This is a genomic window from Enterococcus sp. LJL120, from assembly GCF_054871765.1.
The window spans coordinates 56,427-171,769 of sequence record NZ_JBTXLV010000004.1; the positions used below are offsets into that span (position 1 = coordinate 56,427).

The 115,343-nt window shown below is 40.6% G+C and carries 110 protein-coding genes and 1 other RNA gene (2 of these 111 cut by a window edge); 16 read left to right on the forward strand and 95 right to left on the reverse strand.

Annotation, left to right across the window (positions count from 1 at the left end; translation table 11 throughout):
• The 13 genes from pheA to trpX form a co-directional block, all read right to left on the reverse strand.
• Positions 1–688 carry the 5' portion of a prephenate dehydratase gene (gene pheA / locus ACYSNU_RS07745; RefSeq protein ID WP_461736609.1) on the reverse strand. The gene continues 164 nt to the left of window position 1, outside the view, so the window shows 688 of its 852 coding nt (coding positions 1–688); it begins with the start codon at positions 686–688; the stop codon falls past the left edge of the window.
• The gene (locus ACYSNU_RS07750) at positions 689–1,207 is read right to left on the reverse strand and encodes a shikimate kinase (RefSeq protein WP_461736610.1); all 519 of its coding nucleotides are present in this window, start codon (positions 1,205–1,207) and stop codon (positions 689–691) included. It abuts the gene before it with no gap.
• Position 1,208: 1 nt separating this feature from the next.
• Positions 1,209–2,495, reverse strand: coding sequence for a 3-phosphoshikimate 1-carboxyvinyltransferase (gene aroA, locus ACYSNU_RS07755; protein ID WP_461736611.1), 1,287 nt, complete (start codon positions 2,493–2,495; stop codon positions 1,209–1,211).
• A gap of 28 nt (positions 2,496–2,523) precedes the next feature.
• A complete protein-coding gene (locus ACYSNU_RS07760; protein WP_461736612.1) occupies positions 2,524–3,624 on the reverse strand; it encodes a prephenate dehydrogenase in 1,101 nt (366 codons plus the stop codon).
• A gap of 74 nt (positions 3,625–3,698) precedes the next feature.
• The gene (gene aroC / locus ACYSNU_RS07765; RefSeq protein WP_461736613.1) at positions 3,699–4,865 is read right to left on the reverse strand and encodes a chorismate synthase; all 1,167 of its coding nucleotides are present in this window, start codon (positions 4,863–4,865) and stop codon (positions 3,699–3,701) included.
• Positions 4,866–4,868: 3 nt separating this feature from the next.
• Positions 4,869–5,939, reverse strand: a complete 1,071-nt coding sequence (gene aroB / locus ACYSNU_RS07770; RefSeq protein ID WP_461736614.1) for a 3-dehydroquinate synthase — start codon at positions 5,937–5,939, stop codon at positions 4,869–4,871.
• On the reverse strand, positions 5,939–6,979 hold the full coding sequence (aroF, locus tag ACYSNU_RS07775; RefSeq protein WP_461736615.1) for a 3-deoxy-7-phosphoheptulonate synthase: 1,041 nt from the start codon (positions 6,977–6,979) through the stop codon (positions 5,939–5,941). The genes aroB and aroF overlap by 1 nt, the downstream gene beginning before the upstream one ends.
• A 58-nt stretch (positions 6,980–7,037) precedes the next feature.
• A complete protein-coding gene (gene aroE / locus ACYSNU_RS07780) occupies positions 7,038–7,907 on the reverse strand; it encodes a shikimate dehydrogenase (RefSeq protein ID WP_461736616.1) in 870 nt (289 codons plus the stop codon).
• 374 nt (positions 7,908–8,281) lie between these two features.
• Positions 8,282–9,538, reverse strand: coding sequence for an MFS transporter (locus ACYSNU_RS07785; RefSeq protein ID WP_461736617.1), 1,257 nt, complete (start codon positions 9,536–9,538; stop codon positions 8,282–8,284).
• On the reverse strand, positions 9,522–10,832 hold the full coding sequence (locus ACYSNU_RS07790) for an alkaline phosphatase family protein (protein ID WP_461736916.1): 1,311 nt from the start codon (positions 10,830–10,832) through the stop codon (positions 9,522–9,524). The genes ACYSNU_RS07785 and ACYSNU_RS07790 overlap by 17 nt, the downstream gene beginning before the upstream one ends.
• 262 nt (positions 10,833–11,094) lie before the next feature.
• A complete protein-coding gene (locus ACYSNU_RS07795) occupies positions 11,095–11,877 on the reverse strand; it encodes an ABC transporter ATP-binding protein (protein ID WP_461736618.1) in 783 nt (260 codons plus the stop codon).
• Entirely contained in the window at positions 11,877–12,761 is an 885-nt protein-coding gene (locus ACYSNU_RS07800) for an ABC transporter permease (protein WP_461736619.1), read from the reverse strand. Before ACYSNU_RS07800 ends, ACYSNU_RS07795 begins: the two co-directional genes overlap by 1 nt.
• Entirely contained in the window at positions 12,761–13,795 is a 1,035-nt protein-coding gene (gene trpX / locus ACYSNU_RS07805; protein WP_461736620.1) for a tryptophan ABC transporter substrate-binding protein, read from the reverse strand. Before trpX ends, ACYSNU_RS07800 begins: the two co-directional genes overlap by 1 nt.
• 662 nt (positions 13,796–14,457) lie before the next feature.
• Between trpX and ACYSNU_RS07810 the strand changes: the two genes are divergently transcribed.
• The 4 genes from ACYSNU_RS07810 to ACYSNU_RS07825 all read left to right on the forward strand — a co-directional run bounded on the left by ACYSNU_RS07810 (position 14,458) and on the right by ACYSNU_RS07825 (position 18,949).
• The gene (locus ACYSNU_RS07810; protein WP_461736621.1) at positions 14,458–14,826 is read left to right on the forward strand and encodes a DUF1622 domain-containing protein; all 369 of its coding nucleotides are present in this window, start codon (positions 14,458–14,460) and stop codon (positions 14,824–14,826) included.
• Positions 14,827–14,891: 65 nt separating this feature from the next.
• Positions 14,892–16,553 carry a phosphoenolpyruvate carboxykinase (ATP) gene (locus ACYSNU_RS07815; RefSeq protein ID WP_461736622.1) on the forward strand — a complete coding sequence of 554 codons (1,662 nt, stop codon included), beginning with the start codon at positions 14,892–14,894 and terminating at the stop codon, positions 16,551–16,553.
• 125 nt (positions 16,554–16,678) lie between these two features.
• Positions 16,679–18,370: a fibronectin-binding protein EfbA gene (efbA, locus tag ACYSNU_RS07820; RefSeq protein ID WP_461736623.1), complete on the forward strand. Its 1,692-nt coding sequence runs from the start codon at positions 16,679–16,681 to the stop codon at positions 18,368–18,370.
• Positions 18,371–18,472: 102 nt separating this feature from the next.
• Positions 18,473–18,949, forward strand: coding sequence for an NUDIX hydrolase (locus ACYSNU_RS07825; protein WP_461736624.1), 477 nt, complete (start codon positions 18,473–18,475; stop codon positions 18,947–18,949).
• Positions 18,950–19,030: 81 nt separating this feature from the next.
• On the opposite strand, the gene ACYSNU_RS07830 is transcribed toward ACYSNU_RS07825, so the two are convergent.
• Entirely contained in the window at positions 19,031–19,489 is a 459-nt protein-coding gene (locus ACYSNU_RS07830) for an NUDIX hydrolase (protein WP_461736625.1), read from the reverse strand.
• A gap of 168 nt (positions 19,490–19,657) precedes the next feature.
• Between ACYSNU_RS07830 and ACYSNU_RS07835 the strand changes: the two genes are divergently transcribed.
• Positions 19,658–20,101, forward strand: a complete 444-nt coding sequence (locus ACYSNU_RS07835; RefSeq protein WP_461736626.1) for a GNAT family N-acetyltransferase — start codon at positions 19,658–19,660, stop codon at positions 20,099–20,101.
• Positions 20,102–20,123: 22 nt separating this feature from the next.
• On the opposite strand, the gene ACYSNU_RS07840 is transcribed toward ACYSNU_RS07835, so the two are convergent.
• The 17 genes from ACYSNU_RS07840 to ACYSNU_RS07920 all read right to left on the reverse strand — a co-directional run bounded on the left by ACYSNU_RS07840 (position 20,124) and on the right by ACYSNU_RS07920 (position 38,606).
• The gene (locus ACYSNU_RS07840) at positions 20,124–21,017 is read right to left on the reverse strand and encodes a LysR family transcriptional regulator (protein ID WP_461736627.1); all 894 of its coding nucleotides are present in this window, start codon (positions 21,015–21,017) and stop codon (positions 20,124–20,126) included.
• Between the two features lie 2 nt (positions 21,018–21,019).
• The gene (locus ACYSNU_RS07845) at positions 21,020–21,709 is read right to left on the reverse strand and encodes a carbonic anhydrase family protein (RefSeq protein WP_461736917.1); all 690 of its coding nucleotides are present in this window, start codon (positions 21,707–21,709) and stop codon (positions 21,020–21,022) included.
• Positions 21,710–22,082: 373 nt separating this feature from the next.
• Positions 22,083–22,712, reverse strand: a complete 630-nt coding sequence (pyrE, locus tag ACYSNU_RS07850) for an orotate phosphoribosyltransferase (RefSeq protein WP_461736628.1) — start codon at positions 22,710–22,712, stop codon at positions 22,083–22,085.
• Positions 22,713–23,426: an orotidine-5'-phosphate decarboxylase gene (gene pyrF, locus ACYSNU_RS07855; protein WP_461736918.1), complete on the reverse strand. Its 714-nt coding sequence runs from the start codon at positions 23,424–23,426 to the stop codon at positions 22,713–22,715.
• 31 nt (positions 23,427–23,457) lie between these two features.
• Positions 23,458–24,396 (reverse strand): dihydroorotate dehydrogenase, encoded by a 939-nt coding sequence (locus ACYSNU_RS07860; protein ID WP_461736629.1) that lies wholly within the window; start codon positions 24,394–24,396, stop codon positions 23,458–23,460.
• Positions 24,397–25,179, reverse strand: coding sequence for a dihydroorotate dehydrogenase electron transfer subunit (locus tag ACYSNU_RS07865; protein ID WP_461736630.1), 783 nt, complete (start codon positions 25,177–25,179; stop codon positions 24,397–24,399).
• Positions 25,180–25,335: 156 nt separating this feature from the next.
• Positions 25,336–28,518, reverse strand: coding sequence for a carbamoyl-phosphate synthase large subunit (gene carB / locus ACYSNU_RS07870; RefSeq protein WP_461736631.1), 3,183 nt, complete (start codon positions 28,516–28,518; stop codon positions 25,336–25,338).
• Between the two features lies 1 nt (position 28,519).
• On the reverse strand, positions 28,520–29,599 hold the full coding sequence (locus ACYSNU_RS07875; RefSeq protein ID WP_461736632.1) for a carbamoyl phosphate synthase small subunit: 1,080 nt from the start codon (positions 29,597–29,599) through the stop codon (positions 28,520–28,522).
• Between the two features lie 2 nt (positions 29,600–29,601).
• The gene (locus tag ACYSNU_RS07880; RefSeq protein WP_461736633.1) at positions 29,602–30,885 is read right to left on the reverse strand and encodes a dihydroorotase; all 1,284 of its coding nucleotides are present in this window, start codon (positions 30,883–30,885) and stop codon (positions 29,602–29,604) included.
• A gap of 33 nt (positions 30,886–30,918) precedes the next feature.
• Positions 30,919–31,845, reverse strand: a complete 927-nt coding sequence (locus tag ACYSNU_RS07885; RefSeq protein ID WP_461736634.1) for an aspartate carbamoyltransferase catalytic subunit — start codon at positions 31,843–31,845, stop codon at positions 30,919–30,921.
• Positions 31,846–32,226: 381 nt separating this feature from the next.
• A complete protein-coding gene (locus ACYSNU_RS07890; protein ID WP_461736635.1) occupies positions 32,227–33,510 on the reverse strand; it encodes a solute carrier family 23 protein in 1,284 nt (427 codons plus the stop codon).
• Positions 33,511–33,517: 7 nt separating this feature from the next.
• The gene (gene pyrR / locus ACYSNU_RS07895) at positions 33,518–34,054 is read right to left on the reverse strand and encodes a bifunctional pyr operon transcriptional regulator/uracil phosphoribosyltransferase PyrR (RefSeq protein ID WP_265457574.1); all 537 of its coding nucleotides are present in this window, start codon (positions 34,052–34,054) and stop codon (positions 33,518–33,520) included.
• A gap of 223 nt (positions 34,055–34,277) precedes the next feature.
• Positions 34,278–35,183, reverse strand: coding sequence for an RluA family pseudouridine synthase (locus tag ACYSNU_RS07900; RefSeq protein ID WP_461736636.1), 906 nt, complete (start codon positions 35,181–35,183; stop codon positions 34,278–34,280).
• Positions 35,170–35,640 (reverse strand): signal peptidase II, encoded by a 471-nt coding sequence (gene lspA / locus ACYSNU_RS07905; RefSeq protein ID WP_461736637.1) that lies wholly within the window; start codon positions 35,638–35,640, stop codon positions 35,170–35,172. The genes ACYSNU_RS07900 and lspA overlap by 14 nt, the downstream gene beginning before the upstream one ends.
• Before the next feature lie 31 nt (positions 35,641–35,671).
• The gene (locus ACYSNU_RS07910) at positions 35,672–36,364 is read right to left on the reverse strand and encodes a CBS domain-containing protein (RefSeq protein ID WP_461736638.1); all 693 of its coding nucleotides are present in this window, start codon (positions 36,362–36,364) and stop codon (positions 35,672–35,674) included.
• Positions 36,365–36,381: 17 nt separating this feature from the next.
• Positions 36,382–36,774 (reverse strand): hypothetical protein, encoded by a 393-nt coding sequence (locus ACYSNU_RS07915; protein WP_461736639.1) that lies wholly within the window; start codon positions 36,772–36,774, stop codon positions 36,382–36,384.
• Between the two features lie 161 nt (positions 36,775–36,935).
• Entirely contained in the window at positions 36,936–38,606 is a 1,671-nt protein-coding gene (locus ACYSNU_RS07920) for a formate--tetrahydrofolate ligase (protein WP_461736640.1), read from the reverse strand.
• A 180-nt stretch (positions 38,607–38,786) separates the two neighbouring features.
• Between ACYSNU_RS07920 and ACYSNU_RS07925 the strand changes: the two genes are divergently transcribed.
• Positions 38,787–38,993 (forward strand): cold-shock protein, encoded by a 207-nt coding sequence (locus ACYSNU_RS07925; protein WP_265457583.1) that lies wholly within the window; start codon positions 38,787–38,789, stop codon positions 38,991–38,993.
• Positions 38,994–39,038: 45 nt separating this feature from the next.
• Here the strand turns inward: ACYSNU_RS07925 and ACYSNU_RS07930 are convergent, their stop codons facing one another.
• Positions 39,039–39,452: an EbsA family protein gene (locus ACYSNU_RS07930; protein ID WP_461736641.1), complete on the reverse strand. Its 414-nt coding sequence runs from the start codon at positions 39,450–39,452 to the stop codon at positions 39,039–39,041.
• Between the two features lie 64 nt (positions 39,453–39,516).
• Here ACYSNU_RS07930 and ACYSNU_RS07935 point away from each other — a divergent pair, with 64 nt between their 5' ends.
• Complete coding sequence (locus ACYSNU_RS07935; protein ID WP_461736642.1) at positions 39,517–39,927, forward strand: ribonuclease HI family protein; 411 nt, start codon at positions 39,517–39,519, stop codon at positions 39,925–39,927.
• A 58-nt stretch (positions 39,928–39,985) separates the two neighbouring features.
• Here the strand turns inward: ACYSNU_RS07935 and ACYSNU_RS07940 are convergent, their stop codons facing one another.
• The 9 genes from ACYSNU_RS07940 to ACYSNU_RS07980 all read right to left on the reverse strand — a co-directional run bounded on the left by ACYSNU_RS07940 (position 39,986) and on the right by ACYSNU_RS07980 (position 51,120).
• Complete coding sequence (locus ACYSNU_RS07940) at positions 39,986–40,981, reverse strand: sugar kinase (RefSeq protein WP_461736643.1); 996 nt, start codon at positions 40,979–40,981, stop codon at positions 39,986–39,988.
• 45 nt (positions 40,982–41,026) lie between these two features.
• The gene (locus ACYSNU_RS07945; protein ID WP_461736644.1) at positions 41,027–42,112 is read right to left on the reverse strand and encodes a DUF871 domain-containing protein; all 1,086 of its coding nucleotides are present in this window, start codon (positions 42,110–42,112) and stop codon (positions 41,027–41,029) included.
• A gap of 12 nt (positions 42,113–42,124) precedes the next feature.
• On the reverse strand, positions 42,125–42,436 hold the full coding sequence (locus ACYSNU_RS07950) for a hypothetical protein (RefSeq protein WP_461736645.1): 312 nt from the start codon (positions 42,434–42,436) through the stop codon (positions 42,125–42,127).
• Between the two features lie 13 nt (positions 42,437–42,449).
• The gene (locus tag ACYSNU_RS07955; RefSeq protein WP_461736646.1) at positions 42,450–43,796 is read right to left on the reverse strand and encodes a PTS sugar transporter subunit IIC; all 1,347 of its coding nucleotides are present in this window, start codon (positions 43,794–43,796) and stop codon (positions 42,450–42,452) included.
• A gap of 160 nt (positions 43,797–43,956) precedes the next feature.
• Positions 43,957–45,126, reverse strand: a complete 1,170-nt coding sequence (locus tag ACYSNU_RS07960; RefSeq protein WP_461736647.1) for a cation diffusion facilitator family transporter — start codon at positions 45,124–45,126, stop codon at positions 43,957–43,959.
• Positions 45,127–45,191: 65 nt separating this feature from the next.
• Entirely contained in the window at positions 45,192–45,806 is a 615-nt protein-coding gene (locus tag ACYSNU_RS07965) for an ECF transporter S component (protein WP_461736648.1), read from the reverse strand.
• 118 nt (positions 45,807–45,924) lie between these two features.
• Positions 45,925–48,570, reverse strand: a complete 2,646-nt coding sequence (alaS, locus tag ACYSNU_RS07970) for an alanine--tRNA ligase (protein ID WP_461736649.1) — start codon at positions 48,568–48,570, stop codon at positions 45,925–45,927.
• Between the two features lie 321 nt (positions 48,571–48,891).
• The gene (locus tag ACYSNU_RS07975) at positions 48,892–49,986 is read right to left on the reverse strand and encodes a DUF4352 domain-containing protein (RefSeq protein WP_461736650.1); all 1,095 of its coding nucleotides are present in this window, start codon (positions 49,984–49,986) and stop codon (positions 48,892–48,894) included.
• An 81-nt stretch (positions 49,987–50,067) separates the two neighbouring features.
• Positions 50,068–51,120, reverse strand: coding sequence for a DUF7278 family profilin-like fold-containing protein (locus ACYSNU_RS07980; RefSeq protein WP_461736651.1), 1,053 nt, complete (start codon positions 51,118–51,120; stop codon positions 50,068–50,070).
• Between the two features lie 67 nt (positions 51,121–51,187).
• Here ACYSNU_RS07980 and ACYSNU_RS07985 point away from each other — a divergent pair, with 67 nt between their 5' ends.
• Positions 51,188–51,631, forward strand: a complete 444-nt coding sequence (locus ACYSNU_RS07985; RefSeq protein ID WP_461736652.1) for a GNAT family N-acetyltransferase — start codon at positions 51,188–51,190, stop codon at positions 51,629–51,631.
• 109 nt (positions 51,632–51,740) lie between these two features.
• On the opposite strand, the gene ACYSNU_RS07990 is transcribed toward ACYSNU_RS07985, so the two are convergent.
• The 11 genes from ACYSNU_RS07990 to ACYSNU_RS08040 form a co-directional block, all read right to left on the reverse strand.
• On the reverse strand, positions 51,741–53,090 hold the full coding sequence (locus ACYSNU_RS07990; protein ID WP_461736653.1) for a DEAD/DEAH box helicase: 1,350 nt from the start codon (positions 53,088–53,090) through the stop codon (positions 51,741–51,743).
• Positions 53,091–53,157: 67 nt separating this feature from the next.
• Positions 53,158–54,339, reverse strand: coding sequence for a VanZ family protein (locus ACYSNU_RS07995; RefSeq protein ID WP_461736654.1), 1,182 nt, complete (start codon positions 54,337–54,339; stop codon positions 53,158–53,160).
• A 55-nt stretch (positions 54,340–54,394) separates the two neighbouring features.
• A complete protein-coding gene (locus ACYSNU_RS08000) occupies positions 54,395–54,829 on the reverse strand; it encodes a GNAT family N-acetyltransferase (protein ID WP_461736655.1) in 435 nt (144 codons plus the stop codon).
• Positions 54,830–54,992: 163 nt separating this feature from the next.
• Positions 54,993–55,349 (reverse strand): hypothetical protein, encoded by a 357-nt coding sequence (locus ACYSNU_RS08005; RefSeq protein ID WP_461736656.1) that lies wholly within the window; start codon positions 55,347–55,349, stop codon positions 54,993–54,995.
• A gap of 39 nt (positions 55,350–55,388) precedes the next feature.
• Positions 55,389–55,931, reverse strand: coding sequence for a DUF924 family protein (locus tag ACYSNU_RS08010; protein ID WP_461736657.1), 543 nt, complete (start codon positions 55,929–55,931; stop codon positions 55,389–55,391).
• Positions 55,932–56,124: 193 nt separating this feature from the next.
• Positions 56,125–56,772, reverse strand: a complete 648-nt coding sequence (locus tag ACYSNU_RS08015; protein WP_461736658.1) for an HD domain-containing protein — start codon at positions 56,770–56,772, stop codon at positions 56,125–56,127.
• 91 nt (positions 56,773–56,863) lie between these two features.
• A complete protein-coding gene (locus ACYSNU_RS08020; RefSeq protein WP_461736659.1) occupies positions 56,864–58,360 on the reverse strand; it encodes a carboxypeptidase M32 in 1,497 nt (498 codons plus the stop codon).
• Positions 58,361–58,372: 12 nt separating this feature from the next.
• Positions 58,373–59,530 carry a THUMP domain-containing class I SAM-dependent RNA methyltransferase gene (locus ACYSNU_RS08025; RefSeq protein ID WP_461736660.1) on the reverse strand — a complete coding sequence of 386 codons (1,158 nt, stop codon included), beginning with the start codon at positions 59,528–59,530 and terminating at the stop codon, positions 58,373–58,375.
• Positions 59,531–59,733: 203 nt separating this feature from the next.
• Positions 59,734–60,098, reverse strand: an RNA gene (gene rnpB / locus ACYSNU_RS08030) — RNase P RNA component class B.
• A gap of 11 nt (positions 60,099–60,109) precedes the next feature.
• A complete protein-coding gene (gene gpsB / locus ACYSNU_RS08035; protein ID WP_461736661.1) occupies positions 60,110–60,535 on the reverse strand; it encodes a cell division regulator GpsB in 426 nt (141 codons plus the stop codon).
• An 85-nt stretch (positions 60,536–60,620) separates the two neighbouring features.
• Complete coding sequence (locus tag ACYSNU_RS08040; protein ID WP_461736662.1) at positions 60,621–61,172, reverse strand: SLOG family protein; 552 nt, start codon at positions 61,170–61,172, stop codon at positions 60,621–60,623.
• A 62-nt stretch (positions 61,173–61,234) separates the two neighbouring features.
• Between ACYSNU_RS08040 and recU the strand changes: the two genes are divergently transcribed.
• Positions 61,235–61,843, forward strand: a complete 609-nt coding sequence (gene recU, locus ACYSNU_RS08045; protein WP_461736663.1) for a Holliday junction resolvase RecU — start codon at positions 61,235–61,237, stop codon at positions 61,841–61,843.
• Positions 61,844–61,846: 3 nt separating this feature from the next.
• A complete protein-coding gene (locus ACYSNU_RS08050; protein ID WP_461736664.1) occupies positions 61,847–64,090 on the forward strand; it encodes a PBP1A family penicillin-binding protein in 2,244 nt (747 codons plus the stop codon).
• A 55-nt stretch (positions 64,091–64,145) separates the two neighbouring features.
• On the opposite strand, the gene nth is transcribed toward ACYSNU_RS08050, so the two are convergent.
• From nth to ACYSNU_RS08125, 15 genes are all read right to left on the reverse strand, one after another.
• The gene (gene nth / locus ACYSNU_RS08055) at positions 64,146–64,790 is read right to left on the reverse strand and encodes an endonuclease III (RefSeq protein ID WP_461736665.1); all 645 of its coding nucleotides are present in this window, start codon (positions 64,788–64,790) and stop codon (positions 64,146–64,148) included.
• Positions 64,783–65,493 (reverse strand): DnaD domain-containing protein, encoded by a 711-nt coding sequence (locus ACYSNU_RS08060; RefSeq protein ID WP_461736666.1) that lies wholly within the window; start codon positions 65,491–65,493, stop codon positions 64,783–64,785. The genes nth and ACYSNU_RS08060 overlap by 8 nt, the downstream gene beginning before the upstream one ends.
• A gap of 206 nt (positions 65,494–65,699) precedes the next feature.
• On the reverse strand, positions 65,700–67,070 hold the full coding sequence (locus tag ACYSNU_RS08065; RefSeq protein WP_461736667.1) for an FAD-dependent oxidoreductase: 1,371 nt from the start codon (positions 67,068–67,070) through the stop codon (positions 65,700–65,702).
• Between the two features lie 313 nt (positions 67,071–67,383).
• Positions 67,384–67,761, reverse strand: a complete 378-nt coding sequence (locus ACYSNU_RS08070; RefSeq protein WP_461736668.1) for a RidA family protein — start codon at positions 67,759–67,761, stop codon at positions 67,384–67,386.
• Positions 67,762–67,778: 17 nt separating this feature from the next.
• Positions 67,779–68,210 carry a peroxide-responsive transcriptional repressor PerR gene (perR, locus tag ACYSNU_RS08075; RefSeq protein ID WP_265457634.1) on the reverse strand — a complete coding sequence of 144 codons (432 nt, stop codon included), beginning with the start codon at positions 68,208–68,210 and terminating at the stop codon, positions 67,779–67,781.
• Between the two features lie 151 nt (positions 68,211–68,361).
• A complete protein-coding gene (locus ACYSNU_RS08080) occupies positions 68,362–69,981 on the reverse strand; it encodes a PASTA domain-containing protein (RefSeq protein WP_461736669.1) in 1,620 nt (539 codons plus the stop codon).
• A complete protein-coding gene (locus ACYSNU_RS08085; protein WP_265457638.1) occupies positions 69,974–70,648 on the reverse strand; it encodes an ABC transporter ATP-binding protein in 675 nt (224 codons plus the stop codon). Before ACYSNU_RS08085 ends, ACYSNU_RS08080 begins: the two co-directional genes overlap by 8 nt.
• A 41-nt stretch (positions 70,649–70,689) precedes the next feature.
• A complete protein-coding gene (locus ACYSNU_RS08090; RefSeq protein ID WP_461736670.1) occupies positions 70,690–72,177 on the reverse strand; it encodes an FtsX-like permease family protein in 1,488 nt (495 codons plus the stop codon).
• A 15-nt stretch (positions 72,178–72,192) separates the two neighbouring features.
• Complete coding sequence (locus ACYSNU_RS08095; RefSeq protein WP_461736671.1) at positions 72,193–72,873, reverse strand: ATP-binding cassette domain-containing protein; 681 nt, start codon at positions 72,871–72,873, stop codon at positions 72,193–72,195.
• Complete coding sequence (locus tag ACYSNU_RS08100; RefSeq protein ID WP_461736672.1) at positions 72,870–74,144, reverse strand: ABC transporter permease; 1,275 nt, start codon at positions 74,142–74,144, stop codon at positions 72,870–72,872. Before ACYSNU_RS08100 ends, ACYSNU_RS08095 begins: the two co-directional genes overlap by 4 nt.
• Before the next feature lie 226 nt (positions 74,145–74,370).
• Positions 74,371–75,474: a sensor histidine kinase gene (locus tag ACYSNU_RS08105; RefSeq protein WP_461736673.1), complete on the reverse strand. Its 1,104-nt coding sequence runs from the start codon at positions 75,472–75,474 to the stop codon at positions 74,371–74,373.
• Positions 75,465–76,133, reverse strand: coding sequence for a response regulator transcription factor (locus ACYSNU_RS08110; RefSeq protein ID WP_461736674.1), 669 nt, complete (start codon positions 76,131–76,133; stop codon positions 75,465–75,467). The genes ACYSNU_RS08105 and ACYSNU_RS08110 overlap by 10 nt, the downstream gene beginning before the upstream one ends.
• 118 nt (positions 76,134–76,251) lie before the next feature.
• Positions 76,252–77,181, reverse strand: coding sequence for a cysteine synthase A (gene cysK / locus ACYSNU_RS08115; protein ID WP_461736675.1), 930 nt, complete (start codon positions 77,179–77,181; stop codon positions 76,252–76,254).
• A gap of 123 nt (positions 77,182–77,304) precedes the next feature.
• The gene (gene tkt / locus ACYSNU_RS08120) at positions 77,305–79,290 is read right to left on the reverse strand and encodes a transketolase (protein ID WP_461736676.1); all 1,986 of its coding nucleotides are present in this window, start codon (positions 79,288–79,290) and stop codon (positions 77,305–77,307) included.
• A gap of 111 nt (positions 79,291–79,401) precedes the next feature.
• Positions 79,402–79,641, reverse strand: coding sequence for a DUF896 family protein (locus ACYSNU_RS08125; protein WP_461736677.1), 240 nt, complete (start codon positions 79,639–79,641; stop codon positions 79,402–79,404).
• 158 nt (positions 79,642–79,799) lie between these two features.
• Between ACYSNU_RS08125 and lexA the strand changes: the two genes are divergently transcribed.
• The 3 genes from lexA to ACYSNU_RS08140 all read left to right on the forward strand — a co-directional run bounded on the left by lexA (position 79,800) and on the right by ACYSNU_RS08140 (position 82,177).
• Positions 79,800–80,423 (forward strand): transcriptional repressor LexA, encoded by a 624-nt coding sequence (gene lexA, locus ACYSNU_RS08130; RefSeq protein WP_461736678.1) that lies wholly within the window; start codon positions 79,800–79,802, stop codon positions 80,421–80,423.
• Positions 80,424–80,538: 115 nt separating this feature from the next.
• Positions 80,539–80,742 (forward strand): hypothetical protein, encoded by a 204-nt coding sequence (locus ACYSNU_RS08135; protein WP_461736679.1) that lies wholly within the window; start codon positions 80,539–80,541, stop codon positions 80,740–80,742.
• Between the two features lie 241 nt (positions 80,743–80,983).
• Positions 80,984–82,177 (forward strand): peptidoglycan-binding protein, encoded by a 1,194-nt coding sequence (locus ACYSNU_RS08140; protein ID WP_461736680.1) that lies wholly within the window; start codon positions 80,984–80,986, stop codon positions 82,175–82,177.
• A gap of 142 nt (positions 82,178–82,319) precedes the next feature.
• Here ACYSNU_RS08140 and ACYSNU_RS08145 read toward each other — a convergent pair whose 3' ends face one another.
• From ACYSNU_RS08145 to recJ, 3 genes are all read right to left on the reverse strand, one after another.
• On the reverse strand, positions 82,320–84,458 hold the full coding sequence (locus ACYSNU_RS08145) for an LTA synthase family protein (protein WP_461736681.1): 2,139 nt from the start codon (positions 84,456–84,458) through the stop codon (positions 82,320–82,322).
• 302 nt (positions 84,459–84,760) lie between these two features.
• A complete protein-coding gene (locus ACYSNU_RS08150) occupies positions 84,761–85,273 on the reverse strand; it encodes an adenine phosphoribosyltransferase (RefSeq protein WP_461736682.1) in 513 nt (170 codons plus the stop codon).
• 89 nt (positions 85,274–85,362) lie between these two features.
• On the reverse strand, positions 85,363–87,657 hold the full coding sequence (gene recJ / locus ACYSNU_RS08155; RefSeq protein ID WP_461736683.1) for a single-stranded-DNA-specific exonuclease RecJ: 2,295 nt from the start codon (positions 87,655–87,657) through the stop codon (positions 85,363–85,365).
• A 149-nt stretch (positions 87,658–87,806) separates the two neighbouring features.
• On the opposite strand from recJ, the gene ACYSNU_RS08160 reads away from it, so the two are divergent.
• Together ACYSNU_RS08160 and ACYSNU_RS08165 are read left to right on the forward strand one after the other, a co-directional pair.
• The gene (locus tag ACYSNU_RS08160) at positions 87,807–88,478 is read left to right on the forward strand and encodes a hypothetical protein (RefSeq protein WP_461736684.1); all 672 of its coding nucleotides are present in this window, start codon (positions 87,807–87,809) and stop codon (positions 88,476–88,478) included.
• Entirely contained in the window at positions 88,478–89,338 is an 861-nt protein-coding gene (locus ACYSNU_RS08165) for a sce7725 family protein (protein WP_461736685.1), read from the forward strand. Before ACYSNU_RS08160 ends, ACYSNU_RS08165 begins: the two co-directional genes overlap by 1 nt.
• Positions 89,339–89,398: 60 nt before the next feature.
• On the opposite strand, the gene ACYSNU_RS08170 is transcribed toward ACYSNU_RS08165, so the two are convergent.
• The 17 genes from ACYSNU_RS08170 to obgE form a co-directional block, all read right to left on the reverse strand.
• Positions 89,399–89,848: a hypothetical protein gene (locus tag ACYSNU_RS08170; RefSeq protein ID WP_461736686.1), complete on the reverse strand. Its 450-nt coding sequence runs from the start codon at positions 89,846–89,848 to the stop codon at positions 89,399–89,401.
• Positions 89,849–89,864: 16 nt separating this feature from the next.
• Positions 89,865–91,010, reverse strand: a complete 1,146-nt coding sequence (gene dgoD, locus ACYSNU_RS08175) for a galactonate dehydratase (RefSeq protein ID WP_265457668.1) — start codon at positions 91,008–91,010, stop codon at positions 89,865–89,867.
• Between the two features lies 1 nt (position 91,011).
• Positions 91,012–92,385, reverse strand: coding sequence for a PTS galactitol transporter subunit IIC (locus tag ACYSNU_RS08180; RefSeq protein WP_461736687.1), 1,374 nt, complete (start codon positions 92,383–92,385; stop codon positions 91,012–91,014).
• Positions 92,386–92,405: 20 nt separating this feature from the next.
• On the reverse strand, positions 92,406–92,687 hold the full coding sequence (locus tag ACYSNU_RS08185; protein ID WP_461736688.1) for a PTS sugar transporter subunit IIB: 282 nt from the start codon (positions 92,685–92,687) through the stop codon (positions 92,406–92,408).
• 21 nt (positions 92,688–92,708) lie between these two features.
• A complete protein-coding gene (locus ACYSNU_RS08190) occupies positions 92,709–93,167 on the reverse strand; it encodes a PTS sugar transporter subunit IIA (RefSeq protein WP_461736689.1) in 459 nt (152 codons plus the stop codon).
• Positions 93,168–93,185: 18 nt separating this feature from the next.
• A complete protein-coding gene (locus tag ACYSNU_RS08195) occupies positions 93,186–93,806 on the reverse strand; it encodes a bifunctional 4-hydroxy-2-oxoglutarate aldolase/2-dehydro-3-deoxy-phosphogluconate aldolase (protein ID WP_461736690.1) in 621 nt (206 codons plus the stop codon).
• A gap of 11 nt (positions 93,807–93,817) precedes the next feature.
• Positions 93,818–95,854, reverse strand: a complete 2,037-nt coding sequence (locus ACYSNU_RS08200; RefSeq protein WP_461736691.1) for a BglG family transcription antiterminator — start codon at positions 95,852–95,854, stop codon at positions 93,818–93,820.
• 307 nt (positions 95,855–96,161) lie between these two features.
• Positions 96,162–96,608 (reverse strand): LapA family protein, encoded by a 447-nt coding sequence (locus ACYSNU_RS08205; protein WP_461736692.1) that lies wholly within the window; start codon positions 96,606–96,608, stop codon positions 96,162–96,164.
• Between the two features lie 14 nt (positions 96,609–96,622).
• A complete protein-coding gene (locus ACYSNU_RS08210) occupies positions 96,623–97,411 on the reverse strand; it encodes an SDR family NAD(P)-dependent oxidoreductase (protein ID WP_461736693.1) in 789 nt (262 codons plus the stop codon).
• Between the two features lie 12 nt (positions 97,412–97,423).
• Complete coding sequence (gene rnz, locus ACYSNU_RS08215; RefSeq protein WP_461736694.1) at positions 97,424–98,347, reverse strand: ribonuclease Z; 924 nt, start codon at positions 98,345–98,347, stop codon at positions 97,424–97,426.
• A gap of 68 nt (positions 98,348–98,415) precedes the next feature.
• A complete protein-coding gene (locus ACYSNU_RS08220; protein ID WP_461736695.1) occupies positions 98,416–99,804 on the reverse strand; it encodes a sensor histidine kinase in 1,389 nt (462 codons plus the stop codon).
• An 8-nt stretch (positions 99,805–99,812) separates the two neighbouring features.
• Positions 99,813–100,496 (reverse strand): response regulator transcription factor, encoded by a 684-nt coding sequence (locus ACYSNU_RS08225; protein ID WP_265457684.1) that lies wholly within the window; start codon positions 100,494–100,496, stop codon positions 99,813–99,815.
• A gap of 67 nt (positions 100,497–100,563) precedes the next feature.
• Entirely contained in the window at positions 100,564–101,142 is a 579-nt protein-coding gene (locus ACYSNU_RS08230; RefSeq protein ID WP_461736696.1) for a DUF1269 domain-containing protein, read from the reverse strand.
• A gap of 82 nt (positions 101,143–101,224) precedes the next feature.
• Complete coding sequence (locus ACYSNU_RS08235) at positions 101,225–103,021, reverse strand: carbohydrate-binding domain-containing protein (RefSeq protein WP_461736697.1); 1,797 nt, start codon at positions 103,019–103,021, stop codon at positions 101,225–101,227.
• Positions 103,022–103,044: 23 nt separating this feature from the next.
• Positions 103,045–103,731 (reverse strand): DUF4956 domain-containing protein, encoded by a 687-nt coding sequence (locus tag ACYSNU_RS08240; protein WP_461736698.1) that lies wholly within the window; start codon positions 103,729–103,731, stop codon positions 103,045–103,047.
• Positions 103,721–104,452, reverse strand: coding sequence for a VTC domain-containing protein (locus ACYSNU_RS08245; RefSeq protein ID WP_461736699.1), 732 nt, complete (start codon positions 104,450–104,452; stop codon positions 103,721–103,723). Before ACYSNU_RS08245 ends, ACYSNU_RS08240 begins: the two co-directional genes overlap by 11 nt.
• A gap of 152 nt (positions 104,453–104,604) precedes the next feature.
• Entirely contained in the window at positions 104,605–105,918 is a 1,314-nt protein-coding gene (gene obgE / locus ACYSNU_RS08250) for a GTPase ObgE (RefSeq protein ID WP_461736700.1), read from the reverse strand.
• Positions 105,919–106,202: 284 nt separating this feature from the next.
• Here obgE and gap point away from each other — a divergent pair, with 284 nt between their 5' ends.
• Positions 106,203–107,213, forward strand: coding sequence for a type I glyceraldehyde-3-phosphate dehydrogenase (gene gap, locus ACYSNU_RS08255; protein ID WP_461736701.1), 1,011 nt, complete (start codon positions 106,203–106,205; stop codon positions 107,211–107,213).
• Between the two features lie 60 nt (positions 107,214–107,273).
• Here the strand turns inward: gap and ACYSNU_RS08260 are convergent, their stop codons facing one another.
• The 8 genes from ACYSNU_RS08260 to ACYSNU_RS08295 form a co-directional block, all read right to left on the reverse strand.
• Positions 107,274–108,233: an alpha/beta hydrolase gene (locus tag ACYSNU_RS08260; RefSeq protein WP_461736702.1), complete on the reverse strand. Its 960-nt coding sequence runs from the start codon at positions 108,231–108,233 to the stop codon at positions 107,274–107,276.
• Positions 108,230–108,832 carry an NUDIX hydrolase gene (locus tag ACYSNU_RS08265; protein ID WP_461736703.1) on the reverse strand — a complete coding sequence of 201 codons (603 nt, stop codon included), beginning with the start codon at positions 108,830–108,832 and terminating at the stop codon, positions 108,230–108,232. The genes ACYSNU_RS08260 and ACYSNU_RS08265 overlap by 4 nt, the downstream gene beginning before the upstream one ends.
• Positions 108,833–108,986: 154 nt before the next feature.
• Positions 108,987–109,676 (reverse strand): Bax inhibitor-1/YccA family protein, encoded by a 690-nt coding sequence (locus tag ACYSNU_RS08270; protein ID WP_461736919.1) that lies wholly within the window; start codon positions 109,674–109,676, stop codon positions 108,987–108,989.
• Between the two features lie 91 nt (positions 109,677–109,767).
• The gene (locus ACYSNU_RS08275) at positions 109,768–110,256 is read right to left on the reverse strand and encodes a MaoC/PaaZ C-terminal domain-containing protein (protein WP_461736704.1); all 489 of its coding nucleotides are present in this window, start codon (positions 110,254–110,256) and stop codon (positions 109,768–109,770) included.
• Positions 110,257–110,482: 226 nt separating this feature from the next.
• Positions 110,483–111,817, reverse strand: a complete 1,335-nt coding sequence (gene murC / locus ACYSNU_RS08280) for a UDP-N-acetylmuramate--L-alanine ligase (protein ID WP_461736705.1) — start codon at positions 111,815–111,817, stop codon at positions 110,483–110,485.
• 364 nt (positions 111,818–112,181) lie between these two features.
• Positions 112,182–112,949 (reverse strand): YdcF family protein, encoded by a 768-nt coding sequence (locus ACYSNU_RS08285; RefSeq protein WP_461736706.1) that lies wholly within the window; start codon positions 112,947–112,949, stop codon positions 112,182–112,184.
• Positions 112,921–113,397, reverse strand: a complete 477-nt coding sequence (locus tag ACYSNU_RS08290) for a SprT family protein (protein ID WP_461736707.1) — start codon at positions 113,395–113,397, stop codon at positions 112,921–112,923. Before ACYSNU_RS08290 ends, ACYSNU_RS08285 begins: the two co-directional genes overlap by 29 nt.
• Positions 113,398–113,417: 20 nt before the next feature.
• Positions 113,418–115,343, reverse strand: partial view of a Tex family protein gene (locus tag ACYSNU_RS08295; protein ID WP_461736708.1) — the 3' portion only. It continues 252 nt past the right edge of the window; the window shows 1,926 of its 2,178 coding nt (coding positions 253–2,178); the start codon falls outside the window, past its right edge; the stop codon is at positions 113,418–113,420.

Sequence of the window (115,343 nt, forward strand, 5' to 3'; positions counted from 1 at the left end):
GAGACTCAATTTTACTCAAATCGATTTCCCGCCAGCCGAATGCTGACAGCGCCTTATGTAAGGAGCCGGGCATGTTGTTGGGCATGGTGAAGGCCAAACTCATTTTTTCTTTGCTTTTAGTCAGCTCAACGGCTACATCTGCTTGACCAATCACCCAAAAGCGAGTGCGGTTGACTTCAATGTCTTGAATATTTTCAGCGACAATCGTCAAGCCGAATTTTTCTGCGGCTTCCTTTGGTGCAATTGCGGCGATGAAATCCTCCGGGTGATTTTTAACATAATTGGCCCCATAAGTTGTTGAAGGGGTTGCCTCAGTTATAACTTCATCTAAATTTTGCTGAATAAAATTTTGACATTGGGCCAAAGCCTGCGGATGAGAATATATTTTGGTAATTTCCCGCCATTGTTTTGCATGGGCGGAGGTCACCATTAAATGCTGATGAATCGGCAAAACAATTTCTGCCCCCACTGGCAACTGAGCCTGATGAAATAAATAATCCAATGTCATGTTGACGGAGCCTTCTAAGGTATTTTCAATCGGCACCACGCTTAAGTCGACCTCTTGATATTCAACAGCCTTAATACAAGCGGGAATTGACGGATAAGCAACTAATTCTTCACTTGGAAAAGCTTTGAAGGCTGCCGTCGAAGTGAAGGAGCCTTCAGGACCTAGATACGCAATCTTCATTTAAGCACCTGCCTGCTTGACATCTGCGGCTAAAATTTCAGCGACGATTTCCGCGGGGGATTTACCAGTGGTTTCCACAATCAGGCTGGCACTTTCTTCATAGAAAGGAATCCGTGGCAGGTATACTTCTTTAATTTCTTCGGGACTTTTTGATACGACTAGTGGGCGGATGCTTGTGTGGTCTGCCTTCAAGCGCTTCACCAACTCGTCAGCATCAGTTTTCAAGTAAACAACGGTCGGCATTTGTTTTAATAATTTGCGATTCTCTTCTTTTAAAACAATTCCGCCACCGGTTGAAATGACATGCTGGGGATCTAAGTAGCGGCTTAAAATTTCCGTTTCCCGTTTGCGGAAAGCCTCCTCGCCAAATTGATCAAAATATTCTTGAATAGTCATGCCGATTTCCTCGATAATAACATCGTCAAAATCAAGATGTCCCACATTGATTTCTTCTGACAGCATTCTGCCAATTGTAGTTTTGCCGGCTCCCATAAAACCGATTAAAACGATTCCCTTCATATTAAAGTCCTCCATTCAAACTGGTTACATCTTCAAAAAATTGCGGATAAGAAACGGCAACCGCCTCCGCTTGTTCTAATTCAACAGTTCCATCCTTTACTAAAAGGGCCGCAATTTGCAGCATCATGCCAATCCGATGATCGCCATAGCTGGTGACAGCAGCTCCATGAAGCGGTGTCGGTCCGTTGATAATCAAACCATCTGCTGTTGCGGTGATATCAGCGCCCATTTTTTTCAATTCGGTAGCGACAGCATCAATCCGATTGGTTTCTTTAACTTTTAATTCCTCAGCATCTTTAATGACGGTTTGCCCGGTGGCTTGTGTCGCTAATAAAGCGATGATCGGCAGCTCATCAATCAAACGGGGAATAATAGCACCGCCGATTTCAGTTGCCTTTAGTGAGCTAGTTTTAACGGTTAACGTAGCGCTTTGATTTTTTTCATCGACGGTACTTTCTGTTAAGCTGCCCCCCATAGCTTGAATCACTTCTAAAATACCAGTGCGGGTTGGATTAATCCCAACATTTGTCAGCGTTACCTCGCTATTAGGTACAATTAAGCCGGCAGCCAAGAAGAAGGCCGCTGAAGAAATATCTCCTGGAACAATCACCGACTGAGCAGTAAATGTTTGCGGGCCGGTAATCTTTATTTCTCGACCCGTCACCTCAATTGTGCCGCCAAATTGGCGAATCATTTCCTCGGTGTGATTGCGGGAAGCCACTTTTTCAATTATGGTGCTGGTGCCTTGGGCTTGTAGCGCTGCAAAAATAATTGCAGATTTAACCTGCGCACTGGCTACTGGCATCTGATAGTCAATTGGCTTTAACTTTTTTTGGCCGACAATCGTAATTGGCGGCAGTTCACCACCGGCTGCGCCAATTAAATCCGCGCCCATTTGGTTTAAAGGATTCATGACACGGGCCATCGGTCGTTTGTTTAATGAAGCATCTCCTGATAACACACTAGTAAAATCTGTGCCGGCTAAAATCCCCATGATTAAACGGGTGGTCGTGCCGGAGTTGCCCATTTCTAAAACGTCTGCCGGTTTTTTTAAGCCAGCAAAACCAACGCCATCAACGGTAATCGTTTCACCGTCGTCTTGAATGTTGACGCCTAAATCTTGAAAGGCTTTGAGGGTCGTCAGGCAATCCTCCCCCCGCAGAAAATTTTTGATTGTCGTCTGCCCCTTGGCTAAAGCGCCAAACATAATACTGCGATGGGAAATAGATTTATCCGCAGGCACTTCAATTTCGCCGACTAAACCATCGACATTTGTCAATAACTTCATAACGAACTCCTTTTTTCAACTAGAAACTTTATTTAATCCGACAATGGTAATTGGTTTTGGCTTCTATATAAGCCTTGCCAGCTTCTAAATCTTTTTTTGTTTTAAAAGAGACCTGTAAGACTCCAATAATATCTTCACGGGTTTCTAAAATTTTCAAATTAATAATCGAGATGCCCGCCTCACCTAACAAACCGGTAACCTCAGCAATCACCCCCGGCACATCTGGTACATCAATAAATAAATCATTAAAAGCGGGAATCGCACCATTTTCATGAACAGGTAGTTTGTCTCGGGTATCTTTGGCGGAATCAAAAAAATGATAAATCGCCGATTCGTCTTCAATCGCTAACCAATGGGTAATATGGGTCATCAGCCGTTGCCACTCGCTAATTTCCTCCAATAAAGTTTCCCGGTTGCTGATTAAAATATCTGTCCACATCTGTGGATCTGACGAAGCGATGCGGGTAATGTCACGAAAGCCCCCAGCCGCTAGCTGTCTAGCTCTGGGATAGGTTTGACTAAAGACATCACTTTGATTGACCAACCCCGCCGCAATAATATGCGGCAAGTGACTGAGCATCCCGGTGATTTGATCGTGTTCATGGGCCTCCAAGTGCACAAATTTCGCCCGAGTCTGACTTAACATGGCTTCCAATTTTTTAACAGCGGCTGGATTTTCTTCAGCGTTAGTGAAAATGTAATAGGCATTTTCAAATAAATCTGGATTGACGGCTTGAATTCCCGATTTATGGGAACCGGCCATTGGATGCCCACCGACAAAGGTAAAGGGCAACTCTTTGGCAAACTTCACGACCTCTTCTTTGGTACTGCTGGCATCGGTGACAATCACACTGCTTTTTAATGGCAGCTGCGCTAAAAGCTGCAGTTTCTCAAGACAGGATTTGACAGGAATCGCCAATAAAATAATATCCATCTCTGCGGCTACGGCTTCAATGCTGGGCGCAATCTGGTCAATAACTTTTTTTGCTAAAGCGATTTTTTCTGATTCTTTATTTTTATCCCAGCCGAAAATTTCAACGGCTGGATTTTGCTGTTTGAGATTCAACGCGAGGGACCCGCCGATTAATCCTAAACCAATCACTAAAATTTTTTCATTTTGTTGGGGCATTTTCTAAGCTCCTTTGCGTAAATTATCTATCGGCTACAAATGATTTTTTATTTTTTGCAGCCTGAGTTTGAAAATTAATAATTTTTCAGATACTCACGATAATCCGCTACGGCCGCTTGCAATTCTTCAAAGGAATCGCTGGAGAATTTTTCCAACACTTCGGCGGCTAAGACCGTTGCTACAACATTTTCACAGACAATCGAAGCCGCTGGTACCGCCGTGCTGTCAGAACGTTCAACACTGGCTTTATAAGGTTCTTTTGAATCAATATCGACACTCATCAATGGCTTGTATAAAGTCGGAATCGGCTTCATGACACCTCGAACGACAATCGCTTCGCCGTTGGTCATCCCGCCTTCAAAGCCACCTAAATTATTACTTTTACGGGTGTAGCCATTGCTTTCATCCCAGATAATTTCATCCATCACCTGTGAGCCGGGACGATTGGCCATTTCAAAACCAAGGCCAAAGGAAACACCTTTAAAGGCATTGATACTGGTAACAGCTTGGGCAATTTTAGCATCCAGTTTTTTATCCCATTGAACGTAACTACCTAAGCCGGCTGGCACACCGCCGATAACCACCTCAACGACGCCGCCAATCGTGTCGCCATTTTTTTTCGTTTGGTCAATCAGCGTTTTCATTTCTTCTTCCACGCTAGCATCTAAAACTCTAACCGGAGAAGCTTCTGAAATTGTCTGAATTTCTGTGACAGTTAAATTTTCGGGAACCGTCGCTTCGATACCGCCTAAAATAACCACATGACCGGCAACTTCAATGTCTAATTCTTTTAGTAATTTTTTGGCAATGGCGCCAATTGCCACCCGCATGGTTGTCTCTCTAGCCGAAGAACGCTCTAAAACATTTCTCAAGTCTGCATGATGGTATTTTTGTCCGCCAACCAAGTCGGCATGACCGGGTCGGGGCTTACTTAGACGCCGCAACTTGCGATCTTTTTCCGGCACTTCTTCAATTGCCATCACCTTAGTCCAATTCTTCCAGTCTTTATTTTCAACCACCATGGTCACCGGTGAGCCCAAAGTTTTTCCGTGCCGCACTCCAGAGGTAAAGCGAACCTGATCTTTTTCAATCAGCATCCGGCCGCCGCGACCATAGCCGCCTTGTCTTCTGGCTAATTCAATATTAATATCTTCTGCTAAAAGGGGCATCCCTGCCGGCAAGCCTTCGATAATCGCGGTTAATTCCGGACCGTGGGATTCTCCTGCTGTAATGTAGCGCATGTGTTAATTCCTCTTTTCTAAATAATTCTTCATCGTTTCAATCGGAATCGTGACAATTTTTGCTTTGCCAATCTTTTCCAGTAAAATAATTTTAATTGCGCCGCCCCGTGTTTTTTTGTCGTGGGTCAAGGCTTCATACAAAGCTTGTGGATGCCAAGGCTCCTGCTTAATTGGCAAATTAAATTTTTGAATCAGCTGAATCAGTTGCTCAGTGATTCCTGCTGGCATTTCCCCTTTAGCTTCAGCAACCTCAGAAATTTTGACCATGCCGATTGCCACACCTTCTCCGTGGGTAACAACACCATAACCGCTAGTATTTTCAACCGCGTGGCCGATTGTATGGCCAAAGTTTAAAATCAGGCGTTGACCATTGTCAAACTCATCTTCCTCCACCACGGCTTTTTTAATTCTCAGACAAGCTAAGATAACTTCTGTTGCATTTTGTAACAAATCTGCTTCGCCGCTGAAACTAGACAGTAATTGCCAGAGTTCTTCATCGGCGATAGCAGCATACTTAATAATTTCAGCAATGCCTTCTCTGACTCGTCTTGTTTCAAGAGTCAGTAAAGTAGCAATATCAATCAAGACGCCATCTGGCTGCCAAAAGGCTCCCACCAGATTTTTGGCACGACTTGTATTGACTCCTGTTTTGCCACCAATACTTGAATCTACTTGAGCCAAAAGAGTTGTCGGCACTTGCAGAAAATGAATGCCCCGCATATACGTCGCTGCCACAAAGCCAGCTAAATCCCCAATGACACCGCCGCCTAAAGCTAAAATGCCATCACTTCTCGTCATTTGATTATCGGCTAAAAAGTCATAGCAGGCGGCGGCTTGGCTTAAAGATTTAGATTGTTCGCCTACTGGAACAACTAATTTACAAACAGCAAAGCCCGCTGCTTTCAGGGACTCTTCAACCGTCGTCCCATAAAAGCTGTCCACTGTTTGATCAGTGATGATTGCAATTTTTTGTGCTTGCCAAATTGTTTTGGCCCAGTTGCCGACTTGTTTTAAGCCTTGATTTTCAATTACAATTTGATACTGGTGTTGCGGCAAATTAATTTGTAAATCCATCAGACATTTACCGGATTTTCTAAAGCGGCAATTTCCTTCATGGCTTTTTCCATAATTTGAACTTCCTTCATCATTTGCAGGTAAGTTTTTTCATTTAACGATTGCGGGCCATCTGACCAAGCATTGGCTGGATCTGGGTGAATCTCAACAATCATACCATCAGCACCGGCAGCAACTCCCGCCCGAGCCATTGGTGTTACTAAATCCCAAATGCCGGTACCGTGACTTGGATCGACAATAATCGGAAAGTGACTTAATTTTTTAATCAATGGTACAGCACTTAAGTCAAACGTATTTCTGGTAGCTGGCTCGTAAGTCCGAATACCCCGTTCAATAAAAATCACGTTATTATTATTTTGCACGGCAATGTATTCTGCGGCATTTAACCACTCATCAATCGTACCGGAGATGCCTCGTTTTAAACCGATTGGCTTGCCGGTTTTGCCGACCTTCGACAAGAGTTTGAAATTTTGCATGTTGCGGGCACCGATTTGTAAAATATCACTGTAGGCAGCGACCATGTCGATGTGTTCTTCGTCCATCACTTCAGTAATGACTTGCATATCGTATTTATCAGCAGCGGCCCGAATGTATTTCAAGCCTTCTTCTTCTAAGCCTTGGAAAGCGTAAGGTGAAGTTCTTGGTTTAAAAGCGCCACCCCGTAAAACTTGCGCTCCGCCAGCTTTGGCCATGCGGGCTGTTTCCATAATTTGTTCTAAGCCTTCAATTGAACAAGGGCCTGCCATTGTGACAAAGTTTTCATTGCCACCAATTTTCACACCATTAACATCAACAATCGTGTCTTGCGGATGAAATTCCCGTGAAGTTAATTTGTAAGTATTGGAAATTCTGACTGTGTTTTCAACACCTTCGTAACTGTTGAAAGCCACGTCTTGCATATTGTGGGTGTCACCGATTAAACCGATGACGACTTGTTCTTTCCCTTGATTGACTTGAACTTCCAAGCCTTCTTCTTGAATTCTTTTTAACACTCGTTCTAATTGCTCTTTAGTAGCTCCTGGTTTCATAATTACGATCATTTTTAGTTCCTCCATTAATTTCGCTTTTTTTTTAATTCGTTTTATAAATTAGCGTGTATCAGTTATTTTCAATAATTGGTTTGACCACATCAATCGGCATTGCTTGACCAGTCCATAATTCAAAGGCAGCTGCTCCTTGATATAACAGCATACCCAAGCCATTAGAAGTTTTGGCGCCACGGGCTTTGGCTTCTTTTAGTAATTTTGTTTCCCGTGGAGTATAGATGATATCCACGACGGCTAAATCTTTTGTGATAATATCAAAGTTTTTGATTGTCGAAGCCTCCGTGTTGGGTTTCATACCGACGCCGGTTGCATTTGTCAAAAGAACACTTTCAGCAACATCTTTTGCTAGAGCCGCTTCATCTGCTAGATCATTTAAAACTATTTTACAGCCGGTACTTTCTGCGATGGTTTGCAGAGTTGCTTGAATTCTTTCGAAAAATTCATCCTTGATGTTATAAACGGCGATTTCTTTCACGCCGTCAAGGGCTGCTTGGACAATAATCGCAGTGGCTGCTCCACCGGCTCCGGTAATCGTCATTTTTTTGCCGATAATGTCAACGTCGATATCTTTTAAGCTGCGCATAAAACCGATGCCGTCTGTGATATGGCCGGTTAGTTTGCCATCTTGATTGACGATGGTATTAATGGCCCCGACTAATTTAGCAGCATCACTTAATTCATCCATCAATGGAACCGCCGCAATTTTGTTTGGCATGGAAAGATTAGCACCTAACATTTCTAAATTACGGATGGAATCGATGGCCCGTTCGATGCGATCTGTTCCGAGGTCAAAAGCCAGATAGACTGCATCAATCCCTAAGGCTTGAAAGCCTGCATTTTGAATCATGGGAGAAACGCTGTGGCGAATCGGTGTCGCAAATAAACCAACTAATCTTGTGTGTCCTGTAATTTCCTTTGTCATATAAAAATCCCTCCAAGTGTCTTTCCTAAAAATAAAAAGCGAGGTGCCCATTGTAAATTTTTTGAAAATCTACAGTGGGTCCCCCGCAAAAAAGGATAATAGAAAAGCCACAATAGATTAATCATCTACGTGGCTGAAAGTCGTTACAAATTTCTCTAGCCATCATAGATACAAACGGTTGTCTGCACCCATGACGTTCATGAATACAAACTCATCTAAAATAGCTAAAGTAGTAATTATTCAGTTTTTGGGAATTTGTGATTTGCATCATCATCGCTCCAAACTGTTTTTTAGGTTGAACTCAGTATATTTCTTTTAAAATCAGAAGTCAACAATTTTTTCATCATTTTTTAATTTTTCTTTTTGAAAACGATTTAAGCCTGCGCATTTTCTTTATGAGTAAAAGCGAAAAGGAAGCCGCCAATAATGAACAAGACGATTAAACTAGCGATTCCGTACTGGGAGTTGCCTGTTAAATTAGTCATCAAACCAAATAGCAACGGTCCTAAAATTGCCGAAAACTTGCCGAAAATATTATAAAATCCAAAGAATTCATTGGAATGTTCTTTCGGAATCATCTGGGCAAAGTAAGACCGGCTCAAGGCTTGAATCCCTCCTTGAGAAGTTCCCACCAGAATACCCAAAATCCAAAAATCTAAAACTGTATCCATAAAGAGTGCATAAATACAGATAAAGGTGTAGACCCCGATTGCGACTAAAATCAACGGCTTGTTACCAAAACGCTTGGCCATCTTGCCGTATAAAATCGTAAAAGGAAATGCGATGAAATTAATCGCTAATAAAATAATAATCAACATATTAGAATCGACACCCATGTCAATCCCAAAGGAAGTCGCCATTGTGAAAATAGTATCCACGCCATCAATGTAAAAGAAATAGGCAATCAAAAAATAAACAATTTGTTTGTACTTGCCGATTTCCCGAATCGTCTGACCCAAGCGCTGCAGGCTGACCCTGACCGGATTTTTAATATTGGGAATTGAAAATTTTTGATGAACATTTTTTAGAAATGGCCAAGAAAACAGTAGCCACCAAATACCGGTTAGTACAAAACAAACTTTAGTAGTCAAAACCGTACCAAGCAAACCAAAACCGTCTGTCACTTGCAAAATCATCACAAAGACAAAGAGCAACGCACTGCCGACATAGCCCATGCCGTAGCCCATAGATGAGACATCATCCATTCGCTCGTCTTCAGTGACATCCACCAAAAAACTGTCATAAAAAATATTGGCCCCTTGATAGCCCATATGAGAAATAACATAGACCACCAGCATCGCCATCCAGCTTTTATCCGGCACTAAGGCTAAGGCAAAGGTCATGATAATGCCTGAGAATGCAAACAAGTTAAATAATTTCTTTTTCTTGCCTTTGTAATCGCCTAAAGTTCCTAAGATAGGTGCGGATAAACTGATGAGTAATGTAGCAAAGGAGCTGGCATATCCCCAGTAAGCCGTCGAAGTCGCATTGGAAATGCCGGCTTCTCCAGCGACAAATTTAAAATAAATCGGTAATATTGCGGTGACAATCACCAACGAATAAGCGGAATTCGCCCAGTCATATAAAATCCAACCCTTTTCTTCTTTGGTATAACTATTCCAAAACTTCATTTGGTACCTCCTCGTTATTTTCAAAAATTTCTAGCAAGGTGCGCCCCGCAACAATTTGCGGAAAATTCAAATCTAAAATTTTGGCAAAAGTTGGTGCTTCATCAATTAAATCTGCATTTTCAATCACTTTTCCTTTGGCAATCCCCCCTCCATTAATCATCAAAGTTGTCGCGTAATTTTGTTTATCTGGCGAAAAACCATGAACCGCCCGATAACGTTCCGGTTGGCCAATCGTCGTTGGATTAACTTCCTCCAAGACTTCTCCAACAGCTTCATCAATAAAATAATAACCCCGTTTGGCTTCTAGCATAAACGTTACGTTTGGCGCAGCGCCTTTTTGACCAGCCTGCTCTGTCGTATAAATGTGGGAGATGCCGGGAATTGTTTTCAGAAGTTCACGGATTTCCCGAGGCTCTACAAGACTTTTGCGGTCCACATAGATATAGCAGGAACCGTCACAGCTTTTAGCATACACCTGCCAGCCCTTGGCAACTGTGCCATCTTTTTTTGCTTTTTGCCAGCCTTGAGCAGCAAACAAACTATTTAGGCGAATCATCTGACTGACATCAATTTGATAATGATCTCCTAAAATGACAAAGGTGGTGTCGGCAAAAGTTCCAGCAGTTTTTGTCGCATCAATAATTTGCTGAACCCGCAAATCTTGCCGCCGCAAAGCTGCCTGGGACTCTGTTGAAAGGACACCATAACGATGACGCATACTATCTAAATCCACCAGATGGATCATCGTCAAATCCGGCTGCTTAGTTAACAGCGTATCGACAGCGCAGGCGGCAATAAAATCGTCTAAGTTGGGCTGTTGAATACCATTGCGGAGATGACCAAATTTTTGATTCATTTCCAAAAGAAATTTCGGCGAGCTGGCGCTCAGGGAACGAATCACTTGATTGGTCCAAATGCGATTCGGAAAAATTTCGGCGATATTGTAATCAATTGTTTTACTCTTGGCTGTCACCGGCCAAAGAAAAGCCGCCGTGGTCATGCCAGCTTGTTTAGCTAAATCATACAAGGTGGGCACTTGGACATCCTTTTGATACCAATACCAATCGGGAGATTTGCGGCCCGGCTGAATTTTTGTATTGTTAATCACACCATGGGTTTTCGGATATTCTCCTGTCACAATTGTGGTGTGGGAAGGATAAGTGAGGGTTGGATAAATGCCCCGAATATTTTTTACATGGGTCGCTTGATTGCGAAAAGCTTTTATGTTGGGCAGATGCTCCAAGTCCCCGCTTAAATCGCTGGCTCCCATGGCATCGATGGAAATAATCACCATTTTTTTCACGTTTTTTAACCGCCCTTTCTCTTTCCTTTAATTATAACAGAGGGCAAAAGGGGTAGAAAAGGAAAAGTGTTATTTCTTTAAATAAAAAAATTTGCGGTCTGCTTTCTAACGGTTTATTTTTTTTTAATCAGAGTTACTTAATTTTTTTTGCTTTAAAAAAAATCTGGCCATCTCCTGCAAAATAAAAAGTTCCTTCCAAAATAATCTGGAAAGAACTTCTCATTAAATTTTTTTCTTTGTACATACCTGACGTTTACATAACTTCCGGTAGCTCTTCCATCTCTTCAAAGAATAATAAGAGGTCACTTAAGGTTAATTGTTGTTTTTCAGCAGCATCTAAATCCTGAACAATGCGGCCATTTTTCAAAACCAATAGCCGATTACCGTAATTTAAGGCATCCTCCATACGATGTGTAATCATCAGACAGCTTAAGGCTTCCTCTTGGATTTTTTGATCCGTCAGAGCCATCAACTGACGAGAGGTTTTCGGATCGAGGGCGGCAGTATGTTCATCTAATAACAGTAAGTCCGGTTTTTGAATCGTTGCCATCAATAAACTGAGGGCCTGCCTTTGCCCGCCAGAAAGCAAACCAGTTGGAGTATCTAAATGATTTTCTAAGCCGTTGCCGATTTCCGCGCACAATTGAATAAATAATTCCCGCTGATTTTGCAAATTGCGGGTAACTAATTTACGGGACTGACCACGCTTTTGAGCCAGTAATAAATTTTCAGCGACGGTCATTCTTGGGGCCGTTCCCATTTTTGGGTCTTGGAAGACTCGTGATAAATAAGCGGCCCGCTTTTCTTCGCTTTCTTTGGTAATTTTTTTATCTTGAATAAAGACATCGCCGCTAGTTAAACTCAAGCTGCCGCTAATCGCATTAAACAACGTCGATTTTCCGGCACCGTTGCCGCCTAATACTGTCACAAATTGGCCGGCTTCAATTTTCAAATCTACGTGATCTAAAATTGTTAAATGCTCATTGGGGCCATTATGAATCACTTTGGTGGCTTGCTGTAATTCTAAAATTGCCATTATTTTGCCCCCTTTTCAAAGCCGGTCACCAAATTCAAACTTTTCTTTAACTGTGGAATCATCAAGCAGACAGCAAGAACGGCTGCTGAGAAGATTTTTAGATAAGTGGTATCAAAGCCAGCGCGAATCACTAATAAAATCAGCAATTGATAAATAATGCTGCCGACAATAATTGCAATTAAGCGTTCCGTAAAAGTCAGCTCGCCATATAAAACTTCCCCGATGATAATTGAGGCTAAGCCAATTACAATCACACCAACGCCACGGCTGACATCGGCATAGCCGTCATTTTGTGTAACGAGGGCGCCCGATAGAGCGATAACACCATTCGATAAGGTTAAGCCGAGAATTTTCATGAAATCCGTCTTAATACCAAAGGAGCGGGCCATCGATTCATTATCCCCGGTTGCGATATAAGCTTGGCCTAAATCGGTGTTGAAGAAAAATAATAGCAAACCAATCAGCAAACCAACCGCAATCAGTCCTACAAAAATCATGTCATAATAAGGCGGCAAATTTAAATTGGTAAAAAAATCTTGAATCCGCGGTTGATTCCGCAAAGAAAGGTTTGGCGTCTGCATAACAAAGAGCATTACAGAATTTAATGCAGACATTACTAGAATCCCTGCCAAAATAACGGGAATTTTTCCTTTCGTATATAACATACCTGTCACAAAGCCAGCGGCCATGCCGGCTAAAACTCCTAAGAGGGTCGCCAGCACAGGATGAATTCCCTGGACAATTGCCGTCGCACAAACGGCACCACCGAGACCGAAAGTTCCTTCAGTAGTCATATCAGGAAAATTTAAAATCCGATAGGTCATAAAAATTCCCAAACCTAAAATGCCCCATAATAAACCTTGTCCGATTGATGAAACGAGCATTACTCTTCTCCTCCTAAGTCAGTGGCGTCACTTACAATATCAGCTGGAATGGTGATGCCCAATTTTGCTGCCTGTTGTGAATTGATAATGGTTTCGCCTTCTGTAAATAAATAAACCGGTGTTGCTGCCGGGTCAGCGCCATCTAAAATTTGCGCTGCCATCTTACCCGTTTCCACTCCAATTTGGAATTGATTTAACCCAATCGTCGCAATGCCGCCTTGTTCCACCATCGTATCAACGGAGGGAAATATTGGTGTGTTGGCAGCGTCCGCTTCTTGAACAACGGTTTCCATCGCATTGGCAATCGTATTATCCAAAGGAATAAAAATATAATCGACTTGGGCGGCCATCACCTGAACGGTTTGGGCAATTTCATTGCTGGAATTGACAGCAAACAATTTCGTCTCCACACCTAGATCGGCAGCCGCTGCTTGCGCTTGGGCAACCTGCGCTTGTGAATTATCCTCAGCAGAAGAATACAAAATACCAACCGTTGCAGCCTCCGGTAAAATTTCTTGAGCCAATTGTAAAACAGCGGCAACTGGTGTTTGATCGGAAACGCCGGTGATATTGCCCCCCGGCTCATCTAAATCAGCAACTAAACCGGCTCCAACTGGATCAGTGACTGCTCCAAGGACAATTGGAATTTCTGTCGTGGCATTGGCCAAAGCTTGCGCCGCTGGTGTGGCAATCCCTACTAAGACATCTGACCCTTCAGAAATTAATTGCTGGCTCATCGTGTTTAAGCGGCTTTGATCCGCTTGACCGTTTTGAAATTCAATGGTTAAATTTTCTCCTTCAACGTAGCCGCTCTCTGCTAAGCCTTCAATAATCCCTTGATGAATTTGATCCAAAGCATTGTGACTGACATATTGTAAAATTCCGACGGTTTTCATTTCAACAGCGCTGCTTTCAGTTGTTGAATCAGCTGTTGAATCGGCTGAATTACTCTGTTGCCCTAATTGATAGGCAAAAAAGCCCACTAAAATGACTGCGATAACAGCGACACTTGCGATTAATCCTTTGTTTTTCATTTAAACTTCCTCCAATAATTTCCCGTTTTAGTTGTTGCTTTTACAGCTAACTACATTGACCTTTTTAAAGTTTTCTCCCATTTTACAAGCCATTGAAGTCAAAAAAAGACCCCATAGATGTTAGTCTATGCGGTCGAAGGTTTCGTCTGAAATACTCTTGGCATAGATACGGTTTTAGAAAACTCTAAAAAGTCGTATCTATCGAGCCTCGACAAATACAACTTATCTGCGCCAATTTTGCCATGAAAATTTTGATAAATGCATTTGACTTGCCCCTTCCAAAAAGATTTTTGATTTGCAATTAGTCTACCGAATCTTCTGACAAATTGCAATAAGAAAATGAAAAAAATATGAGGTTTTTTTAATCAAAGTCTGTCAGAGGTAATTTTCTGCTTAGTACACAGCGAACACATCTAGTTTCTAGATGAATTTCAAAGATGCGTTCAATTTGATAGTCTAAAGAAATTTTCTTTCTGTGTAAGATTCTTCTGTACAAAGAAGCTCAATTTTAGTTTTATTAACTCAATTCCCTGATTCGTCAAATAAGCTATCTGAACCCCAGTCCAACTTTCTTTCCCTCGATCTGTATTTAATAATTGTCTAAATACTGCAAAAACTAGTACAATAGAATTACTGAAAGAAATTTACGAGTAGGCATTTCTATGCATCTCAACGATCAACTGATGGATTATGTCAGACCTTTTTTTGACGTCTTTGTCTTTATTTTAAGCAGTGCTTCCATTTTGATTTTGATTATCGGTGTTGTTCATGCGCTGATTCAATTTGGTCGCAGCCAGCTTTCCAAAAAGACCTGGGGCAATCCTAACTATGATAATACCATCATAAAAAATAAATTAGGCAGTTATATTTTGCTCAGCTTGGAAGTGTTGATTGCCGCTGATATTATCGAATCGGTCATTAATCCAACTTTAGCAGATATTTTTAAATTAGCTGCTCTTGTCGTTATCAGAACGGTCATTTCCTACTTTTTAGCCAAGGAAATAAAAGATTTTGAGATTATTCAAAAATAATAAGCGTTTTCTTATTCTTGTGGTACAATTAATTTATAAAAAAATTAACACAAGGGGGAAACCAAATGAGTACCATTCAAGGAACACCAATTGACAAAATCACCAAAGAAAATCCGTTATTTTCAAATTTTCGGGCTACAATTGAAACTGCCTTCTATGGCAATCACGTGACTAAGATTAAAACGATTGCTGAAGCTTATGAGCTGGCAAAAAAAGCGCCTGGTACAATTGTCACTGATTTGCCAGTTTATGAACCAAAACGTCAAGGCATTCCCCATGACGCAAAAATTTTAGTCAATAATGATGGGAAAATTTTTGGTCGGACGGCTGCTGCCAGACGTATTATCGGCCAACCTGGTGTCAAAAGCGCAGAGCTTGCCGGTATCTTAAGGGAGGCTGTTTACCACAGTACCTTCAAGGAATATTATCACGGTGAAGTCGTTGTCGGCTTAGACGCTGACTTTATGGTGCGCTCGCATATTATGCTGCCAAAGGGCTTTGAAGCTGATTTTTATTCTTATCTATTAAACTTCCAAATTATGAATGACGAATACAAAAAAATGTACAAGGATTCTAAAGAATATACAGAGGGCGATATTTATATTTACGGCGATCCGACTTGGAGCCATCCGGATTATCCCCTTGGCTTAGCTTTGTTTGATCCCGTTCATAATACCGCTGCTATTTTAGGACTACGCTATTTTGGTGAATTCAAAAAAGCGACCTTGACTTTAGCTTGGGGCTTGGCTCACCGCAATGGCTTTGTTTCTTGTCACGGTGGGATGAAACAATATCAACTACCAGATCGCAAATATACGATGGCGGCCTTTGGTCTTTCCGGCTCCGGAAAATCAACCATTACTTTAGCCAAACATGGCGACAAGTATGATGTCAAAGTTTTACACGACGATGCCTTCGTTATTTCTAAAAAAGACGGCACAACCACCGCTTTAGAGCCTGCTTACTTTGATAAGACGCAGGATTACCCGATGGCGGATGAAACGGTGAAATATTTCTTAACCTGTCAAAATATCGGCGTGACCTTGGATGAAAAAGGTCAAAAAGTTTTAGTCACCGAAGATATTCGTAACGGTAACGGCCGGACCGTAAAATCGCGTTTTGTAACACCGAATCGGGTTGACCATTTAGATGAAAAAATTGATGCGATTTATTGGATTATGAAGGACGATTCACTGCCACCGATTGTGCGGATTGATGATCCGGTATTGGCAGCTGTTTTCGGAGTAACCTTGGCAACAAAACGTTCGACTGCCGAAAATGTCGTGCCTGGAACCGACTTAGACGATTTAGTAATTGAACCTTTTGCTAATCCATTCCGCAGCTATCCTTTAGGAGAAGATTACAAAGATTTCCGTGATTTATTCTCCATGCAGGACACTGCCTGCTATATTTTAAATACTGGTTTCTTCAACGGCAACAAAGTGACACCAAAAGATACTTTAGGTAGTATCGAATCCGTTGTAGAAGACAAGGCGAAATTTGTCGACTTTGGCCCGATGACCGCGATGAGCTATTTACCGGTTGAAGGACACGAGCCTGATTTCACTGACAAAGAATATGTCACTCGCCTAAGAAAACGGATGGAAAATCGGTTGAACTTTATTTTAGAAATGAAGGAATCAAACGACGGCTATAATGCCCTACCGGAGGAAACCTCCCTATTGATTCAACACTTAATTTTAGAATTGGAAAGTTTCCAAGGCTAAATAAACAGCAACGCCTGCAATCTTTAAAGATTGCAGGTTTTTTTGCGGAATTGGTATTCATTGGTATCTCTAGCGTTTTCCGTTATAATGAAACAAGCAGTTTGAAATAGAAATGAGGAATAGTTATGTCATTTGATGGCGTTTTTACCCATGGGATGGTCAAAGAACTCAGCGCTTTATTAATCGGCGGCCGAGTTTCAAAAATCCATCAGCCCTACCCTAACGAAGTTGTTTTTGTGATTCGCTCGCAAGGAAAAAATCACAAATTATTATTAAGTGCCCATCCAAGTTATGCTCGAGTGCAAATCACGACAATTGCATACGGCAATCCTGATACTCCGCCGAATTTTGTGATGATGCTCCGTAAGCACTTAGATGGAGCCATTTTAGAAAGTATTCAGCAGCAGGATAATGATCGCGTGATGCTGTTTCATTTTAATAAACGGGATGAATTAGGCGATTTGCAAAATATTCAGCTGATTGTTGAATTGATGGGCCGCCACAGTACCATCGTCTTGGTGAATCAAGCCAGCGGCAAAATTCTCGATGCCATTAAGCATATCGGCTCGTCGCAAAATACCTATCGCTCCCTCTTACCCGGAGTAGACTATATTGAACCGCCAAAACAGGAACAAAAAAATCCTTTTACAGTTGAAAAAGAAACCGTCTTTGATATTCTTTCAAGAGCGCCTGAATTAACGGGCAAATATTTACAGGCGAACTTTCAAGGTCTTGGCTGGGACACCGCCAATGAGCTGGCCTTTTTATTGACGGAACACCCGCAGGAAAAAATGCGGGTCTGGGATAATTTTTGGCAAAAAGCGCAAACACAAATAGAGCCCAGCTATAGTCAAAAGGACACAAAAGATTATTTCACCCTCTTCCCCTTTGAAACTTTGGGAACTCCGGTGGCAACCTTTGCCAGTCTCAGCTTATTGCTAGATGATTATTATGGAGACCGGGCAGAAAAAGATCGCGTCAAGCAACAGGGAAATGAATTGCTAAAACGGGTTGAAAACGAATTGAAACGCAATCAAACAAAATTAGCCAAACGCCAGCAGACCTTAAAAGACTCGGAAAATGCCGAGGATTTCCGACGAGATGGCGAACTGCTGACAACCTTTATGGCGCAAGTGCCTAAAGGAGCCAGCGAAGTCACCTTGGCCAATTATTATGATGAGGATCGACCTTTAACGATTCCTTTAAACCCAGCTTTGACGCCCAACCAAAATGCGCAAAAATATTTTAATCGCTATCAAAAATTAAAAAATGCGGTCAAACTGGTGCATCAGCAAATCCAAGAAAGCAAAGATGAAATCAATTATTTAGAGTCTCTGCAATCTCAATTAGATTTGGCATCTCCCCGCGATCTTGAGGTGATTAAAGAAGAAATGACCAGCCAAGGCTATCTCAAAAAAGCCAGCAAAAAACGCAAAAAGGAACAGCCGTCAAAACCGGAAGTCTTTACCAGTTCAGACGGCACGCAAATTCTAGTCGGCAAAAATAATCTGCAAAACGATCAGCTGACCTTAAAGACTGCTCGAAAAACCGATGTCTGGCTGCATGCCAAAAATATTCCCGGCTCCCATGTCATCATCAAAAGTGACAATCCCAGTGAGGAAACGTTATTGGAGGCGGCAGAATTGGCAGCTTATTTCTCAAAATATCGCCAATCAGCCCAAGTTCCGGTCGATTATGTCCAAGTCAAATTTGTCCATAAACCAAACGGTGCCAAGCCGGGTTTTGTGATTTACGAAAATCAAAAAACGCTATTTGTCACACCAGAGGAAGAAAAAATTAATCAACTGCGAAAATAAGTTTTTAGCTGAAGGTAGAGCAGCACCATTTAACAAAGCTTAAGTTAAATGCCAGCCACGCTCTTCCTTCAGCCATTTTTATCTACTGAAGGGAGTTTTAAAATGGATTATATTAAAGATCTTCGAAAACTTGTCGGCCACCAAAAAATCATTTTAAATTTTGTTGGTGCTTGTATCGTCAACGAAAAAAAGCAGATTCTGCTGCAAAAAAGAGCGGATAAACAAGTCTGGGGTTTTCCCGGAGGAGCCGTTGAATTGGGGGAATCTTTAGAGGAAGCTTTAATTCGTGAAATCAAAGAAGAAACCGGACTTGAGGTAAGGATTAAAAAGTTACTAGGGATTTATTCTAAATATGAAGACCACTATCCAAACGGTGATATTGCTCAGCCAATCACCCATTTCTTTTTGGTAGACGTTCACGGTGGACAGCTTACTAAAAGCAATACTGAATCATTGGCTTTACAATACTTTTCTTTGTCTGATTTTCCGCCACTGGTCAATCAGCAGCATGAAGATATTAAAACAGATATTGAAAAATCCCTTAAAGCTGATTGGTCCTCTGAAATGAAGCTCAGATGAAGAGTCAGCTCTCTTTTAGATAAAAAGAGGATCTGCTTTGTTCTAGGATAATTCAATAATCGATAGCTCAGCTCGCTTGTATCATTTAATAAATTTTAACAAACGCGTCACAAAAAATTCTGCCACCATTAAGCTGTTGCTCTCCCGCAAAGTTTCTGTGACCATTTCCTTCTGCTGAAAAAAATCTGTGATTTGCCGTCTCCTAAATGGAATTAAATTTATCGGCAGCTGATTTTTGGCAAAATATTTGATAGCTCTTGTCTCCGCCCCATCATTAACTAATTTTCCACCACAGATTCTACCAACAAAGATTTCTTGTTGGTCTTGATGTTTCGGCAAAGTGTATAACCCAATTTTTTTCTCAATTACTACTTCTAGGCCAGTTTCTTCCAAAACTTCGCGAATAGCAGCGACTTCAGCCGTTTCCCCTGACTCCACACCGCCACCGGGTAAATCCCAAAAGGGAATATCTCTGCGTTTTACTAATAAAATTTTTTCCTGAGCATCCGTCAGAATGGTAAAAGCACCTTTTGTCTGCATGTAATTTCTCCATTTAGCTATTTTAGTTTACATAATTATATTACCGTAAAAAATGTTTTAAGTCTCTACTTATACTACCATTTTTTCACAGATTAATGGTTTCTCATAAAATTATGCTAAACTAATTTATACCTTTGATTTAACTACTAGCGATAGGAGATAGTGCCAATGGATTATTTTGAGACTCAACAGCTACAGCTGACATCTGAAATTATTGAATTACTTGCGGATTGTTTTGCAACCTATGACGATCAAGCAGCTTTGAAAGCTAGAATCAGTCCCCTAATAGAAGCTCCTGATACTAATTTTTTTGTTGCGAAAAATCAGCAGCAAACTGTTGGTCTCTTGATTACTAAAAGGGCAGAAAATAATTTTCTGATTGAGGCATTGGCAGTCACCGCCAAATTGCGCCACCAACATATCGCTTCTGAACTCATTGGCTTTTTTATAAAAAGTAAACAGCCTCAGCAAATTAGCCTTGAAACAGATGATGATAGTTTGCTATTCTATCAAAAAAATCGGTTTGAGCTTGTCAGAAGCGAACTAAAATATCAAAACTGCCGCCGTTACACCTTACTTTGGCAGGCCGAAAAAAACACCACTGAACCGTAATTCGGCATAGTGGTGTTCATCTTTATTTGATTATTTGCTGAAATTTTTTAATAAACTGCTGAGCAACTTGGCTTAATGGCCGTTTTCTAGAGTGGATAATATAAAACGTATTGTTTGGGGACTCAGCTAACGGAATTAAGCGAATGACCTCTTTGGCGGGGCCAATCACTAACCCCGACCCAGAAGCGTAGGCCTCAGTAGCCGTCAAAATATTGACCAACGTGCCCCGATCGCTTGTATAGATGACTTGCTCTTGTTCAGGAATTTCAACTAAGTCTTCCGCAAAATAAGGAAAATTACTGCCGTCTTGCGTGAAGCGCACCTGAGGATAGCCAACTAATTCCGCCAAGTGAATTTCCTTTTGTTCTGCCAACGGATGCTGCTTGCCTAAAAAGATATGGGTCTGAAAATCTCCGACTGCAAAATAATCCAGCTCCGCTTGCTCAAGGTACCGTTTGATTCCAGCCCGGTTATGCTCATTTAAATAAATCAAGCCAATTTCTGAATAAAAATTGCGGACATCTTCAATAACTGTCCCTGTCGTCGTTTCATGAATGCGAAATTTTTTAATGGAGGCGCTAGTCTCCGCTAAAAGCTCAGCCACCAATGTCCCTAAAAAATCATAATGCTGAGAAGCAATCGAAAAAGTATCGCTGACCTCTTGATTGTGGTAGCGATTTTCAAAGAGCTCCATCTGTTCAATAATTTTTTCGGCACCGGCTAAAAATTCTTTTCCCTCTTCGGTTAAATAGGCGCCCCGATTTGTGCGGGTGAACAGGCTGATTTTAACCTCAGCCTCTAATTCCTTGATGCCGTTGGATAAGCTGGGTTGCGTTATAAATAATTTTTTACTAGCCTCACGGAAGCTGCCGCTGTTGGCAACAGCAATCACATAGCGTAATTGTTGGATATTCATGTTTAACCACCGTAATAATCAACTTGGCGCTCCTTTAACTCCTGTAATGGGCGGCTGTTGTTCTCCGCCACGTCTTCACGAAACAGGTCGATAAAATCCAGTTTCATCTTGCCGATTGTATCAAAGACAAACCAATTGATTGGGCCTTTGGTCGGCGGCGTTGTTAACGAGCCGACATAGTGATAGTGGCTGCGTTTTTCCGGCAGAAAAATCACCGGATTGAATTCCTGAAGATGGTTCGCAAAATCCCAGATAGTATCCGGTTGATTGTTAAAAATTTTGCCCTCATCCTCCGTCAAATCAAATAAGACACCTAAAACTAAATTTTCCCCTGCTGCGTTCATATGCACAAGATGAAATTCTAAAGGTTGACGCTGATTTTCTATCACATGCTCACTAGGCATATGAAAATGAATATCAGTCAAATGATATTCTATCTTATTAAACACTACAAAACTCTTAGTGTCAAAGGGCACAAAGTGAATCGTATTTTTAAATTCTTTTTCAGTAAATAACTCTTTTTGGTAGTGAATGCTGAGGGCTTGATAGGTTGAATTATCCGGCTGACAAATACTTTGCGTTAAAGCAATTGGGGATTGCAGCGGAAATTTAGCTCCTTCAGCAAACCAATCACAAAGGGTGTGCCAGTTTTCCGGTCCACGCTCTCCAGAATAACCCCACTCGACGTCCATGTTCTTAATTTTTGCCACAACAAAAACCTCCAAAAAAAAATTTAAAAATAGTCTACCTTTTCAAAGATAGCGATTTTTAAATAAAATGGCAATCTAAACTAACTAGATTTACCCTTCATAATTTTTCAATTACTTAAAATTCTTGAAGGATTTTCGCATCAAAAAAGACTGCCCCATAAGCTTTTAGCAAAACAAACGCTCCGAATTTCTGTAATAAATGCTATTGTAAAATCTGAATTCACGGTTCTGAATTAATTAATCAGAGATACACAGGCATTTATTTATCCTGCCGACTTACTAAATCGCAGGAATAGCATTAAAAAATTCGGAAAATCTTCTTCAGTAAAACTTAAGAACAGTCTCTTTAACATTTTTATTTCAACCAGTTAGCAGGATCTTTTTTCCATTCTTTTAACAGAGCAACGTCTTTTTCATCGATGTAATTCATCTCAAGAGCAACATCAATTAAAGTCGAATAGTTGGTTAAGGTTACCAGCTCTACATTTTTTTCAGCAAAGTTAGCTTGGCCTTTTGGCAGTTCATAGGTGAAAATTGCTGCGACACCTAAAACATCTGCCCCTTCTCTCGTTGCGGCTTCAGCGGCTTCTAGCACGCTGCCGCCAGTAGAAATCAAGTCCTCAATTACAACCATTTTCTGGCCTTCAAAAATGCGACCTTCAATTTGGTTGCCTTTCCCATGGTCTTTTGCTTTTGAGCGGATATAGACCATCGGCAAATCTAAAATTTCTGCTACCCAAGCAGCATGGGGAATACCAGCCGTTGCAGTGCCAGCAATCACTTGTACCTCTGGAAAAGTTTCTTTAATTTTTTCCGCTAGGCCTTGAGCAATTTCCCGGCGAATTTTCGGATAACTCATGGTGATGCGGTTATCGCAGTAAATCGGGCTTTTAATGCCGCTCGCCCAAATAAAAGGTTCGTTGGGGCTTAAAAAAACCGCCTCAATTTCTAATAAATCTTTTGCAATATTTTCTGCCACTGCCATTTAATTTTTGCTCCAATCTTTTTTGATTTCTAGATAGCTTTGATATGGATTATCCGCTTGTGTTATCGGCCGCCCTACCACAATATAAGAAGATCCAATCTCCTTTGCCTGAGCTGGAGTCACCACACGTTTTTGATCGCCAACCGCACTTTCAGCAGGACGAATACCAGGTGTCAGACAGATAAAATCTGGATTCGTTGCCTGATGAATGTCGGCAACTTCTAGAGCCGAGCAGACAACGCCGGCTAAGCCCGCTTTTTCAGCACATTTTGCATAATGGGCGACACTTTCAGCTAAACTGACCTCGATTAATTGGTCTCGATGCATCTGGTCTTCACTCGTCGAGGTTAATTGAGTCACCGCAATTAATTGCGGCACAGTTTGCCCCTCAGCAGTCCCCGCTTTTAATCCTTTTAAAGCAGCCGCCATCATTGCAACCCCGCCAGCAGCGTGAACGTTGGTAATTGACACATTTAATTTTGCAATTCCCTGCATCGCTTTTTCAACCGTATTAGGAATGTCGTGTAGTTTTAAATCCAAGAAAACATCATGGCCTAAAGATTTTAACCAGCGAACAATTTCCGGTCCCTCTTGATAAAAAATTTCCATCCCCACTTTGACAAAGAGGTTTTCGCTTGCGGGAAAATTTTCTAAAAATGCTGCAATTTCTTTTCGACTAGCAAAATCTAAAGCGATAATCGGACGTGAATCCATTAACATAGACGGTTCTCCTTTTTGAAAAAAATTATTTAACCAAACTTGGCCGGGTCATGGCAACTTCATTAATTAATTCTTGTAATGACGTAATTCCTAGCTCTGCCATCCGTTGTGGTAAAGCGTCGATCAATTTTGGACAGATGTAAGGGTCAGTGAAGTTCGCTGTTCCCACCGCCACAGCGCTAGCACCCGCCATAAACATTTCTAAGACATCATCGACTGTTTGCACGCCCCCCATGCCGATAATCGGCAAGCTGGTCGCCTGTGCCACTTGATGAATTAAACGAATTGCGACAGGTTTAACAGCTGGTCCTGATAAACCGCCAGTTTGATTGGCTAAAATTGGTTTGCGGGTTTTTAAATCAATTCGCATCCCTAATAAAGTATTAATCATTGAAATGCCATCTGCTCCACCAGCCTCAACTGCTTGAGCAATCGGCACAATGTCAGTGACATTAGGTGATAATTTAACATAAATCGGAACAGATGCCACTTTTTTGACAGCTTCTGTCAAACTAAAGGCAACATCCGGTTGTGTCCCAAAGGCAATTCCGCCGTGTTTCACATTCGGACAAGAAATATTTAATTCAATTGCTTTAACATTCGGTGCGTCACCAATCCGACTGCAAACCTCCACGTAATCTTCTTCACAAGAACCAGCAACATTGGCAATAATCGGCAGCTCTTGATATTGTTCTAAGCTTGGTAAAATTTCTGTCATCACGACTTCTAAGCCGGGATTTTGTAAACCAATCGCATTTAGCATGCCGCTGGGTGTTTCAGCAACTCGCGGTGTTTCATTTCCAAAACGAGCTTTCGGGGTCGTCGCTTTAATCATGATTGAACCTAATTGATTTAAATCATAATAATTACTGTACTCTTTACCGAAACCAAAACAACCACTGGCGGGCATAATTGGATTTTTTAAATGCAAGCCGGGGATTTCAATTGCTAAAGGATTTGTCATTTATAAAACCACCTTTCCTGCTTGGAAAATCGGACCATCATCACATACTTTTACATATTTAGTGCCCGTTTCATCATCCTGCAAATGACAAACGCAGGCATAACAAGCCCCCATCCCGCAGGCCATCCGTGATTCTAAAGATAATTGAACATTATCATGATCAGTAAAAATTGTTTCCACGGCTCTTAACATGCCGTTAGCGCCGCAGGCAAAAACCGCTTTGGCTTGACGCTGTTGGGTAATTTCCTGCAATAAACCGCCGACGTTTCCATGATAAGCAAAACTGCCGTCATCTGTTGCAAAAAAAGTTTCTCCTAAAGCTTCAAATTCCTCACGATAATAGGCCACCTCAGCAGAGGCATAGCCTAAGAAATGAACAGGTTTTGCCCCAATGGCCAACAAGGCTTTTGACAATTGATATAAAGGCGGAATGCCAATCCCGCCGCCGACGATAAAGACTTCATCGCCAGCTTGAATATTTTCTAAAGAAAAGCCATTGCCTAATGGACCCATCACATCAATTTGATCGCCAGCTGACATTTCTGAAAAAACTCTTGTGCCATCGCCCTCCACCCGATAAATAATTCGACAGGTGCCGGCTGCTTGATCAATATGATTTAAACTGATTGGTCGCCGCAATAATAAATCAGCTCTAGGAACCAACAGATGAATAAATTGTCCGGGTGTCTGCATTTCTTTGACCAGCTCACCTTGTAACGTCATCTCAAAAATTCTGGGAGCCAATTGGCGTTGTTTGGCAATTGTCATAATCTCTTGTTTCATTGGGACATGTCCTCCATTTCTTGACAGAAAATTGCGATTTTTTCTTATGTACTAGACTACAACTTCCTTTTTACTATACCACCTGACACTCAAGATAGACAGTCTTCACTGAAAAATGAGTGTCAGGTATCAAATGGACTTTGTAATCTAATTTTTTTAAATGGCTTCAGCAGAAAACGAGCGGGATTCCATAACCTTTAAGATTGCATTCGCTGTATCTAGCGAAGTGAACAATGGTACACCATGCTCGACAGCTTCCCGGCGAATTAAAAAGCCATCTTCTGAAGAATTATTGCGATTTTTATCCATCGTGTTAATGACAACCTGCGCTTTACCACTGCGGATTAAATCAATCACATTTTCATCGGCATCATCACTGATTTTTGCAATGTGTTGAACATTTAAGCCATGCTTTTCTAAAAATTCAGCAGTGCCCTCGGTGGCAATTAAACTGTAGCCAATCCGATTGAAGCGTTCTGCTAAGCTGAGGGCTTCTTCTTTTGCGTCATCAGCGATGGTAAACAATACTGCGCCATAGCTAGGCAGATGCAATCCGCTTGCTTCAAAAACTTTATACAAAGCTTTTTCTAAATTATGGTCAGTCCCCATGACTTCCCCAGTCGATTTCATCTCAGGTCCTAAATAAGTATCCACCTTAAGTAATTTCGTAAAGGAGAAGACCGGTGCTTTCACATGAACATTTTTACTTTCAGGATACAAACCATCTTGATAGCCCATGTCCGTTAAACTTTCTCCTAAGATTGCTCGGGTCGCAACTTGTGCCATCGGAATACCGGTAATTTTACTTAAAAACGGCACTGTCCGACTAGCCCGCGGATTGACTTCAATCACATAGACCATGTCATCCCGCACGATAAATTGAATATTCATCATGCCGATACAATTTAAGCCTAATGCTAAACGTTTCGTATAATCCGCAATTTTATCTTGAATTTCTTTTGAGAGAGTTTGCGGCGGATAGACAGCCATCGAATCTCCTGAGTGAACACCAGCCCGTTCAATATGCTCCATAATTCCTGGAATTAAAACAGTAGTGCCATCACAAATTGCATCGACTTCACATTCCTTACCAACGAGATAGCTATCCACCAAGACAGGATGTTCTGGTGACGCTTTGACAGCGTTGGCCATATAATCTTCTAAGTCAATTTGATTTTCGACAATTTCCATTGCCCGACCACCTAAAACATAACTAGGTCGAACTAAAACGGGATACCCAATCCGATTGGCAATCGCTACAGCTTCTTCTGGACTAGTCGCCGTATCCCCTGGCGGCTGCGGAATATCTAAATCTTTTAGGGCTTGCTCAAATAAATCGCGATTTTCTGCCCGGTCCAAATCTTCAATGGTGGTGCCTAAAATTTTCACGCCGTTTTTAACCAATGGCTCAGCCAAATTAATGGCCGTTTGCCCACCAAATTGAACGATAACACCAATTGGCTGTTCCAACTCAATCACATTCAAGACATCTTCCAAAGTTAACGGTTCAAAATACAATTTATCAGAGATAGAAAAGTCAGTTGAAACTGTTTCTGGATTACTATTCATGATAATTGCTTCATAGCCAGCTGCTTGAATCGCTTTGACCGAATGCACAGTTGCATAATCAAACTCGACCCCTTGACCGATACGAATCGGTCCAGAGCCCAAGACTAAGACGGAAGGCTTCTCTGAGCGCAGGCTTTCATTTTCAAATTCATAGCTGCTGTAAAAATACGGCGTATTGGATTCAAATTCAGCTGCACAGGTATCCACCATTTTATACACTGGTAAAATTTGCGCCTCATGACGAATTTGATTGACTTCAGCTTCTGAGATTTCCCAAAGCTCGCCAACTTTTTTATCGGTAAAGCCATTTTGCTTGGCAGTTTTTAAAAGCGCTAAATCATGTTTGTTTTCTGCTAGTTCTGTTTCTAGCTCAACAATATGCAACAGCTTATCTAAAAAGAATAAATCAATTTTAGTTAAAGCGTGCAATTCTTCAATCGAGTAATTGCGACGAATCGCTTCTGCTAAATAAAACAGACGATCATCTTGCGCCTTGACTAATTTATCCGTCAAAATTTCATCGCTGACGGTTTTTAATTCCTTCATTTCCACATGGTGCGTCCCAATTTCTAATGAGCGGACTGCCTTCAACAAAGACTCCTCAATGTTGCGGCCAATCGCCATCACTTCACCGGTCGCCTTCATTTGAGTCCCGAGGCGACGATCGCCTTTCTCAAATTTATCAAAAGGCCAGCGGGGAATTTTGGCAACAACATAGTCTAAGGCTGGTTCAAACTCAGCGTAAGTTGTTTCGGTGACTGGATTTTTCATTTCATCCAGTGTTAACCCAACGGCAATTTTGGCTGCTAATTTAGCAATTGGATAACCGGTAGCTTTACTCGCTAAAGCTGATGAACGAGAAACCCGGGGATTCACTTCAATCACATAGTAATTAAAGCTGTAAGGGTCCAAGGCTAGCTGCACATTGCAGCCGCCTTCGATTTTCAAGGCCCGAATAATTTTTAAAGAGGCATCCCGCAAAATTTGGTATTCGTTATCGGATAAAGTTTGGCTCGGAGCGAAAACAATCGAGTCGCCGGTGTGAATTCCCACCGGATCAAAGTTTTCCATATTACAAACGACAATCGCATTGTCGGCTGAATCCCGCATCACTTCGTATTCAATTTCTTTAAAGCCAGCAATGCTTTTTTCAATCAAGCATTGGGTTACTGGTGAAAGTTTTAAACCATTTTCAGCGACAACGGCCAATTCTTCTGGTGTATCACACATGCCGCCGCCGGTTCCACCTAGGGTAAAGGCTGGACGAACAATCACAGGGAAGCCAATTTTTTCAGCAAAGGTTAAAGCCTCGGCAACCGTATTAACAATTTCTGATTCTGGAATGGGCTGCTCTAAATCCTCCATTAATTGCTTAAATAAATCACGATCTTCAGCTTGATCGATGGCTGATAATTTAGTTCCCAATAATTCCACATGCAGCTCATCTAAAATACCTGAGCTGGCTAATTCCATCGCCATGTTTAAACCGGTTTGCCCGCCTAATGTCGGTAGTAAGGCATCTGGTCGTTCTTTTCGTAAAATCCGTGAAACAAATTCTAATGTAATCGGCTCGATGTAGACCTGATCGGCAATTTCTTTATCCGTCATAATTGTTGCTGGATTGGAATTAACTAAGACAACTTCATAGCCTTCTTCTTTTAAAGCTAAACACGCTTGGGTGCCAGCGTAATCAAACTCAGCGGCTTGGCCGATAATAATCGGACCTGAACCGATGACCATAATTTTTTTAATATCATCTCTTTTTGGCATCTTATCGCTGCTCCTTCCAAGCGTCCATCATTTCCATAAACTCATCAAACAAATGTACGGCGTCATGTGGTCCCGGTGCTGCATCTGGATGAAATTGAACAGAGAAAGCCGGATACTGACGGTGACGAACACCTTCCACCGTATTGTCGTTCACTTCAACGTGGGTAATCATTAATTTTTCGTTGTCAATTGTCTCCGGGTCCACCGCAAAGCCATGATTTTGCGAAGTAAAATCAATACGGCCAGTCGCAATTTCTCTGACCGGATGATTCAAGCCTCGATGACCAAATTTCATCTTGTAGGTATCGGCATTATTCGCTAAGGCAAAAAGCTGATGGCCTAAACAAATACCAAAAATTGGCACCTTACCTTGGATTTCTTTAATCATTTGAATGGCTTCCGGCACATCTTTAGGATTTCCCGGCCCGTTGGTTAACATCACGCCATCTGGATGCAAATCTAAAATAGTTTCAGCATTAGTATTGTAAGGCATCACCGTTAAATTGCATTCTCTTTTGGAAAGCTCCCGCAAAATGCTGTGTTTTAGACCAAAATCAATGACCACTACATTGCGACCGATTCCCGGACTTGGATAAGGTTTCGTTGTGGAAACCTGCGCCACTTGATTGTTTGGTAGGACCGTTGCCTTCAGTTGATCAAAAATATGATTGAATTCATCACCGACATCTACCATGCTGGCTTTCATCGTACCAAAACTGCGAATTTTTCGTGTCAAAGCGCGGGTATCAATTCCAGAAATCCCGGGAATGTTTTTGCGTTTTAGAAATTCGTCTAGGGTCATTTGATTGCGCCAATTGGAAGCACGGCGGGCATGTTCTTTAACGACTACCCCTTTACAGGTCGGCGAAATACTTTCGTAGTCATCACGGTTAATTCCGTAATTCCCCACCATTGGATAAGTAAAAGTAATAATTTGACCGTTGAAACTTTGGTCGGTAATTGTTTCTTGGTAACCTGTCATACTCGTTGTAAACACTAGTTCACCGAAGACATCTATGTCAGCGCCAAAGGCTTCTCCTTCAAACACTGAACCATCTTCTAAGACTAAAAGTCTCTTCATACTTATTTGGCCTCCTTTTGATAGACAAGTTTGCCATCGACAAATGTCATTAAGGTTTCCCCTTTAATTTTCCAGCCGACAAAGGGCGTGTTCACACCCATCGATTGAAAGTCTTTGTCATCAATCACAGTCTCATCTGTTAGATTAAAGACAGCGATATCCGCTGGTTGGCCAATTGTCAATGTGCCAACTTCTAAACCAAAAATGCGGGCCGGTTGCACAGCCATCCAGTCAATCACTTGTTCCAAAGTGAAAATGCCAGTTTCGACAAAGTTGGAATAAATTAATTGAAAGGCCGTTTCACTACCGACAATGCCAAAAGGTGCTTTTAAGAAACTTTGTTGTTTTTCTTCTAAACCATGGGGGGCATGGTCCGTTGCGATGCAATCAAGCGTGCCGTCTAATAAGCCTTCGATTAATGCTTGACGGTCTTCATCCCCTCTTAGTGGCGGATTCATTTTCCAGAAACCATTGTCTTCAGGAATATTTTCATCAATCAAAATCAGGTGATGAGGCGAAACTTCTGCAGTCACATGCACGCCGGCTTTTTTAGCATCACGAATTACTCGGACGCTTTCCTTGGTCGAAACGTGGCAGACATGATAATGAACGCCGGTTTCTTCCGCTAAAATTAGGTCACGGGCAATTTGTGAAGATTCGGTTGCACTCATAATTCCCGGCAAATCTAATTTCTCTGACACAGCACCTTTATGCATCACGCCTCCGAAGAGTAAAGATTCATCTTCAGTGTGGGCAACGATTGCCATATTATTTTCTGCAGCTTCCTTCATCGCAAGATACATCGTCCCAGCTGTTTGAACACCGACGCCATCGTTAGTGAAGGCGAAGGCACCAGCAGCCTTTAAGCCTTTTTGATCGGTTAAAATTTCACTGCGCAATTCTTCGGTGATGGGTGCATATTGTAAAACTTTGACAACTGCATCCTGCTTGATGATTTCTTCTAAGGCGGTAAATTTCTCAACAGTGTCTGGAACTGGATTTAAATTGGGCATCGCACAGACGGTGGTAAAGCCGCCTCTTGCTGCTGCCTGTGAACCGGTTTTAATCGTTTCTTTATAGGTAAAGCCTGGTTCTCTTAAATGAACATGGACGTCCACCAAGCCCGGTGTGATTAATTGATTTTGTGCATCATATACCTGATCAAAGTCTGCTTCTGGAAAATTGACTCCAATGCCTTGAATAATGCCGTTTTCCAACCAGATAGCAGCAGCTGTTGTCTGGTTGCCAAAGGTATTGATCCGTCCATTTTTAATTAATGTTTTCATATTAGTTCCCCCTCATTAAGTCGGTTCCTTCAACTATGCTTTACCGTTTAAAATTGCCTCCAAGATGGCCATTCGTACAAAAACACCATTGGTCATCTGTTCAACAATTCTTGATTTCATACTTTCTACTAAAGAATCAGCAATTTCTACATCTCGATTGACTGGCGCTGGATGCATAATAATTGCGGATTTTTTCATCTTTGCTTCCCGCTCGATGGTCAACCCATACTCTCGATGATACGCCTCTTTCGAAAAACTTTCTTTACCGTCGTGGCGTTCGTGTTGAACCCGCAACAGCATAATCACATCCATCTCAGGAATTAATTCATCCAATGGTTGATAGTGACCATAGACTTCAAAGGATTCATCGTACCAGATTTCCGGCCCGGAAAAATAGACTTCAGCCCCTAAACGTTTTAACATTTGCATATTCGATTTCGCCACTCGGGAATGGGTAATATCCCCGACAATGGCTACTTTTAATCCGTTGAATCCACCAAATTCTTGATAGATGGTCATTAAATCCAGCAAACATTGACTAGGATGCTGACCGCTGCCGTCACCGCCGTTGACAATCGAACATTGAATGGTTTTACTTTGAATTAATTCATCGTAATAGTTTTCATCTCCATGACGGATAACCGCAATATCGACGCCCAACGCCGAAAGAGTTAAGACAGTGTCATACAAGGTCTCACCCTTTTGAACCGAACTAGTCGTGATGTCAAATTCAATCACTTCCAACCCTAACCGGCGCTCAGCAACATCAAAGCTCTTATGGGTCCGGGTACTGTTTTCAAAAAACAAATTCGCCGCAAAATACTGACGCCGCTGTGGCATCCACTGGACACCATTTTTAAACTCCTGCCCCCGGCGAATCAACCCCATAACCTCCTGATCGCTCAAAGCCTCCACTGTTAACAAATGTTTCAAACTAACTTGTTCTGATGGAATGATCATGACAGTCCTCCTAGTTCAATTTTAAAGTAATAATTTTTTTCAAAAAATATTTTGATTTTCATACGCATATCATTCCGCTAAACACTAAGCTGTTAATACTGCGAAAAGCGGAACTGACATTCTAGTTCGTTTTAATGTATTAAATTTCTTAAGAGAGATTTAGTTTTATTTGCGAGTTCGACTTATCCAAATAAATCCTAGTAGTCGAATCGTATGCGTACTGACAATCATAGATTTCAGTCTATGACCTCTGAGGAAATCTTCCTTTATCTGTCAGTAGCCTCGTACGCATATCATTCCGCTAAACAGCTGGCTGCTTAATTCTGCAAAAAGCGGAACTGAAATCCTAATTCAATTTAATGTATTAGATTTCTTCAATCGTTATTCTTTCTCACTGGCCGCTTGCTCTGGTAAAACTAAGTTTAGGAAAATTCCTAAGACAGTTGCTAAAGCCATTGCCGATAAGGTGAAGGTACCGATTTCAAAGACTAAACCACCGATTCCAATGACTAAGATTGTTGAGGCGATTAATAAATTGCGTTTTTGATCGAAATCAACTTTATTTTCAATTAATAATTTCAAGCCGCTGGAAGCAATTACTCCAAAGAGTACAAAGCTGATGCCTGAAATAACTGGGTTGGGAATGCTTAAGATTAAGGCGCTCAACTTGCCGACAAAACCTAGGCCGACTGCAAAGACAGCTGCGCCACCGATAACAAAAACGCTATGGACACGAGTGATCGCAAGTACACCGATGTTTTCACCGTAACTAGTAACTGGTGGACCGCCGACAACTCCGGCCACAATTTGTGCTAAGCCATCTCCCATAAGTGTGCGACTTAAACCCGGATCTTCAAAAAAATTACGCTTGGTTAATTTATTTAAAACCATCAGATGACCAATATGCTCTGTCATTGTTACAAAAGCAATTGGTGCCATGATAGTAATGGCATTCAAATAAAGTTTCGGCGTATATTGGACAAAGGGAACTTCAAAGGCTGGTAATTGAAACCATGGAGCATCGACTACCGATTGCCAATCGACAATCCCCACCATCAAAGCAATTAGGTAGCCGCAGATGATGCCTAGTAAAATAGGAATCAACCCGAGAAATCCTTTTAAAAACATATTGAAGATAATGGTCACAGCTAAAGTTGCTAGGGCGACAAAAACGAAACGAAAATCATACTCGTTACCATTGTACATTGCATTATTGGCTGCATTACTTGCTAAGCCCAGACCAATAACCATGATGACTGGTCCGACAACAATCGGAGGTAAAATTTTATCCAGCCAAGCGCTGCCGATTTTTTTTATGATGAATGAAACGATCAAGTAAACTAAACCGGTTGTCAAGGCGCCTTGGGCAATCGCCGGATAGCCATCGCTTTGCATTAATAATTGCATCGCAGCGATAAAAGCAAAGCTGCTGCCGAGATAGGCGGGGATTTTTCCTTTAGTGACTGTTAAGTAAACGATTGTCCCCAAACCTGAACTGACTAAGGCAATGCTGGGATTAATTCCGACTAAAAATGGTACCAAAACTGTGGCGCCAAACATGGTAAATAAATGTTGAATGCTCAAGCCAATCCAGTGTCCTAGCTTTGGCCGGTCGTGGATATCTAACACCACATCATCGTTGTGAAAATCTTCTGGTTGCGACATTTGCCCATTACTCCCCTATCTTTTCAATTAAAATCCGATCTTGACCGTCTAATTCTTCCATCTCGACTACAATTTCTTCCTTCATGGAAGTTGGAATATTTTTGCCGACGTAATCCGCACGAATCGGGAGCTCCCGATGACCTCGGTCAACTAACACGGCCAAAGAAATTTTTCGTGGTCGACCAAAATCCATCACCGCATCCATCGCTGCGCGAATCGTCCGGCCAGTAAATAGTACATCATCGACTAAAATAACTTCCTTGCCTTCAATCGGAAACGGAATATCCGAAGAATGCAATTCGGCTTCATCTGGTGATTTTTGATCATCACGATACAATGTGATGTCCAATTCTCCAACTGGAACGTCAATTTGCTCTAATTGTTTTAAGCGCTCGGCAATCCGTTGGGCGATGTAAATTCCCCGGGTTTTAATTCCGACTAAAGCAATGTCTTGAATGCTGTGGTTGCGCTCGATGATTTCATAGGTGATTCGCGTTAAGGCCCGTTTCATTGTAACGTTATCCACGACTTCTTTTGCTTGCATTGTGATTCCTCCAATTAATTTTTTTCAAAAAAAAACTCCTACCCAAAACAGGCAGGAGGAAGTTACTTGGTTAAGGCAGTTTTAACTGCAACAAAGTAGGCAAGTTTTCTATTAGGCGCACCCAATAAGCCACTTGCATTTCCTTCTTAGCCTCACGGGACTATTCTTAAAGGAGCTATTAAATTTTCTCTCTAGAAGACTATACCGTTATTAACGAAAAAAATCAATGATTATTCCGTAACATTTCTAAAGTTTTTTCAAAAATATCTGGCAGCGGAGCTTCAAAAACCATTTCTTGACCAGTAGTTGGATGCGTGAAGCCTAAAAGCTTCGCATGTAAAAATTGTCCCTGCCCCTTTAAAGTCTTTTTTGGTCCATAAAGCGGGTCGCCGGCAACTGGATAGCCGATATATTGCATGTGAACCCGAATTTGATGAGTGCGACCGGTTTCCAGCTGCAATTCGATAAAAGTAAAATCTTTAAAGCGTTCTAAAACTGTAAAATGAGTCACAGCCGGTTTGCCGTCATCCACGACCGCCTGCATTTTGCGATTGACTTTTGAACGGCCAATGGGTGCTTCAATCCGTCCTTTTTCGTGGGGAATTTCCCCGTGAACTAAAGCCACATATTTTCGTAAAGAACTTTTATCCTTTAATTGTTTAGCGAGCGCTTCATGGGCATGATCATTTTTAGCTACCATTAAAAGACCAGATGTATCTTTGTCAATCCGATGAACAATCCCTGGGCGCACCACATCGTTGATTGTTGATAAATCTTTGACATGGTACAGTAAACCGTTGACCAGTGTGCCTTGGCTGTGACCAGCCGAGGGATGGACCACCATCCCTTGAGGTTTGTTGACCACGACAACATCCTCATCTTGATAAACAATATCTAAAGGCAAATTCTCAGGAATTAAATCCAACTCTTCAGGTTCAGGTAAGGTAATCACGACTCGATCTGCAGTCTTGACTTTATAATTTGCTTTGACTGGTTGATCAGAAATAGCCACTAAGTCCTCTTTGAGCCAGCCTTGAATTTGCGAACGGGTATACTCAGGTAAATGCTCCGCTAAGATTTTATCCAGCCGGCCTTTTTCTTGATGAATAATCACTTCAATTTGTTCCATGCTGCTTGTCCTTTCTTTCATCTAAAAATAGATAAATTAAAATCAAGACGACACCAATTGTTAGCGCGGCATCAGCAATATTAAAAATCCAAAAATCAACAAAATCCGTTTTAAACATATCCACCACATAGCCTAAGCGCACCCGGTCGATGAAATTGCCAATCGCCCCCGCCAAAATTAAGCCAATTCCAAAGCCCAATAGCTTGCTGCCTTTTCGAAAGCGCCACAAAGCATATAAACAGCCGACAACTGCCACGACAGTAATGATGTAGAAAATCCACATCTTTCCTTCTAAAATCCCCATAGCAGCACCAGTATTTTGAATATAAGTCAGTGAAAGTACATTGGGAATAAAACTATGAACTTCTCCTAAAGCCGTGTTGGCAACGGTCCAAAGCTTCACCATTTGGTCAACAGCAATCACTGCCACTGCCAACAATAAATACACAATAAGCATTCCGTAAATCTCCTTCAGTTATAAATAAGTACTAATCTTCCTGCTGATAAATATCCCTTGGCCGAATAATCCCCAAAAGATTTCCATCAGGATTGCCATCCTTCGTAATTAATACCGCCTCTAACGAATTTAGCTCTTGAAACATTTTTTCAACAGCGTAAACTTCCGCCGTTTGACTGACGAAGCGGTAGTTTGCTGATTTGCCGTCACTCATTAGAAAATCTTGAGCCCGGCGATTTTTCAAATTAATTGTCTCTTCATCGGCTTCTGTCGCCAACCAATAGCCGATAGTCCGCAGGGTTATTAAGCCCTCGAATTTCCCTTTGTTATACAAGGGAAACTGCGAATAACGCTTTTGTCGAATTGTTTTTAAAATATCCTTCATCGGCAAATCCATCTCAAAACCAGTGACATTCTTTTTAAAGCGGGGCAAAACTTTTTCCGGTTCGGCTAACAGTTTTTCGATTTTGCTGATTCGATCAACTGCCCATTGATTAGGCTCGGCGATTATAAAATCATCCGAAATTTTTTCGTGAACAATCGCATTTCGTAATTGCGCCATCTGTAAGAGATCATCTTCATAATCTTTCACCGGCAAATCTTTGCGATGAGCGAGCCGCCGCACCATCTCGCTAAACCCCATACTGCTGGGATTATTAAGCTCGTCTTTCAACCATTTCTCTACTCGATTGAAACTATTTAAAAATTCTTCAGCCCGTGTCACACGGTCTCCCCCTTCAGCTAGTCATCAAAATCATTGACAACTTGAATTATATAAGCCTGTTTGAACTGGCGCATCACGAAAAATCCATAGGCCAATAGATACACTGGAATTATCAGCCAATAGCGGAAAAATAGCGGAATTAAAAAGGCCGCCAAAAATAATCCAATATAGATAGTCACCAGATGCGGGTTCATAACAATTTTTAGATTTAGCTCCCGTTGATTAGCAGCTACTGTCAGCGGCTGACTCTTTAACCAGTAAAAACCGACCTGCAACTGGCTAGTCTGATTCAGAATAAAATCTTTTTCTTGATTTTCATTAATCAGCAATTTCTTTTCTCCGTCAATTTTCAAGGTCAAAGGACTGCCGTAGCCAAAAAAACCAGTCTTGCGTTTAATAAAAACCTGCATAATCAGCGCCTCCTATTATCTCTGAACCTATTATAAAACACAAGAGGCAAGTTCGTCTTGTGCTTAACCTTTTTAAAGAAAAAATCTAGCTTAGCTGGATTTTATGACTTGCATAGAAAAACCCCTCTTGAAAAAATCAAGAGAGGTTGACAAACAAGATTCTAAAACAAGCCAATAGCATTGCCGTCTTTATCGACATCCATGTTTAAAGCAGCCGGTTTTTTCGGTAAGCCCGGCATTGTCATCACATCACCGGTTAAGGCCACAATAAAACCAGCACCGACTTTTGGTACCAATTCTCTAATGGTCACTGTGAAATCAGTTGGTGCACCTAATGCTTGTGGATTGTCAGATAAAGAATACTGAGTCTTCGCCATACAAACCGGCAAACGATCCCAACCATACTGACTAAAGGTCGCTAATTGATTTTTAGCTTTTGGTGAGAAATTCACGCCGTTTCCGCCGTAGATTTTCTTCACAATCGTTTCAATTTTTTCTTCTAAACCAGAGGCACTCTTGTAAATTGTTTTAAAATTATGGTCGGAGTCATCAATCACACGACTAACCAGCTCCGCTAATTTTTTTCCACCTTCTGGTCCTTTTTCCCAAACGCTAGCCACTTCCACGCTAACCCCTTGATTTCCAATCAATTCTTTTAAAGCAGCCAGCTCTTTATCGGTGTCACTGATAAATTCATTGATTGCTACCACGACTGGAAGGCCGTAGCTTTGCATATTTTCGATATGTTTTTTCAAATTAGCAAAGCCGGCAGTTAAGGCTGGCACATTTTCTGCACTTAAATCAGTTTTCGCCACTCCGCCGTGCATTTTTAACGCACGGATGGTCGCAACAATTACAACAGCATCGGGGGCTTTGCCTAGGTTTGGCACTTTGATATCTAAAAATTTCTCAGCCCCAAGGTCAGCGCCAAAGCCAGCCTCGGTAATCACATAATCACCCAAGCCTAACGCTGTTCTCGTTGCTAAAATACTATTACAACCATGGGCAATATTAGCAAAAGGTCCGCCGTGAACTAAAGCCGGCGTGCCGAAAATAGTTTGCACTAGATTTGGTTTAATCGCATCTTTTAAAAGTAAGGCCAAGGCCCCTTCAATTTTCAAGTCACTGACAATAACCGGTTCTTTGTCGTAAGTATAGCCAACGACAATATTGCCTAAACGTTGTTTTAAATTTTCCAAATCAGTTGCTAAACATAAAATCGCCATAATTTCGCTGGCAACGGTAATATCAAAACCATCTTCACGGGGCACACCTTGGATGGGTCCTCCTAAACCGATAACGACATTTCTTAAAGCCCGGTCGTTTAAATCAACGACGCGCTTCCAAATAATTCTGCGGGGATCAATATTCAATTCATTGCCTTGTTGAATATGATTATCTAATAGCGCTGATAACGCATTATTGGCTGTCGTAATTGCATGCATGTCGCCAGTAAAATGTAGATTAATATCTTCCATCGGCAAAACTTGAGCGTAGCCGCCGCCAGTTGCACCACCTTTAATCCCCATTACTGGACCAAGTGACGGTTCTCTTAGCGCAATCACAGTCTTTTTCCCAATTGCATTCATCGCATCGCCTAAGCCGACAGTTACCGTCGATTTGCCTTCGCCTGCTGGTGTAGGATTAATCGAGGTCACCAAAATTAATTTCCCTTGAGAATTTTTTGACACTTTTGCAATCGTTTCAAATTCCACTTTTGCCTTATATTTTCCATATAATTCCAAGTCATCTTCTGTTAAACCAACCTGTGCTGCAATTTCTTTAATCGGTTGTAAAGTTGTTTCCTGTGAAATTTCAATATCCGTTTTCATTTCCAGCCTCATTTCCGAACTATTTTTTATTGAGTTGATTCTTTTGTTAAGTTATTTCTTATTATAAACGTTTTTCAAAAGAAAATCACCTGAAAACGAGAGAAAAATCCCTAATTTGCCAGTAGCTCCTTTGACCGTTATAATAGAGGCATACTTCTTGCATGAAAGGTTGTGGCGTTTGTGGAATCAGGGAATGTAAAATGGTTTGACGCAAAAAAAGGATACGGCTTTATTAGTTACAATGACTCAGAAGAAATTTTTGTTCATTTTACTGCAATTGAAGAAGAAGGATACAAATTCCTCGATGAAAATCAATTGGTCAGCTTTGAGATTCGTGAAGGCGCCCGCGGACCGCAAGCCGCACATGTGCGAAAGATTGTCGAATAGTCATAAAAAGTAAAAGGCTAACCCATTTTTTCGGGCTAGCCTTTTTTAATTATCCAATTGTTGTAATGTGGCCAATTCCTTTAAGAAAAAGACTTGCCGCTTTTGGTTCATCAAATAAACCCGGGGCCGTTTCTCCCCTGTGACAATCATCATCAAATGACGGGAATGATGATTAATTTTTTCAATATTAGCCACTGGAATTTTTTCCCGATAAATCGGCAGCCATGTGCGAATATATAAAGTTTTTTCGTGAAAATACATTTGTCGGCGACTTCCGAGAAAAATCATCACTAGCCCAATAGCTAGCAAAAAAAGGCCTTTATAATTGAAGATACTGTCCTCGACGGCGAAAACCGCATATAATAAAATCAGACTAACTGCACAACCCCAATAAGCAAAAGCAAAATACGGCTCAGGTTGCCAGTAATATCGCGAATGTTCCTGTTTGATAGCCCACAACTCCCCATCCATAGAGTACAATAAAACCATCATAACATAGATTGAAAAAGAAGTGAGGACCCAAATGTTAAAAGTCTATATCGATGCTGCCACAAAAGGCAATCCCGGACCCAGCGGCGGTGGCGCCATGATTACTGGCGCCGGTCAGTATCAACAACTCAGCTTTCCATTAGGCATTATGAGTAATCATGAAGCCGAGTTTGCTGCCTTAATCAAAACTTTACAGCTGCTAATAAAACAAGAGCTTAATCAAGAAACCATTTTTATTTTCACTGATAGTAAGGTGTTGGCACAAACAATTGAAAAAAATTATACCAGCAACGCCGCTTTCCAACCGTATCTCGCTGAATTTCAACAATTGGAAACTACTTTTCCTTTGCTGATAATCCAGTGGCTAGCTGAAAAAGAGAACAAAGGGGCTGATAATCTGGCCCGTCAAGGATTGCAAAAGCAGCTGAAGAAAAAAACGAATTAGCCGCTTTAAACAAAATAGCCGAGTAAGTCTTTGGATCATCAGACTTACTCGGCTATTTTTACCGAATTAAATTAATTTCTGGATGTTTTAAAGCCAACCAGACATCTTTTTCTGTGGTGAGCGGCACATCCCCGTGCATGGTATGAGCTAAGACATTATTCATGGTGGCAAAATTTACGGTTTGCTCTAGCTCCCAGCCTTCTATATAGCCTTGCAAAATTCCCGCGGCGTAGGCATCCCCTGCCCCGATTCGATCTAAAACCTGCAATTCAAATAATGGACTGTTAACCTGTCTATCCTGAGTATATAAAACGCCTTGAACGTACTGTTTACCGTCTTTTGAGATTTTTTTCGTACCGGCAAATAATTCAATTTGATACTCCGCCATAAAGTCCTGAATTAATTCTTCTTCGGTACCTTTTTGCTCGATACCTAATAAATCAGTTAAATCACGGCTGCTGCCAAAAACAATTTGGCAATAGGGCAAAATTGTTTGATATTGCTGGCGCATCAACTGCAATTTATTCGCCTCAGTATTCAAACTTGGTCGAAAATTGAAATCAAAACAGATTGGCTTCCCGCTGGCAGCAATTTTTTCTGCAAAACTTTGCGCCGCTGCTCGGGTCTGATCTGTCAGACTAAGAGAGATGCCACAGATGTGAAACAAATCGAAATTGCTAATCATTTCTGAAAATGGGTAAACTGCTGGTCCGCTTTGTCCAAATGAGCTGCTGAGTCGATTTTGATAGGTTACTTGAGTAGCTCTGGCACCATAACCCATCTCAGCAAAATAACTGCCTAAATGCTGATGACAAAATTGCAAATAGTCATCATTGATTTTCAATTTTCGCAGATGAGCAGCGGCGGCCTGGCCTAAGCGATTATCCGGTAACGCCGTCAACAGACTAACTTCTTGTCCAAAATGCGCTAAATTCGCTAAAATATTGACGCCTGAACCGGTAAAATCCATTCGTAATTGATTGGTCTGCTCTAAAAGCAAATATTCCGGGGGACTTAAACGCATCATGACTTCCCCAAAAGCACCTACCCGCATACAGCACACTCCTCATTTTTTAAAATTGTTTCACTGAAAATTTAATTATTCTTGAAACTTAAATTTACTCCAAGGCTCGATAAAGGGCAAGAGAATTCTTTCCTGCTCAGCAATTTGCCCGACTTTATTTTTACGGGAATCTTTATGGGGCTCTAAGACTACTTGTAGTTCGTTTTTATATTTGCCAAACTGATCATTACCGATGACGATATCCCCTACTTGAAACTCAATTTCATTATCATGGGGCAGATTAGTTGCTTGGCTGTATTTTTTGCGAACTTGGGTTGAACGAATCACTTGATCTGTGATATCACCGCGGCGAAAATGCTGTTCAGCTAACACAATTTCTTTTTCAACAGGGTTAACTGCTGACACAAATTCAACAGCAAACTCTGTTTGATAACGATTGACCGCTGCCATTTTTTGCAGTTCCTTATCGCTGGCATAAGCATTGCCGATAATTACATCGTCAATCAGACCGGTAGCAAAGAAATGTTTTGTGGCAACTTCCACTGGCAAGTGGCGGTGCATTTCTAATGTTGGCAGGCCGTCATTAATATCCCACGGGCCAATTTTTCCCGCTTGTGAGGTAATAAAGGCTGCCGTGCGGATACCAGCTTTTTTAAAACGGCTGCTACATTTTTCAAAAAATTCATAAGGTAAGGCTGTGCCGGCCTGCGGGTAAAAATTATGACAGCCGTATAAAAACGGTTTGTTGGCTTGGTAAGTCAAAATATTATCCAGATAGGCAACATCGTTACTCATATTTAATTCAATTGCTAGACCAAAGGGATTATAGGTCAGCATTGCTTCTTTATTGCCATCAAAACCTAAATCTAGCCGAATGCCATCAGCACCTAATTCGTGGAAAAAAGTCAGGTCGTCATAGGAAATTCCTAGCTCTTCAAAGATATTAGGAGCGACATCCAAGATGGTTTCAAAATTTAGCGCCTTGGCAAAGTCAATCAACTCTTTAAATTTTTTTTGGACAGCTTCTTTGCCTTCCGTCACCTCTAGCATACTCATAAAAATCCGTGAGAATCCGTACTGGTGAGCTTTTTGTAGATAATTTTTATCATCCTCAAGCTTGCTGTGGTCAGGATAAACCGATACTCCTAAGGCTCGTTTCATGATTTTTCTCCTCTAATTATAAAATGTTGCTGATTTCAGCCGATATTTTTGGCTAAGAATCGTCGCAGCAATAATTGTAACGACCAACACCGGTGCTGCACCTAAATGCAGCTGAGTGGCAAGAAAGACAGCTCCCCCGATGGCAACAACTGATAGTAGCATCAGCCAACGAAGTTTAATCTGTTGAATTTTTTCAGGTGCAATTTTTTTCTCGACAATAACTTGAGTGGCAATAAAAACTACTACTGCAAGTATAAAATTAAAGGTTGTCATATTATCCCATCTTTCTTTTTTTAAAACTGGTGCGGTCGTCACAATAATCACAAAGACTTACTTATTATTTTCCAGTTGTTTCGTCAACCATTTCCATTGTTGTTCTTTGCGCATCTTCTTGCGCAATTTCAGCTGCTTCTTTTTCCAGCTGTTGTTTTTCAAAGACTTTAAAGAATGGATAGTAAATCGCAAAGGTGATAAAGAAGTTAACAAAGACTAAAATTGCCGCCGAGACACTCCAGTTGGTGCTCATCCATGCTGCAATTGGCGCTGGCATCGCAAAGCCTAGCCGAGCCACCATCATCGGAACGATTCCCGTTATTGTGGCAAAATAAGCTACGGTTGTCGTAATTAACGGTGCGACGATAAATGGAATGGCTAAAATTGGATTCATTACGATTGGCGCACCGAAAATCATCGGTTCATTGATATTAAAAATACCTGGTAAAAAGGACAAGCGTCCCAAGCTCTTCAAATATTTTGATTTAGAGAACATAAACATAAAGACGAGCACTAAAGTTGTTCCTGAACCGCCAATCCAAACGAACCATTGGATAAATTGTTCAGTGAAAATATTCGGCATGTTATGAGCGCTGACACCAGCTGCAAAAGCATCCATATTTTCAGCAATCGACATATCCCAGAAGGGCCGAATGACTGGACCTAAAATTGCTGGTCCGTGAATTCCCAGCACCCAGAAGAAACAAATTAGAAAGACTGTTAGTAATCCACCAAATAAACTATTACCTGCTAAAACATCCTTCAGCGGCATTAAGATACTACTCAAGAAACCATTTAAATCAAAACCGATAACATGACGTAAGACCCAGAATAAAATTAAGATAACAGCTCCAGGAATCAATGCGATAAAGGAATTGGAAACTTCTGGTGGTACCCCTTCTGGCATTTTAATCGTGATATTTTTTTGAATGAATATTCGATAAATTTCTACTGAAACAATGGCAGTAACAATGGCCCCAAATAAAGACGAAGAACTTAAATTAGCAATATTGATATAGCGACCGGCATCAATCACACCTTCAACACCATCGACTAAACGAATTGGCGGTGCTGCTGTAACGAGAAAAGCCATCAAAGATAAAATTCCGGCGGTCAATGAATCCACCTTGTAACTTTTAGCGAGGGCCGAACCAATACCAAAAGTTGCATATAAAGCTAAAATCCCGACTGTGTAACGAAACGGAATATCCAATAAATCCCGATACGGTTCAATTGCTTGTGCCAAAGAATCAACTGGCATGTTTAGCAAAATGGTAAAAAACGAGCCAACAATTGTTAAAGGCATTGTCGCAATAATCCCTTTTCTAATTGCGACCATGTGACGCTGCATTCCGATTTTGTTAGCAAAAGGCATAATCTTCTGCTCTAACACATTAACAAACTTATCCATCATACTTCCCCTTTTCAAAATAATAACATTATAATGTTTGCGCATTCATAATAACAAATTAAATCCGACTTGTAAATAGCAAAAAAGAACCCTTTCAAAAAAAATTTTGCCGTTTTTTTGAAAGGGTTCTGCTACTGGATTCAGTTTTAAAAAAATTTTTTCAATTATTTTTGGTCAGCAAATAATTGTGGTCAAAGTCGATGCTCAGCTTGGTTGGGCCTAGTATCTGCAACAATCTGGCTTGAATTTTTTGATAAATTTCTTCGTCCTTTAAGGGACATTTCGGCGGGACTACTAAATCAAAAACCAGCTCTTCCGGATTTTTTTCCATCCGGAAATCATGCATCCGCAGGTTTAATTTCAATTCTTCAATAATTGTTTTAACAATATGAAAATTCGTCATAAACTGCCGGTCATTCACCGGCACGGGGTCCACATGGCAAACCAAATTAATATTGAGGGATTTTTTAAAATCTTTTTCAATGCCATCAATAATATGATGGGCCGCTTCCAAACTTAAATCCTCATTGACCTCGATGTGAACGGTGGCGAAATTTTTGTTTGGCCCGTAATTGTGCACCAACAAATCATGGAAACCTAAAATATCAGGATAAGTTTCTAAACGCTCCTCCATCTGCACAATGTCCTCAGTCGTCGGCCGGCTGCCCATCAGTTCATCGATAAAATCTTTAATCATTTTAATACCACTATATAAAATATACAGTGCAATTAAAAAACCGATATAACCATCCAGCTGCCAGCCGGTGATAAATTCAATCAGCGCTGAAACTAAAACAGTCACTGTTGTGAAGACATCATTGAGACTATCCTGTGCTGTGGCATTTAACGTTTCTGATTTGATGCGCCGGCTAAAGCTGCGGTACATTTTTCCCTGCCATATTTTGATAATAATCGATAAGAGCAGCACCACAAAAACCAATGGGGTGATTAACGTGCTGGAGGGATTTAAGATTTTATCAAAGGAGGTATGCAAAAATTGAAACCCGACATAAGTCACCAATAAGGAAACTAAGAAGCCGCTGATATATTCAAAACGCTCGTGGCCATAGGGATGCTCACGATCGGCAGGCTTGGCAGCAATTCGAAAGCCGACCAAAGTTAGCAGTGATGAAGCCGTGTCTGATAAATTATTAATCGCATCCGCCATGATTGAGACACTATTGGACAGTAAACCAATTAGAATTTTGGCAGCAAATAAAAAACCATTTGTTAAAAGACCAATGATTGCGGCGGTGTTGCCAACTTTTTTGCGAAAAAGTGTCGCATCTTGATCAGATTTTTCTAATTTATTTAAAATAAATTGAATCATAGCTGTCCCCTTTTTTTCTTTATACAACAAAACCAATAGCTAATAATAAAAAAGCCGCAGATGATCTACGACTTTATTTTACCATGATTTGGTGTCAGTGGTGTGGCTGCAAATAAAGCAGAGGCGATTAGCGGTGTGATAATTCCCGCCGCAATCGCTTCAGGAATTCCGTTGGCCACGCCAACGCCAAATAAAACGGTAAACAGAGTTGAGGCGTCAGTCCCATACGCTGTGGCCGTAGCAGAGCTGTATAACAAGCCCATTAAGCCAAGCACTAAAACAGTATTGACGATGGATCCTAAAACTCCTCCGACAGCGGAAGCTAAAGCCACTGATTTTTTGCGGCGATAAATTTGATTAAAGACAATTCCGGCCACGACACCAACCAAGATGCGAGGCAAAACAGAAATAATCGGATTCGTAAAGACCAACGTATCAAACGGCGTCGTCGGCATCGCATAGGCCCGCACCATCGTAGCAATCCCCCAAAACAAGCCGATAATGGCTCCGTCTTTTGTTCCTAAAACAACAGCTGCGACAATCACCGTGATGTGAATGATGGTCAAGCTAATAACCCCTAAAGGAATAAAGCCTAAAAACGGCACCATCGCCTGCACAATAATAATGGCTAATAAAATTCCCCGTAAAACCAAGCGATAGGTTCGATCCTGCTCTCTCATTTTAAAGACCTCCAGAATAAATATTTTCGTTTTTTTATTATGCTCTATCCTGTGAAAAAAATCCAGCAATTACTCTGAATTACTGGATTTATTTTACCTAGATTTTTTTACAAATAAATTATTTTTGTTCTGTTAACCAAGTTGGTACAGCTGCCAAGGCCGCTTGAATGCCAGCTGGATTTTTACCGCCGGCTTGAGCCATATCTGGACGACCGCCACCGCCGCCGCCAACTAACGGTGCAATTGCTTTAATTAAATCGCCAGCTTTTAAGCCTTTTTCATTCGTAGCTTTGGTCATCGCCGCTAATAAATTCACCTTGTCTTCTTGAGCTGTGGCTAATACTAAAACATCCGACAATTCTTTTTGCTTCCATTGGTCTGCCAATTGACGCAGCTGGTTCATATCTTTAACGTTGACTTCTGCTGCAATAACTTTCAATCCAGCAACCTCTTGAATATTTTGGAAGACATCACCAGCCTGTTGATTAGCCAATTTGGCAGACAATTTTTCATTTTCTTTTTGCAATTCTTTTAATTGGGCCTGCAACTGTTCTGTCTTATTTACGACTTCTTTTAGCTGTGGTGATTTGATTGTTTGAGCTACAGCCGTCAAAAGATTTTCTTCTTCCCGATATGCTTCGTAAGCTTCTTGTGCTGTGACCGCTTCAATCCGGCGGACACCGGCGCCAATGCCAGACTCAGAAACAATTTTGAAAATACCGATGTCTTCTGTGTTGGCTACATGGGTGCCCCCGCAGAGTTCAATTGACCAGTCGCCGATATTGACCACCCGCACATCGTTGCCGTATTTTTCACCAAATAATGCCATTGCGCCCATTTCTTTTGCCGTTTTTAAATCTGTTTCCAAAGTGACAACAGGAATTGCCTCCCAAATTTTTTGGTTGACGATTTTTTCCATTTCTGCCAATTCTTCGGTGGTGATTTGACCGAAGTGAGTAAAGTCAAAACGCAGATGACCTGGTGCGACAAGTGAACCCGCTTGATTGGCGTGAGTGCCTAGGACTTCCTTCAAAGCTTTGTGCAATAAATGTGTCGCCGTATGATTTTTCAAAATTTTATTACGGCGGTGAGCATCCACCTGTAAAAAGTAAGTTTTGCCAACAGACACAGGTTTAACAATTTCAACTTCATGCATAAACTGGCCGTTCGGTGCTTTTTGCACATCGATAATGTTAGCGACCACTTCACCTTCAAGACTGACTAAAGTTCCTTTATCAGCAATCTGGCCCCCCATTTCTGCATAAAATGGTGTCTTAGCAAAAAGTAATTGCGCTGTGCCGTCATGAACTTCTGGTGTAACCTCTTCATTTTGCACGGCGACAATTAATTCTGTTTCTGCTTCCAAATGTTCGTAGCCGACAAATTTACTAGCCACTTTAATATCCGTCCACAAGGCTGATTGGGTGCCCATTGATAATTCTTTGCTGCGGGCAGCACGAGCCCGTTCTCTTTGAGCAGCCATTTCAACTTCAAAGCCGGCATGATCAACCTTTAGATTTTCATCTTCAGCGACTTCTTCAGTTAATTCAACGGGGAAGCCAAAGGTATCATACAGTTTGAAAATAATTTCTCCCTTTAACGTATCTTCGTTAGCTGCTTTAACTTCAGCAATCACTTGGTCTAGCATTGCTAAGCCTTCGTTGATGGTTTCATTGAAGCGTTCTTCCTCTGATTTAACAACTTTTTCGATAAAGTCTTTTTGATTGGTCACTTCTGGGTAATAGCTGACCATGATATCGCCGACAATCGGCACTAATTTGTATAAAAATGGTTCGTTGATGCCTAATTTTTTACCATGCATCACTGCTCGACGTAGTAAACGGCGCAACACATAGCCCCGGCCTTCATTTGAAGGTAAGGCGCCATCACCAATCGCAAACGATAGAGCCCGAATGTGATCGGCAATTACTTTAAAGGAAATATCCTTTGTTTTATCTGCGGCATATTTAAATTGACCGCTCAGGGTTTCCGTTTCATGAATAATCGGCAAAAATAAATCTGTTTCAAAATTAGTTGGCGCATTTTGAATAATCGAAACCATCCGTTCTAAGCCCATCCCCGTATCAATATTTTTATGGGGTAATGGTTCATAGGTGTCATCTGGTTTGTGATTAAACTCAGAGAAGACGAGATTCCAAATTTCCAAATAGCGTTCATTTTCGCCGCCAGGATAATTTTCAGGATCATCTTCACTTAGATTATTAAATTCAGGTCCCCGGTCATAGAAAATTTCTGAATCGGGACCGCTTGGACCAGCCCCGATATCCCAAAAATTATCTTCAATCTCCACGATATGCTCTTCTGTCAGCCCGATGACTTCCCGCCAAATCCGTTTTGCTTCGGCATCTTCGGGATAGACAGTCACATAAATTTTTTCCGGCTCAAAGCCCATCCATTCTGATGAGGTTAAAAATTCCCAAGCAAAGGTGATGGCGTCTTCTTTAAAATAATCACCAATCGAAAAATTGCCGAGCATTTCAAACATGGTGTGGTGACGGGCAGTTTTGCCGACATTTTCAATGTCGTTGGTACGAATTGATTTTTGAGCATTAGTAATCCGGGGATTTTCCGGTACTACGCTGCCATCAAAATATTTTTTCAAAGTCGCAACGCCAGAATTAATCCATAGTAAAGTTGGATCATTCACTGGCACTAAAGATGCACTGGGTTCTACACTGTGGCCTTTAGATTTGAAAAAATCTAAAAACATTTGCCGTACTTGGGCACTTGATAATTGTTTCATAACTAATCTCCTCGTTTTTTAGAATGGCGCTGATTTAAAAGCTGAAAATTTTTTACCACCTTTTAAATGCAAAAAAGACACCCCTGCACTCAAGGACGAACACTCGCGGTACCACCTTGATTGCAATGATGTCGATCATTACCTCTTAAACTCGTTAACGGTGAGTTGCCGTTGATATTGCTATCAAATCTACAAAAGAGCAATTTAACCGACTCTTATCCTGCTCTCAGCAATGCAGGATTTTCTGTGAAGAGTGAAAATTAAATCATATTTTTGCTACTGAAATTATATGAAAAACTTCTGGAAATGTCAAAGGAAAGTTTAGCTTAAAGCAAATAAAACCCGTTCGCTAGAAAATAAACTTGAACCGCTATACGCTAATTGCAAGCCGGTAATCTCTAAACTTTCCGGCACCGTATAAGCTAAAAAGCCCCGCGTTTCAATTCCCGGATTCATCGATTCAAAGGAAATGTTGTCTGATAGTCCCAATAAAGTTGTCGGCGAATATTGCGCCCCTGCTTCATCAATTACTCTAAAATCACTGGTGGAAAACGAGCCCATACTGTCAGAAGTGTTCATAACAGTTAAATAAACTAGTAGATATTTTGTTCCCTCATCTGCTGTATAACTCAGCAAATCGGATTCACGAATCTCCCGTTCCATCCGAATCTCGGTGACAGCAATGCGAAATTCTTCTCCGTCATAGCTTTCAAAAACTGGCACAATTGTTTCAGCTGCCGCCTCTGAAGATTCTGTGGAAGCGTCCGTGCTGTCATCAGCAGCAGTTTCATTAGTTGCTGTCTCAGAGCTTCCCTCTGAGGACTGACTGCTGTTGGCTGAACTTCCCTCAGAATTTGTTGTTGAAGACGTTGGCTCAGTGTCTCCATCACCGGCTCCATTGAAGCCAAACACTCCAATAGCCCCGAGTATAACGGCAACTACAATAAAAACATCCACCAACGGCTTTTTATAAAAAGCCGTTAAGCGGCGGGCTGGTATCAAGCGATAGCGAACTTTTTTCAGATTCATCGCAGCCGAAATGATATATAAAATAAAGGCCGGGAGAAATAAGAAGGCCGGCAAAATAATCATCATCACAGAGGCGATAATCCCACAGATGTGACCGCCAAATCCTAGCTTATATTGGCTGTTGTAATGCAGACCGATAATGTGCAAGATTAATGATGCAGTAAAACAGACGGTTAGAAATCCTAAAAAGGCCCCGCTGGACAAAATTGCCGAGACGAATAAAGCAATTAAATACACAAAACAAAAAATACTATTGAAAATAGCCAAAATACCACTGGCTAAATTAAAGGGCAATAACTTTTGGCTGTATTGACTTTTTTTGCGTTTGCGCTTTTTTCTCGGCTGCGCTGGCTTAGTCGGCCGTTTGTTCCCATCCTTCATAGGCATAGGCTTCCTCCTAAAATAAATTTAGTCATCCTTTATCTATTTTAGCAGATTTCTGCTGAAATTAATGTTTTTTTATTAGCTTCACGCTTCAATAATGACGGCTTTACGATAGAGATACTTGCTAGGATCTAATTTTTCCTGCGGGTTCAAGGCCTTACCGCTGTGATAATAAGAAGCTAGTGGCAACATATTGACAATTGGGTAGAAAGCTTCCCCATAATCATCCATTTTTAAAACCTGCGGACTGCGGGTTAATTCCAAACGAGATTTTGTGGCATCAAAAACTAGCCCAAACATGTTGGCAAGGCTGATTTGATTTTGAATCATCCGGCGGGAGATACTTTCGTCAAAGACTAATTCATTGCCCCAACGGAATAATCGGCGGGTGCCAGCACCCACCGCAAATTCCCATTGGTCTTCGGTTAAGAGTTCAAAGGCATATTTATTTAAAACTTTTTCCTGTTCAAAATAATTCCAATTATGATGGCGGTAAATCCGATAGCTTTCTCCACCAGCAGTTAATTCCATAAAGAATTTTTCTTCCTTGAGGGCGCTACGGGGAAATGACCAGCTCAAAGATTCCTCGGCAGAAAGCTCAGGATAAATAATATTTTTAATCTGGGTTTCAAATAAATTATAGCTGCCGATATCACCGGTAAATTCACCGGTAATCATATTCAAAGTACCCATGTAGGAGGTACCGGCTGGTAAAGAATACTTTTGAACCAACATCGGCGGTACACTAACCCGTCTTAAAGGTGTCGTATAGTCATTAATATACTGGCCGATTGATTCTAAATCACTAAAATCATATTCAGTCTCAACAGGCAGCTTTAATTTGCGGGGATTTTTCTGATCGGAAATAATTTCAAAAGGCGGCAGCCCCTTGACACCTAAATCCCAGCCTAAAATGGCTTCTGAATTGCCGGGTACTAAAAGAAATTCCTCATCGTTAATTTTTAAAGAGAAGGTCCGGCTCTTAATGCCAAATAATTCATGCTCCTCCAGGCGAACATCAGAAATTTTTAATAAAGGTGAGACAAAATACATCGTCACCTGATTCATTACCATCGTTTTCTCTTGATCTGTCAGTTTTTTCCAAACGGACCACTCTAGCATTGAAATGAAATCCACAAAGTCTGCTCCCTTCAAATGTTTATGCTAATATAGTATAGCATAATAAAAAGGCGGTGTTTTAAAAATGGAGATTTTATGGGGTCACAAGGCTTGGCTGAAAGCCAGCGCATTTTACCTGCGCTATCAGATTTTTGTTTTAGAACAAGAGATCAAGCCGACCGATGAATTTGATGCATTAGATGACAACGAGAGAATTTACGGCGTAGCGTTTATCGCTGGACAGCCGGTCGCCACGATTCGCTGGCAGCTGGATTCACCGAGTCAGCTGCATCCGGACCGTTTTTGTGTTGCCAAAGAGTATCGCCGCCAAGGCATCGGCAAAACGCTCTTTACCGAACTAGAAAAACGCGGCGTGGCAGCTGGCTGTAAAACTTCGCTTTTATCTGCTGAAATGACCACTGCAGCATTTTATCAAAAATTAGGCTATCAGATTGTCTCCAAACCCTTTTACGAGGATGGAATTTTATGTGTCTCCATGAAAAAAGATTTACTTGAAACGAATGAGTAGTGGAAAATTTTTAATGTCGCTCTTACCAATCAAAAAAATACAAATCAAAAGCACTTCATCCTGTCTGAAAAACCGGATGAAGTGCTTTTATTTTCAAAATTAACAGCAGTTAGCTGTTGGAATTTTTCTTGTTCTTGCGTGTTGTCCGACCTTCTTGACGGCGGGCCACTTTGCGTTTTTGTTTATTGCTTTCTGAGATAGCCCGATTAATTTTGCGTTTGTAGCCGGGTTTGATTTTTTTCTTTTTCTTTTTCACCAGACCAATTAAAGTCGGATCTAAAACGTCCCGGAATTTTTCTCGTTTATCCCGGCGATTACGGTCATAGGTTTCGACAATCTCACCATTTTTAATTTCCCGCGGTTCAAATTTAACGCCGATTTTTTCTAGAGCAATCACCGCTTGTTCTTCACTTGGATCATATAAAGTAATGGCAATTCCCGGCAGACCATTACGGCCAGTCCGACCCACTCGATGGATAAAGAATTCTAAATCATCCGGAATTTCGGCATTGATGACGTGGGAGACGCCTTCAATATCAATCCCACGAGCAGCTAAATCAGTCGCCACGACATATTGATATTCTAAATTTTGTACTTGGCGCATCACTCGCTTGCGTTCCCGCGGAGTGATATCCCCATGAATCTTGGCAACCTTTAAACCTTTGCCCTTCAGAAATTCAGTCAGCTCATCCACCCGCTGTTTAGTATTGGCAAAGACAATTGCTAAATACGGATGACCAATCGTCAGCAATTGATGAATCAATTGATTGCGATTTTTTCCTTTAGTGGAAATCAGCCAATTATCAATGGTCTCTGAAATAACTGCTTTGGGACGAATTTCTTCAATCAAGGGATTTTCCATATACTTGCGGAGGAAGGGCCGCAATTTTTCCGGAATCGTCGCTGAAAAAACCAGCATTTGGATTTTTTCCGGCAAGCGAGCGGCAATTTGATCAACTTCCGTTAAAAAGCCCATGTCTAACGTCATATCAGCTTCATCGACAACAAAGGCAAAAGCTGTGTGAATTTTTAAAGCCTGCTCGTTCATCATGTCTAAAATGCGGCCTGGTGTGCCCACGACCACATGGGGCTGTTGAAATTTCAAACGGTCTAATTGCCGCTGTTTATCCGTACCGCCGACAAAATTTGTCACACGAATCTCCGGATTAGAAAATTTAGCAATTTGCAGGGCGGCTTGATAAATTTGACCGGCCAACTCACGGCTGGGAGCAGTAATTACAACCTGCACTTCATCAAGGGTCGCATCAATTTTATCCATTAACGGTAATAAAAACGTATGGGTTTTTCCAGAACCGGTTTGTGATTGACCCACCACGCTCCGACCTTTTTGAATGACTGGAATTAATTTTTCCTGCACTTCTGTCGGCTGTTGGAAACCTTTGTCTGCCAATGCCGCGTAAATAAAATCTTGAAACGTAAATTCTTTAAAATCTGTCAAGGTGACACCTCTTTTCTTAAATCATCTTGTGGATTATAACACAGTTTCGCCGCTACTCGTAAAAAAATTATTCCTCCAAATGATCCTCAGCCACTTCTTCGGCTAATTTTTGGTTGTAGACTCGGCTGATAACATGGGTATGGCTGGCTTTTTCATAAAACAAGACTCGCTTGCGTAAGATAAACGCTAGAAGGATATTGACGACATATAACAGGCTTAAGATAGCCGTGAAAATAAACACCAAGAGAGCCACCACCTGCACATTATGATTGCTATTATTCAGATAAGGGAATAATGATTCACTGATACGGCTTAGATAATTAAACACCAAATACAATAAGCTATATCGAACAAATAAAGCCCATAGAGAGACCCGGGTACGCCCTTCTTGAACAATTTGAATTTTAACTAGGCGTTTGCCTGGAGTCGCCCCCTTCAGCAAATAATTTAACAGCACCCAATACAATAAAATCTGGACAGTATAACCAATAAAGGTCGAATCACTGATGCGCCAGTTTTGATTAATTAACAGTAAAATCATCGCTGCAAAGAAATAGACAACCGAAATAATCAGCCAATCAATCACCAACGCCACCAGCCGACGAATTAAAGTAACCTGCTGACCTTTGGCATAAGCAGATTCGTCCATCTGCTGGCGGGTGGGCAGCATAAAGGTAAAGAGGGGCGTAAATAAATACCCCAAAGTCCCTCCCAGCGTATTATGAAACAAATCATTGACATCAAATAAGCGGTAAGGTCTGGGATAAATAAAGTACAGCCCAGATAATTGGGTCAACTCAAAAAACAATGACAAACAAAAGCTGAACAAAATTGTCTTCTTCAGACTAAATTTAAAATAATATCTTAGAAAAATCCCAAAAGGAAAAAGTAGCAAAATATTAAACACCGGTTCTAAAAAGACCTCTTGGCGTAATGCTGGCAGATAGGTGCTTGGCTCGCTAATTCTAAAAACAGTCTGGGATAGAAAATCACTTAACGATTTTCCAAAAACCAAATTATATCTTGGGCCGGTCATCTCAGCCACCGCTTCTCTGGCGGGAAGCGGTAAAATCACCAGAAAATAAGCACAGAGCAAATAAAAGACAAAGGCATAAAGAATCAAGCCCCGACTAATAGTAAAGCGGCCATAGCGGCGATATTGTATTACAAAAAAAGGCAATGAGACTAATAAAGCGATAAAAGGAAACCAAAGAATGGCATTTAAAATTGGCATCGTATAAGCGTTCATTGACTACTCCTTCAACAAAAATTTTTATAACCAGAGGAATTAAGTGGCTCATCTCTCAAAACATCTTGGAAAAATTTGCCTGTTGTTTTCTTAGAGTATACCCGATTTTTTGATAAAAGCGGTGGGCTTCAACTCGTTCGGCTCCAGAATTCAGTCGAACACCGGCAAAACCGGTCGCTTGCCCCCATTCTTCAGCAAAACTGACGAGCTGACGGCCAACACCTTGCCCTTGCACCTGCTTCGCAACGGCCAAGCCAAGAATATTTAGCAGCGGTGCAAAATAAACAGTCTGATATTCCTCAAATTGAATAAAGCCTATCACATCTTTTTCATCAGCCGCCACAAACAAATGATTATCCGAAAGTTGACTGACTGTTTCTAACCGTTCTGCTAAAAAGTCCTCGGTTATCTGATAGCCTAAATCCTCTGAGATAATTTGGGCCAACATTTGATGGTCTTCTACTTGCACGCCTCTAATTTCAATTGCCATTGTATTTTCCTCCTGCAAAAAAACTGCGACCTAAGCCCCTGATAAACTTAACCGAAGTTAATCTTCCCACTGCTAAAAGCTAACAAAGGGTGTAAAATTAATGTTTGGATAAGTCATCTTAAAGGTCTTAAGTCACAGCTTAGTTCATGTTATCTAAAATTCATTATTTTCCAAATTCAAAAATTCGCGATTTAATTTGATGCTTCTCCTTGTCTACTTGGCTGAGTGTTTTCAAATCTAAAAACACTAAATTTTCATCGACAATAATATAATGATTGCGATTTAAGGCTTCTTCAATCAAGGACAATACATCTTCTTCACTACCAGTTTTGTCCACGATATTACTAATCGCCTCAATAACTTGATCATCTTGTAAAAGATAATACTCGCTTAAATATTTATAAACAGCGACATGGTATTTTTTTTCCTGTAAATCACTGTCCACTAAAAAGCAGCATTCAGCGACATAGGTCAGTTGGCGAATTAATTCCTTGAGCTTGACTACTTGTTGGAAATACATCTTAAAGCCCCCTTTCAACTTTTCTGATGAATCCAGATTCTAAAAAGAACTGTTTGGTTCTTGGAGAAAAGCAATCTCAGCCGGTGTGGAACTCCGTCCTAAAATCTGATTGCGATGGGGGTAACGGCCGAATTTTTCAATAATTGCCCAGTGTTTCTCTTCAAATTCAAGATTGTTTTCCATACCCGGTTCGGTGAATAGCTCTCTGGCAATTTTATGCATCATCGGTGACTCCGAATGCATAAATGGCATGTAAAGAAAACTTCTTTGTGGCGTAGTCAACTGATCCAATTGCGGATCTTTTAACGCTTCTTGAGCTAAAATCAAAGCCTGACCATCAAAAGCAAAGCTTTCCGCCTGTCCCCGATAAATATTCCGAGAAAATTGATCCAAGACAATAATTTCTGCCAAACGGCCAGCAATTGTTGTTCGCCATTCATAAGTTTCACCGCGAGACACCGCTAGTAACGTAGCGCTAAAACGTTCTTTAATATTGTCATCAAGGGTCTCATCTTTTTTAAACCATTGTTCTGGTGTCAACTCTTCAAACCAAAACTGAAGCACTTCATTTGCAGTTACCAAAAACTTCCCTCTTTCCCCGTTAAACACATAAGTTAAATCAGTTACATCTGATAATCGTTCAATAATTATTTCTCTCTTCTACCGCTAGTGTCTATCAAAAATGCAAAAAAGGCAAGAAATAACACTTTAAAAGGTTTCCAAAAAAACCTTTTAAAGTGGCAATTATTGATAAATATTTACTAAATCAAGACTTTTATTCCGTTGTCGGCCATTCATAAAAAAACTCTTTTAAAAAATCTTCCATAAATTCGGTCCGTCGCTGGCCTTCGATTTTAGCAGCTTCCGTATTCATCGTTGCTGCTAATAATAGCAGCTTTTCGTAAAAATGATTGATGACCGTTGAGCCTTTACGATAATCCGATTTGCTTTGGTAATCGATTGGCTCAATGTCCGGATCATGAATTGGGTGCCCCTTTTTGCCACCGAAATAAGCAGTTCTCAAAATCCCGACAGCACCTAAGGCATCCAAACGATCGGCATCCTGAACGAGTTGCCCTTCTAAGCTCAATCGAATTTCCTTTTTATCTAAAGATTTTGAAAAGGACATATTTTGTAAAATGTCCAAAATAGCTGCAACCTGCTCCTCTGATAACTTTATAGAAATTAAAAAATTTCGCAATTCCAGATAAGCAGCTTGTTCATCAGTTACCACTTTATCATCGACCGTATCATGCAGATAAGCGGCGGCCACAGTGACAAAAGCATCTGCTTGCGTTTCTGTCTTTAACAATAGCTCTACATTGGCCACTACTCGTAAAATATGGTCAAAGCCATGACCGGAAAAATCTTGAGCCATTTTTCCCTTGGCATAATCAGAAATGGCACGCATTTTGTTTTCCATAAATTCCTCCAACAAAAAACCGCAGCAAAGTGACTTCAACAGCTGAAATATTTTTAAAGCCGTTGAACCTATTTTGCTGCAGTTTATTTTTTTAGTCTGTTACATTATAAACAGGATAATACATCGCTTTTAAATAATCTAACAAGTATTGTGGATTCAAGCTCTCACCAGTCGCATCTTTAATCAATTGATTTGGTTTGCGGCTAGCGCCATATTGATGAATATTTTCAGTCAACCATTTGCGGATTGGCGAATAATCCTCTGATTTTAAAATCTCATCAAAGGGTAGCTCTTGAATCATTTTATGATGCAATTGGGCAGCATACATATAGCCTAAAGCGTAAGATGGGAAATAGCCGAAGCTGCCCCCCGCCCAATGGACATCCTGTAAAACGCCTTCTAAATCATTCTTTGGTGCCACACCTAAGTATTCCTGATATTTTTGATTCCAGACAGCCGGAATATCCGCCACAGCTAAATTCTCATTGAAAATCATTTTTTCAATCTCATAACGGATAATAATATGAATCGGATAGGTCAAACTGTCCGATTCAATCCGGATTAAGCTGGCCTTGGTTTCCTTTAAGCCTTTATAGAAAGTCTCAAAGTCAATATCTTTAAAGGTATCACCGGTGATTTCAATAAATAAAGGAAATTGTTTTTCCCAGAAATTGCGATTGCCGCCGATAATTAATTCATTGAAAAGGGATTGGGACTCATGAATGCCCATCGAGGTGCCCGCATACAAAGGGGTATAAGCGTATTTTTTATCAATATTTTGTTCGTACATGCCATGACCTGCTTCATGAATCACGCCAAAGGTCGCCATCGTAAAATCATTTTCATGCCAACGGGTGGTGATTCTTGCATCATCAGGATTAATTCCGGTCATAAAAGGATGCACCGTGTCATCTAAACGCCCGCGAGAAAAATCAAAGCCCAAATGAGTGATCACTTTTTTAACAAATTTCTCTTGCTGTTCACGGGAAACATACCGGCTTAGAAAATCAGTTCTTGGCGCTATGCCAGTCGCTAATTTTTCTCTAATTTCCGTAATCCCTGTCAACACTTGGTCAAAAACTTGATCCAAAATTTCAGTCGTCATCTCTGGTTCATACTGATTCAACAAAACATCATAAGGCGTTTTTTCAGCCTTTTGCCAATAAGGAATAAATTCCTTCGTAAAGCGAATGTTTTCTGCTAAAGCTGTTTCAAAATCGGCAAAACTTTTGCTGCTGCGGGCCTGTTGCCAAGCGCTATCCGCCATTGAAATGGCTTTGCTATACGCCTGCATCTGCTCAACTGGAATCGCATGGTTTAAGTCAAATTCCTCTTTGACTTTTTGATAGGCCGCTTGACCGACTTCACTCAGCTCTGTTGGGTGTTCAGCAAAATAAGTTAAATACTCTTGCATTTTTGGGCCAATTTCTTTTTCAAATTTCAATTTAGTCAAATAGCCAACCGTTTCGCCGCGATATTCACTAGCTTTTTGAGGCATGCCCGTTTGCATATCCCATTCTAAAATAGCTAAAGCCTGCTGAAGAACATTAATTTCTTTTAATTCATTTAAAAAATCTGCTTCTAACATTTCAACACATCCTTAATCTACTTTTTTGACCCGTGGCGGCCGTTCACCCCAATATTGGAATAAATCTGTCCGCAAAGCTCCATTGTACAATTTGCGCTTTTTAGTCGCTTTAGCGCCATAATATTCCTCAAAGGCTAAATCGCTGGTTAAAATATATTTACTCCAGGTTTTCAAAGGACGAAAGACGGTGCCCATTTCTTTGTAGAGACGGCGGACACTCTCCTCTTCACCTAAACGTTCACCATACGGCGGATTGGCAACTAGCACACCATATTCTTTTTCCGTTTTGAAATCTTTGACCGCTTGTTGTTTAAAAGTGATGGAATCTCCCAAGCCAATTTCATCTGCGTTGGCTTTTGCGATTTCAATTAATTGCCCGTTGATATCAGAACCCGTGATATCTAATTGCACGTCATAATCCGCCGCTTCATCGGCTTCTTTTCTGACTGCTTCAAACACAGCTGGTGTAAACCAAGGCCAAGCTTCACAGGCAAATTCGCGATTGAAGCCTGGAGCGATATTATGCCCAATCAAAGCTGCTTCAATACACAGCGTTCCAGAACCACAAACTGGATCATAAAACGGGCGATCTTTGCGCCAATTGGTCAGCATCACTAAAGCTGCCGCCATATTTTCTTTTAATGGAGCGCCGCCTTTTTCTAAACGATAGCCCCGTTTAAACAAACTAGGACCAGTAGTATCTAAAGTCACCATTACATGATCTTTTAATAAAGCAACTTCTAATTTGTATAAAGCCCCTGTCTCTGCAAAGGGCACACTGGCAGGACGATGATACACCTGCCGTAATTTTTCAACAATCGCTTTTTTGGTGATGGCCTGACAATCGGGTACGCTATACAATTTCGATTTAATTGATTTACCGGCCACTGGAAAATTAGCATCCAGCGGTAAAAAATCTTCCCACGGCAAAGCTTTGACCTTTTCAAATAATTCATCAAAGGTAACGGCATCAAATTCCCCCACCACAATTTTAATGCGGTCCGCTGTTCGCAACCACAAATTGGTTTTCGCAATGGTCGTTAAATCCCCTTGAAAACGAGCGCGACCATTCTCAACTTGGCATTCAATCCCTAAATCCCGTAGCTCTTTGCCAACAAGAGCTTCTAAGCCGCTGGCAGCTGTCGCCACTAAATTAAATTTTTGTTCCATCATATGCTCCTTTAACTTAATAAAAATTCCTCTAAATTACGTATACTATTACAATCATAATAAAAAGCATTCATATACTATTTCTGTAAGTTGATTACTACTTAGTTTTATCAAAAGAGCTGATTAAAAGCAATCTTTTCCCGTGCAAGTCTTTTCAAAACAAAAACCTCCAACAAGCGTTGGAGGTCCCCTGAGCTATGATTTTCTATAAGCCATGTTTTGTCCTGTTCATCTCCAGGGAGAAATAAACAGGGGTCATCATCTATCTCCAGTTAAACTGGCTCCTTCATTCGTTCATTTCCTACTAAAAAGAGTGCCCCTACCGTTGTTTGGGTTGCTCGCTCGAGGGGTTTACCGCGTTCCACCGTCAGGATTTCTCCAGACGCTTCGTCACTGTGGCACTTTCAAGAATACTTCAGCATAGCCGAAGCCTTAGCTGTTTTTTCTGCCGTTACCAAAATTGGTACCTTAGCTTATGGTTTCGCTAAGCACGAACACTACAGACATCGCAGTCTGTGCGAGCATGGACTTTCCTCAGCTAAAAAATTAGCCGCGATCACCCGAAAATCATAAAATTTCTTAAAATAAGCGGGTTTTATCCAATTCAGAACTATTATCTGCATTGGAATAATTTTCAGCATTGACAGAACTTCTTGAAGGACTGCTGTAGCCGCCACTAAAATTTTCTTCTTGATTAATTTTGCTGCCAAAGACTTCTTTTTCTAAGTTTGACAAGCGTTTTAAAATATCAAAGTTAGTTACAGTCGTACTTTTATTGTCTGATGAAACTCTTGAAGCGACTTCGTTTGATTTCGCTAATTGACCAACACGGGCGTTTAAACGCTCGTTTTCTTCTCTTAAGCCAATCAATTGTTTATTGAAGTATTCATAGTCCTTAATAATATTATCTAAAAACTCATCCACCTCTGCAGGATCGTAGCCCCGCATTTTTGTTTTGAATTCCTGTTGTAAAATATCTTTGGGGCTATAATTGGGGTTTGCCATCTTCTATTTACACCTCGTTATTGTCTTCTTAATGTTTTCCTGTATCATTGTATTAAAAAAAAGCTATAAAATCAAATAGATTCTGTCATTCATAAGGGTTTTCTAAAGAATTCTGTAAATCCTCAAAGGTAATTTGGATGATTTCATAGGGAAATCTTTCTTGAAATTGTTTGGCATCTCGATAAAAAAATTCCGGCTTACCGGGGGCTTCCTCGTCAAACAAAATGACACAGCCGCCGGAATGCTCTAGTAAAAATTTGGTGTGATTTCGCAGCTGTTGCGGATTTTGATAAGGCTTGTGGCTAGTGCTATCAACAAAATCAGCAAGACTTTTAACGAGGGCTAATTTTTGCTGATTGTTTTCGTTCCATTGTTGGCCAAAATCAGCAAAAGGAAAAATTAAGCCTAAACGTAATTCTGGATAATCCTCTTTTAATTCTGAAACCACCTCAGCTCCCCAAATTTCTGTTCCTAATTGTCCACTGGTTAAGACCCATTCTAAACCGTTCTCAACGTAGGGCAGCAGCGTCATTTTTAAACTTTTCTTAATGACCGCAACTTTCGGGTCTTTATCTTGAAAAACCCCTAGCTCAAAGCTGCGATAGCCGGTTAAGACCAAGGTTTTAATCACATCCATCGCTGATTCTTTCCTCCCTAACTTTTTTTCTGGTATAATGACCCATAGGAGTGTGATCATCCATGACAATTCGCTATCCCAATGGCCAGACTCCTCTTCATAGTGGCGCAAATCAACGGAAAGTGCAAGCAAAAAAAGTCGATTTCGCCAATCGGGGGATGAGCTTTGAAGAGGCCATTAACATTAGTAATGACTATTATTTAAATCATCAAATCGCAGTCATTCATAAAAAACCCACCCCTGTTCAAATCGTCAAAGTAGATTATCCAAGACGAAGTGCTGCCGTTATTCGGGAAGCCTATTTTCGTCAACCGTCAACCACGGATTATAATGGTGTCTATCGTGGCCGTTATCTCGATTTCGAAGCTAAGGAAACTAAAAATAAAACCTCCTTTCCCTTCAAAAACTTTCATCCTCATCAAATTAAACACATGGAGGATTGTTTGGCCCAAGAGGGAATCTGTTTTATTCTCATGTCGTTTTCTGCTTTAAATCGTTGTTTTTTTTTACCAAGCGAAATTTTTGTTGCCAAATGGCATCAGCAGTCAACTGAGCGGAAATCATTAACCCTTAGTTTTCTGGAAAAAAATGGGATTGAGATTCACTTAGGTGTGGCACCCCGCGTACCTTTTTTAGCGGCTGTCGACCAATATTTGCAACAAAGGAGTTAAATTATGTCAGATCAACCAATGTCTCGAGCTGAATTTCAAAAGCAGCAGCAGCCGGACAAGAAACCTAAGAAAAAATTGACCTTCGGAAAAGTGCTATTGCGAATTTTCCTTGTCTTGTTTGCCCTGCTGATTGTCGGCGGACTTACAGGAGCGGGTGTTTTTTGGTATTACGCCAAGGACGCTCCTGAATTAGATTTAAGCGAAATCGATTCTATCCAGTCCACACAAATTTTTGATGGCAGTGGTAATTTAGTTTTAGACTTAGGCAGCGAACAGAGGGAAAAAGTTACAGCAACCGATGTGCCGCAGCAGTTAACAGATGCCATCGTATCCGTCGAAGATCGTCGCTTTTACGATCATATCGGGGTTGACCCTATTCGGATTGCCGGGGCCGCCGTTAGCAACTTAACTAGTGACTCAGGGCTGCAGGGTGGCTCTACCCTAACTCAGCAGTTGATTAAACTTTCCTTTTTCTCAACGGATGCCTCAGACCAGACTTTAAAAAGAAAAATTCAAGAAGCCTGGATGTCAATCGAATTGGAACGGGAAGTTTCTAAACAAGAAATTTTAACCTATTACATCAATAAAGTTTATATGGGCAATGGTGTTTATGGCATGGCAACTGCGGCTCAGTCTTATTACAATAAGACTTTAGCTGATTTAACTTTAGCTCAAACTGCTTTACTCGCAGGCTTACCCAATGCTCCGAGCGCCTATGACCCGTATACAAATCCAGAAGCCGCTAAAGAACGCCGGGATATTGTATTAAGCGCCATGCTGAACAATGACACCATCAGTCAGTCTGATTATGATGCAGCGGTGGCGACAGATATTAATGACGGAATTGTAGCTCAAACCAATGATAATACTGAGGCCCGCTTAATCGATCCTTATTTGGTTGAAGTTTTAAATCAAGCCGAAGAAGCCGGTTTAGACGTTTACAATGACGGTTTGGAAATCTATACAAATATTAATATGGATGCGCAGCAACGGCTTTATGATATCGTCAATTCAGAAGATTATGTTTCTTATCCTGATGCCGACATGCAAGTCGCCGCAACTTTGGTTGATGTCAATACCGGCAATGTGGTTGCTCAAATCGGCGGCCGCAATATTTCTGAAGATGTTTCACTTGGTCAAAATTTAGCAGTCAATGTCACCCGTGATGTCGGCTCAACAGTTAAACCAATTACTGATTATGCGCCAGCGATTGAAAATTTACATTATTCAACCGCTAAAACTTATCAAGATAAGGCTTATGATTGGCCGGGGACAGATGATGCTGTCAATAATGCCGACAGAACCTATTTAGGTACAATGAGTATTCGCCGGGCACTTTATCTCTCCCGTAATACAGTGGCCGCTCAAGTCTTTGAAGATGTTGGCCAGGAAGATGCCGCTGCCTTTTTAAGCGGCTTAGGCATTCAGTATAATCCAATTGTTGATGCAAACTCAATCTCTAGTAATACCGACACTGATGGCACGACCACTTATGGTATTTCTTCGGAAAAATTAGCAGCAGCTTATGCAGCTTTTGCTAATGGTGGAACTTATTACCAGCCAAGTTATATCAATCGAGTTGTCTTTTCCGATGGAACGGAACAAAGCTTTGCCTCAACAGGCAGCCAAGCAATGTCGGAAACAACCGCCTATATGATTACCGACATGTTAAAAGATGTTATCAGTATGGGAACTGGTACCAATGCGGCCATCAGTGGCTTGTATCAAGCAGGAAAAACGGGAACTTCAAATTATGAAGATGGTGACTACGCCAACTTGAACAGCACAACGACTTACGGTGCCGTGCCAGATAGTAATTTTGTCGGTTATACGAGAAGCTATTCATTAGCCGTTTGGACTGGCTATAACGACCGCTTAACACCAGTTCTTTCAAATGGAACTTCTGTTGCCAGTTCTGTTTATCGAGAATTAATGTCTTATCTAGCCGGCAGCGTGGAAAATCAAGACTGGGTAATGCCTGATGGTGTCAGTCGAATTAACGGTGAACTTTATTTAGATGGCTACACAACCGACGCCTCTTCATCAAGTTCTTACAGTAGTTCTTCCTCTAGCAGCTCGTCTAGCTCTTCAAGTTCTTCTAGCTCGTCTAGCAGTGTTGAAGAAACGCCGCCGAGCAGCTCAGAAGAAACACCACCGAGCTCCAGTGAAGAAACGCCAACTAGTAGTTCTAGTCAAACCCAAGATAGCCAACCGGCAACTAGCAGTTCTGAACAACCAGCAGCTTAATTGAATTTAAAAGGAGCCACAGTCACAAGTTAAAAACTCATGACTGTGGCTCCTTTTATTTTTTCATGCGCTCTTTTCCCTCTTGACAAATACTCAACAAAGGGCAGTGATTACATTTAGGACTACGGGCTAAGCAGTGATACCGGCCAAAGAAAATCATCGTATGATGAGCTTTAACCCAATCTGTTTTGGGAATTTTTTTCATCAAAGTTTCTTCTACTTGTAAAACATTGGCATCCAGCTTGCAGATTCTCAAGCGCTTTGACACTCGTTCAACGTGTGTATCCACGGCAATTGCGGGAATTCCAAAGGCATCTCCCATCACAACATTGGCCGTCTTACGACCTACACCGGCTAGAGAAGTCAATTCCTCTCTAGTTTGCGGCACTTGCCCATTAAAATTATCCAACAATTGCTGGGCGCAGGCTTTGATATTTTTAGCCTTATTACGATACAAGCCAATCGATTTTATTTTTTCAATAATATCTTCTAAAGGAGCTGCCGCTAAAGCTTCAGGAGTCGGATAGGCTGCAAAAAGCTGTGGTGTGACTTTATTGACCGAAACATCGGTTGCCTGAGCACTTAAAATAACCGCAATCAATAGTTCAAAGGGATTGCGATGAACCAATTCTCCGTATGCATCAGGAAACATTTGGTACATTTGTGCTAAGGCCCACTGAGTTTTTTCTTTACTAATCACGAGGCTCCTCCTTTAACCAATTGTAGAGACTGACCTTAGGTAACGGTTCTCTACTTAATTCTGGTGCTTCCTTTTTTAACAAAGCATCTTTACGCCGTTGCTGTTCTTGTTGGACTTGCGCTTTGGTGGTAATATTTTTTTTCTGCCAAGCCAATAAAATCCGATCAACATAATTTAAATTATACGCCTGATTTAAAACGGCTTCCCTTAACGCCAGCTGAATCAATTCAGGCTGATAGGAATCTTCTTCCAGCCACTGGCCAATTCTTTGGTACTCAATTGGTGATAAAGGACGGCCAAACTCCTCTTCAAAACTCTGATAAATTCCGGCAACCTTTGATTCTTCGGCCTGTTCTTTTATGATATCTGCCTGCTGTGCAAGATTTTCCTCTAACCGGTCAAAAATCAAGCTTAAATCATATTGATCGCTGCTACGGCCGTTGGCATCATCGGTGGTAATGATTTCAATCATTTTTTTTCCCACTAGCTGATTCAATAATAAAAAGACCCGCTCTTGAGGAATGCCCATCGTCTCGGCAATCTGGCTTAAATCCGGAAAAAAATCACCCGTTCGTTGTTTTCCTGCTAAATGAATCCACAGCATCATTTCCTCTGGAGAAATTAACAGCTTCTGGTAATTATTTAATAATAAATTCGGGATGTAAACCCCATCATCCCGATAGTAATCTTTTAATTTGCTCATCTTGTTCCCCCGCTTCTTTTACAAGTATACTAAAATCATCGGTTTTTTTCAGCAAAAAAAGCTGTGGTCTCAGCTTTTAACAAAAATCCATTTTCTTTCCTATTGAAGTTTTTAAATTCAAAAGGAAATTCAGAAAATCTGCTATTTTCAGCAGGCCTTCTAAGAAATTTTTGTAAACTGATACCACAGCTATTCATGTAATTAAATTAGATGGAGGAATCGTTCCGCAGATTGCCGTTGGCTTGTTCTAAAGCCGCTTGAGCTAAAATGTTTAAATAGTTCCAAGGACGATCGAAATGCGGTTGGAAGAAGAAGTCCTGTAAAGCCAAATCTTCTAAGGTCATTTTATTTTGCACAACTACTGATAAGGTATTAGCAGATTGTGTAATATCATATTTAGACAATAATTGACCTCCAACAATTCGGTTGGTGCCTTTTTCCCAAACCAGCTCCATGAAAACTTTTTCAGTTGTTGGCATAAATTCTGGACGATAATTATCATCGACAATAATTGAATCGACCTCAACGCCTTGCAGGCGAGCACTTTCTTTGGTTAAGCCAGTCGAGCCGATGTTCCAGCCAAACAAGTACAACCCAGAAGTTCCTTGCGTTCCCCGGTAGCGGAGTTGATTTTGTTTAATGTTTTTACCGACAATCATTCCTTGACGTACCGCATTGGTTGCCAATGGAATGTAAGCCAATTCACCAGTTGGATTATAATGAACAACTGCAGAGTCACCAGCCGCAAAAACATCTGGATGGCTGGTTTGCATGTAGTCATTTACCTTCAAAGCACCATTTGGCATAGTTTCCAATTGATCTTTAACTAATTCATTATTTGGCATAAAGCCAACACATAAAATCACCATGTCAGCGTCAAAACTTTGACTGGCAGTTTTCACCATCTTAACTTTGCCGGCTTCATCCGCCTCAAAGGAAGCGACATTTTCGCCTAAAGCTAAGGTAACACCCCGCTCTTTTAAATCTTCCTCTAAGATATCAGTAAAGGGCTGATCAAGATATTTATTTAAAATGCGGCTTAAGCCATCGATTAGAGTTACTTCTTTACCAGATTCAGCAAAAGCTTCAACCAATTCAATCCCAATATAACCACCACCTACGATAACTACTTTTTTAGCATCATGGGATTTTGCGATGATTTCATTAGCTTGATTATAATTTTTACACAACAAGATGTTTTCTGAATCAATGCCAGGAATTGGCGGAATAATCGGCCAAGAACCGGTTGTTAATACTAATTTATCGTAAGCAACGGTTTCACTCGTGCCAGTTTTCAAATCTTCAGCGACAATTTTTTTCTCAGTAACATCAACACTTGTCACATTGTGTTCCATATTTACAGTGGCGCCAAGGCCCGCTAATTCTTCAGGGTTTGAATAAAACAACCCCGCTGGATCTTTGACAACACCGCCGACATAAAGGGCGATTCCACAAGATAAGAAAGAAATATTATCGTTTCTTTCGTAAACAATCACTTCTGCGTTTGGCTCTGTTGCTAAAATATTTTTTACTGCTGCTGTGCCGGCATGGGTACAGCCAATTACAACTACTTTCATTTGAGACCTTCCTTCGGATAAGTTTTTGGTACATTTTGAATATATCAAAGGACCGCCTTAAGAAACAGTTTTTTGCTTGTGATTTCACAATACTTATTCTAATTGGTAATGAAATGAATTTTCAAAAGAAAGCTTTTTTCAAAAGGCTTTCTGACAGTGAAGATAAATTTTTAATTGAAAATCATTCTTGTTCAATAAATTTTCGGAAAACAAAAGTGAAAATATATTTAAAGTTTCTTTAATTGCCAATTCAAAAAAGTTCAAAGTTCCAATCAAAGGTGATTGAAACTTTGAACTTTCATTAGAGTTATTTTTATTTCACGGCTGCAATGATTTCGATTTCCACTAGGACATCCTTTGGCAGTCGAGCTACCTCAACCGCTGAACGTGCTGGTAAGTCGGCTTGAAAGGCAGTCGCATAAACTTCGTTAAAGGCGGCAAAATCTTCCATATTTTTTAAAAAGCAGGTCGTCTTCACAATATTATTAAAATCAGTGTCTGCCGCTTTTAAAATCGCTGCAATATTTTTTAAGACTTGCGTGGTCTGTTCGCTAATAGTGGTCCCCACTACTGCACCGCTCTCAGGATCCAAAGGTACTTGACCGGAAGCAAAAAGAAAACCATTCACCACTTTACCTTGAACATATGGACCAATCGCTTTTGGTGCTTGATCAGTTTGAATAATTTTCATCAGAGACCTCTATTCTTCTACATTTTTTCTTGGCATTCAGGACAAATACCATAAACTTCTAACCGATGATCTTGAATATCAAACCCTGTCAAACGGCCCGCTGCAATCTCCACATCATCCAGACTTGGATAATGGAAATCCGCAATTTTACCACAGTTTTGACAGATGGCGTGATAATGTCGATGGGTACTAAAATCAAAACGACTAGAGGCATCTCCGTATTTCATTTCCTGTACGAGTCCTAATTCTGTTAACATTCTTAAATTATTGTAAACAGTTGCCACACTCATGTTAGGAAAACGGCTTTCTAATGCACGATAAATTTCGTCAGCAGTCGGATGAGTATGATATTCGACTAGATACTCCAGTACGGCATACCGCTGAGGTGTAATACGAATGTTAGCTTCTTTTAACTTACTAATGGCATCTTTGACCATTTCGTTTTCCATTCGTTACCCTCCTTTTCTATAGTTTTGTTTGTAACCCTTTTATTAGCTTTATTGTAAGGTTTTTTAGCATGTTTGTAAACTACTAATCAGTTTAATCATAAAAAAACCAATAATCTTTAAGTTTTGACCACAAAAAGATTATTGGCTGAAATTATTCAAATGCTGCAGCGTCATCTAAGTCATCTGACTGATAATTTTGTGGCGCTGTCAGATTACCTTTGCTGATATCAAAAGTCACTGAATCCGTCATCGCCAAATATTGATTAAAGACGCTCATTCCGACAACGGTGCCTTTAGTTTCAGCAGAATCGACATAACGGACCTGAGACGTAATCTGAGCCCCTTTTGATTGGTATTCATCAAAGAAATACTTCGGCAAATCACCTTCGACCATCGTGCCCCGCAAATCTTTAATATAAGGACGGCCTAATGAGTAAATTGCCTCAACTTGCGTATTGCTGTTGGCGGTTAATTCCGTTCCGGCAGGGACACTTTGAGAAATCAGTTTTCCGTATGTCGCACTGTCTGAATAAACTGTCTTAACGAGTACAAGTAAATCGGCACTAGCCGAAGTTGCTTCTTCCGCTGTATAGTCTCCAAAATTCGGCACAATGATGGCCTTGCCTAGAGAAACTGCAACTGTCAGAGCATCTCTTTTGGCAACTTTTTCATCCTTAGGTACACTTTGTTCAATGATTGCCCCAGCTTCCACCTCGTTGTTAGCTCGCTCTTCATAGGTCACTGAAATTTCATTGGTTTTGGCCCAGCTCTCGACCTCACTTTTCAACTTATTGGTAAAGTCAGGCATCGTAATATTTTTTTCAAAAACTTCTTTGCCTCTAGAAATATACAACTTGGCCATTTCTTTGCGCTGATAGGTCTCTCTAGTGGTTTCTTTATTGCCAAATTCTAACCGCAGCGGCTGATCTTTTTCAACGGTGTCACTGTATTCTTCAATGATTGAAAAATTACTGGCCTGATTTTGTTCCTTCCATTCTTCTGCTGCCGCTTTGCTCATGGTCATAAAATCTGGCATGGAAATTACCGCATCTGGATCAGGACCTTTACTGGCAGTAATTGTCACCACCGAACCCTTTTTAACTTTTTTAGCCGTGTTAGGTGATTGTTTAATCACCTGGTTGATAGCGACCGAATCATCATACTCTTGAATTACTTCAATCTGCAGATTATTTTCCGTCAACCAGCTTCTAGCATCCCCTAAGGATTCACCGGTAAAATCAGGCAGCTGCACATGGTTCATTTGATAGTAGCCAAAGCCACCTAATGCTACCACAATCGCTAGAATTGCCCCGATAATCGACCAGCGAATAATTTTTTTTCGCTTATAAGTGGGATCAAATTCGCTACCGTCGGCTAAGATTGTCGGCTCTTCTTGAGCTTCTTTGTTCTTCTTTTTAAAGAAAGACTTTTTTTTCTTCGGGCTTCGTTGTCCAGTTACGTCTTGATCAACCGACTGGTCTTTGGTTTTATGATTGGTTTTCTCATTTGTCTTTTTCTGATTTTCTTTACTTCTTTTTCTGTGATGCATTGGAGTTTCAGCAGGTGTCACAGCTGAATCGGGAACTTTAGAACTTTCGGCTTCTTCAACAACCTTTTCTTTCTTTTCGACAGTTGCTGGCTGCTTTTGTTCTGTCGAATTGTTAGGCGAATTTTGTTCTAAAGCGTCTTTTTTCGGCCCCTTATCTTTGTTTTCGCGGGGCTCACGCTTTTGATAATTCTCCTTGTTGAAGTTGGATAGAAAATCACTCATAAGCCTTTAGCTCGCCTTTTTTCAGATAAAAAGTTTGATCTGCCTGATTGGCAATATCATTGGAGTGGGTCACGACAATGACACATTTGCCATGATCTCTAGCCAGCTCTTTAAAAATTTCAACAATTTCCAGCTCCATCTCTTCATCAAGATTTCCTGTCGGCTCATCTGCTAAAATAATATCGACATTCGTAGACAACGCCCGGGCAATCGCCACCCGCTGCTGTTCTCCCCCGGAGAGCTGATTGACCTTACGATCAGCCTTCGTTCGGTCAATGCCAATATAATCTAAAAGATTATAGGCAATTTCTTGATGATTGTCCGGTAGCTGATTGTCGGTAATCGACATCGCCACTAAGACATTTTCCATCGCAGTTAAATAAGGAACTAAATTATAACTTTGAAAGACGATGCTGATATTATCCCGCCGATATTGTTCATAGCCGATTTTTTTAATGTCCTTGCCTTCAAATAAAATTTTGCCGGCCTTTGGTTCGTCAAGGGCCGCAATTAAAGATAAAAAGGTTGTTTTCCCGGAACCAGATTGTCCTAAAATCGTATAAAATTTACCTTTATCAAAGCTGACGGAGGTTTCCTTTAAAATCCGTCTGCGCCGATCACCATCTTGATAAAAATATTCTAATTTTTCTGTTTTTAATAAGGCCATTTGCTTTCCATCCTCTCTTTTTTACAAGTCGTTAAATCCAATTACATCATAATTTTCTTAGGATTTAAGCGTAAAATATAAATCAATGGCAACAGAGCTGAAGCAAAGACCGTTAAAAGTCCTGTTACGATAAAGGTAACAATGTAGCCCATTGAGAAAGTCACTTCATAAGCATTTTGAATCTGATCTGCCGTTAATGATGGATTGTTGGTAAAGACATCATAATAATAACTCATATTATCCATATTATTGCCATTGGAAGCTAACATGTCACTTTGCAGCAGAGATTCTGAAAGACTGCCGCCTAAAAAATTCCCCGTGACTAATGAAAGTCCCATTGCAATGATGCTGATAATTAAAAGTTCAATCAAAATCTGGAGCACAACATTGCGGCGATGTTCGCCGATTGCCAGGTAAATCCCCAGCTCATGCTTACGGTCTCTTAAGAACAAGACAACCACTAGTGAGATAATCACCAAGGTGGCAATCACCGCGACAATCACAACATAACCAGAGATTTGCGATAATTTCTTCATGCTGCCGCCGACTTCATCATAGGTATCTGTCGAAGCGCGAATAATATAAGCACTTGGCAACAATGTTTCGGCCTCTTGACGGAAGGCCTCAACATCCTCAGGTGAATTCAATTGATAATTTGGTGTCGCATAAAATTGATTTGTTTCTTCTTCGTCGAACTCGCCACCGTAAAGATCTGGATCAGCTTCAAACTGACTGCGCCAATATTGGACATTAATTTCCTGAACTGCTCGGTTTGGCATATAAACGGAATTAAACTGAGTAGCCTCCACATAAACTTGATCAAAAAATTGTTGATTGCCTTGTTCGCTGTCTTCTTGTTTTGTCTCAATCACCTGCGGATCAAAAATGCCGATGACTTCAACTGGAAAATCGATGCCTTTTTCATAGGTACTTTCTTCTGTTTCCGAATAAATATAATTTTGCGAATCGACAACGACTTGATCTCCTACGCTAAAGCCGTTCTCTTCGGAAACTTTTTTAGAAAAGATGCCGACCTGAGCACCATTGGCAATCTCTTCAGCGGTAAAATAACGGCCATCAACTAAATCGACAATTTTATCAGAAAAGCTTAGCGGGGTTTCCAAATTGGTTCCGACTAATTCTAGCTGTGGCTGCTCTGAATTGCCATAGACAACGCCTCCTTCATCTCCATAATCAGGCTGCATGGTTTTAAAATTAGCCGTGTTGATATAGGCGCGGACACTATAATCATATTCCTTCACATAGGATAAGTTGCCGATTTCTTGAATGGTTTCCTCCGATAAGTTCTCTGGCGCTTCACTGGTTTCCCAGTCAAATTCCGGATCAATCTCAGCGGTGGCGGTAGCGCCTAAATCATTTTTCATTTTCTTTTCAACATTGGCTGTTGACTGCTGAATGGCAATCGCTCCGGCAATCACATTCCCTAAAATAAAAATTACTAAAAATAAAATCAAAGACTTGCCTTTACGCCGGGTGACACTCGCTAATGCACGTTGTATAAAATTCATTTCAATTCCCCCCAATTATCCCTTCAAAATAGTTTCCTTAGCTTTAATAAAATTCAACTTCCCACGATTGAGTCCTAAGACAACATCGGGAAAATGATTTAAATGCTGTTGACTAACCATCACAACCACACAAATTGCCAGTTCTTTGGCTAGATAATCCAAAAAGTTCAAAAATAAACGCTCGGTATAACTATCAAGGTCCTCCAATAATCCGTCTGCAACAAATATCTCAGGATTGCGACCAACTGCCTTGGCTAACTCATATTTCTTTTGTGTAATCAAATCTAATTTTTCTAACGGCAGCTTGCTGGTTTCTTTTTCAATGCCGACTTTTTTTAACCGGGCCAAACAATCTGCTGGTGTCACCTTTTTATCGGTTAACCGACAATAATACAATAAATTGGTCAAAGGACTTTCAAACGGCAGGAAGTTATACTCTCGCAAAATCAAGCCGACTTGCTGCTTACGATAATAAGTCAATTGTTTACGGGTCAACAATTGGCCAGCAAATTTTAGACCGCCTTTGTCAAATTGAACTAAACCTGCCATCGTCGCCGCCAACATCGTTTTTTCCTGTGGCTGAGTGCCATAGACAAAATAGACTTTTCCCTTCTCAAAACTAAAATTGAGATTTTCCAAAAGTGGCCGCTCCTGATTTTGTGCATAGAGTGTTCCGTGATCTAAAACTAAGGTCATAGCCCTCGTCCTCCCTCCTTTAAAATCCTCCGCAAATCCAACTGTCTGATCTGATAGATGAGCGGTACCAAAAGAACCAAAAAGTAGCTGAATAATAGACCGATTAACAGCCAGCTGACCTGTGGCTGAATTGTTAGATTGCTGACAGTCCCCAAAACTTCTGCGGCATCAATATTATCAAGGCCAAGCTCGGTTAAGACATTTTCAACATTTAATCCTAGCTGATTTTCCTGCCAACTTAAGAAAAGCTGTCCAACGGCAGGACTGAATTTTAAATTTAACAGATAGGCTAAGACTCCGCTGACAGCGACAGTGCCACCGCATTCTAATAGTGCCTTTTTGATTAAATCAATTTTGCTAAAGCCAATCACCAGCTGATAGATGACTCGCTGTTTGCGGCGCTTTAGGACAAGCATCATGCCGATTCCTAACAAAATTAAACTGAGAGCGCTAAATAAGATTAAGACGGTTTGAAATTGATTTTGCGCTTCCCTTAAAGGTTCAGCCAATAAATCCCCGAACTCCCGATTCGTATAGAGTTCGTAATCAATTGGTAAGCCCCAATGCCGCAGCTGCGCTTCAAACTGCCGCAACATCGTCTGATCTTTTAGGGTATAATTCGCCTCCCAATAGACAGCCGTCGGATCCGCTTTAAACATGGCCTCGGCCCCGTCAACAGTCAGCATGATTTCTGGAAAATCAAAAAGCGTCTCTGAGACAATACCGCTGATTGTTAAACTAGCGGATTGATTATTTGGCATCAATCCTTTGATGCTATCACCGACTTTCAAATTATTTAAGTCCGCTAATTCCTTGCCGATTAAACATTCATGATTTTTTTCCGGCAACTTTCCGGCAACTAATTTCTTTTCTAAATTTCCGCTGAATTGTGATTTTTTAATAAACGTCAGATTGATGTAGGGAGTTTCTTCAGTGGTTGTTGAGTAATCCGATTCAGGTATTTTTAAATCCTCTGCTATCAAAAAGGCTGTGCCGCGAATTGTGTAATAATTAACATAATTTGAACTGCCAAATTTGCGAATATCTGAAAGAAATAGCGGTTTGTACTCATATCCCGTCGTATCATCCTCGTAGTAGACTTGATTTAGACTAACCTGCGAACGATAGTGGTTTTCCACTTGATGAGCGGTTCGTTGAAATTTTTGTTGACCACTCAATAAAAATAGTTCAATTGAAAAACATACGGTGAGGGCCAGCAGCAGAAACAGCAGAATTTTTTTTCGTTTAAAAAAATCTTTTACCATCTGCATGACAACCTCCCTTCGTTTTTTTATCATACCAAAAACTTTGTTAATTTTTTGTTAACTCTTTTTTATCCAGTAAATAAAAAAATATTGTAAAAGAAAATGACAAACCCTTCAGCCGAAGATCCCTAGCGGCCTTTTTAAAAAAGCCTGCTAGAAAATTCCTCGACTAAAAAGTTTGTCATAGTTAAATTATTATCTGATTTAATTTTATTTTTATACACTGACCCCACTAAGCAAGGGGGAAACTCATGTAGAAGGTGGACCCTTTTTTGGCTTGACTGTCGACAAAAACATAGCCTTGGCAAAGATCACATACATGACTGACGACAGCTAGTCCAATACCGTAGCCATCGGATTTCAACCCTCTGACCCGATAAGACTCTTTAAAAATATTTTCCTGCTCTGTTTCTGTCAAGCCAATCCCCTGATCTTTTACTGCCACCACGACATTTTGATACTGGCGGCTGACGGAAACTTCAATTTTTTGATTTTCACCATATTTAATCGCATTATCAATTAGATTAGCTAGAGCACGGTAAATCCAGCGATTTTTGGCTAAAATAGTCGTCTCAGCAATCTCAGAAAATTCAAAACTCAATTGAGGATACACTTTTTTATAAGCATCACAGACCTCTGCTGCTAACAAGGCAACATCGACAAATTCCGTGGTCTCAGTTTCACTGCTGGAAAGCGTTAAAATATCATCGACAGAATGGGTCAAGTAATCTAGCAGCACCGCTTCCTCTTGAAATTCTGTACTTTGGGCTAAGCGGGTTTTAATAATCGCAATCGTATTTTTTTGATCGTGGGCTAGATAACTGTTAAGCCGCCGAAAATTTTCATAACGCTGACTGTAAGATTCCTGCAGCTCGTGTAACACCCTTTGCACCTCTTGGCTGTCATCTCCTTGATAATCAGCTAAAGTTTCCACTTGTTTTAAGTTTTCTATCATCCGCAAAGTTTTTTTGCGATGGTAGCCTTCAAATAAGCGCCAAAAAAGTACCAACAAACTAAAGCTAATTAAAAAAAGTAAGAGAAACAAGAGGCCTAAGCGATTAAATAATTCTCGCAAAATCAGGGTATTTAGCTGTGTTCCACTGATTGTCGTCCTCGGTTGAAAACTATAATCATAGCTGAAAGAAGACGCATCGTTGCTAAAATACTGGGTATTCGATTGGGTTTGAAACTGCGTTTGCCCGTAATAATCAAGCAGTACGTGCTGAAAATCGGTAATCCAAAGAATAAAGACGATTAAAAAAACGATACCTAAACTAATAGCCAGCGCACTGATTAACAGGCGCAGCCAAAAATTAATATTGCGTTTTATTCCCATAAACGATACCCCTTGGAACGAATCGTCAAGAGCACTTCTTCGCCGCCGCTTTCCTTTAATTGTTTTTTTAAGCGGGCTAAATGGACCCGTAAAACCGAAGAAAAAGGGTCGAAGTTTTCATCGTAGACATGCTCTGCAATTTCCTCTAGAGAAACCACGGCGGGATGTTTTTCAGCGATAAACTGTAAAATATCAAATTCCTTTGGTTTTAACTTGACCCTTTTCCCTTTTAAAAGTAGCTCATGCCGAATTGGATTTATTTCCAAATCGCGAATGATAATAGTGGGGTTGCTGCGGCCTTGGAACCTGCGGACCACCGCCCGCAAGCGGGCAATTAATTCGATTAAATCGTAGGGTTTCACCAGATAGTCATCTGCTCCAATATTTAAGCCTAATGCGCGGTCGCTGATTTCGTCACGGGCTGAACCGATGATAATTGGTGTTTGAATTCCTTCTGAACGGAGAAACTCCAAAATTTCTAAGCCGTCTTTATCTGGCAAATTCAAATCTAATAAAATGACATCGTAATCCGTGATGTAGGCTTTTTCTTCTCCTTGAACGCCGGTATAAGCTAAATCTACTGAAATGCCTTCTTTTTCAAGACCCACTTTAACTGAGTCTGCCAACTTTTGATTGTCCTCGATGATTAAAACCCGCATAAATTTTCCTCCACTGCCTCGTGTCTTCATTACTATTAAAACAGAAAAGCAGGAAAATTATTAGCCTTTTCATAAAAAAAAGCAAAGCTGCGAGCACCTTTGCTTTTAAATGAATTATTTAATCTTCGAATTGATAGAGGGCTGTCGACAAGTAACGTTCGCCATTATCAGGTACAATCACGACAACTTTTTTGCCAGCACCCAGCTCTTTCGCTTTTTCAATAGCCGCAAAAATTGCCGCACCTGAAGAAATTCCAACTAGAATTCCTTCTTCTTGTCCGACTTTGCGGGCCATTGCCATCGCATCGTCACTGGAAACCGCCAAGACACCATCATAGACTTTAGTATCCAACACTTTGGGAACAAAGCCAGCTCCAATACCTTGAATTTTGTGGGGACCAGGTTGGCCGCCTTCAAGAACTGGTGATTCAGTCGGTTCCACTGCATAGACCTGAATATTCGGATAAACTTTTTTCAGCTCATGACCAGCACCAGTCACAGTGCCGCCGGTTCCAACACCGGAAATAAAAGCATCCACGCCAGCATCGCCAAAAGCTTCGACAATTTCAGGACCTGTTGTTTTTTGATGAATTTCCGGATTGGCTTCATTGTCAAATTGCAAGGGCATAAAGTAACCGTTCGCTTCTGCTAATTCAGTTGCTGTCGCAATCGCACCCTTCATACCTTCTGCACCCGGTGTTAAAATTAATTCTGCTCCATAAGCTTGCATCAGCTTGCGGCGTTCAATACTCATCGTATCAGGCATTACAATTTTAACTGGATATCCTTTGGCTGCTCCCACCATCGCTAAACCAATACCAGTGTTTCCAGAAGTTGGTTCGATAATAGTCGTGCCAGGCGTTAAACGGCCATCCGCTTCCGCTTGTTCCACCATGCTTAAAGCGATCCGGTCCTTTACGCTGCTGCCGGGATTAAAAAATTCCAGCTTAACGTAAACTTCCGCTGCATCTTGAGGGACAACTCTATTTAATTTTACAATCGGTGTCTTGCCAATTAACTCGGTAATCGATGAATAAATTTTTGACATATACGTTACTTCCTTTCAGCTAACCTGTTTGTACAAACAATCATAGCGAAGAATTGCTTTTTTTTAAAGCAATTCAACTCAAAAAAACCGTTTGCCTAGTTTTGGCAAACGGTAAAAGTTTTTTTATAGTTCGTTGAAGCGAGCAACAACATTTTCAACAGTGAAACCAAATTCGGCTAAGACTTTATCACCAGGTGCAGATGCGCCGAAGTGATTGATTGTAACAGAAGCCTTCGCATAACGGTCCCAACCAAATGGAGAAGCAGCTTCAATTGCTAAACGATTAGTGACTGCTTTTGGCAAGACACTTTCTTTGTAGGCGGCATCTTGCGCTTCAAATAAATCAAAGCTTGGCAGGCTGACAACTGAAACATCTTTACCAGCTTTAGCTAATTCAGCTTGGGCCTCGATAGCTAAGTTTACTTCAGAACCAGTCGCAATTAAAATGCCTTCAGGTGTTGCGCCTTTTTGAGCAGAAATCACATAGCCGCCCTTTTGAACATTTTCATCAGCGTGTTCCTTTGTGCCTTCAATAACTGGCAAGTTTTGACGACTTAAAACTAAGACAGTTGGTTTGTCAGTTGTCTTCATAGCAATTTTCCATGCGGCAACTGTTTCATTGCCATCGGCTGGCCGAATCACTTGCACGTTTGGCATAGAACGAACACTTGCCAATTGTTCAACAGGCTCATGGGTCGGGCCATCTTCACCAACTGCCACAGAATCATGGGTTAACACATAAACTACTGGTGTTTTTTGAATAGCTGACAATCTCAGCGCTGGACGCAGGTAATCAACGAAAACAAAGAATGTTCCGCCGTAAACTTTGGTACCACCGTGGACTTGAATTCCGTTCATAGCTGCTGCCATCGCAAATTCCCGCACACCAAACCAAATGTTGCGGCCTTCGTATTGGCCAGGTTGAAATTCTTTTTCAGCTGCGACCATCGTGTTGTTAGAAGCAGATAAATCAGCAGAACCACCCCAGAAACTTGGCACTTCTTTTGAAATTGCTTGGATAATTTCTTTGCTGGAAACGCGGCTGGCTTGACTTGTGCCAACTTCATAGCTTGGTAATGCAGCTTCCCAATTTTCAGGATATTGACCGGCAAAAGCTGCTTCAAATTGCGCTGCTAAATCTGGGTAAGCATGTTTGTAATTTTTAAACATTTCATCCCATTCAGCTTCCGCTTTAGCTCCCCGGTCGCCAATCGCTTCTTGGTAACGAGCAGTTACTTCATCAGGAACTGTGAATGCGGGTGCATCCCAACCGTAAACTGTTTTAGCCATGTCAATGCCTTCTTGACCTAAAGGCGCACCGTGAACAGCAGAGGTGCCTTCTTTTGGTGAACCAAAACCAATAATTGTTTTGACTTCGATTAAAGTAGGCTTATCTGTTTCAGCCTTCGCTTCTTCAATCGCTTTGTTGATAGCATCTAAATCATTGCCATTTTCTACACGAATATATTGCCAACCGTAAGCTTCATAACGACCTTTAACACTTTCAGTAAAGGCTTTGCTGGTTGGACCATCAAGAGAAATATCATTTGAATCATACAAGACAACTAATTTACCAAGTTTTAAATGACCTGCTAAAGAACTTGCTTCTTGAGACACGCCCTCCATCAAGTCCCCATCGCCACACAATGCAAATGTGTAATGATCCATCACGTTAAAACTTTCTCGGTTGTAAGTAGCTCCCAAATGAGCTTCTGCCATTGCCATCCCAACGGACATTGCAATTCCTTGCCCTAAAGGACCCGTTGTCACTTCAACGCCATCTGTATGATGAATTTCTGGATGTCCTGGCGTTAAGCTATTCCATTGACGGAAATTTTTCAAATCATCAATCGAAACTTTATAACCGGCAAGGTGCAATAAGCTGTACAACATTGCAGAGCCATGACCGGCAGACAAGACAAAACGATCGCGATCTACCCAGTTTGTTGAAGTTGCTGGATTAATTTTTAAATGTTTGGTCCACAATGTATAAGCCATTGGGGCAGCTCCCATTGGTAAACCTGGATGTCCTGAATTAGCTTTTTGGATTGCGTCAATACTCAAAGTACGAATTGCATTTACACCTAGTTGGTCGATTGTATCAAACAAAAGAATCCCTCCGTTTTTTGGTTTTGGTTTATTTTACTTTTATTCTATTTTTATTGTAACCGATTCTATTTTATCAAGCAAACTTTTTTTAGTTTTTTTTACTGAAATTAATCAGCGATTGTGCAGACCCTTTTCTTTTTGAATCTGTTTCAATTTTTCCGGAGTGACATCAGTTCCCTCAGGATCGACGACTTTCATTCCTTCTATATGATGTTTCATGCCAGAACGAAAAGCTTTTAGGTACTCTTCCCGCAAATTTTTTTGTTCTTTTGATTCGGCTTCATTCAGCCCTTCAGCTTTTTTCTTGCGAGCCAATTCGTTAATTCGATTAATTTTTTCTTCTGAAAGCATATTACCAGCTCCTCTCTTTGTTTATCATAGTAAAAACTCTAAAGATTTACAACTGAAAGCCAAGCAATTATTTTGCTAATGACAAAATAGCGAACAAACGTTTGATTTAGCTAAAAAGCTATGGTAAACTTTGGTTATTATAGAAAGAAGGTGCGACAATGGCTAAGCGAACAGAGAGTCGCCAGTTAGAAGTCCTGCAATATATTCATGATCGTGTCACAGCTAAAGGATACCCGCCAACGGTCCGGGAAATTGGCGAGGCGGTTAACCTCTCCTCGACATCAACTGTCCATGGTCATTTATCACGACTAGAAAAAAAAGGTTTATTGCAGCGTGACCCAACAAAACCACGGGCGATTGAATTAACGCAGCGAGGACTGGAAAAATTAGGCATTCGCAGTGAGACCATCCCAATGCTGGGGATTGTAACTGCCGGCGAGCCGATTTTAGCAGTCGAAGAAGCGACCGATTTCTTCCCGATTCCACCGAATTTATCAAATGAAGAAGGTTCGTTGTTTATGTTGACGATTCGTGGTGAGTCGATGATTAATGCGGGTATTTTTGATGGCGATTTTGTGATTGTCCGCAAGCAAAGCACCGCACAAAACGGCGACATTGTCATTGCAATGACTGATGAAGATGAAGCGACCTGTAAAAGATTTTTTAAAGAAACCGATCATATCAGACTACAACCAGAAAATGATAAATTGGCTCCAATCATTTTAGCTGATGTTGCCATCTTAGGAAAAGTTGTCAGCCTGTATCGCGATCATATCTATTAGAAGGCAAAATAAAGTCATTTAAAAATGGCTTTATTTTTTTCTTTACAAATCGAACAAAAGTTCGTATAATACAAATACAAACATTTGTTCGTATATTAAAAATGAGGTGAATAACATGATTGCAATTCGTCGCTTTGGGTTAGTCTTGTTGATTTTAGTTGTTGGAATGTTCGTCGGTAATCTTGGTATGGAAAATGCCATTTTAATAGTAGCTCCGTTGTTTATTATCTGGTTTATTTTGTGGGATGAAAAAAAATATCGTGCACAAAAACGTAAACAAGCAAAAAAAGATGAGTATTATCCCCATTACTATCAGTAAGGATTCTCTAAAATATTTTTGAAAAAGTCTGCAGTTGCAGACTTTTTTGATTTTCAAAGCCTGTTATTTCTCTCTCCTTCAAAAAATACTTTCTAAAAGAAATTCTCATGATTTAGCTAGAAAAAAATTAGAAAAGACTAATCAAAGCTAACACATTTTAAGCTTGGTCTTTTGTTATTTTGTGATATAATTAACTAGCATAATATTTTTTTTATTCTATTTTATTTTTGGGGGTATCATTATGAAAAAAGTGCTATTAACTAGCATTACTTTATTTTCTGTGCTGACACTAGCAGCTTGTCAGGCAGACGAAGACACGTTGGAATATTCAACTAGTGCTTCTTCAACCGTAGAATCAACAACCGCATCAAGCAAGGAAGCAACTGAAGCTTCTAGCGATGCTACATCTGGTGCTAGCGAAAGCGAAGCCGGAACTATCTGGATTTCTGATGGTTCAGAAATTGGTGAAACACAAGAAATTCCAGCAGCGGGTACAATTTACATGCGTCAATTGTATACTGCACCCCACGGAGATCGCGCCTTTGCCATTACAAACGTAACAATGGATGGCGACACAATTATCTCCGCCCGCATGGATGAGTTCCAATATATTGAAGACGACGGCTCTGGTACTTGGACTGGCGTGCCTAACTCAGATGCAACTTTTGGTGAATCTTATCCAGAAGGAACTATTTTAGCTGGTAAAGAAGAAAACAACGAAGCCTATTCTGAAATGATGGCTGAGTCTGGTGCTACTTTAACTTGGAAAGACAACATGGAAGCCATCACCGATTTCGTAGCTGGTAAAACAGCAGCAGAAATTCAAACATCAATTGATGAATTAACTGGCGGCAGCGAAGTAGCTGATGTTGTAACGGGCGCAACCTTTGCCGATACAGCGGGTTACTTGCAAGCAATTGTCGACACAGCAACTAAAGGTATGGTTTCAACAGGAATTGAAACTAGCAATACTGATTTAAGTGAAGCAATGGTTCTGGCTGCACCTCACGGAGATCGTTCATTTGCAGTGGTAACTGTTGCGATGGATGGCGATGTTGTTGCCAATACCTTTGTCGATGAATTCCAATATTCAGATCCTGCTTCTTACGGCGGCGTACCAAACTCTGACGCTACTTTTGGCGAAGGTGTTGCAGATGGTCAAGTTTTAGCTTCTAAATTTGCAAACAACGAAGCTTATTCTGAAATGATGGCTTCAAGCGGTGGCGCAACTCAAACTTGGATGGAAAACGTTGAAGCAATTGATGAATTTGCTAAAGGCAAAACAATTGATGAACTAAAAGCAGCAGTTACTGAATTAGAAGGTTTAAGTGAAGACGACAGCCCAGCGGATGTTGTCACTGGTGCTACCTTCTCTGATTCTGCTGGTTACTTATCAGCAATTATCGAAGCAGCTGAAGCAGCAATGAATAATTAATCTTTAAGCACACAAACTAGAAACCAAACCATTGAGGAATTTTTTCCGATTGGTTTGGTTTTTTATTTTTCACGAAAAAAAACAGGAACCGAACTCACTTTAATTTAGTGAATTCAGTTCCTGTTTTAAATGTTAAACTAATTTAATTACTGGTCTCAGCAGTCGAATTAGTCGTGCTAGTACCAGTCGCTTCTTCTTGGTAAGATTCAATTTTGAATAAATCAACGGTGGAAATGTCATTGTTTTGACTGTACAAGCTGGTTGATGCATCCCCCAACTCCGCTTCAATGTCGCTTAATTGCTGAGTTTGGTTTAGATAATTGTAATCAGAAGAATCAACTGCAGTTAGGCCACTATCCGTGTAGAAGCGTAGTAAATCACCGTTATTAATCTCATCAGAAGTCGTCAATTGTAAATTGACTTCTTCCTTCCACGTTTCGATTTGTGCAAGGAGCTCTTCAGAAGGCTCTTCAATGGCTAAGCCAGTAGTATTATCATAAATTGTTTCGTTAACATAAGTATAATCCGGTGTAATAAAGTTCCCATTTCTAAAGGCGACTAATTGTTGATTGTCTGCAGAGAACAAATCTTGTCCTAGTTGCAGATAGCTGGAAGTATCCACACCTAACAAATGCAGAAGTGTTGGTAAGGCATCTACTTCGCCACCGTATGTGTCATTTACATAACCATCCGTTGCACCAGGAACATGAATCATATAGGGTACCCGTTGCATTTGTGTGTTATCAAAATCATCCCATGTGGCACTGTCTTGACCAAGTAATGGCGCAAGATCGGTATTACGGGAGTTTGAGATACCATAGTGGTCGCCATATAAAACAATAATCGAATTGTCATACAAGCCTGATTCTTTTAAATAATTGAAAAATTCTTCAATCGCTGAATCAAGATAATTTGCTGTTGCAAAGTAACCGTTGATTGTATCATCAGAAGTAGTCGCTAACGGGAAGCCAACGTCATCACCAGTTAAATTATTATAAGGATAGTGATTAGAAACGGTGATGAACTTCGCATAAAACGGTTGTTGCAAATGCTCCAAATATTGAATCGACTGGCTTAAAAATGGCTTATCCATCAAACCATATTGGAAAGAATTTTCATCCGTCACATCATAATAAGAAGAATCAAAGAAATAATCATAACCAAATTGTTTATAGGTTTCGTTACGATTCCAAAAGCTTCCGGAATTTCCATGGAACACAGCCGATGTATAACCTTGCGTCTGATCTAAGATTGCCGGAGCTGCTTGGAAAGTATTTTCACTCCCCAATTTAGTAAAGAGCGAGCCTTCGCTTAAACCAAACAGTGAATTTTCCATCAGTGTTTCCGCATCACTTGTCCGCCCAGCACTAACTTGATTAAAGAAATTACTAAAGCTATAGGTGCTATTGCTGTGATATAAACTATTTAAGAAAGGGGTCACCTCATGAGCGACGCCATCTTCATCCACCAAACTGTAATCAATCAGAAATTGTTGGAAGCTTTCTAAATGAATCACAATCACATTTTTACCTTCAGCGGTGCCAAACATTTCTGTGTCAGGTGCGGCATAATGATCGCTGACATATTCTTCAACTGAATCCAAGTCAGTTGCACTAGCTTCGGCCCGCACTTGGTTGGTATTATAAGTCTCTACTCCGTCATAAACAACAAAAGCATTCAGTCCTAAAAACTTCACAATATATTCTCTAGAAAAAGTTCTAGTCAATAAGCCTGGGCGGAAGATTTCTGCTGTAAATAAATTGACACTCAACAAGATGGCCGACAAAGCCAAGCTAGCAACTGCTTTGCGTTTTGGCAAACGCACTTCACTGAAGTCCACTTTTTTGCGGATAAACAAGATAATCAAAATAACATAATCGGCTAAATAAATCAGGTCATAAGGGCGAAATAGCTGTAGAGCACTCTCCCCTAACCCACTGGCAACTTTGCCAAAGCCTAGAACCGTATTAATCGTTATAAAATCCGTATACTCTCTAAAGTACAATACATTAAAGACAATCAACGCATTCATCAAGGTATAAACCACCATGCTGGTGATGGCAAAGGCCGACTTGCGTTTAATAAAGAGGGTTAATCCTAGTAATAAAACAATCGATCCAAGGGGATTTACTAAGAGGATTAAATATTGATACACTTCATCATAACTGAGTTTAAAGTCCACGAGATATGCAAAAATTGATTTAAGCCACAGCAATCCAGCCAATAAGATAATGTACTTTCCACGAGACAATGGAAAAATTGTTGCTAGTTTCTTCTTCATAACAGCCTCCATACTTTCTTTTCCGTATTCACTTCATCATAAAACTCTTTCATGAAAAAATCCATTTATTTTCATCATAATTTATCTATTTAACGATACCTTAAAAAAATTGGCTAAATATGAATTTTCTTATAAGAAAGTATGACGAGAACAAATAAAAAGACTGGAGAACCTTTGCTTAGAAATCTTCTGCTTTTGCTCAGCTTGAGTTGTCTAACATCAGCAAGACATCACCAATAACGTGCCTTTTGAAGAGCAAAATAAAATTTCTCTGCTTCCTATGATCCTACAGTCTTTAAAAATTAGTATTCCATCAAAGTTAAAATATCATATTGTTGAATCAAATCACGGCCCTTTAAGTCCATCAATTCAATCAAAAAGGCACAGCCGACAACTTCGCCGCCTAATTGTTCAACTAAATCAGTGGTAGCTTTAATCGTGCCCCCGGTTGCTAATAAATCATCACAGATCAACACCCGTTGGCCTGGTTTAATCGCATCCTCATGAAGGGTCAAAATATCTGAACCATATTCCTTTTCGTAAGAAACTTCAATCGTTTTACGGGGTAATTTCCCTTTTTTTCTGACAGGTGCAAAACCAACGCCGAGTTCATAAGCCACCGGACAGCCAACAATAAAGCCCCGTGCTTCTGGCCCAACCACCATATCAATTTGTTTTTCCTGCGCATAATTGACAATCTGGTTGGTAGCTTCACGGTAGGCCGCCCCATCTGCCATCAATGGTGAAATATCTCTAAAGACAATACCTTCAGAAGGATAATCGGGAATACTTGCAATATAATCTTTTAAGTTCATTTTGTTTCTGGTTCCTTTCATTGTCTGCTCACTGTTTAGGAGCAATCTAAACTCTTTTTATCAAAATTTTGATAACACGTTCAGCATTTTTAAGCCAGCAACCATTTTCTCAGACCCTCACTGTCCGTCAACAGTAAAAATTCTTCATTTTTAATGCGCTGCAAACGGTCTTGATACAATTGACTAGCTGTTAAAGGCTGATTTTCGGTTACCACTACTTTTGATAAAACACCGTTTTCTATTGTAACAAATTTCAGCTCAGAAAGCACTTGAATCATAAAAACTAAGAGGGATTTAGGAATTTTTAAATAATTGACCAGCTGGTCTAGCTTAAAGCGGACATCGATTTTTTCCTGCTGTTGAACTAACTTAAACAGGCGCGCAAATTGTTCCCGACTGCCCATGCCATTCAAATAGGCTTCGTCTGGAGAATAGCCATAAAAATAAATTCTAGAAAAACTGCCGGCAGCTAAAATCTCTTTAATACAGGTCAAATCCTTTGGCACATCTACTAAAGCTAGCTGTTGATAATGATTTTTTGCAATTAGCTCTTGAATGTCTGGTAAATTATTGTAGACGGTAGCGGCATTTTTCATCGCTTCAGGTAAAATTTTCAGACTGGCCTCTTGAAAGGCCAAAATCAGAGTGCTCTCAGTAGCCAGCACTTCCTGCCACCGATATTTATTGCGCCAGTCAAAGAATTGCAATGCCTCATTTTGATAATCCTGCAGCATCACCTGAGGTTTTTTACGGCCGTTCCACTCATTGATATTCAGTTGGCCGGCCACATCAATTGGTCCGCTAAATTCATTAGCTTCCGGACCAAAACTAAAGGCCAAGACATCTAAATCGCCAGCCTCCCCAATCGCAAACTTTAAATGCTGCTGATTAGCACCAATCACTTTAACATTTTGCGGCAAAACATCTTTGAACAAAAATGTCGGAATTGGATTATCCGTTCCAAAGGGAGCCAAAGTGTTTAATTCATTAATTAAGGCAATCGTCGCGGCTTCAGGCTGCAAAATTTCATCAATTTGCAGCGGACCTCCCTGCGTTAAATCAATATTATTGGAACGAATATAGTCATTCATTTGCTCCTGTAATTCGCCAAGATTTTCTGCCGGCAAGGTCAGCCCCACCGCCGCATGATGACCACCAAAATGAGTGAACAATTCCCGCATGCTATCTAGCATGGCAAACATATTTAATTGGGCGACACTGCGGCCTGAACCTTTTGCCGTACCGTCTTCTTTTAACGTTAATAAGATTGCCGGTTTGCCGGTGGTTTGTAAAATTTTACCGGCGACAATCCCTAAAACCCCTTCTTGCCAACCGGCTTGCGCAATCAATTGAATTTCATTTACCGGGTCGACTGCAGCCAAAGCTTCCGCTGTCATTTCTTCAACGATTGTTTTTCGCTGATTATTTTTTTCCTCTAAAAAATCTGCCAGCTCCTCAGCTTCTTCTTCGTCAAAGGTTGACATCAATTCAACGCCGGGGGAAGCATCACCTAAGCGACCAATCGCATTCAACCGCGGACCGATGCCAAAACCAATATCCCCTTCGGAAAAATTGCTGATTTCAATACCACTTTTACGAATTAAGGCACTCAGCCCAATCCGTTCGGTTTGTTGAATAGCTTTTAAGCCAGCCATGACCAAGAGCCGATTTTCACCGGTTAATGAAACTAAATCGGCGATAGTTCCAATCGCCACTAAATCTAAAAATTCAGCGGGCACCTCTTCTAATAAAGCGGTGGCAACTTTAAAGGCAACGCCAACACCTGCTAAATCTTTAAAGGGATAATTGCCCTCAGGATGCCGTGGATGGATAATTGCATAAGCCGGCGGTAATTCAGCCGGTAGTTCGTGATGATCGGTGACAACCACATCTAAACCATTTTCTTGGGCATAAGTAATAGCCTCCATGCCAGAAACACCATTATCAACTGTAATTAATAATTGGTAGCCCTCCGCCACAAATTCTTGATACTTAGCTAAATTGGGGCCATAGCCTTCTTTAAAACGATTTGGCAGAAAATAATTGACGTCGGCTCCCAACAGCTCTAGGGTTTCCTTCATGACAGTCGTGCTGGTGATGCCATCTGCGTCATAATCGCCGTAAATCATAATTTTTTCGCCGGATAAAACGGCGGCTTTAATTCGTTCCACACCCTTTTCCATCTCAAAAAAAAGATAGGGATCAGGTAAATTATTTAAGTCGTTATCAAAATAACTTTCTAAATCCGCTACTGTTTGATAACCTCTTTGCCAAAGAATTTTTCCTAGAAACGGCGAGAGTTGATGAGCACTCAACCATTCTTCATATTCTGTTGGTAAAGTTTCTCTTTCAGGTAGTTGCCATTGAAATTTCGCTGCTTTCACGTCGTCACTCCTAACCTAGGTATTATAGCAGAGGCTTCCCTAAAAAGAATAGCCAAAAAAATAAAAATTTATAAAGTCCCCTTTAAAAAAGGGAACGTATGTTTTATAGTTAATACGAGTCACGCAATAAAATTTTTGTGAGGAAGCCTATGAAAACACCTTTAACAATCGAAATGGAAGAAGTCTTGTACCGCTATTGTCGGGAAAATGGCGATATTGTTGTCGAGGAAGTGACGATGCCAGAAGATCAAGGGATTGTCGATACTTTGAGCTGTCGGTTACTTTTGGACAATCAATTTGAATGGCGTTGTTATGAGCTGAAGGTCTCGAAAGCTGACTTTCGTTCAAAAGCAAAATTATCTTTTATCGGCCATTACAATTATTTTGTTTTGCCAAAAGCCCTATACGAAAAAGTTGAAGCGGAAATCCCTTTAGAAATTGGCGTCTTGGTTTATCACCAATACGCTATTAAAGACGAGCAAAATCTGCCGGGCTATTTTACCGTTGCCAAGAAACCGAAACGCCAAGAGCTTTTGGTCAACGAACAAGCGCTCCTCTTTCGCCTAATCTCTTCTCAAGCGAGAGAAGTCGGCAAGGCCAAGCAAACGACTCGCGGGCTACGGGCATTTTCAACGGATTTGTTATATAAAGAATTAAAAAAGCGCCAACCAGAATATGACTTGTTCGGTGGTAATTTAAATTATTACGATCGTTTTGCCAATGACAACGTGAGTCAAGCCGTTGAAAGCCTAAAAGAAGAATTGGAGGCGACCCGTGCTGCCTATTTTGAACTTTTGGAAAAATTTGAAGGAGGGCGCTGATGTATTATCCTTATTTTAGAAGCAAGCAATTTGATTTGCTGGCGCTGCAGGCGCTCTTAGATGCCGGCCGTTTTCCTGAAGGCATCATCCCGATTATTGAGCCGGTTAAACAAAACAAAGCCCTCTTAAAATTAATTGCGAAATTTCAAGCGGCCGATCATCCCTTTTATCTGATTGTGAATCCACAGGTCGGCGAATTTGCCACAGAAGAAGGCCTGACTAGTTTGGAACAGCTGGCAGTTGAGAAAGCATTTATTTTAGACCAACCTTTAGAGTCATTGGAAAATTCGTATCCTTTAATTATCACCCAAAGTCCACAAATTGTTTTGGAATCAGATTGGCAGCAAAATCAGGCCTTAGTCCTTGTGCCCGAAGAATTTCGCTTATTGGCTAAAATTAAGGGTCCAAAAATTTTATCCCAAGATGGCTTTACCCGCCTTGGTTCCAATAGTTATTATACAGAAGTCCCTGACGAATTAATTTTTGAGAGCAATCAAAAATTAGCACTGCGGGGCTTCAGCGGTTTTTCTGATTTTTCAATTGACAGCCGAATCTATTATGAGCACGGCTATCCTTCAAAACGGTTAGCGCTGCATTTGATTTATATGAAGGATGGAAATGTTCGCATTCACCATTTTGTCTCCGAGGAACTACCCACTCAAAAGGAAAATTTTCTGCAGGTGATGGCAGAAATCAAAGATTGGCAGGAACAATTATGGGAAAACAAGCTGACCTTAGGGGGAGAAATTCTTTTTGAGGCCTTTGACAGAAGCCATTTTCCGGGAATGGGCGTTTTGCGAAAGGCTAGCGTGATGCACCAGCTGGAAATTATGGGGCGGTTTTTGGGGAAGGATGTCTAAGAATAAACTCTTTCCAAAAATTAGGCAGTCAGCCAAAATTTTTGAAAAGAGTTTTACTTCTTAGTCTAGTTGAAAGATTAATTCACCCTTAAATTTTTGTTCAGCAAAATAATTTTGCATGGTAATGCCACTGTGGGAGAAAAACATAGAGAAACTGTTTTTCTTATGATAGAAAGTAATAAACGTTCGATCGGCAGCTAACTCCTCAATTTCAATTTTATCGTATATTTCGAATTGTCCGTTTAAAACACCTAAACGTACGATATGATTGTTAGCTAGCCCTTCTTTTAAGAAACCCACCGAAAGAATCAGAATTACAAAAGCCAACAGTTTAATTTGATTTGCTAAATCGTTTGGCCAAAATACGGCTAATATTCCGATTGATAAAACAAGCGATAGCACAAGTTTAATTCGGTTTTTCTGAGCTTTAATGATAATTTGTCGCTGCTCCCGGATTTCCATTATTAATAAAACTAGCAAAAAGAGAACGATCACAATTGCTTCTGCCATATTTTTCACCTATCCTTTACCACTCAGCTATCGTACCATCGTAATTCTTCCATTGAGGATTAGTCCATACTAACCCTTCTTGAGCGATTTCTTTTATTTTATCTTCATCCATCTCTAAGCCAAGACCAGGTTTTGTCGGAAGATTGACGAAACCATCCTGATATTGGAAAATTTCTTTATTTTTTACAAAATCTAATAAATCAAAGCCTTTGTTGTAATGGATTCCTAAGCTTTGTTCCTGAATAAAAACATTAGGAGTACAAGAATCCACCTGCAACGTCGCCGCTAAAGCAATTGGACCATATGGAGCGTGAGGTGCGACGGCGATATCATAAGCTTCCGCCATTGCTGCAATTTTTCTAGTCTCTAAAATCCCACCACACAGAGCAACATCTGGTTGAATAATATCAATTGCTCCCTGTTGGAAAATATTTTTGAATTGCCAGCGGGTATATAATCGCTCCCCAGTTGCTAGAGGTACAGCTACCGTCTGAGCTACTTCTTTAAAATGTTCTTCGTTTTCCGGCAAAACAACTTCTTCTAGAAACATTGGGTGGTATGGCTCTAAAGCTTTGGCTAAAACTTTGGCCATGGGTTTATGCACGCGACCATGAAAATCAACACCAATCGCCATCTTGTCGCCAAAACGATTACGAATAGAAGCCACTCTTTGGACCACTTCATCTACCTTTTCATAAGAGTCAATATAATGCAATTCTGAAGTGGCGTTCATTTTAACGGCGGTAAAACCACGATCAAAACGGTCTTGAGCTTGTTCAGCAACTTCGTCAGGGCGATCACCACCAATCCAAGAGTACACTTTGATTTTATCCCGAGCAGCTCCCCCTAATAATTCATAGACAGGAACATTGAAGGCTTTTCCTTTGATGTCCCATAAAGCCATCTCCAATCCGGAAACAATTGTGCCATTAATCGGTCCTCCTCTAAAAAAGGACCGATGCATTTCTTGAAATAACCGCTCAATCTCAAAGGGATTGCGACCGATTAAACGATTGCCAATTTCATAAGCACCTGCAACTACTGTTTCGGTTTTCGTTCCGGAAATCATTTCCCCCCAACCTTCAATTCCTTCGTCAGTTGAAACTTTAACGAAAATCCATCTGGGTTTAACTTTATAAACTGTAATTTTAGAAATCTTCACTCTATTTGCCTCCTTCAGCTACTAATTCATCTTGTAAATAATTAACTTTTTTCACTTTGTCAAAGTAATACCATACTCCGCCGAAGATCACTAATAAAATTGGGATACCAATAATTGGGTTGTAAGCAAAAGCAAGAAAGACTAGGTAACTTTGAATCATCGAAGTAGCTGCAAAAGAGGAAATTAATAATGATGAAGTCCCTAAATCAATTCCGACTTTTTGAGCAATCGCTGTTAAAACTGGTGCTGTTGCACTACCACACCATAACAATGAAGCTGTTACGACTAACCCAATTACAATATTTTTCAGCAGATTTCCCCGAGTTAATGCAACAACCATTGCTACTCGGAAAGGTACAACAGCTAAATCGGCAAAAGGTAACACACGGTTGCCAGGTAATACAAGCGCCATCGCAATAGTCAATGGAATAATGATTAAAGCTGTTGTAATAACGTCAGGGTTCCCAACGACAACTGCTGCATCCAAACCGATAAAGAGGCGGCGGCCTTTAAATTTTTGTTGAGACCACTTTTGGGCTGCATCTGAAATTGGCATTAATCCTTCCATAAATAGAGAAGTCATCTTAGGTATTAAAACCAAAACAGCTGACATACTAACTCCCAATTGTAAGATAGCTTTTATATCGTACCCGGCTAAAATACCAATAACCATACCGATAACTAGTCCCATAATCATTGAATCTCCGAAAAATCCTAAATACTTCTGAGCATCCTTGATAGTAAATTTGGATTTTCTAAAGAAAGGAATTTTATCTAGTAACCAATTTAACGGCCAAGCGATGACCAATGATGATAAGGCCGAAACAGTTGGTAGTGAGACACCTGGGATACCAAAGAAATTTTCAACTAGAGGCTGAGACCAATCTGACATTTTAAATGTGATGACAGCCATAATTAATGAAGAACCAACGCCTAAAAAGACATTATCCGTTACAAAGTAGACCATTACCCCGACAATTGCCATGTGGTGATAATTCCAAATATCAACGTCTAGCGTATGGGTTCTTTTTAAGATAAGCAAGATAATATTAACGATTAAAATTCCGAAAATCAAAATAGGGATGATTGGTGACGCCCAAGTAACAGCAGCAATGGAGCCCCAACCAACATCCAATGCATCAAGTTGGACTCCAGTCCGATCAACCATTGCTTTAGCCGCTGGACCGACATTGGTTGTCATAAAGTCCAAAATCAATTTGATACCAGCAAAACCAATCCCTAAAGTCAGACCAGATTTAAAAGCCTTCGTAATTTTCAAACCAAAGATTAAGCCAACAATCGTAATAATTGCCGGCAACATCACTGTTGCCCCTGCATCAATGAAAAAATTAAAAACACTCATAATATACTGCATTTCATTGTTTCCCCCTTATTTTATTCAGTTATTTTTTGATAGATTTCTTCCATCGTCTGATCTACCCCAATGCCGGTTAAAATTGGCATCCCTTTGATTACAGGCACATCCCCTGTCTGTCCTTCAAATTGGCCGGTCGTAATTAATAAGTCATAGTCTTGAACTTTACTTGGCACTTCCATTAATTTTGTTTGAGTGGTTTCAACTTGAACACCATGCTCAGTTAAATAGCTCTTCACTTTCGAAGCAACTACCGTTGAAGTAGCAATTCCATTCCCACAGGCAACTAAAATTCTTTTCATAATATTTTCTTCCTCTCTTTTTTAAAGTATTGCTTTTTTAATTAAATCTAATAATTCTTGGTTATTACTAGCTTGGATCATTGCTAGACGTAAAGGTTCATTTTGAATAATCCCCACGATTTTTTGCAGCATTTCAATCTGTCCATGAGGTTCACCAATTGCCATCATAATGACAATTTGGACAGGTATCTCCTCTTTGTTATCCTCCATATTGTGAAACAAGACAGGCTCTTTTAATGTGGCTATTGCTAGCGTTGTCTTTTTCACCAATTCAAAGTTAGCGTGGGGAATTGCAATACCCGGTGGCGTTGAAGGTAAGCCTGTTGGATATTCCAACTCCCGTTCTTTAATCGCTGCAATATAGTCTTTTTTAACAAAGTCTTTTTCGTATAGTTGGTTTGCTAAATAATCTAATACAGCTTCTTGATTCTCAGCTGAGATATCTCTAAAAACTAGTTCTTCTTTTAATTCTAAATCCATCAAATGGCCTCCTTACAATTATTTAATTTTTGCCAGCAATGCCGCTAACGATTCATGTAATTGATCAATTTGTAAATGTTTGATGTCGTCACTGTTGAACATTCCCGAACCTAATCCTAGATAAGATGCTCCTTGCTCAAAAAAATCTTTCGCATTACCACTGTTAATGCCGCCAACGCCCATTAAAGGCAATTTTCCAAGTGGTGCTTGGACATCTTTAAAAAATTTCGGTCCAACGGTTCCTGCTGGAAAAACTTTCACAATATCCGCTCCTTTGTTAAACATTTGATTGATTTCTGAAGGGGTCATTGCCGCCGGAACTGTCAAAACTTTATTTTGATTAGCAAAATTTAGCATCTCTTTGGTAAATGTGTGCGGACCAAGCAAAAATTTTGCCCCTGCTTGATAAGCAGCTTTAGCTTGATCTAAGGTTCTGACCGTACCAGCCCCTATATTTATTTTTTCACCAAATTTTTTTGATAATTTTGCGATATGCTCTAAAGCGCCTTCAGTATTTAATGTCATTTCCACAGCATAGTCTTCTTCAAATCCCGACATTGCTTGTAAAATCGCTTCTGCTTGAGCATACGTATAGCCTCGCATAATAATTGTTAGTTTAGGATACTCGCTTAACTCCATTGATGCTCCTCCTAAGTTATTTGTCTGATTAATTGATAGATTGTTTTTTCATCCCTCGCAGTCAAAATTGCCTGAATCAACTCCTGATTATCAGCAATTTGGGCTAATTGATTGATGGCTCTTAAATGTTTTGTTAAATCAAAAAAAGCCAATGGTGCAATTAAATGCAATCTTCGTCCATTAGGAAAAACTACTGCTTTTTGAGAGACTAAAAAACTGACACCATCTCTTAAAACCCCATGTTCAACTGTTGTATGGGGGATACACATTTCCGTTCCTAGATAGCCTGCATAGCCTGTTTCAGCGATTTGGCGAATGCAATCAGCAACAAAATCTGCTGTGATAATTTGTTTGTCTAATAAAGGCTGGCAGGCGAGTTCCACCGCAGATTGCCAAGTAAGTTCTTCTGAAACCAACTTGACCGCTGATGGTTGTAGATAATGTAATAAAGAAGGCAGCACGTCATAACTTTCTAAAGAAGTTTCATGGGAATTTTTAATCAGAAACATCTGTAATTCCTCTTTCAGCATGACTAAATCTGTCACTTTAGCATATTTTTGAATAATCTTAGTGACATCTTCAATAGCTTGGTCAATTTCATTGAAACCCAACTCATTTAACACTCGGTAGCGTAAATTAATCTGCTCCTTATATGTCATTAAAGGATTAATAATAAATTGTATTAGTCCACTATCTAAAGGTGTAGTTGAAAACACTAGATCAGCATCTTTTTGAAATTGATAAAAATCTCTCACTGATAAAGACGCGATAAAATGAATTTCCGGAAACAAGCTTTTTAAGTTTTCCCGCATTAATTTTGAAACCATCACTCCGTTGCGACAGACAACAACGGCTCTTGGCTTTTGCTTGACTAAGTTGTTATCATTAGCCAACTGATAGCCGAAATAATAAGAGAGAAGCTCTAATTCATCATTCGGAAAAGCCTTACCTAACCAATCTTCAATTGGTGTTATCAATTCCTTCATCAATTCGACTAAAATTCCGTGACTACTTTCTTGAACTAAATTATCCAAAGAATAAGCACCCAGACTTAAGTTATACGAAATTCGAAAACAAGCCGGTCTTAAATGACTTAAAATTCGTCGTTGAAAATCTTGACGTTCCTCGATTACGATTAAGGTCTGCTCCTCAAACTTGGAAACCATTGCTGCAATTAGACCTTTTAGCTTTATATCAGAGTCATATTCTTGAGTTGTTTTTTTCTCAAAAATATTCGAGGATAAAAATAACAGAGTAAGCCATTCTAAATAATCAGTTGCTAAGCGCCACTCAAACTCACTGAGTAGAATTAATAGCAGTTTATACTCAGGGGTATCTTTCACATTGCCCTCAAAAAAATTAGTCTTTGTTGGACTATTGATTCCTCTGTGAAGTAAGAAACGTAAAGTTGCTTGCAAATAATCTATTGATTCGTCTGAATAGCTCAAATGCAATAATTGTTCCATACCGTGAATAAGATGAATCACTTCATTTTCAGTAATACTTAATTGAAATTGATCCCGATACTCTTCTTTTTGGATAAAATTGTAATGTTTTACCAAGTCTGATAAAAGTTGAAGAATACGATGCTCTGATCCCTTTAATTGGTAGCCATTTATTCGGTCATATTGAATCGTCAACTGATATTTTTCTGCCAGCCATCCAGCTTTTTTAATATCCTCAGATGCAGTGTTTTTACTTACCTCTAAATACTCAATAACATGCTGGAGACTCACATAATCAGTGTTTGCAATCAAAGTAAAAAGAACTAACGCACTGCGCTCATTTTCAGTAAGAATCGTTGCTGTTACCTGTTGTTGGCCAGCTAAACTGTCAAAATTTTTCAAAATGGCTAAAGGAATTAAAAAATCACCAACATGATTTCTTTCAATAATTGGAAGACCTTGAAGTTCCAATTCTTGATTAAATTGATTAATCGAATAATTAATTTGTCTTTTAGTAAGTCCCAACTCCTCTGTTAGTTGTCCAATTTTCAAATTCGGATTTTTAATCAGTAAAGTCAGAATGGTGCGGATCCGTTCATTCATAATATTCCTCCTGATGCATTTCATTATAGCCTTGGAAACTCGTTTTTTGTTAACCCTTTCATCCCCAATTTTGTCACAGCTGCCCAAGTAAAATGTTACACTTTTCAATTTTTAAGCAATTTTTTTGACAAGAAGCACATAATACTTGATTTTAACTCAAATAAAAGAAAGATTTTTTTCAGTTTCACTATGACAATAATTGCAGAGATATTTTTTCACGAGAACTATAAAAAAGCATCAGATAGAATACCCGCATAACGGATTCTATCTGATGCTCTGATCTCAGTATTCATTTTTATTTTAATAATTAATCAAAATAATCCACATGATTCTCTGTTTTAGTCGCTGATGTTTCTTCAACCGCCTGTTCTTGATGTAATAACTCATCAATTTTGCGATTCTTATCGACAATCTGCGCTTCATAGGTGGCCCGCAATTCAGAAATCTGGTTTTCATAATCACGAATCAGTTTTTCATTGGCTGATTGGACCTTTTTATCTAAATCGTCATTAAAGATAGCCAACTCTTTTTCCTGATTTTTAATGGTTTTTTTCTGATTCCAAACCGTCGCTGTGCTCGTTAAAATACCGATTAAGCCGCCAATAATCGCCGACCCTAGAATGATTAGAATTAGCGGAGCCTGCATGGAAGTCACTAGAAAACTGACATTCACTTGATTGTTATTCGTTATGGCAAACAACACAATAATCAAAATTAAAATAAAACCAACAATAATCCGCCATTGATTTTTCATAAAAACTCCCCCAACTATTTTTTATTGAATAAACCGCCTGCTAAAAAATCCCCCACATGAGGAAATAGTGTGTAAAAACGGGCAGCAACTTCCATCACTTGTGGTGCATTGACTTCCCGTCGTTCCCTTTGGACGCCGCGAATAATTTTGCGGGCCAATTTTTGCGGCTGCAGTACAAACATGTCGACAGATTTTAAATAATCGCCACTTGGATCTGCCTTATCGAAAAATTCAGTCGCAATCGGTCCGGGATTAACCGTCATCACCCGCACGTTAGCCGGTTTTAATTCTAAGCGCAGGGCATTAGAAAAACCTAAAACAGCAAATTTGGTCGCCGAGTAGACTGCTGATTTTGCAGTGGCCATTTTACCCGCCATTGATGCAATATTAATAATTTGGCCATCTTCTCTTTCGACCATCTCAATTGCAAATTTTTGCGTCAGGTACATCATGCCAAGAATGTTCACTTCAAACATCTTGCGGACGTCTTCAAAATCAAAGGCTACAAAGTTTTCAAAAATACCAAAACCAGCATTGTTAATTAGAACATCGACTTGACCGACTTCTTCTTTTAATCTTACAAAAAAATTGTCGATACTTTCTGGATTGGCAACATCCAACTGTAAAGCATAGGCTGGCTTGCCGCTGATTTCCATACAGTTTTCTTTGACTTTGCCAATCAAATTAATTCTTCTAGCACAGGTGACCACAATGGCCCCCTGCCGGGCTGCTTCATAGCACAGCTGCTCGCCTAATCCGGCTGAGCCACCGGTTACAACGACGACTTTATCCTGCAAATTCAATTTCAAATCCCCCTAAGAAAATTTTATGTCAATGATATCAAAGTCTTTGACTAATTTTGTATTTACAAAAATTTCTTGTGCTTCTTTTTCTAATTCTTGGCTTTCTTTTGCCAAATATCTGGCGCTGATGTGGGTCAATAATAACTGACCAACATTAGCCGTTTTTGCCACTTCAGCGGCTTGGTGGGTGGTGGAATGGTAATAATTCTTTGCCATTTTCTTTTGATCTTTATTGAAGGTGCTTTCGTGAACCAAAAGATTGCTGCCGGCTGCTAGTCGAATGGCAGCATCTGTTTTACGGGTGTCCCCTAAAATCGTTACCACACGACCCTTTTTGGTTGCCCCTAAAAATTCTTTGCCGTCAATCTGACGACCGTCGGCCAGCTCAACCACTTCACCTTTTTTTAATTTACCATAAAGCGGTCCAGAAGGGATGTTTAACGCTTTTAATTTTTCAACCTGCAGCTCCCCCGGATAGTCCTGCTCGACAATTCGGTAACCGTAGCTGGTAATGCCATGATCCAGCTGGCTGCAATAAACTGAAAAAGTTTTGTCTTCAAAAATCAAGCCTTCATGAACTTCGATAAATTTCAGTGGGTAGCTCAAGCGGGTCTGGGAAATTTTTAGTGCGGTTTCCACAAAATCCTGCAGCCCACGAGGACCATAGAGCTCAAGGGTTTCTTCCCCACCTTGAAAAGAGCGGCTGCTCAAAAGACCCGGCAGTCCAAAAATGTGATCACCGTGAAGATGCGTGATAAAAATTTTATTAATCTTTCCCGGTCGAATGGTCGTGTGCAAAATTTGCATCTGAGTGCCTTCCCCACAATCAAACAACCAAATTTCATTTCGTTCGTTCAATAATTTTAAAGCGGCCGCCGTTACATTACGATGTTTGGCTGGTACACCGGCCCCTGTTCCTAAAAATTCTAATTCCATAATCTACCTGACTTTCTCCTCAAATCACTTCATTTTAAAAGATAACTTTTAGAATGTAAATCATTTCCTTATTTTAAAGGTAATTGCAGTTGAAAGACAGTGCCTCGAGGTTGATTATCCAAAACTGAAATCTTGCCACCGTGGAGTTTCACAATCCACATCGCAATCGATAAGCCGATACCATAGCCGCCGGTGTCACGATTTCTTGAGGCGTCTGCCCGATAAAAACGATCGAAAATATGGGCTTTGGCTTCATCTGAAATGCCAGAACCAGTATCTTTGACTTCTAGCAGCCAATCATTGCCGCGGAAAGTTGAGACAACCGTGACACTTTCACCGGCAATCGTATACTTCATCGCATTATCTATCAAGATTAATAAAAGCTGTTGGATTTTTTCCGGATCAATCGAAATTTGACGATTTTCGCCTAAGCTTAAAGAAAATTCTTTGTCTTCAGCAGCCAAAATTTCGCCGTAGGGTTCCAACGTTTTATTTAAGAAGTCATTGACCTTCGTAGGCTGCTTCACAGCTAAAACGGCATCGCTATCGGAACGAGCCAGCATCAGCAAATCATTAGTCAAACGGCTGAGGCGCTGCACTTCATTTAACGACAGAGCAATGTCTTCTGATTCCTCTAAAATCGTTCGCTCCGGCTTGGTAAAAAGTCCTTCTAATTTGGCCTGAATAATCGTCAGTGGTGTCCGTAGTTCATGGGAAGCATTTTCGACAAACTGCTGTTGTTTGCGCCAAGAAGCGATAATCGGTTGGATGAAGCGCCCGGATAAATAATAGCTGAGTAAAATCGAAAAGGCCGCAAAGACTAGCATACAGATAATTAAAATTTTGCGGAAACTATCTACTGATTGGGTAATTTGATCGGTATTAGTTAAAATCTGGACATAGGCCACTTGACTTGCCGCTTCAGCAGACTCTGAAGTTGTAGTTTCTGAGGTGGCTTGGTCGCTGTAATGTTCTGCCTCCGTGTCATTTTCAACAACAATTGAACGAAAGCCTAATGTTTGATCATCGGCATCGGAAATACTTAAGTTGGTGATTTCATTCAACTTTGAAGTGTCTAAGCTCAAATTGACAAAATCATACATCCGGATGCCGAGGGAATCACTATTCAAGATTTCTCCATCGGCTGACCAGAGAATCACCTGCTCTTGAAAGTTTTCAACTTTTTCAGTCCCTTCGCCGTTTTGTGAACTGCCTTTAGGGAACGCCGCATCGCCATTTTTCATGGAGTTGTCAATATTTTGGGTACGAGATATCGTATCCGCTAAAATTGCTTCGTTGTTGTAAAATTTTGTCAGATTGGTGTCGACTTGCGAATACATCGAGCTTTGAACAAAGTGAAACACTAAAATGCCTAAGAGGATAAAAATTGCTGCAAAGGAAATAAAGGTCAGCACAAAATAACGGGTCTGCTGTTTTTTTAATGAGTCTTCTCCCATCGCGACACCTAGGACTCAATGGCAATCGGCTGTAAAATATAGCCAACATTACGCAATGTTTTAATCCAACTGTCTAAGCCAAAGGGTTTTAAATGTTTGCGCAAATTACTCATATAAACTTCCACGACAGTTAATGTCGTGTCCGATTGAAAGCCCCAAATTCGATCAAAGAGCTGATCTTTCGTGACAATCCGGCCCTTGTTTTGCAGCAAATAGGTCAAGAGGTCAAACTCTTTGCCCTGTAATGCAATTTCTGTGCCGCCATAGGTCACGCGGCGATTTTTCAAACTGATGGTTAGCCCCATCTCTTCAATCTCGTTGCCTTCATGCATCCCTAAAGAGCGTCTCAAGAGCGCTTGAGCCCGCAAGAAAAGTTCTTCCCGATGAAAAGGCTTGGTTAAATAATCATCCGCTCCAATTTCAAAGCCGTTGATTTTATCTTCAAAGGCATCTTTGGCGGTCAAAATCAAAACCGGCGTATAAATTTGTTTGTTTCTTAGGCTAGCGAGCACCTCTTCACCGGACATTTCGGGAATCATCAAATCTAGAACAATCAAGTCATAAATTTCCCGCTCGCCTTCATAGACAGCCTCAGAGCCATCGTAGACCTGCACGATTTCACCTAATTCCTGCAGTACATCTTTAATACTGTCAGAAAGAATCACATCATCTTCGACAATTAATAATTTCATGGGAACCCTCTTTTCTCCGTTGACAAAAAAACTAGGACGGCTTTGGCGCCAGCCCTAGCGGAGTCACTTATTTTTCTTCTTGGTGGTCACTGGTTTTTTGGGGATGTTTTTCCGCCCATTTATTTTTTGCTGCTTCATCCGGTTGCTTTTCTAATTCTTGAGCATCCTTTAAATCAGCCTCCACATCATCATAATCTAAACGAGTAATTTCTCCCCCTAAGCGAAACATCGCTAAATCATTTAAGGGACGATTGTCTTCTTCATTGGCAATTAAAATCAGCCCAGTATCGCCTTCGCCAATCTTGTCAGTTAAAAATTCAAAAACGCTTTGAGCATTGCGAATTTCTTTAACATCTTGGGAAGCTCCAATCATGCCACCTGCAAACCAGCCTAATAAAATTCCTAGTGGTCCGCCTAAAATCCCAACGAGCATTCCAATAAAGCCGCCGGTGGATGCTTTATTATTGCCGGTGAAATCTAAAAAGTCTTCAATTTCAAATTTATGGGCGCCATCATTGGTGTGGCGAATCACCGCCATTTGCTCAGCCTTCATATTGTTTTGTGCAACAATTTTTTTCGCCTCAGAAAATGCTTGATAAGCTTTGCTTTCAATATCAAAGTTCATAATAATTACGCGTTTACTCATTTAATTGCCTCCTTTTAATTTAAACCTAGTGTACCAAGAAAAAAGCAAAAAGGGAAAGAATATTCTTTCCCTTCGCCAAGGTTTAACGGCGACCGCCTGACATTCCATTTCCTGAACTTGTTCCAGAAGTCGTCGTGACAGAAGTCAAACTGTAAGTGCCCACAGTCGAGACATCAGCAGAAAGTGTTACATTAGTGCCGCTACCCATATCAGCAGAACTGGTCACTAAATAATTGACTTGGTTTTCAAACGTGTAGCTAATCACTTCACCGCTATCTGTGCTGACTGTCACTGTTGAACCAGCAGCAATTGTACTGTCTGGAACTACTGCCAAACTATATTGACTGGAGTCGCTGCTGACAGTTTGTGACATTCCGGAAGTTCCCCCAGCTAATAAAGTACCGCCGCTAAGTTCAAAGGTACCGTTATAATCAAGGACTCCGTTGTCATTGCTATTGGGCCCATCAACGATTAAAGTACCACCGCTCATAGTTACATTGCCGTTACTGTCGATGCCGTCACCTTCTGAGACTATCACTGTCGTTGTGCCGCCTTGAATATCAATCAAGGCATCTTCATCGGTGGTGTCACCACCACCACCGCCGCCCATAAAGGAATCTGAACCGAAGCCACCAGATGATGTGGTATCGTCACTGCCACCGGCTGCGTTAATGCCGTCATCAGAAGCTCTCACTTCATTGGTTCCACCGGTAATCGTCACTGTCGTACCCTCTAAGCCTTCATAAGAAGTATTGACGGTTGTTTGCCCATCTGTAATTAGTAAAGCATTGTCAGCGTGAATACCATCATCACCGGAGCTAAGATCCAAGTTGCCGCCGTTGATTGTGACATCATTGTTGCTGTGGATGCTATCATCAGCTGAATCAATTGTAAACGTACCGGCGTCAATAATTAAATTGGCGCCGGCTTTTAAGCCTTTATAACTTTGAGTTGTATCAGAAACAGTTGCGTCTGCACCACCACCGGCTGTAATTTCAATCGTCGCTTCAGAAATAGAAAGATTTGTTTCTGCTTGAATCCCATCATTGCCTGAGTTGATTGTAAAATCGCCACCGTCAATAGCAATCCAGCCAGTATCTGTATCTGTCCCGTTGACTTGGATTCCATCACCGCTGGTCGTCGTTAAGTCAAAGGTCCCGCCAGCAATCGATAAAGAATCTTTGGCTTTAATTGCGTTATTCACGGCTGTTACTTGGATGTTCCCGTTGGTGATGACCACGTCATCTTTACCGCGAATCCCATTATTATAATTACCATTGACAATTAATGTGCCTGAGCCGTTGATGGTTAAATCATCCTTACTAAAAATTGCGGCATCTGGCTCATCTTCATCAGCCGAATCATAGACATAATCACTGCCATCTGAAACAGTATTCGTGGTACCTTCCGCTAAAGTAATTTTAACTTTTTCAGCCTGTTCCACATAAATGGCTGAAGAATCGTCGTTAGTGATGGTCACGCCATTTAAAACTAATTGAACTTCGTCGGCGTCAGCATCGGCGCTGACAATAATTTCACCGTCGTACTCGCCACTTAAAATATAGGTACCACCGGTTGTAATAGTAATTACACCATCACTTTCTGTCGCCCCTTCGCCGTCAATCTCTGCCGAATCGCCATTTAAAGTAATGGTGGTAGCAGTACTCTCATCATATGATTCGTCGTAGTCATCATCTGTATAAGAGCCGTAGGTGCCGTCAGTATTTTGAGCAGCACTATCGGTTGCAACAGTTGTGGCTTCTGAGCTGCTAGTCGTCGTCGAACTGCTAGTGCTGGTTTCACCACTGGCTGTCGAACAAGCTGCTAGCATTATTAAAACCGTTGAGAGGGTTAATCCGAGAATATATTTTTTCTTCATTAGTTGTTCACCTGCTTTATAAATTATAGTTCATCTTTATTTGTCGCAACTTTGCCGGAAACAATCGGCAAGTTTCCGTTGCGGACGCGAATTTCATCAATTAAATCTTTTTCTAAATAGACATCTTTTAGTTTGAGTAAATATCTCAGTTCATATAGGGAACCCATTGTCGTAGTCCGAACGGAGGTATTTGAAAATTCGTAAGTATATTTTTCAAATAAATCATCAAACAAACCGGGATAATCTAAATCTTCCGGAATCGTAATCCGCAGCTCTCTTTCAGCAACTTTATTATTTTCGCCAAACTTGACGGTATTCAATAAAATTAAAAAGGCACTGATAATCACTGAGAAGATAACAACATAGCCGACATAGCCGGTCCCTGTTGCCAAACCGATACCCATTGCCCAAAAAATTGAGGTGATTTCTCTGGAACCGCCGGCTACTGAACGGAACCGAATGAGACTAAAGGCGCCAAGGACAGCAAGACCCGTACCTAAATTGCCATTGACTAGCATGATGACCAATTGTACTAAGGCTGGCATCACGGCTAAAGTAATCACAAAATTTTTCGAATAAACATTTCGATACATATGCACGCAAGCGACAATTAAACCTGCGACTAGGGCAACGGCCGTACAAATTAAAACAATTGGCAGTGTCGCAGTAATCGCATTACCGCTGGCATCCGTTAAGAGACTAGATAACATGTTGCATTTCCTCCTTTGACAGATGACGTAGATAGGTTTGGGCATATTTTGAAAACGTACCCGCATAAATCCCCAGCTCAGATAAAATTTCGGTAAACCAGACAGGATAAGCTCCTAGTGCTTTGACTTCCATCAGCACTTCAACATCTGGCGCGACTAATTTCCCTTGACTGCCATGGGAAATATCTAAATCATTTGTCCGATAACGAATATTAAAATCAAAGGTAACACGAAAATCATTCTCTTGTTCATCCCGTAATTGATACGCTCGACGATCATAGGCAATCATCACTTTAGGCGTGATTTTTTGACGAGCAATCAACCAATCAATCTCATTTCTAATCTGTTGGTCTTTATGGGCAACGACTTCTTGAGAATTTTTTACAAGATGATAATTTTTAGCTGCCTCATAGGAAAGAGCCACCCGCCGTTTATAGACAACTCCCCGAACCTTTTTCTTAATTTCTAAAAAGGCCTCGCTGGAATTTTGGGGCACGCCATAACTCCGTAGACGAAATTTTTCTTTGTACTTTGGTTTTTCAATCGAACGATTAATCATCCGATAATCATCGGTATCGTAGTAAACAGAGATTATCGTGTGGAGACCAAATTGATCTTCCTCCATATAAGGATCGAGAAACTCACTTAATAACTCAAAATCTGCTAGACTCAGCAAATATTTTTTTTCCTTTCGTTCAAATACCCGTTTAAGTTTTACCATATCCAATCACCTCAAATTTTTAAATTCTGGACTTAGCTTAAGCGGATTACCATAAAGCTAACTTAAAAAAGACCGCTAAACACAAGGTTTAGCGGTCTTTTCAAACTATTTTCATAATTTCGTCACAGACTTTAAAAATTTATTAGCAAAAATTATTCGACAAATTCAAATTCATATTTACCGATATGCACGATGTCACCGTCTTTTGCTCCTCTAGCCCGCAGTGCATCATCGACACCCATGCCCCGCAATTGTCGAGCAAAGCGCATGATGGTTTCATCATGGCCAAAATTGGTCATCTCAAATAATTTTTCTAATTTTTCGCCGGCTAAAATCCAAGAAGCATCGGGAGCCCGATCAATCGTGAACTCCGGTTCGTCAGATTGGTAGCCGTAATTAACAACTTCTTCCTCCAGCTCTTCATCATATAAAGGGAATTCTGAGGTTGTTTCTAATAAATCGGCAGTTGCACTTAATAGCGGTTCGATACCTTTACGGGTCACGCCGGAAATTGGAAATACCGGAATCGGTTCTGCAAATTCATCCACTTGCTCGGCGGCTAATTTTTCTTTAAAGACTTTCAGATTTTCCTCAGCATCTGGCATATCCATTTTATTAGCTACAATAATTTGCGGACGTTCCAGTAAACGCAGATTATGTTCTGCCAATTCTTTATTGATGGCTAAATAATCTTCATAAGGGTCACGGCCTTCCATGCCGCTCATGTCAATCACATGTAAGATAACTCGCGTTCGTTCGATGTGGCGCAAAAATTGCGTACCCAAACCGACACCTTGGGAAGCTCCTTCAATTAAACCGGGTAAGTCAGCAGCCACAAAGCTGCGGCCATCGTTAGTGGTCACCATCCCTAAATTCGGCACTAAAGTCGTAAAGTGATAGGCGCCGATTTTTGGTCGAGCTGCTGAAATTACTGAAAGCAGTGTCGATTTTCCGACAGAAGGAAAGCCAACTAGGCCGACATCTGCTAAAACTTTTAATTCCATTTCAATACGACGTTCTTGACCAGGTTCACCATTTTCAGCAATTTCTGGTGCTGGGTTTCGCGGTGAAGCAAAGCGAATATTACCGCGACCGCCGCGACCGCCTTTGGCAACAACTAAGCTTTGACCGTCTTCAATTAAATCGCCAATCAAGCTACCCGTTTCTGCATCTCTCACCGTTGTACCCGGTGGCACTTTAACTAATAAATCTTCTGAGCCACGGCCGTGCATGCCTTTACTCATGCCGTTTTCGCCGGCTGGTGCTTTAAAATGCCGATTAAAACGAAAGTCCATTAAAGTTCGCAAACCTTCATCCACTACAAACACGACATCGCCGCCACGACCGCCATCACCACCGGCCGGTCCGCCATCAGGCACATATTTCTCTCTTCTAAAAGCAACCATTCCGTCTCCGCCTTTGCCGGCTTTAACATCAATTGTTACTTGATCCAAAAACATGGACATTGTCTTCCTCCAAGTCTAAAAATTAATTTTATTTATTTTCTTTCATTTCCACTTTAATTTATTTAAAAAAATCTTTGTAAAGCAGTCCACAGTAAACAAAAGTCCCTATTATTTTAGCGGTGTCAGCGGCTTTTGTCCACGTTAAACTGTCAATCCATGAAAAAAATGATGAAATATTTAGAAACGAATGGCACAAGGGCTTTTCTTTGACAAAAATAACAAAGAGTAGGAAACTATGATTGTAATTCGAAGCCTTGCTTCAAATTTTAAGGAGGAATTCTCTTATGACAGTAAAAGTAGGTATTAACGGTTTTGGACGGATTGGACGTTTAGCATACCGCCGCATTAAAGAAGTTTCAGATGACATCGAAGTAGTGGCAATCAATGACTTAACTAGCCCAACAATGTTGGCTCATCTTTTGCAATTTGATTCAACTCATGGTACATACAAAGGCAATGTAACTGCAACTGAAGATTCAATCGTTGATGATGGCGTGGCAACGCGGATTTATGCAGAACCTGATGCAAGCAAAATTCCTTGGGTAAAAGAAAACGGCGTTGACATCGTTTTAGAATGTACTGGTTTTTATACTTCTGCCGAAAAAGCTCAAGCTCACTTGGACGCTGGCGTAAAACGTGTCGTTATCTCTGCTCCAGCTGGTGCAATGAAAACAATCGTTTATAACGTAAACGATGACACTTTAAGTGCTGACGATAAAATTATTTCAGCTGGTTCATGTACAACGAACTGTCTTGCACCAATGGCTTACTTCTTAAATAATGAATTTGGAATTGAAGTTGGAACAATGACAACTGTTCATGCTTACACTTCAACACAAATGTTATTAGACGGACCAGTTCGCGGCGGCAATTTAAGAGCTGCTCGTTCAGCTGCTGACAACACAATTCCTCACAGCACTGGTGCTGCTAAAGCTATCGGCTTAGTAATTCCAGAATTGAACGGCAAATTACAAGGACATGCCCAACGGGTACCCGTTGTTGATGGTTCATTAACAGAATTGGTTTCAATTTTGAAAACTAAAGTAACTGCTGACCAAGTCAACGAAGCAATTAAAAAACATACTGTTGATAACCCATCATTTGGTTATGACGACCGTGAAATTGTTTCTGGCGATGTGATTGGCACAACTCAAGGTTCAATCTTTGACCCAACTCAAACTGAAGTAACTTCTGCCGGCGACTTCCAATTAGTTAAAACAGTTGCTTGGTATGACAATGAATATGGCTTCACTTGCCAAATGATTCGTTTGTTAGAAAAATTTGCAAACATCTAATTCAAATTTTAAAGCATCTGTTGATTTTCCTGCTAAGCAGGCAATCAACAGATGCTTTTTTTATTGGCTGACATACTGGTTCAAAAAAGCTGTGACCCGTGTTTGATACATTTCTGGATCAACGGAAAAACTGGCGGCATGTTCAGCGCCTGCGACCTCATATTTTTCTTTTGGAGCCGAGGTTGCTGCATAAACTTCTGCCAGCATTGAGAATGGTACAAAGCTATCTTCAGTACCGTGGATAAATAAAATTGGCCGTGTATTTTTAGCCAATTGTTTGGTTGCATCGGCTTGACTGAAAAAGTAACCGGCTCGGACTTTCGTCACTAAATTTGTGACGGGAATAATTGGAAAGGCTGGCAAACCAAATAATTGCTTCAACTGATAACTTAATTCCTCCGTCACCGACGCATAGCCGCAATCTTCGATAATCGCTACCACGTTGTCGGGCAATTCTTCTCCGCTGGTCATCATCACTGTGGCCCCGCCCATGCTAACACCAAAGAGGATAATTTCTTGGGTGTTACCTAATTGAGTCAACACTTCAGCAATCCACTGCTGCATATCTTTGCGTTCATCCCAGCCAAAACCAACATAGTCCCCTTGACTCTCCCCATGACCACGGGCATCTGGCACTAGCACATTATAGCCCAATTGATAAAACATTTGGGCATAATCCGCCAGGTCTTCCTTTGAGCCCATATAACCATGGGCGATGATGACCGTTTTTTCGCTGGCATTATTTTGATAAAAAAGCGCCTGCAGATTTAAATTATCCTCAGAAGTCAGCGACCAAACCTGTCGATTTTCTGAGTCTTGATACCATTGTTCTGCGGCTTGCTCCTTTTCGGTACTGGCAGCAGAACCTTGGCTGATGAAATCTTTATCTCCAGGTACAAAGGCATATTCATAAAAATAATTACCAATTCCAATCAAACCTAATATCACCAACAAAACTAGGCCAATACCTACACCCCAAATTAATTTTTTTCGGCTACTACCCTTACTCTCCTTGCTCAATCGCAAACCACCTGCTTACCCCGCTGACGAAGTCTGATTAGTTGCTCTTTAGTCGTGCGGTCTAAGGAAAGTTGCGGCAAATTATCCAAAGAAAAATAACCGATAGCTGAGGTTTCACTATTGACTTCAAATGCTTGATTTTCTTCGACTAGGCAATGAAAAAATAATTTGTAATACTGAAAGTATTGAAAAATATCCTGCCGTAGATTGGTATCAAACACGCCAATTAGTTCTGCTGAGCGAACATCCAGATTGGTTTCTTCTTTGACCTCTTTTTTGATATTTTCAATGGGACTTAAGCCTACATCGGCAAAGCCTCCCGGCAGCGCCCATTTCTTCGTATTAATATCCTCAACAAATAAAATTTTATCGTCTTTTTCAATGACGGCCCTGACATCTACTTTTGGAGTGGGATAACCTGCTTCAATGCTGACTTTTTGATAAAGCTCAGCTTCAGTCACCTGACTGCTTTCGGCGATTAATTTTACAGCCAGCCGTTGAATTTCCTGATAGCGTTCCAAATCATAAACATCCTTTTGATAATGGATTCCCGCTTGGGCTAGGTTCAACAGTTGCCGATATTCTTCCATCTTACTCATAGCAAACTCCTCAATCATTTTGTGATTTGACAGATTTTTTTTAATAAAAAATCAATTGACTCTCCATTGTATTATAGCGAAGTCGCAACATCTCTACAAATAAAGCAAACAAAAAAGCAGACTCCGAAGAATCTGCTTTTCAACTATTTTAAGATTAGTTTTGTTTGCCGAAAATTCTCAATAAAGCTAAGAACAAGTTGATAAAGTCTAAGTACAGGGATAACGCCATGTAAACTGCTACGCCGTTACCGACTGTGCCGTTACTTTGCACATACAAAGTCCGAATCATTTGGTTATCATAGGCGGTAATCCCAGAAAAGATAATGATTGTCAAAAAGCTGATGAGATAATCAACTGGTTGGCTGTTCAAGATAAAGGCATTTAACAAAATCGCAATGATAATCCCGATTAAGGCACTATACGCTGCCCGACCGATACCGGATAAATCTTTTTTAGTGACCACACCGAAAATCGATAAGCCGATAAACATCGCCGCCGCTGTGATAAACGCTCTAGCAACACTGGCATTTGTATAATAAGAAACTGTGATGGCCAATACAATTCCGTTAATCAAGGAATAACCGATAAAGCCGCCAATCGCAATGCTCGGATTTTTTTCCGCCTTGGCACTTAATAAAATCACCAAACCAATTTCGACAATCCAAATGCCTAAAATTCCTAAGGGGAAGTTTTGGATAAAACTGGCAACCTGTGCTGGAAAGACCTGCATACTAAGATAAGCGACAATTCCGCTTAGTAAAATACCTAAGCCTAAAAATCCATAAACCTTTGAGTAAAACTTATTAATCCCAGCCGTCTGATTTTGGACATGCTGAGGATTCATTTCGGGCATTTCATTCATAAAGATTCCTCCTTTTAATTCGGACGCAAGGTCCGGTTGACTGCATTACTGATATTTTAAAAATTGAATACTACTACTCCGCAGCTTTTGAAATGACTTCGTCTTCTTGTAAGCCTTCAGTAGCCAGTTGCGGTGGTTGAACCATCACAACCGCATCTAAAATCCGATTTTCCTGCTCGTTAACTGCTTCCACCGAAATCGTGATAACGTCTTTCATCTTATCGACTTTGATGACTTCCAATAAAAAAGTAATCGTCTCATAGTGATAGACCGGTTCAATAAAATTGATGGAAAAATTAACAACATGGGAACCCGGTCCCGGTAAATGTTTGGAGACAGCACTGGTGATGATGCCCATCAGCATCACCGACGGCACAATCGGTTTTTCGTATTCAGTTTTAGCAGCATAGTCATGCTGAATATATAAAGGATTGGCATCATTCGTTAATCCTAAATAAAGTAAAAGCTGATTATCTTCAATTGACTCCGTTAAGGATAACGAGTCCCCTTCCTCAATTTCATCAATCGTCTTGCCAATTTTTCGCGGCTTGCCTATATTCAAAGTACAACCCCTCCATTATTCATTAGTATAAGTTTATCAAATTGCGTTAAAAAAACAAGCATTCTGAATTTACTTATTTAAATTTTAGAGGAAAGAAAAACTGCGGCATCAACAACCTGCCGCAAATTTGCCCTTAGATTAAAAATTTTCAGCAAAAGCTAAAAATTAATCAAGCAAAGGGGGCAAACTTGTCGGCAAGCTGTTTTTACCACAGCATGGTTATTTATTAAAGAACGTTTCTCGTTGTTTCGCTGAGGAGTTTTTCATAAGCTCGTTCAAATTTTTGAACATCGCCGGCTCCCATAAAGACCATCACCGCATCGTGATAATCCAACAATGGTGAAACATTGTCTTCTTGAATGACCTGGCCGCCTTTTTCAATTTTAGCGCCTAAATCTTCAATCTTCACATCACCTTTTTGTTCACGGGCTGAACCGAAAATATCACACAAGAACACTTGGTCCGCTAAATCTAAAGCTTCAGCAAAATCATCCATCAAAGCAATCGTTCTCGTAAAGGTATGCGGTTGAAAAACTGCAATGATTTCCTTCGTTGGATATTTTTGGCGGGCGGCATCAATTGTCGCAGCAATTTCAGAAGGATGATGCGCATAGTCATCAACAATAATCATGTCATTGACCTTCTTTTCGCTAAAGCGGCGTTTAACACCGGGGAAAGTTTTCATTTCATCCGCGATTAAGTTCATATCTAAGCCTTCAAAATAAGCAATGGCAATCACACCTAACGCGTTCATAATGTTGTGCTGACCGTAAGCCGGCAAAACAAAATGGCCGATAAGCTGATCTTTAACATAGACATCAAAGGCGGAACCTTCTGTTGTCCGTTCGATGTTTTTGGCTTGAATATCATCATCGTCATTGGTGCCGTAATAATGAATCGGCACTTCCGCTTGCAATTTTCTTAAATAAGGGTCATCACCATAAGCAAAGATTCCTTTTTGCACTTGATGAGCCATCGTTTGAAACGCATCGAACACATCATCAATACTCTTGTAATAATCTGGATGATCAAAATCAACATTGGTCATAATCACATAGTCAGGAGAGTACGCTAAAAAATGGCGGCGGTATTCACAGGCTTCAAAGGCAAAAAACTTGGCATCCACTTCACCGTGGCCCGTGCCATCACCGATTAGGTAACTAGTCGGTGCTACTCCGCTTAACACATGGGACAAAAGACCAGTCGTACTGGTTTTACCGTGGGAACCAGTTACTGCGACACTGGTAAAGGGACGAATAAATTGACCGATAAAGTCATGATAACGAATCACTTCAATGCCCAATTCCTTAGCCCGAACAATTTCTTCATGACTATCAGGAAAGGCATTCCCTGCGATAACAACTAATCCTGGATGAATATTGTCAGCCGCAAAAGGTAAGATCGTAATATTGGCTTTTTCTAAATCCCGCTGGGTAAAAAAGTATTCCGTTACATCAGAGCCTTGAACCTTTAAACCTTTTTGGTGTAGCACAAGAGCCAGCGAACTCATACCGGAACCTTTAATCCCTACAAAATGATAAACTAAATCTTGATTTTCCATTGATTATCCTCTTCTCTTAACTCAGAGCTTATTTCAGCTATATGTAATAACAAACTTATACCTTATGGCACGCCTATCATTATCTAACAAATAAAAAAAAATTTCAATCATTATTAATCCTTGATGATAAGGAAGTATGCCAATTTAAAACATAACAAAAAATTTCTTAATGGCCAGCCTTACTAAAAAATCCAAGCTGACAAGATTTACAGGAAAAGAACTGAATCTTGCCGACTTGAATCTTTTTACATCAAGCTTTTATTAAGTCAGAAACTTGTTAGTTAATCTGACCGACAAATTTTGTAGGAAACCTATACAACGAAAATTTATCCACCAAAGTTGTATTCAACAAAAATTTACTTTCTTAGCGTTGCAAATTAAATTTCTCTGTTTCTAAGAGCCGGTCAAATGCAGCTGCAACCTCAACGGGCATCCCCACGGTCTCGATATAGCCTTTGCCTTTTGGTCCATAGCCGTTTTCATCATCTTTTAAGCGGGTGTATTCTCCTAAAACCAGATTCCAGAAATAATCTTTTTGCCATAGCTGATTCAGTCTGCTATCACTGAAATGCAATTCTTCCGTCAGTTCTTTAACTTGAGGAACAATCGGCACAAAATTTTCAAACTGGCTCGCTTCTGCCTGCCAGTTAAATTTAAAAGTTGCTTTGGTCCGTTTTTGTAAAAGCGGATCATTAGTCAGCAAAATATCTTTTGGCAAAGCCGTTCCAAAAATTTCTCGTAAAACAGCTAAAGAAAAGCTGGCATTCTCACCAGAATTAGTCGAGGCATTTTCTACAAGCAATTGCTCTTCAACTAAGCCGCAAGCTTCAATTAAAAACAATTGATTCATCTGAGCTTCTGACAGCTCCTTAGAAAAATTGTAACCTATTTTTTGATAATTTTTCTGCAAAAACTGGGTAGCATGACCAATGCCACCGCTTAACAAAATTTTTTCAACTTTTCCCTCTTTGACTAGTTGACCTGCCGCCTCGGTCAAAGGCGGCAGACTGTTGCCAGCTAAAATTAATAATGGATAAGTTTTATTTCCGGCAAAAAGCTTTGCGCTAGGCTGGTCAGCCAGATAGTTTAACACCAGATTGAGATCAGCCAGTTTGCTGGATTGAGTGGTCATAGGTTTTTCTCCCGATAAAAATTAATTTGCCACGACATCGGCCGCAGACATATTTTTTTGTATCAACTTTCCGCTGGCGATACAAAGGTGTCTGACAGCTGGCACATTGATAGCAAAAAAGACTTTTAGGCGCTGCTAGTGGCTTAGCGTAGCGGGCGCCCCCTGTGGCTTTTAAAAGCCGTTTAAAATCGGCGTCTTTATGCTGATAGCCACGGCCAGCGATATGCAGATGGTAATGGCATAATTCATGTTTAATAACGCTGATTAACTCAGCTTTGCCGTATTTTTCAAAGACTAACGGATTAAAATCCAGATGATGGTCTTTTAGATGATAGCGGCCACCGGTTGTTTTCAAACGCCGATTGAAAAATGCCTGATGAAGGAAAGGCTTTTTAAAATAGGTCAGTGAAATTTCCTCCACCAACTCAGTTAATTCTTGATTTGTCATCGTCTTACCTATTACTTTCTTTATCCCTGCGGGGCAATCATCGTCAAACTGATGCGGCCTTTATTAACATCAATTTGTTCAACCCAAACTGTCACAATATCGCCGACCGCCACGACATCAGTTGGGTGTTTAACAAATTTATTGCTGAGTTTTGAAATATGCACCAAGCCGTCTTGTTTCACACCGATATCAACAAAGGCACCAAAATCAATCACATTGCGGACGGTACCTTGCAATTCCATGCCGGGCTTTAAGTCCTCCATCGTCAAAACATCTTTTCTTAATAGTGGACTAGCACTTTCTTCCCGCATATCTCTGCCGGGCTGAATCAAGCCGGCTAGAATATCCTTGGCAGTCTCATGGCCAATTGCTAAGCTTTGAGCCACCTCGGTTAGTTTTAATTGTTTTAAGGCCGTTGTCGCAGCTTCGTTTCCTAAATCTTTTTCAGTAATCCCTGCCATTTTCAAAATTTCTTTGGCACCGGCATAAGATTCTGGGTGAATCGCGGTATTATCTAAAATATTTTTGCCGTTGGGAATCCGTAAAAATCCAATCGCTTGTTCATATGCCTTAGGTCCTAAGCGGGGCACTTTCTTCAGTTGGGGCCGACTAGCAAATTCCCCGTTTTCCTCCCGATAATTGACCACGTTTTGAGCGGTTGTTTTATTTAAGCCGGAAACATATTGTAGTAATTGCGGACTGGCGGTATTTAAATCAACGCCGACTTGGTTAACCGCTGTTTCAACAACGATGTCCAATTGTTCCGCCAAACGTTTTTGCGAAACATCATGCTGGTATTGGCCTACGCCCACGGCTTTAGGATCAATTTTTACTAATTCTGCTAAAGGATCTTGCAGGCGGCGGGCGATGCTGACCGCACTTCTTTCCTCTACCTGCAAATCAGGAAATTCTTTACGGGCAATGTCACTGGCTGAATAGACAGACGCCCCAGCTTCGTTGACAATTACGTAGAAGGCTTCCCGTTGCAATTTTTTAATTTGTTCGGAGACAAATTGTTCCGACTCACGACTCGCTGTACCATTTCCAATGGCCACCACATCTACTTGATGGGTTTCCATCAGTTTCAAAAAGGCTGGGCCGGCTGCTTGGCGCTTGGCCTCACCTGCTGGTTTGTGGGGATAAATCACTTCAATCGCCAAAACTTTACCAGTTGCGTCAACGACTGCTAATTTACAACCAGTCCGATAAGCTGGGTCAAAGCCTAAAACAACTTTACCTTTTAATGGCGGCTGCAATAATAAATTTCGTAAATTTTCACCGAAGATAGCGATGGCCTGATCATCGGCTTTTTCCGTTAACTCATTGCGAATTTCCCGCTCAATCGCTGGACCAATAAAGCGTTTATAACTGTCTTTATAAGCTTCAACAATTTGTGGTACTGTCGGTGAACTAGAGTTTTTTATTAATTGCTTGTCAAAATATTCCATAATTTTTGCTTCATCAATCACTAAACTGACTTTTAAAATATCTTCATTTTCCCCACGATTGGTAGCCAAAATCCGGTGGGAAACCATTTTATGAATTGGTTCTGAAAAATCATAGTACATGTGATAGACTTCTTTTTCATCTTTTTCAGCAGCCTTGACTTGGCTCACATAAGCGCCTTTACTAAAGGTATAGGAACGAATCCAAGTTCGAAACTTAGCGTTATCGCCAATTTGTTCAGCTAAAATTTCATGAGCGCCTGCCAAAACTTCTTCTGTTGAAAAAACTTCTAAGTCATCATTTAAATATTTTTGAGCTTCAACTAAAACATCCCCAGCCTGTGGTTGGCTCATCAACCAAGTTGCAAAAGGTTCCAATCCTTTTTCTTTAGCGATAGTCGCTTTAGTCCGTCGCTTTTGCTTATAGGGCCGATATAAATCCTCAACCTGCTGCATCTTAATAGCTTTTAAAATTTCCTGTTCTAACTCAGGCGTTAATTT

Excerpts from the sequence above, each read along its gene's own strand:
- ACYSNU_RS07750 (WP_461736610.1), bottom strand. The coding sequence starts at position 1,207 with ATGAAGGGAATCGTTTTAATCGGTTTTATGGGAGCCGGCAAAACTACA.
- aroA (WP_461736611.1), bottom strand. The coding sequence starts at position 2,495 with ATGAAGTTATTGACAAATGTCGATGGTTTAGTCGGCGAAATTGAAGTG.
- ACYSNU_RS07760 (WP_461736612.1), bottom strand. The coding sequence starts at position 3,624 with ATGCCCCAACAAAATGAAAAAATTTTAGTGATTGGTTTAGGATTAATC.
- aroC (WP_461736613.1), bottom strand. The coding sequence starts at position 4,865 with ATGCGCTACATTACAGCAGGAGAATCCCACGGTCCGGAATTAACCGCG.
- aroB (WP_461736614.1), bottom strand. The coding sequence starts at position 5,939 with ATGGATTTACAAATTAATTTGCCGCAACACCAGTATCAAATTGTAATT.
- aroF (WP_461736615.1), bottom strand. The coding sequence starts at position 6,979 with ATGATCGTAATTATGAAACCAGGAGCTACTAAAGAGCAATTAGAACGA.
- aroE (WP_461736616.1), bottom strand. The coding sequence starts at position 7,907 with ATGACAAAGGAAATTACAGGACACACAAGATTAGTTGGTTTATTTGCG.
- ACYSNU_RS07785 (WP_461736617.1), bottom strand. The coding sequence starts at position 9,538 with ATGAAGTTTTGGAATAGTTATACCAAAGAAGAAAAGGGTTGGATTTTA.
- ACYSNU_RS07790 (WP_461736916.1), bottom strand. The coding sequence starts at position 10,832 with ATGGTGATTATTTCCATCGATGCCATGGGAGCCAGCGATTTAAGCGGG.
- ACYSNU_RS07795 (WP_461736618.1), bottom strand. The coding sequence starts at position 11,877 with ATGGCAATTTTAGAATTACAGCAAGCCACCAAAGTGATTCATAATGGC.
- ACYSNU_RS07800 (WP_461736619.1), bottom strand. The coding sequence starts at position 12,761 with ATGCTCGTTTCATCAATCGGACAAGGTTTATTATGGGGCATTTTAGGT.
- trpX (WP_461736620.1), bottom strand. The coding sequence starts at position 13,795 with ATGAAAAACAAAGGATTAATCGCAAGTGTCGCTGTTATCGCAGTCATT.
- ACYSNU_RS07810 (WP_461736621.1), top strand. The coding sequence starts at position 14,458 with ATGCATCTCAACGATCAACTGATGGATTATGTCAGACCTTTTTTTGAC.
- ACYSNU_RS07815 (WP_461736622.1), top strand. The coding sequence starts at position 14,892 with ATGAGTACCATTCAAGGAACACCAATTGACAAAATCACCAAAGAAAAT.
- efbA (WP_461736623.1), top strand. The coding sequence starts at position 16,679 with ATGTCATTTGATGGCGTTTTTACCCATGGGATGGTCAAAGAACTCAGC.
- ACYSNU_RS07825 (WP_461736624.1), top strand. The coding sequence starts at position 18,473 with ATGGATTATATTAAAGATCTTCGAAAACTTGTCGGCCACCAAAAAATC.
- ACYSNU_RS07830 (WP_461736625.1), bottom strand. The coding sequence starts at position 19,489 with ATGCAGACAAAAGGTGCTTTTACCATTCTGACGGATGCTCAGGAAAAA.
- ACYSNU_RS07835 (WP_461736626.1), top strand. The coding sequence starts at position 19,658 with ATGGATTATTTTGAGACTCAACAGCTACAGCTGACATCTGAAATTATT.
- ACYSNU_RS07840 (WP_461736627.1), bottom strand. The coding sequence starts at position 21,017 with ATGAATATCCAACAATTACGCTATGTGATTGCTGTTGCCAACAGCGGC.
- ACYSNU_RS07845 (WP_461736917.1), bottom strand. The coding sequence starts at position 21,709 with ATGGACGTCGAGTGGGGTTATTCTGGAGAGCGTGGACCGGAAAACTGG.
- pyrE (WP_461736628.1), bottom strand. The coding sequence starts at position 22,712 with ATGGCAGTGGCAGAAAATATTGCAAAAGATTTATTAGAAATTGAGGCG.
- pyrF (WP_461736918.1), bottom strand. The coding sequence starts at position 23,426 with ATGGATTCACGTCCGATTATCGCTTTAGATTTTGCTAGTCGAAAAGAA.
- ACYSNU_RS07860 (WP_461736629.1), bottom strand. The coding sequence starts at position 24,396 with ATGACAAATCCTTTAGCAATTGAAATCCCCGGCTTGCATTTAAAAAAT.
- ACYSNU_RS07865 (WP_461736630.1), bottom strand. The coding sequence starts at position 25,179 with ATGAAACAAGAGATTATGACAATTGCCAAACAACGCCAATTGGCTCCC.
- carB (WP_461736631.1), bottom strand. The coding sequence starts at position 28,518 with ATGCCAAAAAGAGATGATATTAAAAAAATTATGGTCATCGGTTCAGGT.
- ACYSNU_RS07875 (WP_461736632.1), bottom strand. The coding sequence starts at position 29,599 with ATGAAGAGACTTTTAGTCTTAGAAGATGGTTCAGTGTTTGAAGGAGAA.
- ACYSNU_RS07880 (WP_461736633.1), bottom strand. The coding sequence starts at position 30,885 with ATGAAAACATTAATTAAAAATGGACGGATCAATACCTTTGGCAACCAG.
- ACYSNU_RS07885 (WP_461736634.1), bottom strand. The coding sequence starts at position 31,845 with ATGATCATTCCATCAGAACAAGTTAGTTTGAAACATTTGTTAACAGTG.
- ACYSNU_RS07890 (WP_461736635.1), bottom strand. The coding sequence starts at position 33,510 with ATGTCGCAACCAGAAGATTTTCACAACGATGATGTGGTGTTAGATATC.
- pyrR (WP_265457574.1), bottom strand. The coding sequence starts at position 34,054 with ATGCAAGCAAAAGAAGTCGTGGATAACGTTACAATGAAACGGGCCTTA.
- ACYSNU_RS07900 (WP_461736636.1), bottom strand. The coding sequence starts at position 35,183 with ATGGAACAAATTGAAGTGATTATTCATCAAGAAAAAGGCCGGCTGGAT.
- lspA (WP_461736637.1), bottom strand. The coding sequence starts at position 35,640 with ATGCTTATTGTGTATTTATTGTTGGCAGTGGCAGTGATTGCTGTTGAC.
- ACYSNU_RS07915 (WP_461736639.1), bottom strand. The coding sequence starts at position 36,774 with ATGCAGGTTTTTATTAAACGCAAGACTGGTTTTTTTGGCTACGGCAGT.
- ACYSNU_RS07920 (WP_461736640.1), bottom strand. The coding sequence starts at position 38,606 with ATGAAAACGGATATTGAAATTTCACAGGAAACAACTTTACAACCGATT.
- ACYSNU_RS07935 (WP_461736642.1), top strand. The coding sequence starts at position 39,517 with ATGTTAAAAGTCTATATCGATGCTGCCACAAAAGGCAATCCCGGACCC.
- ACYSNU_RS07940 (WP_461736643.1), bottom strand. The coding sequence starts at position 40,981 with ATGCGGGTAGGTGCTTTTGGGGAAGTCATGATGCGTTTAAGTCCCCCG.
- ACYSNU_RS07945 (WP_461736644.1), bottom strand. The coding sequence starts at position 42,112 with ATGAAACGAGCCTTAGGAGTATCGGTTTATCCTGACCACAGCAAGCTT.
- ACYSNU_RS07955 (WP_461736646.1), bottom strand. The coding sequence starts at position 43,796 with ATGGATAAGTTTGTTAATGTGTTAGAGCAGAAGATTATGCCTTTTGCT.
- ACYSNU_RS07960 (WP_461736647.1), bottom strand. The coding sequence starts at position 45,126 with ATGATTCAATTTATTTTAAATAAATTAGAAAAATCTGATCAAGATGCG.
- ACYSNU_RS07965 (WP_461736648.1), bottom strand. The coding sequence starts at position 45,806 with ATGAGAGAGCAGGATCGAACCTATCGCTTGGTTTTACGGGGAATTTTA.
- alaS (WP_461736649.1), bottom strand. The coding sequence starts at position 48,570 with ATGAAACAATTATCAAGTGCCCAAGTACGGCAAATGTTTTTAGATTTT.
- ACYSNU_RS07975 (WP_461736650.1), bottom strand. The coding sequence starts at position 49,986 with ATGCCTATGAAGGATGGGAACAAACGGCCGACTAAGCCAGCGCAGCCG.
- ACYSNU_RS07985 (WP_461736652.1), top strand. The coding sequence starts at position 51,188 with ATGGAGATTTTATGGGGTCACAAGGCTTGGCTGAAAGCCAGCGCATTT.
- ACYSNU_RS07995 (WP_461736654.1), bottom strand. The coding sequence starts at position 54,339 with ATGAACGCTTATACGATGCCAATTTTAAATGCCATTCTTTGGTTTCCT.
- ACYSNU_RS08000 (WP_461736655.1), bottom strand. The coding sequence starts at position 54,829 with ATGGCAATTGAAATTAGAGGCGTGCAAGTAGAAGACCATCAAATGTTG.
- ACYSNU_RS08005 (WP_461736656.1), bottom strand. The coding sequence starts at position 55,349 with ATGTATTTCCAACAAGTAGTCAAGCTCAAGGAATTAATTCGCCAACTG.
- ACYSNU_RS08015 (WP_461736658.1), bottom strand. The coding sequence starts at position 56,772 with ATGGAAAACAAAATGCGTGCCATTTCTGATTATGCCAAGGGAAAAATG.
- ACYSNU_RS08020 (WP_461736659.1), bottom strand. The coding sequence starts at position 58,360 with ATGTTAGAAGCAGATTTTTTAAATGAATTAAAAGAAATTAATGTTCTT.
- ACYSNU_RS08025 (WP_461736660.1), bottom strand. The coding sequence starts at position 59,530 with ATGGAACAAAAATTTAATTTAGTGGCGACAGCTGCCAGCGGCTTAGAA.
- gpsB (WP_461736661.1), bottom strand. The coding sequence starts at position 60,535 with ATGGCAAACCCCAATTATAGCCCCAAAGATATTTTACAACAGGAATTC.
- ACYSNU_RS08040 (WP_461736662.1), bottom strand. The coding sequence starts at position 61,172 with ATGGATGTGATTAAAACCTTGGTCTTAACCGGCTATCGCAGCTTTGAG.
- recU (WP_461736663.1), top strand. The coding sequence starts at position 61,235 with ATGACAATTCGCTATCCCAATGGCCAGACTCCTCTTCATAGTGGCGCA.
- ACYSNU_RS08050 (WP_461736664.1), top strand. The coding sequence starts at position 61,847 with ATGTCAGATCAACCAATGTCTCGAGCTGAATTTCAAAAGCAGCAGCAG.
- ACYSNU_RS08060 (WP_461736666.1), bottom strand. The coding sequence starts at position 65,493 with ATGAGCAAATTAAAAGATTACTATCGGGATGATGGGGTTTACATCCCG.
- ACYSNU_RS08065 (WP_461736667.1), bottom strand. The coding sequence starts at position 67,070 with ATGAAAGTAGTTGTAATTGGCTGTACCCATGCCGGCACAGCAGCAGTA.
- ACYSNU_RS08070 (WP_461736668.1), bottom strand. The coding sequence starts at position 67,761 with ATGAAAATTATTCAAACTGATCAAGCACCAAAAGCGATTGGTCCATAT.
- perR (WP_265457634.1), bottom strand. The coding sequence starts at position 68,210 with ATGGAAAACGAAATGGTCAAAGATGCCATTAGTAAGTTAAAAGAAGCT.
- ACYSNU_RS08080 (WP_461736669.1), bottom strand. The coding sequence starts at position 69,981 with ATGAGTGATTTTCTATCCAACTTCAACAAGGAGAATTATCAAAAGCGT.
- ACYSNU_RS08085 (WP_265457638.1), bottom strand. The coding sequence starts at position 70,648 with ATGGCCTTATTAAAAACAGAAAAATTAGAATATTTTTATCAAGATGGT.
- ACYSNU_RS08090 (WP_461736670.1), bottom strand. The coding sequence starts at position 72,177 with ATGAATTTTATACAACGTGCATTAGCGAGTGTCACCCGGCGTAAAGGC.
- ACYSNU_RS08095 (WP_461736671.1), bottom strand. The coding sequence starts at position 72,873 with ATGACCTTAGTTTTAGATCACGGAACACTCTATGCACAAAATCAGGAG.
- ACYSNU_RS08100 (WP_461736672.1), bottom strand. The coding sequence starts at position 74,144 with ATGCAGATGGTAAAAGATTTTTTTAAACGAAAAAAAATTCTGCTGTTT.
- ACYSNU_RS08105 (WP_461736673.1), bottom strand. The coding sequence starts at position 75,474 with ATGGGAATAAAACGCAATATTAATTTTTGGCTGCGCCTGTTAATCAGT.
- ACYSNU_RS08110 (WP_461736674.1), bottom strand. The coding sequence starts at position 76,133 with ATGCGGGTTTTAATCATCGAGGACAATCAAAAGTTGGCAGACTCAGTT.
- cysK (WP_461736675.1), bottom strand. The coding sequence starts at position 77,181 with ATGTCAAAAATTTATTCATCGATTACCGAGTTAATTGGCAAGACACCG.
- ACYSNU_RS08125 (WP_461736677.1), bottom strand. The coding sequence starts at position 79,641 with ATGCTTTCAGAAGAAAAAATTAATCGAATTAACGAATTGGCTCGCAAG.
- lexA (WP_461736678.1), top strand. The coding sequence starts at position 79,800 with ATGGCTAAGCGAACAGAGAGTCGCCAGTTAGAAGTCCTGCAATATATT.
- ACYSNU_RS08135 (WP_461736679.1), top strand. The coding sequence starts at position 80,539 with ATGATTGCAATTCGTCGCTTTGGGTTAGTCTTGTTGATTTTAGTTGTT.
- ACYSNU_RS08140 (WP_461736680.1), top strand. The coding sequence starts at position 80,984 with ATGAAAAAAGTGCTATTAACTAGCATTACTTTATTTTCTGTGCTGACA.
- ACYSNU_RS08145 (WP_461736681.1), bottom strand. The coding sequence starts at position 84,458 with ATGAAGAAGAAACTAGCAACAATTTTTCCATTGTCTCGTGGAAAGTAC.
- ACYSNU_RS08150 (WP_461736682.1), bottom strand. The coding sequence starts at position 85,273 with ATGAACTTAAAAGATTATATTGCAAGTATTCCCGATTATCCTTCTGAA.
- ACYSNU_RS08160 (WP_461736684.1), top strand. The coding sequence starts at position 87,807 with ATGAAAACACCTTTAACAATCGAAATGGAAGAAGTCTTGTACCGCTAT.
- ACYSNU_RS08165 (WP_461736685.1), top strand. The coding sequence starts at position 88,478 with ATGTATTATCCTTATTTTAGAAGCAAGCAATTTGATTTGCTGGCGCTG.
- ACYSNU_RS08170 (WP_461736686.1), bottom strand. The coding sequence starts at position 89,848 with ATGGCAGAAGCAATTGTGATCGTTCTCTTTTTGCTAGTTTTATTAATA.
- ACYSNU_RS08180 (WP_461736687.1), bottom strand. The coding sequence starts at position 92,385 with ATGCAGTATATTATGAGTGTTTTTAATTTTTTCATTGATGCAGGGGCA.
- ACYSNU_RS08185 (WP_461736688.1), bottom strand. The coding sequence starts at position 92,687 with ATGAAAAGAATTTTAGTTGCCTGTGGGAATGGAATTGCTACTTCAACG.
- ACYSNU_RS08190 (WP_461736689.1), bottom strand. The coding sequence starts at position 93,167 with ATGGATTTAGAATTAAAAGAAGAACTAGTTTTTAGAGATATCTCAGCT.
- ACYSNU_RS08195 (WP_461736690.1), bottom strand. The coding sequence starts at position 93,806 with ATGGAGTTAAGCGAGTATCCTAAACTAACAATTATTATGCGAGGCTAT.
- ACYSNU_RS08200 (WP_461736691.1), bottom strand. The coding sequence starts at position 95,854 with ATGAATGAACGGATCCGCACCATTCTGACTTTACTGATTAAAAATCCG.
- ACYSNU_RS08205 (WP_461736692.1), bottom strand. The coding sequence starts at position 96,608 with ATGAAAAATCAATGGCGGATTATTGTTGGTTTTATTTTAATTTTGATT.
- rnz (WP_461736694.1), bottom strand. The coding sequence starts at position 98,347 with ATGGAATTAGAATTTTTAGGAACAGGGGCCGGTGTACCAGCCAAACAT.
- ACYSNU_RS08220 (WP_461736695.1), bottom strand. The coding sequence starts at position 99,804 with ATGGGAGAAGACTCATTAAAAAAACAGCAGACCCGTTATTTTGTGCTG.
- ACYSNU_RS08225 (WP_265457684.1), bottom strand. The coding sequence starts at position 100,496 with ATGAAATTATTAATTGTCGAAGATGATGTGATTCTTTCTGACAGTATT.
- ACYSNU_RS08230 (WP_461736696.1), bottom strand. The coding sequence starts at position 101,142 with ATGAGTAAACGCGTAATTATTATGAACTTTGATATTGAAAGCAAAGCT.
- ACYSNU_RS08235 (WP_461736697.1), bottom strand. The coding sequence starts at position 103,021 with ATGAAGAAAAAATATATTCTCGGATTAACCCTCTCAACGGTTTTAATA.
- ACYSNU_RS08240 (WP_461736698.1), bottom strand. The coding sequence starts at position 103,731 with ATGTTATCTAGTCTCTTAACGGATGCCAGCGGTAATGCGATTACTGCG.
- ACYSNU_RS08245 (WP_461736699.1), bottom strand. The coding sequence starts at position 104,452 with ATGGTAAAACTTAAACGGGTATTTGAACGAAAGGAAAAAAAATATTTG.
- obgE (WP_461736700.1), bottom strand. The coding sequence starts at position 105,918 with ATGTCCATGTTTTTGGATCAAGTAACAATTGATGTTAAAGCCGGCAAA.
- gap (WP_461736701.1), top strand. The coding sequence starts at position 106,203 with ATGACAGTAAAAGTAGGTATTAACGGTTTTGGACGGATTGGACGTTTA.
- ACYSNU_RS08265 (WP_461736703.1), bottom strand. The coding sequence starts at position 108,832 with ATGAGTAAGATGGAAGAATATCGGCAACTGTTGAACCTAGCCCAAGCG.
- ACYSNU_RS08270 (WP_461736919.1), bottom strand. The coding sequence starts at position 109,676 with ATGAATCCTCAGCATGTCCAAAATCAGACGGCTGGGATTAATAAGTTT.
- murC (WP_461736705.1), bottom strand. The coding sequence starts at position 111,817 with ATGGAAAATCAAGATTTAGTTTATCATTTTGTAGGGATTAAAGGTTCC.
- ACYSNU_RS08285 (WP_461736706.1), bottom strand. The coding sequence starts at position 112,949 with ATGACCACTCAATCCAGCAAACTGGCTGATCTCAATCTGGTGTTAAAC.
- ACYSNU_RS08290 (WP_461736707.1), bottom strand. The coding sequence starts at position 113,397 with ATGACAAATCAAGAATTAACTGAGTTGGTGGAGGAAATTTCACTGACC.